Here is a 115343-nt window from a genome sequence, read left to right as displayed (position 1 = left end):
ATCCGTCATGCTAGGAGCATCGATAAACCAGTTGAGTTGCCACTGTGGCAGCTTGGCCAGCTCTGCCGCTTTCTTCACTGCGTCGTCAAAGTCGCCCAGTTGGTCGACCAGGCCATTTTTCTTGGCGTCGCTACCGATCCAGACATGACCCTGAGCAATTTGATCGACCTGCTCCGGCGTCATTTTCCGAGAGGTTGCCACCAAGTTGATGAAGTTCTTGTAACCGTTCTCGATGTTTAACTGCATCATCTGTGAGAACTCTGGTGGCAGGGCTTTGGTCACGGCCAGATCGGCCAGTGGCGACGTCGCGACGCCGTCAGTATGTACTCCAACGCTGTCCAGCGTGTTCTCATAGGTGTTGATCACGCCAAAGATACCAATGGAGCCGGTGAGGGTGCTCGGGCTGGCAATAATATAATCTGCCGGTGTCGACACCCAGTAACCGCCAGACGCGGCCATTCCGCCCATGGAAACCACCACCGGCTTACCTGCGGCGCGAACCGCGGCCAGCTCGGAGCGGATCACTTCTGAAGCGCTGACGCTACCGCCAGGGCTATTGACGCGCAGGATGACGGCTTTGATTTTTGGATCCAGACGTGCCTGACGCAGTTGTGAGGCCGTGGTATCGCCACCGACCGATCCTGGCGTCTGTGGGCCATCCATGATCGCGCCATTGATAAAGATAACGGCGATCTCACCGCCCTGATCCGGTGCCGGTTGCGGCTGGTAATCGTAGATGCTGACCGCATTGAAGTCATTGCTCTGCTTGTCCCAACCGAAGGTTTTCACCAACTGTGTTTCTATCGCAGTACGTGAGGCCAGCTCATCGACCAGTTTGCTGTTCAGCGCGAATTGCGCGGTGTCGCCACCCGCTGCCTTTAAGCCACTGAGAATATCTGCTGCGCCTGGGAACAACTGATCTGGCGTGAGTTGACGATTAGCCGCCACCGTATCCAAGTAGTTTTGCCACAGCCCGCCGACCCAGCGGCTATCGGCTTCCCGCGCTGCCGGTGACATATCGTTACGGATCAGCGGTTCTACGGCAGATTTATAGGTGCCCACGCGGAAAATATTGGTGGTGACCTTCAGCTTTTCCAACAGGGATTTGTAGTAAAGGTTGTTGGTGGCGAAACCATGCAGATCGACGGCACCCTGAGGTGACAGATAGATCTTGTTGGCATAGCTGGCCAGGTAGTATTGCGTCTGGTTATAGCTGTCGCCGATGGCATAGATCGGTTTACCGCTGTCGCGGAACTCGCGCAGTGCCTTACCGATGTATTGCAGGGACGGCTGATCTGCCCCGGCAAAATCATTCAGCTGCAACACCATGCCGGTGATGTTTTTATCATCTTTGGCTTTGCGAATGGTATCCACCAGGTCAAACAGTGAGTTTTCCTGCAGACGGTTGCTGGAGGCGCCCAACAGTTCGCGGCCCCACTGACGAACCCGGTTGTTCACCGAAGGTTGATCGACCACCACGCCGCTGAGATCGACCAGCAGTGCGCCATGCGGGGTTGCTACCGAAGAGTTGCCTTGGAGTGAGAGATAAATACCGACCCCGACCAGGATCAAGAAAATCAGGAACAAGTTCAGGATAAGTTCCCTGACAAAATTCAGCAGACGCCATGTCCATCTGAAAATACCTGCAATAATTCGCCCCAATGTGCGCATGTGCTCTCCAACAAGAGTCTAGAATGTTCCGCTATCCTAATGAGCGGCCGAAGAAATGTCAGCTTTAAATCACCTGCCATTTATCCCCATGCAGCTTGAATGGCAACGGGTATAGACAGTATTACAGAGGCTGTAACTCTATGTAGAGCTATGTTAACGTGATTTATACGAAAATTGTTATCAGGAGTTAATGATGGATGCACTGGATCTTTTACTCAATCGCCGTTCTGCGTCACGCCTGACCGCCCCGGCACCCACAGGTGAAGTGCGTCAGAATATCATCAACGCCGGGCTGCGCGCACCGGATCACGGGACGTTGCAACCGTGGCGTTTTATCCTGATCGAGGATCAGGGTCTGCAACGCTTCAGTGAATTACTGCAAGCGGCCGCCAGACACGATGAGCTGGATGAGAGTGCAGTAGAAAAGGCCAAACAGGCACCTTTTCGTGCGCCACTGATTATCACGGTGGTTGCTCATTGCAGTGAGCATCCTAAAGTGCCTCGCTGGGAGCAGATTGTCTCTGCCGGCTGCGCGGTGCAGGCGATGCAAATGGCCGCCTTGGCACAGGGCTTTAATGGCATCTGGCGCAGCGGTGCCTGGACAGAGCATCCGTTGGTGCGCGAAGCCTTCGCCTGCCGCGAGCAGGACGAGATCGTCGGTTTCCTCTATCTAGGCACGCCGCAGTTAAAAGGTTCCACTAAAGTGGTCGCTCCGGACAGTACGCCTTTCGTCCGCTACTTCTAATCCGCCATGCGGGAACTCGCTCGAGAATGCGCGATAACCCGCAGTTTTGTACTGTTTCTGAGCAGGTCGTACGCATAATGCCAACCTGCTCTTATCAATCCCCTCGGCAAGCGCTACCCTATATCCCATTGTGATATCCTTACGTTCGTTTGTTACCCAGAGGGAGTGGACTATGACATCGCCGGCCATTCGTTTGACCCAGTACAGCCACGGCGCTGGCTGCGGCTGTAAAATCTCACCCAAAGTGCTTGAAACGATACTGCATAGTGAGCAGGAAAAGTTTATCGATCCCCATCTGCTGGTGGGTAATGAAACGCGTGATGATGCTGCGGTGTATGACATCGGTAACGGCGTGGGCATTATCAGCACCACAGATTTCTTTATGCCGATCGTCGACGATCCCTTTGATTTTGGCCGTATTGCGGCAGCCAACGCCATCAGCGACGTGTATGCCATGGGCGGTAAACCGATCATGGCCATCGCTATTCTCGGCTGGCCGATTGCCAAGTTGCCCGCAGAGGTTGCCCAACAGGTGATCGACGGTGGCCGCTATGCTTGCCAGCAGGCGGGGATTGCATTGGCGGGTGGCCATTCGATCGATGCTCCTGAGCCGATTTTTGGCTTGGCCGTAACAGGTATCGTCAAAACCGAGCTGGTGAAGAAAAACAGTGCGGCGCAGGCCGGCACCAAGCTATTTCTGACCAAACCACTGGGCATTGGAGTACTGACCACCGCAGAGAAGAAAAGCAAACTGCTGGCCGAACACCAAGGCTTGGCTACTGAGGTCATGTGCCAGTTGAACAAGCCCGGGGCGGACTTTGCCGAAGTGGCAGGCGTCACGGCGATGACCGATGTTACCGGCTTTGGCCTGCTTGGCCACCTTAGCGAGATGTGCCAGGGTTCCGATCTGCAGGCAACCGTATGGTTCGAATGCGTGCCGAAACTGCCGGATGTGGAACGTTATATCAGCGAAGGCTGCGTGCCGGGAGGTACCGGGCGTAACTTTGAAAGCTATGGTCACCTGGTGGGGGCCATGAGCGATCTGCAACGTCAATTGCTGTGCGATCCACAAACCTCCGGCGGTTTGCTGCTGGCGGTATTGCCGGAAGCCGAAGCCGAAGTGCAGGCGATAGCGGCTCGCCATGGCATCACGCTGAACGCGATTGGTGAATTGCAGGCCGCACAGGCGGGCAAACCACTGATCGAGGTTGTCTAGTGTCAACGCTGCAGACTCGACAGGATACGCAAGACTACCAGCGCCTTTTTCTACAGGATGTGCCGCTGATTGACGTGCGCGCGCCGATAGAGTTTACGCAGGGAGCATTCCCCTGTTCAGTTAACCTGCCGCTGATGAGCGACAGTGAACGTCAGGCGGTAGGCACCTGCTACAAACAGCAGGGTCAACAAGCTGCAATCGCTCTTGGACACAGCCTGGTCAACGGTAAACTGCGTGAGCAGCGCACGCAGGCCTGGATCGAACAGTGTGCCCGGCAGCCGGAAGGTTATATCTACTGTTTCCGCGGTGGTCTACGTTCGCAATTGGTACAACAGTGGCTGCGAGAGGCCGGTGTTGACTACCCACGCGTGATTGGTGGCTACAAGGCGCTGCGCAATTTTTTGCTCGGTGCGCTTGAGGCTGCTGCTGCGTTGCCTATGCTGATCGTTGGCGGTAATACCGGCTGCGGCAAGACGCTGTTGATTAATGAATTGGCGGCCGGTATCGATCTGGAAGGGATCGCCCATCATCGCGGTTCCTCCTTTGGCCGTACGCTGGTGAAACAGTCCAGCCAAATTGATTTTGAGAATCAGCTGGCAACGTGCATGTTGAAGAAACAGCACGGCGGTTGCCGCCATTGGGTGTTGGAAGATGAAAGTCGGATCATCGGTTCGAATAATCTACCCTTAGGGCTGTTCAATGGTATGCAACAGGCAGCCCTGGTGGTGATTGACGATCCGTTCGACGTGCGCGTGGCACGGCTGCAAGATGAGTACATCGACCGGATGCGCATTGCCTTTGAGCAAGCCTATGGCGAGCAAGACGGCTGGCGGCAATATGATGAATATCTGCATCATGGCCTGTTTGCCATCCGCCGCCGCCTGGGGCTGGAACTGTTCCAGCAGTTGACGCTGCGTCTGGAATCGGCGCTGCAAGTGCAACGGCTCAGTGGTCAAAGCGAAGCGCACCAGCAATGGCTGGTGCCGCTGCTGCAACACTATTACGACCCGATGTATCGCTATCAATTAGAAAAGAAAACCCAACGTGTGATCTTTCGCGGTAATTACGCGCAAGTCAGAGAGTTCCTGATGACGTATAGCCAGAATAACGGTGAATAATGCGACTTTTTATAGCCGAAAAACCGAGTTTGGCCCGCGCCATTGCTGATGTATTACCCAAACCCCATCGCAGGGGGGACGGCTTTATTGCCTGTGGCAGCAACGATGTGGTGACCTGGTGCGTTGGGCACCTGTTAGAACAGGCCCAGCCGGATGCTTACGATAGCCGTTACGCGCGCTGGTCGTTGGCCGACTTACCGATAATCCCGCAGAAGTGGCTGTTGCAGCCGCGCCCTTCGGTCAGCAAGCAGCTGAACGCGATCAAAAAGCTGTTGGCAGAGGCCGACGAAGTGATCCACGCAGGTGACCCGGATCGGGAAGGGCAGTTGCTGGTGGATGAGGTGCTGGATTATCTGGCACTGACCCAGGAAAAGCGCCAGAACGTGCGGCGTTGTCTGATTAACGATCTCAACCCGCAGGCGGTGGAGCGTGCGGTACAGCGTCTGCGTGATAACCGTGACTTTATCCCGCTGTGCGTTTCCGCGTTAGCACGTGCGCGTGCCGACTGGCTTTACGGCATCAACATGACCCGGGCTTATACGCTGCTAGGGCGTAACGCGGGCTATGATGGTGTGTTGTCCGTGGGGCGGGTACAGACGCCGGTGTTGGGGCTGGTGGTGCGGCGGGATGAAGAGATCGAAAACTTCGTCCCGAAAGACTTCTTTGAGGTGAAAGCGCATATCGTCACGCCGAAGGAAGAGCGCTTTGTCGCCCTGTGGCAGCCGAGTGAATCCTGCGAACCATACCAGGATGAGGAGGGGCGTTTATTACACCGGCCATTGGCCGAACACGTGGTTAAACGCATCGAAGGCGCACCGGCGCTGGTCACCTCGTATAATGATAAACGGGAATCAGACACCGCTCCGTTGCCGTTTTCTCTTTCCACGCTGCAAATTGAAGCGTCAAAACGCTTTAACCTCAGCGCCCAGCAGGTGCTGGACGTTTGCCAACGGCTGTATGAAACCCACAAGCTGATCACTTACCCGCGTTCTGACTGCCGTTATCTGCCAGAGGAACATTTTGCCGGACGCCATGCGGTATTGAATGCCATCAGCGTACATCAGCCGGATCTTTATCCACAGCCGATTATCGATAGCGAGCGCCGTAACCGTTGTTGGGACGATAAAAAGGTCGATGCTCACCACGCGATTATTCCCACTGCACGTGCCAGCAAGGCCAGCCTGAGCCAGGACGAACTGAATGTTTATGGCTTGGTGGCCCGGCAGTATCTGATGCAGTTCTGCCCGGATGCAATGTTCCGCAAATGCGTCATCGAGCTGGATATCGCCGGCGGCAAGTTTATCGCCAAGGCGCGTTTCCTGGCTGAGGCGGGCTGGCGTACCCTGTTGGGTAGTAAAGAGCGTGATGAGGAAAACGAAGGTGCACCGCTGCCTGTTGTCGCCAAAGACGATGAGTTGCTGTGCGAGCGTGGTGAAGTGGTTGAACGCCAGACTCAACCGCCACGGCCCTTTACCGATGCCAGCCTATTGTCGGCCATGACCGGGATTGCGCGTTTTGTGCAGGATAAAGCGTTAAAGAAAATCCTGCGAGCGACCGATGGTTTAGGAACAGAGGCAACGCGCGCAGGTATTATCGAGCTGCTCTTCAAGCGGGCGTTTCTCTACAAGAAAGGGCGCTATATTCATTCCAGCGAAACCGGGCGGGCACTGATCCATTCATTGCCGGACCTGGCTGCACGCCCTGACATGACGGCGCAGTGGGAGTCTACGTTGACGCAAATCAGCGAAAAATCCTGCCGTTATCAGGACTTTATGCAACCGCTGGAGGGCACACTGCAACAGCTGATCTATCAGGCTAAGCAGAGCCGGGCTAGTATAGCGTTTCGTGGCTTGTCGCCTGCACCGTCAGCCGGGGCGAAAAAGCGTAAAAAAAGTGCCGGTAAGGCATGGGAGAAAAGTGAATGAGCCGCATACCCTTGTTGATTGGTTGTTTGGCATTGTTTTCCACCGGCGTATTGGCCAATCGCGGCAACGTCGATGTCGTCGTGCCGGTTTCCCCTGAAATATGGGGTACCGCACGTACTACGACAACGCCGCCGCCCTGCAACCGTTGCTGCATTTATCAGAATCAAAACTATTCTGAAGGTGCGCTGCTGAAAGTGGGCGACGAGATGATGCAGTGCGCGCGCGACCCTAACGTCACGGGCACCAATCCGTTAATCTGGATCCGCCTCAAGCGGTGATTTTAACTGCCTGATTTCTGTACTCACCTTAACCGTGCCGCCAATTGATTTCAATTCCTGACAACGGCGCTATTACAGCGCCTTACCACTGTGGGAGAGGGGTGGGGTGAAGCGGATATAGCTTTCCAACAGGGGAATATCGGCGGGGGCTAGCGGGTAATCTCTGGCTTGCTCGGGCGTAACCCAAGCAAATGCGCTATGGCAATGTAGCTGTAATTCCCCGCTGAAGGAGACAACCTGCCAAGCATGTAGCCGAATAATCCTCTCCTTTTGCGGCCACTGATTGCTGGCCACAAAACTCCCCACTTTGGCGATAATGCCCAACTCTTCCCTCAGTTCACGGGTGAGCGCCTGGGGCTGGCTCTCAGCCATTTCGACCTTACCGCCGGGAAACTCCCATAGGCCAGCCTGATCGCTGCTGTTGTCGCGCTGGGCGAGCAGGATCTTGCCATCTTGTTCGATAATGGCGGCAACGACATCAATGATTTTCATAGCTTGGATTCAATGTTGCCCCGACCTGCATCGGGGCTGGGAGATTACAGTGCGAACTCGGCCCAGACAGGAGCATGGTCTGAAGGTTTCTCCATGGCACGGATCTGATAATCAATGCCGGTGGCGGTACAACGCCCAGCCAATGAGGTACTAGCCAGCAACAGATCGATGCGCAGACCACGGTTTTCATCAAAACCGCGCGAACGATAGTCAAACCACGAGAACTCATCGTTACGCTCAGGGTTGGCATGACGGTAGGTATCTACCAGACCCCAGTCCAGCAGGCGGCCCATCCATTCACGCTCTTCAGGCAGGAAGGAGCATTTTCCGGTGCGCAACCAACGTTTGCGGCTCTCTTCACCAATACCGATGTCCAGATCGCTTGGGCTGATGTTCATATCGCCCATGATCAACACCTGCGACTCTGCCGGCAGTTGTTGCAGATAATTTTGCAGATCTTGATAAAAGCGGGTTTTGGCTGGGAATTTGATAGGGTGGTCGCGGCTTTCTCCTTGCGGGAAGTAACCATTAATCACCGTCAATGTGCCTTGTGGCGTTGCCAGGTCGGCCATGATGATACGACGCTGTGCATCTTCTTCATCAGTAGGAAAACCGCGGCGTACGGCAAGAGGTTCATCTTTAGTCAGCAACGCCACGCCGTAATGACCTTTCTGCCCATGATAGAACACGTGATAGCCGTGTTGGCTAACTTCTTCCAGCGGGAACATATCGTCGTGGACTTTGGTTTCCTGCAGGCCGATCACATCCGGCTGATGCTGCTCGATAATTGCTGCCAGTTGATGCGGACGTGCACGCAGTCCATTGATATTAAAAGAAACAAACTTCATGAGCGCTGCCGTTTTTATCCGAAAAATGTGTTCAGATAGTAGCAGAGTTTGGCTGAAAATGTAACGTGGACCAGCGGCGGTTTGCCGCTGGTAGGCAGGGATTATTTCGCCCAGCGGTCGTAATTCTGCGGCTGATAGTCATCAAACAGCTGGATTAAGGCTGCCGGAGAATCGCTGATATGCAAGGTCTTGAGATAATCATGCCGCATAAAGCCTTGATCGGCGACATGCTGTAAAAACTGGCTTAGCGGGTGGTAAAAACCGTTAACATCCAGCAGTCCGACCGGCTTGCTGTGGTAACCGATCTGCCCCCAGGTCCAGATTTCGAACAGCTCTTCCAGCGTACCGATGCCGCCAGGCAGGGCAATAAAGCCGTCGGCCAGTTCGGCCATCCGCGCCTTACGGGTGTGCATGTCGGGGACGATTTCCAACTCGGTCAGGCCACGGTGCGCCGTTTCGGCCTCGACCAGCCGTTGGGGAATGATGCCTATTGCTTCACCACCAGCCTCTAGTACCGCGTCTGCTACCACACCCATTAATCCTTTTTTACCACCGCCATACACGAGACGCCGCCCTTGGGTGGCAAGCAGGTGACCTAGTTGGCGGGCATGTTCGACATAGGCTGGATTATTGCCCTCGCTGGCACCACAAAAGATACAAATGTTGTTACGCATGACTTTCCCTTGCTGCTTTTAACGAAGCCAGTGGTATAGCGAATTGTGGGATTTAGTTCAAGGGGAATTGGTATTGCGATAGAGCTGGGAAGGATGACTTCTTACAGTCGAAACTCGTTGTCTGAGTAATGGTGCTTTATACCGCTACACCTGAGCTTGAGGCAGGTGGGAGTCATTGCAGGTTAGCCGTCCGTTGAGCGCATGGATGCACGATTGCGAGCCCCCAGGGACGGGTTTACGGCGTGTCGGTGTTCTGTATGACTTCCACCTGTAGCACAATAAGGAGCAGCTATTTGGTTCGGTGGTGCATGATGATACGACGAAAATATTAAGTCTGTGAGGGGGGATACAAGGATGGTGGTGGGGAGGATGACCGCGCAAGCGCGTTGTCCACTGTGTGGACTCGAACCTTGGTCGAAGTTTCTCATCCTTCCCAATTCGGTGGTACATGGGAGTGACGTGATGATTTCAAATGTGGGAGGTACGTAAAGAGATGGTGGTGGGGGAAGGATTCGAACCTTCGAAGTCTGTGACGGCAGATTTACAGTCTGCTCCCTTTGGCCGCTCGGGAACCCCACCATGGTATTCATGGTTGCTAATTTTGAACAGAAAGTTGGCAAAATCTTTCTGGTAGTGCTGACTAATCCATCTCTTTGGCCACAGTTACGGTGGTGAGAAGGATGACCGCGCAAGCGCGTTGTCCACTGTGTGGACTCGAACCTTGGTCGAAGCTTCTCATCCTTCCCTTCAGTGCTAAATGAAACTCTGAACAACATTTCATTTCAGTGCTCTAGGAGAAGATGGTGGTGGGGGAAGGATTCGAACCTTCGAAGTCTGTGACGGCAGATTTACAGTCTGCTCCCTTTGGCCGCTCGGGAACCCCACCATGATGCTCATGGTTCACTACTTGTTACTGGGAATCGGCTAGATCCCTCGGTACGACATAATTGCTTGCGAAACGTCTGTCTCGGTAAGCGGGGCGCATCATATCAAATGAAACGCTTGTGTAAAGCATTGAAATGCAGAAAATGAATTGTTTGTCGCTTTTTTATTCTCAGCGGTGCTTCCGTGAACGAAAGACACCGCTTTGTTAACCAATTACAGGATCACCGTGCGGTTACCGTAGACGAACACGCGTTGCGCCAGCACGCGATACAGTGCGCGGCTAAGTACGTTTTTCTCCACGTCACGCCCGGCACGCATCATATCTTCAGCCGAATAGGTGTGATCGACATGAATAACGTCCTGCATAATGATTGGGCCTTCATCCAGGCTGTCGTTCACGTAGTGCGCCGTTGCCCCGATGATCTTCACGCCACGCTCATAAGCCTGATGATAAGGGCGCGCACCGATAAAGGCTGGCAGGAACGAATGGTGAATATTGATCACCTGGTTCGGGTAATGCTGAACGAAAGCCGGGGTGAGCACGCGCATATATTTGGCCAATACCACGTAATCCGGTTGGTATTGGTCGATCTGTGCGATCATCTGTTGATCATGCTGTTCACGCGTCAGTCCTTCGTGGCTGACCAAATGGAACGGAATGTCAAAGCGTTCCACCAGCGTCTGCAACGTGGTGTGGTTGCCAATCACGGCGGCAATCTCAACGTCCAGGCCGCCATAGGCGCTTTTCATCAGCAGATCGCCCAGGCAGTGGGCTTCTTTGGTGACCAGCACCACGATACGGCGGCGGCCTGCACTGTGCAGTTCACGCTCTGAACCTTCTGGTAACGCGCCGTCCAGATCGGCCAACAGCGTCGTATCATTGAAGATCCCTTCCAGCTCGGTACGCATAAAGAAACGACCGGTGAGGTGATCGACAAACTCATTGTTCTGCACAATGTTCAATTCGTGCTTGTAACAAATGTTGGTGATCTTGGCGATCAGCCCTTTGGCATCGGGGCAGATGGTGCGTAAAATTTTTCTTTGTACGTTTTGCTGTGGCATGAGTGTGTCGATTCCGTCTGATTCTGAACCCGCAGGCTTATTGCCCGCAGCACTTTTTATATTTTTTGCCTGAACCGCAGGGGCAAATGGCATTTCTGCCCGGTTGAGGTTTGGTTCCGTCGATATAGTACCAGCGTTGTTCAAGGCGAAGGAAGCGGGAACGCTCGTGCATGGCACTCTCGCTGTCTCCATCGCGCGATCGGGCGATGAATTCCACGAACCCCTCATCGACGCTATTGCCGGCGGTTTCCGCTACCACCGTCAGCCCAAGCCATTCGGTATTGCCAAAGCTGCTGCTGATGGCGCTGCGCCACTCTTCGGGATTGCAGTCTGGGTGCCAGGTCGCAATAAGATAATCCACATCCCGTTTTACATAGGCGGAATATCTCGAACGCATTAATATGCCCGGCGACATAGCGTATTGAGTACCTGTTATATAGGGTGCACAGCAAGCGCTGTAGTCCTGCCCGCTGCCGCAGGGGCATAGCTCAGTCAAAATAACGCCTCTCAGTGGTTAGCTAGCGTGATGTAAAGCCGCAGCTAAAATGAATTTAAAGCATATGTTACCTAACATTATTCGTTGATGACAATGTACCCTGCGATTGGGCTGAGTGAATTCACTGTGCAAAGGATAGGCGAAGCATGCGGAAAGTTAAAATCGGGTTGGCATTAGGGGCCGGTGCCGCCAAGGGATGGGCGCATATCGGCGTGATTAACGCATTGCGAAAGCTGGGTATCGAAGCCGATATTGTTGCAGGATGTTCCGTGGGAGCACTGGTTGGGGCTGCGTTTGCCAGCCATCGGTTGCCAGCGATGGAGAAATGGGTACGATCATTCAGTTACTGGGACGTGATCAGGCTGATGGATCTCTCCTGGCAGCGCGGTGGATTATTACGCGGCGAACGCGTATTTAACGTCGTTGGCCAAATACTGAAAATTAACGACTTTACCGACTGCTCACTGAAATTCGGGGCGGTGACCACCAACCTCAGTACCGGCCGTGAGCTGTGGATGACCAAAGGGGATATCCACCAGGCTGTTCGTGCTTCCTGCAGCATGCCGGGCTTGTTGGCACCGGTCTGGTTTGACGGGTATTGGTTGGTGGATGGTGCCTTGGTCAACCCGGTTCCTATCTCATTGGCCAGGGCGATGGGGGCAGACATAGTGATTGCCGTGGATTTGCAGCATGATGCGCACCTGATGCAGCAGGATCTGTTTTCGATACGTAATGACGCTGGCGATCAGGGTGAAACAAGCATTGTCGATGCCAATAACTGGCGCGACCGCCTGCGGGAACGCATGAACAAAATGATGCTGAAGAAAACCACCTTCACCCCCACGGCGATGGAAATCATGAGCGCCTCGATTCAGATGCTGGAGAATCGGGTGAAGCGAAGCCGTATGGCCAGTGACCCGCCAGACGTGTTGATCCAGCCGTATTGCCCACAAATATCCACCCTGGATTTCCATCGCGCCAGCGAGGCAATAGAGGCAGGCCGCTTGGCGGTAGAAAAACAGATAGATGTTTTGGCACCATTGATAAAAAATAAATGATTACCATCTGTTAGGGTGGAATGATGCTATCGGGCGTGTTTTCGACAAGCACAAGTGCTCATTATGAGCCACTATTACAACATCAAAAGGGAAGAGGCTGGGTCGATGGCATTACCACTGATAAACAAGCGCATCTTAATCGTTGAGGACGAGCAGGTTTTCCGTTCTGTGCTTGTAGGTTATCTTGCTTCCTTGGGAGCGCAAACCAGCGAGGCGGCCAATGGCCTTGTGGCGTTGAGTGCGGTTGAGGAATTTTCTCCCGATCTGATCCTGTGCGATCTCGCCATGCCGGAAATGGACGGCATCGAGTTTGTTGAGCATCTGCGTTTGCAAGGGATAAAGATCCCGGTATTGGTGATCTCGGCGACCGATAAGATGGCGGATATCGCCAAGGTGTTGCGGCTCGGCGTACAGGATGTGTTGCTGAAGCCGTTGAGTGACCTCAATCGGCTGCGCGAAGCGGTGCTGGCTTGCCTCTACCCTAACATGTTCACTTCGCAGGCAATCGAAGAGGCCGACCTGTTCCAGGATTGGCAGGCATTAAGTCAAAATCCCTCCGAGGCCGTGAGATTACTCAAGCAGTTACAACCCCCCGTGCAGCAGTCTATTGCCGGTTGCCGTATTAATTATCGGCAATTAACCACCAGCGATAATCCGGGTTTGGTGCTGGATATCGCTGCATTGTCGGATAAAGATCTGGCGTTTTATTGCCTGGATGTCACCCGTGCAGGAGATAATGGCGTGATGGCTGCCTTGTTATTGCGTGCGTTATTCAACGGTTTATTACAAGATCATTTAGCCAATCAACAGCATCGCCTGCCGCAAATGTCTGCATTGTTAAAACAAGTTAACCAATTATTGCGCCAAGGCAAGTTGGAAGGCCAATTTCCGCTGTTGGTGGGCTACTATCATGCCGAATATAAGAATCTGGTGCTGGCCTCTGCCGGTTTGCATGCCAATGTAAATACAGGGGATAACCTGATTCAATTAAGTAATGGCGTACCCTTGGGAACGCTTGGCACCACTTACATGAATCAAATTAGCCAACGCTGTGATGCCTGGCAGTGCCAGGTGTGGGGCAGCGGCGGCCGGTTACGTCTGATGCTAAGTGCTGAATAAATCATCAATAGAACTTCCGCAATTGTCTCTGACTATTCCATCACCGTCGTTTCCATAGGAAGTTGTCTTAATTTATTGCTATTTGAACTTGGGGTAATACTCAGCCGATTTAAGCTGGTATACTTTGCAGGTTTTTCGTATGGCGGAGTAAGTGCGCAATTTGAGAGCGAAAATAGAGCTACTTGGATAGATCATCAGGACCTTTGTAGCCTTTGCGGTTGATAAGCCCGTTTGTGAGCTCTTTGACGCATCGCGTGTCGAGACGAAAAGACCACCCGACATGGGTAAAGAATTGTTGGTTTGGCTGCTGCCTAGGGTGGCAGACGAACAGGAGTAGCTTGATAACTTTTTGTTAAATTTGAAAATTAGGACTTCCCGATGAAAGTAACCGTTTTCGGTATTGGCTATGTTGGCCTGGTGCAGGCAGCCGTGTTGGCTGACGTGGGTCATGATGTCATGTGTATCGACATCGATGAACAGAAGGTCGAAAACCTCAAAAAAGGCAATATTCCGATCTTTGAACCGGGCTTGACTTCGTTGGTACAGCAAAACTATGAAGCTGGTCGCCTACATTTCACTACCGATGCGAAAGCCGGTGTTGATCATGGCACGATCCAGTTTATCGCTGTGGGAACGCCACCGGACGAAGATGGTTCTGCCGATCTTAAATATGTCACCGCCGTGGCACGCACCATCGCCGAACATATGACAGACCGTAAAGTGGTGATCGATAAGTCAACCGTACCGGTAGGTACCGCTGATAAAGTTCGTGAAGTGATGACCGAAACGTTGCGCAAGCGTGGCAGCGACTTGGCGTTTGATGTCGTCTCCAACCCGGAGTTCCTCAAGGAAGGTGCCGCTGTTGCCGATTGTATGCGCCCTGAGCGCATCGTGCTGGGCACCGACAACAAAGACGTCATCGAGCCGCTGCGTGAGTTGTATGAGCCGTTCAACCGCAATCACGACCGCATGATACTGATGGATATCCGCAGCGCAGAGCTGACCAAATATGCTGCCAACTGCATGCTGGCGACCAAAATCAGCTTTATGAACGAAATCTCCAATTTGGCAGAGATGCTGGGTGCGGACATTGAAAAAGTGCGTCAGGGGATCGGTTCGGATTCGCGTATTGGCTATCACTTCATTTATCCAGGCTGCGGCTACGGCGGCTCTTGTTTCCCGAAAGACGTTCAGGCGCTGATCCGTACCGCAGAGCATATCGGTTATCAGCCTAAGCTGTTGCAGGCGGTAGAGCAGGTGAACAACCAGCAGAAACATAAGCTGGCCCAGTTCATCAAGCATCATTTTGCTAATGATGTAAAAGGCAAAACCTTTGCGCTGTGGGGCTTGGCGTTTAAACCTAATACCGACGATATGCGTGAAGCGTCCAGCCGCGTACTGATGGAGACGCTGTGGGAGCTAGGTGCCAGTGTGCAGGCCTATGATCCGGAAGCCATGGCCGAAGCGCAGCGTATCTATGGGCAACGTGCCGATCTGAAACTGATGGGGACCAAAGAAGCGGCGTTACAGGGAGCCGATGCGTTGGTGATCTGTACCGAATGGCAGAATTTTCGTGCTCCGGATTTTGATGCGATTAAGGCAGCCTTGAAGCAGCCCGTCATTTTTGATGGCCGTAACCTGTATGATCCAGAACGTCTGCAAGCTCGTGGCTTTACGTATTATGGTATTGGTCGTGGCGCATCGATTAAGCCGGTCATCTAAGAGGTGAGCATGAAATTCCTGGTTACAGGCGCTGCAGGGTTTATTGGTTATCACGTAACGGAGCGTCTGCTAGCCATGGGGCATCAGGTTGTCGGTATCGACAACCTGAATGATTATTACGCTGTCAGCTTGAAACAGGCACGACTCGACATGCTGGCTAATCAGCCAGCATTTCAGTTTATCAAACTGGATTTGGCCGATCGCAATGGAATTGCCGAGCTGTTCGCGGAACATCAGTTTGAGCGGGTCATTCACCTCGGCGCCCAGGCCGGGGTGCGTTATTCGCTGGATCACCCCTTGGCTTATGCTGATTCCAACCTGATTGGCCATTTGAACATTCTTGAAGGGTGTCGGCATAATAAGGTTGGGCATCTGTTGTACGCGTCTTCCAGCTCGGTTTATGGCCTGAATCGCAAGCTGCCGTTTTCGACGGATGACTCGGTCGATCACCCAATATCCCTGTATGCGGCGACGAAAAAAGCCAATGAGCTTATGTCGCACAGCTATTCGCATTTATATGGTCTGCCAACCACCGGCCTGCGCTTTTTCACCGTATATGGCCCTTGGGGGCGTCCTGACATGGCGCTGTTTAAATTCACCAAGGCGATATTGGCCGGTGAGAGTATTGATGTATATAACCACGGTGAGATGCATCGTGACTTTACTTACATTGATGATATTACCGAGGCGGTAGTGCGCTTGCAGGCCATCGTTCCTCAGCCCAATGCCAATTGGACGGTGGAGCAAGGGTCTCCAGCCAGCAGTTCTGCGCCTTACCATGTCTATAATATCGGCAATAGTAGCCCTATTAAGTTAATGGAATATATTCATGCTCTGGAGGCAGCGCTAGGTATCACGGCGCACAAAAATATGCTGCCGATGCAGCCTGGTGACGTTTTGGATACTAGTGCGGATACCGATGAGCTTTACCAGACTATCGCGTTTAAACCGGAGACCAGCGTTGATGAAGGGGTTAAACGGTTCGTTGATTGGTATCGGGCGTTTTATAACGTTCAGTAACCGAACGATAGACGGGTAAAATAAAGGGGCTTCGGCCCCTTTTTCTTTTCCTGTAAATCAGAATTTTGCTAGTCACCCGCGTGAAGGTCAAGGTGATTGCCGTGGCTGCAAAGCAAAAAGGCTCCCATAGGGAGCCTTTTTAAGGTAACTAAAATGCTATTACAGCAGGAAATCGTCCAGGGACTTGCCTTGCTCTTCGATAGCTTTTTTAATCACGGCTGGAGTACGGCCCTGGCCAGTCCAGGTTTTCATTTCGCCGTTTTCGTCTTTGTAGTGGTATTTAGCTGGGCGTGCAGCACGCTTTGCTTTACCAGCGGCTTTGGTAGCAGCCATAGTTTGCAGCAGCTCGTTTGGATCAATACCGTCTGCAATCAGCATTTCGCGGTATTGTTGCAGTTTACGAGTGCGCTCTTCAATTTCTGCTTGAGCCTGGCTGTCTTCTTCGCGGCGTTCGTTAACAACAACTTCCAGCTTCTCCAGCATCTCTTCCAGTGTTTCCAGGCTGCATTCTCTTGCCTGTGCACGTAGAGTACGGATGTTGTTCAAAATCTTCAATGCTTCGCTCATTGTTCTAGTCTCAAATTATATTGGTGGGGGGGCGTGACGATAATAATAGAGTGCTCCTTTCTTTTCTGCAATAGCCAAATTGAAAGAGTGACTAAATTTATCTTTAAAAAACCGATATTGAGAACTGTCCGACTAATAACATAGGGGAAACAGGCTTTAATCCCCCCCCTGGGTTTTAAGCCAAATTGTCCAACCGCAAGGCATAATCGCCGAGCTTAAAGTCATTTTGGCCCACGTGGCATAATTATGCTCTATAACAGTATCGGGAAGGATTTGTGTCCATAATCACTTCCCCAAAAGGACTAGTACTGTAAAGAATGGGGGTATAACGGTAAACAGCCTGTCAGGAGTGAGTAAGTTGTTAAGCGTTCCAATTAACCGGGCAGTCATCGCTCAAAACACATTTAATTGCATTGCTGGCGGGAGGGGCAAGGCAGGCTGTTTGCTTGCTGACAGTACATATCCGCTTGAGCATTAATGAATTTAGTTAATCATTAACAATAATTAATTGTGCTTGATAAACCTCAGTAATCTGTAAATAGATGTAAAAGTGTCCGTTGCGCGTGTAAAATGTTTCACATGAAACTTGGTTGATGGCTATTTTCTTAGGCCAAGATAATGTCAGCCCGCTTGCTGAGTCTGGCCACGGTCTATGCTACACTGTCAACCTGCACCTTCCGACAGTATATACCCTCCGTCTCTCAGGCCGCAGCGTTGTTAACCGCAACAGACTCATTAACCGGGGCTGAATATATTCGCCCTGATTGGCAAGGGCGCAGTGTAGCGCGCCAGCAAGACCAGAGGATGAGTCAACGGAGGCTACGCTACAACCGGAAAGTCTTTGGGTATATATTTTAAACCATTGGAGTCGCGGCCACATGGCTCAGCTTTATTTTTATTATTCCGCTATGAATGCGGGGAAATCGACGGCGCTGTTACAATCTTCATATAATTATCAAGAACGTGGTATGCGTACGTTGGTGTTTACCGCGGAGATCGACCACCGCTTTGGCGTGGGCAAAGTGAGTTCGCGGATTGGGTTGTCGTCGCAAGCACAGCTTTACAATAACGCCACTCAACTGTACGCCATGATTAATCAGGAGCACCAGCAGCAGCCCGTGCATTGCGTGCTGGTGGATGAGAGCCAGTTTCTGACCAAGGAGCAGGTTGAAGAACTTTGCGAGGTGGTCGATCAGCTGGATATTCCGGTGCTGTGTTATGGCTTGCGCACGGATTTTCTTGGGGAACTGTTTGTTGGCAGCCATCATCTGCTGGCTTGGGCCGATAAACTGGTCGAATTGAAGACCATTTGTCATTGCGGGCGTAAAGCCAATATGGTGTTGCGCCTGGGGGATGATGGCAAGGCGATGCATATGGGGGAGCAGGTGGTGATCGGGGGTAACGAAAGCTATGTTTCGGTATGCCGCAAGCACTATAAGGAAGCGATCAAAGCTCCAGAGTGATATTGCGCCATAAGCGCCGCAGAAGGCCTATGCGGCGTTTTTTGATGCCACCCTGTAGGTCAGCTGGGATTGCTGTCCAAATAGCGTGGTGCTCATTGGGTGCAATTTATCTCATGCATAAAAAAACCCGCCTTTCGGCGGGTTTTGACCATTCAGAGAACGGTTATTTCTTGGACTTTTTTTCCGCTTTAGCTGCAACCGGTGCTGCAACTACCGCCTCTTCTTCAGTCGCTTCGCTGAATTCGCGACCGTAGAAGGTATCCATCAAGATTTGCTTGAGTTCGGCAATCAGCGGATAACGTGGGTTAGCACCGGTACATTGGTCATCAAACGCATCTTCAGACAGTTTGTCGACCTTGGCCAGGAAGTCGGCTTCCTGTACGCCAGCTTCGCGGATCGAGGTTGGAATACCCAGTTCTGCCTTGATTTCATCCAACCATTTCAGCAGTTTCTCGATCTTCTGTGCGGTACGGTCACCGGCAGCGCTCAGACCGAGGTGGTCTGCGATTTCCGCGTAGCGACGACGTGCCTGAGGGCGGTCATACTGGCTGAAGGCGGTCTGCTTGGTCGGGTTGTCGTTGGCGTTATAACGGATAACGTTAGAGATCAACATGGCGTTAGCCAGACCGTGCGGGATATGGAACTCAGAACCCAGTTTGTGGGCCATTGAGTGGCAAACACCCAGGAAGGCGTTGGCAAACGCGATACCGGCGATGGTAGCAGCGTTGTGTACACGCTCACGAGCAACCGGGTTTTTCGCCCCTTCGTGATAGCTGGCTGGCAGATATTCTTTCAGCAGTTTCAACGCTTGCAGCGCCTGGCCGTCTGAATATTCGTTGGCCAGTACGGAAACGTAGGCTTCCAGGGCGTGGGTGACCGCATCCAGGCCGCCGAAGGCGCACAGGGATTTAGGCATGTTCATCACCAGGTTGGCATCGACAATCGCCATGTCCGGGGTCAGAGCATAGTCAGCCAGTGGGTATTTCTGGCCAGTCGCGTCATCGGTCACAACCGCAAACGGTGTCACTTCTGAACCGGTACCTGAAGTGGTGGTGACGGCGATCATTTTCGCTTTCACGCCCATTTTCGGGAACTTGTAGATACGCTTACGGATGTCCATAAAGCGCAGTGCCAGATCTTCGAAGTGGGTTTCAGGATGTTCATACAGCACCCACATGATTTTTGCTGCGTCCATTGGTGAACCACCACCCAGCGCGATGATCACGTCTGGTTTGAAGGAGTTCATCTGCTCGGCACCTTTACGTACGATGCTCAGCGTTGGGTCAGCCTCAACCTCAAAGAATACTTCAGTTTCAATACCGTGTGATTTCAGAACTTTGGTGATCTGATCCGCATAGCCGTTATTGAACAGGTAGCGGTCGGTAACGATAAAGGCGCGTTTTGCCCCGTCGGTAGCCACTTCTTCCAGCGCGATTGGCAGTGAGCCACGGCGGAAGTAGATTGATTTAGGAAGTTTGTGCCACAACATGTTTTCTGCTCGCTTCGCTACAGTTTTCTTGTTGATCAAATGTTTTGGACCGACGTTTTCAGAGATGGAGTTACCACCCCAGGAACCGCAGCCCAACGTCAGTGACGGAGCGAGTTTAAAGTTGTACAGGTCACCGATACCCCCCTGAGAAGCCGGGGTGTTGATCAGAATACGTGCGGTTTTCATTTTGTCGCCAAAATACTCTACACGTGCAGTCTGGTTATCTTGATCGGTGTACAGGCAAGAGGTGTGACCGATACCGCCCATGGCGACCAATTTCTCTGCTTTGCTGACGGCGTCTTCAAAATCTTTGGCACGGTACATCGCCAGGGTAGGTGACAGTTTTTCGTGAGCAAATGGCTCAGATTCGTCAACCAGTTTCACTTCACCGATCAGGATTTTGGTGTTGGCAGGCACTTTGATACCGGCCATTTCAGCGATTTTTGGTGCAGACTGGCCAACGATAGCGGCGTTCAGGCCACCGTTTTTCAGGATGATGTCCTGAACGGCTTTCAGCTCTTTGCCCTGCAGCATGTAGCCGCCGTGGGAAGCGAAGCGCGCGCGCACTGCATCGTACACGGAGTCCACCACGATCACGGACTGTTCAGACGCACAGATCACACCGCTGTCGAAGGTTTTTGACATCAGGATGGAAGCAACAACGCGTTTGATGTCGGCAGTTTCATCGACTACAACTGGAGTGTTACCGGCACCAACGCCGATAGCCGGTTTACCAGAACTGTAAGCGGCTTTAACCATGCCTGGGCCACCGGTTGCCAGGATCAGGTTGATGTCTGGGTGATGCATCAGCTGGTTGGACAGGTCAACCGTTGGCTGGTCGATCCAGCCGATGATGTCTTTCGGTGCGCCAGCAGCAATGGCAGCCTGCAGTACGATATCTGCGGCTTTGTTGGTGGCGTTCTTGGCACGTGGGTGCGGGGAGAAAATGATGCCGTTACGGGTCTTCAGGCTGATCAGCGCTTTGAAGATTGCGGTAGAAGTTGGGTTGGTGGTTGGCACGATACCGCAAATCAGGCCAATTGGCTCTGCAATGGTGATGGTACCGAAAGTTTCATCTTCGGAGAGGATCCCGCAGGTCTTTTCGTCTTTATAGGCGTTATAGATGTATTCGGAAGCGAAGTGGTTTTTGATGACTTTGTCTTCAACGATACCCATGCCTGATTCTTCAACGGCCAGTTTAGCCAGAGGAATACGGGCATCTGCGGCGGCGAGGGCAGCGGCGCGGAAGATCTTATCAACTTGCTCTTGTGAGAAGTTGGCATACTCGCGCTGGGCTTTTTTGACACGTGCAACTAGCTCGTTCAATTCAGCGACATTCGTTACAGCCATGATGCTCTCCTGATAAATGTTAAACTCTTTCAGTAAATAAGCCGTTCGAGGAACTAGTATAGACATCTGTCAGGAAGGCGTCTGTTAAATAATGAGACTTTTCCCGCAGTTAGCGACCCATACTGCTGATTTACTTAAAGAGCTTTACCAAGTGCAAGTTGGTAGTAGGCAAGCGAGAGAGAAATCGGTATCCCTACCTCGTACTCCCTTTTGACTACGACTAAGAGCTTAACTATTCCTGAGTAGATATTTTGTGATTTACGTCATAAAAATCGCATGCTGACACCTTTCAGCTGGCGTTTATTGAGAGCGATTATCAACAATGTGTTTGATGGTGAATGAGATGATACCTGATGTCAGCAAACAACATACAAGGCATTAACAATAGCGAATTGTTTTGTAACATTCTGTTGGGGTAGGGAAAAATGCTGTCTGGGTGGATGGATTAGCTGACGTAATTCCATTACATTAGCGCGCATCGGCAGTGTCTCTTTTTACAGCTATTTATGCGGAGTTTTTCGTGGGCCAATCTCTGTTGGATTTTTCCGGCTACATCAAGTTCTTTGTCGGCCTGTTTGCGTTGGTCAACCCGGTAGGTATTCTGCCGGTATTTATCAGCATGACCAGCTATCAGGCCGAGGTCGGGCGTAACAAAACCAACCTGACGGCTAACCTGTCGGTGGCGATTATTTTGTGGACCTCGCTGTTCCTGGGCGAGGGCATATTGCGTATGTTTGGTATCTCTATCGATTCTTTCCGTATTGCAGGCGGCATTCTGGTGGTGACCATCGCCATGTCGATGATCAGCGGCAAGCTAGGTGAAGACAAACAGAACAAGCAGGAAAAATCAGAGAGCGCGATCCGTGAAAGCATCGGGGTCGTTCCCTTGGCGCTGCCGCTGATGGCCGGGCCGGGTGCCATCAGTTCCACCATCGTCTGGAGCTCTCGTTACCACAGTTGGCAGAACCTGTTAGGTTTTACCGTGGCGATCGCCTTGTTCGCTTTCTGTTGTTGGCTATTGTTCCGGGCAGCTCCGCTGCTGGTGCGTCTACTGGGGCAAACCGGCATCAACGTCATTACCCGTATCATGGGGCTGTTGTTGATGGCGCTGGGGATCGAATTTATTGTCACCGGGATTAAAGCCATTTTCCCAGGGCTGTTATAACCTTAATAAAGCCGCGGATAATCTTGTTTGCGGCTTAAGTTATTTTTAATTTTTCAAATTATCTCAGCCAATGCATTATTAAAGTGCACAACCTGCCTACTTTTCATTCTATTGCCCAATCCTGTGGCACAAATCTCACTTTATCGGTTGATAAAGCACCAAGATGTTATTTTCTCCACTTTTATAATCCCCGTGGCGGGGGTTTTTGTCTCCCTATGGGTAAAACTGTTGTTAATTTAATCACATCATTCTGTAGGGCTTGTCTCCGTTTCACACAGGTGTTATTAGTGATTAACCACGCATAGGCAGGTGTTTATTCTCTGAACGGCGATTTTGTTAACTGAATGTTTCTTTTGAGTGGTTTTTTTCATCTGAGAAGAAAAGGTTAAAAGTGAAGCTGTTATTTATCTAATAAAATCATGGCATTAATCTCTCTCTGGGCAAGTGGGAAGGCTAGGTGTCTGTAGGGCTATGGGATAATAAAAGAGAAATGCTTAACATTTCTGTAAAAATTATTGGCTATGAATTTTTGCTTCTGCTAATTTCCGAGCAACTTGTCAGACGGAAAAATCTTATCTTTGGCGTGCCAGATAGGAATGATTTTTGCTGGTATCTGTTTATTTAGCCTGCTTGATAACTATTTCACCATTATTGCTTAGCAGTGAAAAGGAGCCTGTACTATGCCGCAAACCACGAAGCATCAACCGTTGGCCGTTATCATCGCCGCCGTGTTGGGGATGATCGCCAGCCAAAACCTGCAGGCCGTTGAGGTTCCGGCCGGTGTGCAATTGGCACCACTGCAGCGCATGGTGATCAACAACGGTTCAGAAGTCGCTTCGTTGGATCCGCATAAGGTCGAAGGAACGCCTGAAAGCAATATTATCCTCAACCTGCTGGAAGGGTTGGTCAGCACCGATGCCAATGGCCATCTGGCCCCTGCGGTGGCGGAAAACTGGGAAAATACCGATTACCAGACGTGGACCTTCCACTTGCGTCCAGGGGCGGTATGGAGCGATGGTTCCCCAGTGACTGCGCAGGATTTCGTTTACAGCTGGCAGCGCTTGGCGGATCCCAAAACGGGCTCTCCTTATGCCAGCTACCTGCAATACGCACGAATTGAAAATATTGACGCTATTCTTGCCGGTAAGAAACCGCCTGAATCGCTTGGTGTCAGCGCCATTGATGAGAAAACGTTGAAGGTGACGCTCAGCGAGCCGGTGCCCTATTTTGTCAGTATGCTTTCCCATACCTCAATGAAGCCGGTCAAACAGTCGGTAGTCGAGAAATTTGGCGACAAGTGGACACTGCCACAGAACTACGTGGGCAACGGGGCATATCGCTTATCCGAGTGGGTCGTCAACGAACGTATCGTGCTCGTACGCAGTTCGAACTACTGGAATAACAGCAAGACGGTGATCGAGCAGGCCACGTTCCTGCCGTTGACCTCCGAGGTCAGCGACATTAACCGCTACCGCAGCGGTGAAATCGATATTACCAATAGCGCCATCCCGCCGAATCTGTATGCCAAAATGAAACGCGAGATCCCAGAACAGCTGCACGTTAACCCTTACCTGTGCACCTTCTATTATGAGATCAACAATCAGCGTGCGCCGTTTACCGACGAGCGCGTACGTGCGGCTGTCAAATTGACGCTGGATCGCGACATTATTGCCAACAAGATCATGGGCCAGGGCCAAATCCCCGCCTACAGCTTTACGCCAACCTTTACCGAGGGGGGCAACTTCAGCCAGCCGGAGTGGGCTGGGTGGACGCAGGAAAAACGCAACGAAGAAGCGAAGAAACTGCTTTCTCAAGCGGGATTCACCGCTGAGAAGCCGCTCAAATTTACCCTGTTGTACAACACCTCCGATCAAAATAAGCAGCAGGCCATTGCTGCCGCCTCAATGTGGAAGAAGAACCTCGGCGCACAGGTCACACTGCAAAATCAGGAGTGGAAAACCTCGCTACAGAGCCGTCATGAAGGGCAGTTTGATGTGGCCCGTGCCACCTGGTGCGGGGATTACAATGAACCGAGCGCGTTTCTGAATATGCTGCTTTCCAACAGCAGCAATAACACCTTCTTCTATAAAAGCCCGGCGTTCGATGCGCTGATGGCCAGCACCCTGCAAGCGCCGGACGCAGCTGCACGCAGTGCCATTTATCAACAAGCCGAGACCTTGCTGGACAAAGATTCTGCACTGGTCCCGGTTTATTATCGGGTCAGTGCGCGCCTGGTCAAACCTACGGTTGGTGGTTTCACCGGCAAAGATCCGCAAGACTATATCGATCTGAAAAACTTTTACATCATCAAGCAGTAATGAAGGGTGTTACCAGCGGTGATAGCGGCCGGTAATACACAGGAAAGGCAGCGCCGTTTCGTTCCACGGCGTCCAGCCATAGCAACCCCCGGTTAACGGGCAACGCAGCTCCCACGACGGAGTTGTGATAATAAAAACTGGAGTTTATACACATGACCAACATCACTAAGAAGTCCCTGCTGGCAGCAGGCATTATTGCGGCGCTAGGCTTTACGGCGGCAGGAACTGCTTTTGCGGCTGATGTGCCAGCAGGCGTACAGCTGGCAGACAAGCAGGAAATCGTTAAGAACAACGGTTCCGAAGTACAATCCCTAGACCCGCACAAGATCGAAGGCGTGCCTGAAAACAACGTGACGCGCGATCTGATGGAAGGGTTGGCAAATAACAGCCTGGATGGTTCAGTGGTGCCGGGGGCTGCAGAAAGCTGGGACAACAAAGATTTTAAAGTGTGGACCTTCCACCTGCGTAAAGACGCCAAATGGTCGAACGGTGAGCCGGTAACGGCACAAGATTTCGTGTATAGCTGGCAGCGTTTGGTTGATCCAAAAACCGCCTCTCCTTATGCCAGCTATCTGCAATATGCCCACGTAGAAAACGTGGATGACATCATCGCGGGTAAAAAAGACAAATCGACGCTGGGCGTGAAAGCCATCGACGATCATACCTTCCAGGTGACGCTGACCGAGCCGGTTCCGTATCTGGTAGAAATGACCCCACACTACGCCATGAAGCCGGTGAATAAAGAAGCGGTAGAGAAGTTTGGTGAAAAGTGGACCTTGCCACAGAACTACGTCAGCAACGGCGCATACAAGCTGAAAGACTGGGTGGTTAACGAACGTATCGTGCTGGAACGTAACCCGCAATACTGGGATAACGCCAAAACTATCATTAATAAAGTCACCTTCCTGCCGATCGCTTCAGAAGTCACTGACGTCAACCGCTACCGTACCGGCGAAATCGACATGACCTATAACAACATGCCGATCGAACTGTTCCAGAAGCTGAAAAAAGAGATCCCGAACGAAGTGCACGTTGATCCTTACCTGTGTACTTATTACTACGAAATCAACAACCAAAAAGCACCGTTCACCGATGCTCGCGTTCGTGAAGCGCTGAAGCTGGGGATGGATCGCGACATTATCGTCAACAAGGTGAAGAACCAGGGTGACCTGCCAGCTTACAGCTTTACTCCTCCTTACACCGACGGTGCCAAGTTGACCCCGCCAGAGTGGTTTGGCTGGACGCAGGAAAAGCGTAATGAAGAAGCCAAAAAACTGCTGGCCGAAGCCGGTTATGGCCCAGGCAAACCGCTGACCTTCTCATTGCTGTACAACACTTCCGATCTGCATAAGAAACTGGCCATTGCTGCCGCGTCTATCTGGAAGAAAAACCTGGGTGTGGACGTGAAGCTGGTGAACCAGGAGTGGAAAACCTTCCTGGATACACGTCATCAGGGCACCTATGACGTATCACGTGCTGGCTGGTGTGCCGACTACAACGAACCAAGCTCCTTCTTGAACATGATGTTGTCGGACAGTAGCAGTAACACTCCGCACTATAAGAGTGCAGAATTCGACAAGTTGATGGCTAACGTGTTGACGGCGAAAACCAAAGAAGAGCGTGCCGGCCTGTATCAGAAAGCCGAAGTTCAGCTGGATAAAGACTCTGCTATCGTTCCGCTTTATTACTATGTGAATGCTCGCCTGGTGAAACCTTACGTGGGGGGTTACTCCGGCAAAGACCCACTTGATAACGTTTACGATAAAAACCTGTACATCATCAAGCATTGATGCGGCCAGGGCTGGCGACACGGGTCGCCAGCCTATTTTAAGACTATAAGCCGTTATCAGGCTCAAACACAGGGTTAGGGCAATGCTTAAATTTATCTTTCGTCGCTTGTTAGAGGCGATCCCGACACTATTTATCCTCATCACCATCTCGTTCTTTATGATGCGTCTTGCACCCGGTAGCCCATTTACCGGTGAGCGCGCGCTGCCACCTGAAGTATTGGCTAACATTGAAGCCAAATATCACCTTAACGATCCGATCTGGAAACAGTACGGGCATTATTTGGTGCAACTGTCGAAAGGCGATTTCGGCCCTTCGTTCAAATACAAAGATTATTCGGTCAATGACCTGGTCAAGGCATCTTTCCCGGTCTCTGCCAAACTGGGCTTCGCCGCATTTGTACTGGCGGTGGTGCTGGGAGTGAGCGCTGGCGTCATTGCTGCGTTGAAGCAGAATACCAAGTGGGACTATACGGTGATGGGGTTCGCCATGACCGGTGTGGTGATCCCCAGCTTTGTTGTCGCCCCCTTACTGGTGTTGATATTCGCCATCACCTTGAAGTGGTTGCCCGGTGGGGGCTGGAATGGTGGGGCGCTGAAGTTCATGATCCTGCCTATGGTGGCACTGTCTTTGGCTTATATCGCCAGCATCGCCCGTATCACTCGTGGCTCGATGATTGAAGTGCTGCACTCCAACTTTATCCGTACCGCCCGTGCCAAAGGTTTGCCGATGCGCCGTATCATTCTGCGCCACGCATTAAAACCTGCGCTGCTGCCGGTGCTGTCGTATATGGGGCCCGCGTTTGTCGGGATTATCACCGGTTCGATGGTAATTGAAACCATCTACGGCCTGCCAGGAATTGGTCAGTTGTTCGTTAACGGTGCACTGAACCGTGACTATTCGCTGGTGTTGAGCCTGACCATTCTGGTCGGCGGCTTGACCATCCTGTTTAACGCGATCGTTGACGTGCTGTATGCCGTGATCGATCCGAAAATCCGTTACTAAGCTGGAGCACGCAAGATGTTGACGAAAAAGAACAGCGAAGCTCTGGAAAACTTCAGCGAACAGCTGGAAGTTGAAGGGCGCAGTCTGTGGCAGGATGCTCGTCGCCGCTTTATGCACAACCGTGCGGCGGTGACCAGCCTGTTTGTGTTAGCGCTGATCACCCTGTTTGTGATCTGTGCCCCCTGGCTGTCGCAGTTTGCTTATGATGACACCGATTGGGCAATGATGTCCGCCGCGCCTAACCTGGAGTCGGGGCACTATTTCGGTACTGACTCCTCAGGGCGTGACCTGCTGGTGCGCGTGGCCATTGGTGGACGCATCTCGCTGATGGTGGGCGTGGCTGCGGCGCTGGTGGCTGTGGTACTAGGCACCTTGTACGGTTCTCTGTCTGGCTATCTGGGCGGCAAGATCGACTCGGTGATGATGCGTTTGCTGGAGATCCTGAACTCCTTCCCGTTTATGTTCTTTGTGATCCTGCTGGTGACCTTCTTTGGGCAAAATATCCTGCTGATCTTTGTGGCGATCGGCATGGTGTCGTGGCTGGATATGGCACGTATCGTGCGCGGGCAGACGCTCAGCCTTAAACGTAAAGAGTTTATCGAAGCGGCGCTGGTGTGCGGCGTATCGACTCGCAATATCGTCCTGCGGCATATCGTGCCGAACGTACTGGGCGTGGTGGTGGTATACGCCTCGCTGCTGGTGCCGAGCATGATCCTGTTTGAGTCCTTCCTCAGCTTCCTGGGGCTAGGCACTCAGGAGCCGTTGAGCAGTTGGGGCGCATTGTTGAGCGATGGCGCCAACTCGATGGAAGTATCGCCGTGGTTGCTGCTGTTCCCAGCCTGTTTCCTGGTTATCACTCTGTTTTGTTTCAACTTTATCGGCGATGGCCTGCGTGATGCCCTCGACCCGAAAGATCGTTAAGGAGTGCAACCATGAGCATTAATTCTCAACCACAAAACGGACTGCTGCTGGACGTCAAAGATCTGCGTGTGACGTTCGGTACGCCAGACGGCGATGTCACCGCGGTGAACGATCTCAACTTCGATCTACGCGCGGGTGAAACCTTGGGTATCGTTGGGGAGTCGGGTTCCGGCAAGTCACAGACGGCATTTGCGTTGATGGGCCTGCTGGCCAGCAATGGCCGCATCGGTGGCTCGGCAAAATTCAACGGACGTGAAATTCTCAACCTGCCAGAAAGCCAGCTCAACAAGCTGCGGGCCGAAGAGATCTCGATGATCTTCCAAGACCCGATGACCTCATTGAACCCTTATATGCGGGTTGGCGAGCAGTTGATGGAAGTGCTGATGCTGCATAAGAAAATGAGCAAAAGCGAGGCGTTTGAAGAGTCGGTCCGCATGCTGGATGCGGTCAAAATGCCGGAAGCCCGTAAGCGTATGCGTATGTATCCGCATGAGTTTTCCGGCGGGATGCGCCAGCGCGTGATGATCGCCATGGCGTTGCTATGTCGGCCAAAACTGCTGATTGCCGATGAGCCAACCACGGCGCTAGACGTTACCGTGCAGGCACAGATCATGACGCTGCTAAACGAACTGAAGCGTGAATTCAATACGGCGATCATCATGATCACCCATGATTTGGGCGTTGTTGCCGGGATCTGCAACAAGGTCTTGGTGATGTACGCTGGCCGCACCATGGAATACGGTAGCGCTCGCGATGTGTTTTATCATCCGAGCCACCCGTATTCCATCGGCCTGCTCAATGCGGTGCCACGTCTGGATGCCGAAGGTGAAGCGTTGATGACCATCCCTGGTAATCCGCCGAACCTGCTGCGTTTGCCAAAAGGCTGTCCGTTCCAACCGCGTTGTCCGTATGCGATGGAGCAGTGCGCGAGTGCTCCGCCATTGGAGCAGTTTGGTGAGGGGCGCCTGCGCGCCTGTTTCAAGCCAGTGGAGGCGTTGGTATGACCGCAACCGATAAAAGAGTGCTGCTGGAAGTCGCAGACCTGAAAGTTCACTTTGATATTCATGATGACAAGCAGTGGTTCTGGCAGGCACCTAAAACGCTGAAGGCGGTGGACGGTGTCACTGTGCGCCTGTTCGAAGGCGAAACGCTAGGGGTGGTAGGGGAGTCAGGCTGCGGTAAATCCACCTTCGCACGGGCAATTATCGGCCTGGTGAAGGCGACCAGTGGCCGCGTTGCCTGGTTGGGCAAAGATCTGCTGGGCATGAACGATGCCGATTGGCGCAAGACGCGTAGCGATATTCAGATGATTTTCCAGGATCCGCTGGCCTCGCTGAACCCGCGTATGACTATCGGTGAGATCATTGCCGAACCGCTGCGTACCTATAATCCGAAAATGCCGCGTCAGGAAGTGAAGGATAAAGTTAAAGCGATGATGTTGAAGGTGGGCCTGTTGCCGAACCTGATCAACCGTTATCCGCATGAATTCTCCGGCGGCCAGTGCCAGCGTATTGGCATCGCCCGCGCCTTGATCCTGGAACCGAAACTGGTGATTTGTGATGAGCCGGTCTCCGCCTTGGACGTGTCTATTCAGGCGCAGGTGGTGAATCTGTTGCAGCAATTGCAGCGCGAGATGGGGTTATCGCTAATCTTTATCGCTCACGATCTGGCGGTGGTTAAACACATTTCCGATCGGGTGCTGGTGATGTATTTAGGCCATGCGGTGGAGCTGGGCACCTATGATGAAGTCTATCATAACCCGCAGCACCCCTATACCAAGGCGCTGATGTCGGCGGTTCCGGTGCCGGATCCTGACAAGGAGAAGGAAAAGCAGATCCAACTGCTGGAAGGGGAACTGCCATCGCCAATCAATCCACCTTCGGGCTGTGTATTCCGCACCCGTTGCCCGATTGCCGGACCGGAATGCGCTAAAACGCGTCCATTGCTGGAAGGCAGCTTCCGTCATGCGGTATCGTGCCTGAAAGTTGATCCGTTGTAATGGGTTGATTAATAATAAAAAACCTGCCATTTGGCAGGTTTTTTTATACCGTTAACCGGCTTATTCTTTCCACAAAATGTGGCACAGCTTGTTATCTTTCTCGCGGCAGATCAGCACGCGGGCAAAGACATCGTTGATAGGCTCGCCATCGCTGTCCGCCAGGCCGATAACGACCTCGGCAAAAAAGTCCGGATTCAGATCGTAATCCACGTGCTCCTGCCAGTCCTCTGCCGGATCGTACAGCTCGGCACCGCCGCGCTCTTCAAACTGTAAATTGAACAGCAGAATATCCGCGGGATCCAGATTGTCGCCGGCCAACTCCAGGAAGATGTCGTAGGCTTGTTCCAGCGTTTCATCTTCGGTAAGGCGATTATTCAAGTCCATATAAAAATCCTGATAACAAATGATTTGAGGTTATTAAACCATGCTCGTTGCCGCTTTTACAGCAACGGGCTGAAAAAGTAAAACAGGCGTTCGACCAGGCGGTGCCAGTAAGGGCGCTTCAACCATTGCTTGGCGTCCAACAGCTGCGAGCGGGCGATGTAATCATCTTGCACGCAGGCCAGATCGGCACCAAAACCGCTGTCGTCAATCACCAGGGTGATCTCAAAGTTCAGCCACAGGCTGCGCATATCCAGATTGACCGTGCCGACCAGGCTGAGCTGGCCATCGACCAACACGCTCTTGGTGTGCAACAACCCGCCTTCAAACTGATAAATCTTCACGCCCGCTTCCAGCAGTTCTGAGAAGAAGGCTCGGCTGGCCCAGCGCACCATCATTGAGTCGTTGTTGCGTGGGACGATAATGCTGACGTCAACGCCACGCAGCGCTGCCGTGCAGATGGCGTGCAGCAGATCGTCGCTTGGCACCAGGTAGGGAGTGGTCATGATCAACTGTTCACGCGCAGAATAGACCGCCGTCAACAGCGCCTGATGGATCATCTCTTCCGGGAAGCCCGGGCCGGAGGCAATAACCTGGATGGTGTGGCCGCTTTCCTGTTCAAACGGCATGATATTCACGTCTGGCGGCGGTGGTAGAATGCGCTTGCCGGTTTCGATCTCCCAGTCACAGGCGTAAACGATACCCATCGTGGTTGCCACCGGGCCTTCCATACGTGCCATCAGGTCGATCCATTGACCAACCCCGGCATCCTGCTTGAAGAAGCGTGGATCGACCATATTCATACTGCCGGTGTAGGCGATGTAATTGTCGATCAGCACCACTTTGCGATGTTGTCTCAGGTCCATACGCCGCAGGAATACGCGGAACAGGTTAACCTTGAGTGACTCAACCACTTCGATACCGGCGTTACGCATCATGCTGGGATAAGGGCTGCGGAAGAACTGTACGCTGCCAGCCGAGTCCAGCATCAAACGGCAATGTACGCCACGGCGTGCGGCGGCCATCAATGATTCGGCAACCTGATCGACCAGCCCACCGGGTTGCCAGATGTAAAACACCATCTCGATATTATGACGTGCCAGCTCGATATCCCGCACCAGGGCATTCATCGTTGAATCGGTGGTCGTCAGCAGCTGTAGCTGATTGCCTTTGACGCCATCAATACCTTGGCGGTGGTGGCAAAGCTGGAACAGCGGGCGGGCCACTTCACTATATTCGGTAGCAAAAATCCGGCTGCTTCCTTTAAGCTCATTCAACCAGCGAGCGGTTGAAGGCCACATGGCCTTGGCTCTCTCTGCGCGGCGCTTGCCCAAGTGCAGTTCGCCAAAGGATAAATAAGCAACGATACCGACCAATGGCAGAATATAGATCACCAGCAGCCAGGCCATGGCCGAAGGCACCGTGCGTCGTTTCATCAGAATACGCAATGTGACCCCGGCGATAAGCAGCCAGTAGCCAAACACCAAGAGCCAACTAATTACGGTATAAAAGGTTGTCATAAAGGCAAAAATTTCCGTTCGTAAGCCACCAATAATGAGTGTACGCACAGAACAACAAAGGTGAAACCTTTTCTCGGTAGTTAAGTTACATAAAAATGATTGACTAAAGGGACTTGCTGAAAATAAAAACCATACTTTTTGTCGTCTGTGGGAGGGTGACGGTGGTCAACGCTCGACTTGGATCGCGCGTTGAAAGGGCTATAATGCCGGCGGTTGGCATTGATGGGTAACGTAAAATGAGACGCAGTAGAAATGAAGTGGGCCGCTGGAGGATGTTACGGCAGAGCCAGCGGCGCAGGCACCGTTGGCTGGAGCGCCAGTCGTGCAGCAATCGGCATATCATTCGTGTTCGCCGTCGTTTAGACGATCAACATCGCAGAGCCTTATTGTTCGTTGTGGCTTATGAGTGGTAAAAAAAAGAACAGCCCGTAACGGGCTGTTCTGCTATTTGCTGGACCTGGATTATTTACCCAGATAGGCGTTCAACATCCACACCTGTTTTTCCTGCTCTTTGATGTAATCGCTCATCAGTGAAGAGGTACCTTCGTCACCGGCCTCTGCGGCCAGCGTCAGTAGTTCGCGCTGTTGTTGCAACAAAATGGCGTAACCTTCCAGCAAGCCGCGCAGGGTGCCTTTATCGTCGGTCACATTGGTGTCTTCCTTGATATCCGCCGTTTTCAGATAGTCACTGAAGGCGTGGCGAGGCTGTGAACCCAGAGTCAGAATACGCTCTGCCAGCTCATCCACCTTGGTCAGCAGGTCATTGTAGGTTTCTTCAAACTTGACGTGCAGTTCAAAGAAGTGCGGGCCGGAAATATTCCAATGGTAACCGCGCACGTTCATGTACAGCACCTGGTAGTTAGCCAGTAGGGCGTTCAGTGCTTCAGAGAGTTTTGCTGATTGTTTGGTGTCCAGGCCGATATGAGTCTTGGTCGCTTTCTTTGCCGTTGCCATAATAATCTTCTCCTGATTATTTGTTTCGATTATCTAGATTGATATCCATACAAAACAGGTTAACCGGATCTATCATAAGGTTAAAGTTGCTACTAAGCATCAATTCAATCGCTCAAACCAATTTACCCGTCGTCTTTCAAGCCGCAGCGTTGTTACTTGAGCAAGCCACAAAAGTATAAGAAGACAACCGATATTCCTCAACCGGCTTGAGTGGGCGCTGCATACAGCGCCCACTTAACGTTAGCGATTAAAATAATGCGGTGACTTTTTGCGCAAAGCAAACTTTAATACCCCGGCACTCAGGGTAGTCAGCAGCGCTGCCGCGATCAGTACGGCAATAAAGGCCTGATCAAAGGCACCTCTAGCCAGCTGGGTCAGCCTTTCTGCGCTATCCGCCCCCATGTTTCCGGCTAACCGTAATGCCTCATCAATGCTGTCATAAGCGAGATCGCCTACGGGCAGATTGGCAGGCAATACCAGGCTGTGGCTATAGACCGCCGTCATCAACCCGCCCAGTAGCGTGACGCCTAACACGCCACCCAACTCCCACGAGACATCTTCAATGGCGGCGACCATGCCCGCCTTGTCTTCGGGGGCATTGAGCATAATGGCCGTTGAGGCAGCGGTGATGGCACCGCCGAGGCCAAAGCCCACCACAAACAGGCAGACCAACTGCATAATGACGTTGCCTTGATACCACAGGGCGACACCCGCAATGCCTAAGGCGGTGAGAATAAAGCCGCCTACCAACATGGAGCGTTCGCCGTAACGCGGTAGCAAGGCCCCGGCCAACGGGCCAGCCAGAGCAGAGGCTACCGGAATGGGTAAAATAAACAACGCGGCCAGCAGCGGCGTCATGCCTAGCACCAACTGTAACCGTTGGCTTAACACCAGTTCGACCCCGATCAGCGCGATCATTGAAACGATCGCTACACCGACACCGCTGGCAAACAGGCGATTACGGAACAGTGAGAAATCGATCATGGGGTATTGCGTCCGTTGCTGACGGCGGACAAACAGGGTCAGGAACAGCGTACCGAGCGCCGCCGCAATGGCGAAGTCACTCAGGGAGAACGCGGGTTTGCTCAGCTCTTTCAGCGCATAGATCGACGCCACCAGGCCGAACATGATCTGTAGCGAGCTAATAAAGTCGCAGGGGCGTTGGCTGTCTCCACCGCAACGAGGGATCAGATAGACCGCCAGCGGCAGGACCAGCATCACCACCGGCACGTTGATCAGAAATACCGAGCCCCACCAGAAATAGGACAGCAGAACGCCGCCTACCACCGGGCCAAGCGCGGCGGCACCGGAGGCCACTGCGGCCCAGATGCCAATTGCCAGCGCACGCTCACGCTCATCGGTAAAGACGTGGCGCACGATGGATAGCGTGGCAGGCATCATCATCGCGGCCCCGATGGCCAGGAAAGCCCGTGACGCAATCAGCAGCTCGGCACTGGGGGAGAACGCGGCGCACAGTGAGGCCAAGGCAAAGACCGGCAAACCGGCGATAAACATTTTCTTGTGGCCAAGACGGTCGCTTAACATGCCAGCTCCGGGCAGCAGGCCAGCAACCACCAACGGGTAGGCGTTAACGATCCACAGTTTTTGCGAAGCTGTGGCATCCAATGCCTGGGTCAGGCGCGGCAACGCGGTGTAAAGCACCGTCATATCAGTAATGATTAAAAATAGCGCACTGGAGATCATTGCCAGGATCAGCCAGCGGTTTTGGGCGTGCATAAAGAGTATCCTAGTAACCGATGACGCGGCTGCGTCACCTTACGGTAACCACCCAGTAGCACCGGTGGTATACTGCTATAATATAAATCCATACGTACGTATTGAAAAGGGGCTTTCTCAATGGGGCGTCAACGGAGTATCGATCGTGACAAGGTGTTGGATACCGCAGAAGAGATTGTGGCGACCCAAGGTGCAGCAGGGTTAACCATCGATTCGGTGGCTAAAGCCATGGGGATCTCCAAGGGGGGAGTGCAATATTGCTTTGGTAGCAAAGATGCGCTTATCGATGCGATGTTTGACCGTTGGGGCAAGGTTTATGAGCAGGTTTTTGACGATATCGCGGGCAGCGATCCGGACCCGTTAACCATCGTCCAGGCGCATATGCAGGCTACCCGTAGTTCGGATCAGGCTTCCAGCGCCAAGGCAGCCGGGTTGATGGCGACGTTAATTCAGACGCCAGAACATCTGGACAGTACGCGAGAATGGTATCGCAGCCGCATAGCAGGTTTGGATCTGACCACCGAAGCGGGGAGAAAGGCGCGCCTGGCCTTCTTGGCTACCGAGGGAGCCTTCATGCTGCGCTTCTTCGGCTTCATGGATATTACTCAGCAGGAATGGGAGGCGATGTTTGCCGATCTACAAAAGTGGGTTCTTACCGATACGGCTCGCAATGGTTGACCTATCACACTGATAGATGGCGATCGCTCCGCTTGGCGAGTATGTTTAGCGAATAAAGATATTACCTCGAAGAACCCACTTTTAGCCAGCCACCTCCGTGCTGGCTTTTTTTTGCTTAAAATACCTGCTTGAACGGTTTCACCGTGACTTCGCCGTATACGCCAGCGTCTACGTACGGGTCTTGTGATGCCCAGGATTTTGCCGCCTCCAGCGAAGGGAACTCGGCGATCACGGTAGAACCGGTAAATCCAGCCTGGCCTGGATCGTTGCTATCGATAGCCGGGTTAGGGCCAGCGACCACCAACCGGCCTTCATCACGCAGCGCTTGCAGGCGAGCCAGATGGGTGGGGCGAACGGCCATGCGCTGTTCCAGCGTGCCAGGTACGTCTTGTGCGTAGATCAGATAAAGCATATTTCACCTTTAAAATCATTGCCATACAACGGTAATCACAAAGTAGCGCAAAACCTGTGACAAGGGAATGCCAATCCAGATAAAAATTCATTACCGTGCTGAGGATAACGGCGTGTGCTGCTAATGACGAGTGAGGGGACATAGTGGTTAACAATCCGTATGAAAAGCTCAATAAAAGGCTAATTAAACGTTAATATCCCTATGAGTTTGCTGGTTTTAGCGCCTAATGATGCCGATTAAAGCGATAGTTTGTCTTTCGTTATTGAATATGATTGCTATTTGCATTTAAACTTGGCGCACCAGAGGAAACAGAATCATTATGCCGCTAAACAAAATGTTCCTTATTCGCCGAATTTCCGTGCCAATTGTCCTCTCCGTTGGTTTGCACAGTGCCCTGGTGGCCGCCTTGCTCTACGCTTCCGTCAACGAAGTGTTGGAGCTGCCTAAGCAGGAAGATGCCCCTATCAGCGTCATGATGGTGAATATGACCGCGTTGGCAGAACCGCCACCGCCGGCTGCGGCGGAACCGGAGCCGCAGGTAGAACCTGAGCCAGAACCAGAACCGATCCCGGAGCCCGAGCCGCCACCGCCAGTACCGGTAGCCATTCCTAAACCGGAGCCGGAGAAACCCAAGCCGAAGCCAAAACCGAAGCCGAAGGTAGAGAAGCCGGTCAAGCGTGAAGTGAAGAAGACCGAACCGCGTGAACCTTCGCCGTTCGACAATCAATCCGAAGCCAAGCCGATCGATAAGGCACCGGTTAAACAAGCACCATCAGCACCCGCGCCGGGGACTTCCCGTGAGTTGGGGCCGAAAGCTCTGAGCATCGGCAAACCGATGTATCCACCGCGCGCCCAGGCGTTGCAGATTGAAGGCAAGGTCAAGGTTCAGTTCGATGTCGATAGTGACGGGCGTGTGACTAACGTGCGTATTCTGTCTGCGGAACCACGTAATATGTTCGAGCGTGAGGTGAAGCAGGCAATGCGTAAATGGCGCTATGAAGCCAAAACTGCGCAGAACCTGACGAAGACCATCGTCTTCAAAATGGAAGGTTCAACGGTCGAGTAAGCAATAAAAAAGGTCGCGTTTGCGACCTTTTTGCTATCTGGCGTAGGCTTACTCGCCAACGCGGAAGTTCATCTTGCCGTCTGGCAGGGCACGAGGGCTACCGCCGTCATCTACCGCTACATAGGTAAAGACCGCTTCCGTGGCACGGTAGCGCTGGCCGATTGGGGCAGAAGACACTTTCTTGACCCAAACTTCCACATTGATGGTAATCGAGCTGCGGCCACTGCGGATACAGTTGGCATAGCAGCACACCACGTCACCTACAGCGACCGGTTTGAGAAAGGTCATGCCGTCTACCCGCACGGTTACCACGCGCCCTTCGGCTATCTCTTTGGCCAGGATCGCGCCGCCGATGTCCATTTGCGACATCAGCCAGCCGCCAAAGATATCACCGTTGGCATTGGTATCTGCCGGCATGGCCAGCGTACGCAGCACCAGCTCACCGCTAGGCAAAGGTCGTTGTTCGGCCATTATTTCTTCTGCTCTTCAGGCATATGACGGTAAATATAGATCCCGCTCAACAGGGTGAAGACCAGCGTCAGCACGGTCAGGCCAAATACCTTGAAGTTAACCCAAACGTCCTGCGGCATCCAGAATGCCACATAGATATTGGCCAAGCCGCAGGCCAGGAAGAACAGGGCCCAGGCAATGTTAAGGTGGTTCCAGACGCTGTCCGGCAGGGTCAGCTCTTTACCGAGCATGCGTTGGATCAGCGGCTTTTTCAGTATCAGCTGGCTGATCAGCAGCGCCAGGGCAAACAGGGTGTAGATGACCGTGACCTTCCATTTGATAAACAGGTCGTTGTGAAACACCAGGGTCAAGGTGCCGAATACGGCGACCATGGCAAAGGTGATCAGCGTCATCTTCTCTACCTTGCGATATTTCAGCCAGGTAAAGACCAGTGCCAGGGCGGTGGCGACGATCAAGGCACCCGAGGCGACGTAGATATCGTAAAGCTTATAAAAGGCAAAAAAGACAATCAGGGGTAGAAAATCAAGAAACTGCTTCATAAATCAATCCATCAAAGGTTCATCGGGCGACTATACCGGAATTGGCCCGTTCTGTGTATCGCACTAAAGGGCAGATTATCGGTGTTCGTCCGCTAGATTGCTGCTGTAAACACCAGAATTTGCATAAACTTACGATTGTTACCGTCGGTTATTTGCAAGCGCAGGGTGTACGACGCATATTAAGCATAATAATAGCCGCATAATTTACCATGGAAAATAGCTATGCAGTGGAAGTCTCTGCGGGCGTGGACGCCCGGTTTGACGCATTTGTTAGGATATGAACGCAGTTGGTTGAAACCGGATATTCGTGCGGGGTTATCGGTCGCAGCGGTAGCTTTACCGGTAGCGATTGCCTATGCCGAATTGGCCGGTGTCAGCCCGGTGGTCGGGCTTTACTCCTGTATTTTACCGATGATCGCCTATGCCATTTTTGGCTCGTCGCGGCAGTTGATTGTCGGGCCGGATGCGGCAACCTGTGCGGTGATTGCTGCCGTGGTGACTCCGCTTGCCGCAGGAAGTATGGAGCTGCACTGGCAGCTCACCATCATGATGACCGCCATGACGGGGGGGTGGTGTTTGCTGGCCAGCCGCTTCCGGCTCGGGGCCTTGGCAGACCTGCTTTCGCGCCCGATCCTCAGCGGATTGCTGAACGGCGTGGCGGTCACCATCATCGTCGATCAGATCGGTAAAGTGCTGGGGTTCGGTACGCCACCGGCGCAGCTGATTGAGCGTATTTATGCCTTGCCCGGCAACATTCTGCACAGCGATTGGCCGACGATGGGCATTTCATTGCTTACGCTGACGATGCTGGTGGGGGTTAAAAAGTTGCGGCCTAACTGGCCTGCGCCGTTGTTTGCCATCGTGTTGGTCGCCTTTATCACCTGGGCGGGTAATTTGCAGCAGCACGGTATTATTACCGTAGGGGGCTTCAGCGGCATGCTGCCTATCGTCCAGTGGCCGGATTTTCAGCCGGGCTTACTGCGTGACATGGTGATACCGGCGCTCAACCTGGCGGTGGTCAGCTTTGTCAGCATGATGCTCACGGCGCGCAGCTTTGCGGCGAAAAATGGCTACGAGGTTAATGCTGATGCGGAGTTCCGTGCGCTGGGGCTGGTAAACATTGTTTCCGCGCTGTCGCAAGGGTTTGCCATCAGCGGGGCCGATTCGCGTACGGCGGTAAACGATGCCAATGGCGGCAAGAGCCAGCTGGTATCAATTATTGCCGCCATTGTCATTGGCATTGTGCTGCTGTTCCTGACTTCGCCGCTGCAATTTATTCCGGTGGCCGGATTAGGTGTGGTGCTGATGTACGCCGCCTGGTCGTTGATCGACATTCGCGGCATCTGGATCCTGCGCAAGCGCAATGCCCAGGCGTTCAGGCTGGCGGCTTTCACCTTCGTCAGCGTGCTGCTGGTGGGGGTGATCAGCGGCATTGGCTTGGCGGTATTGCTTGGCCTGATGCAGTTTCTCCGCACCGTGTTCCGCCCTACGGAGCAATTGCTGGGGGTCAATGAGGAAGGCATGATCCACTCAATGGGCAACAACAACGGGGTGAAGGCGGTGCAGGGCGTGATGATGTACCGCTTTAACTCCCCGCTGACCTATTTTAACGTGGCCTACTTCAAACGGCGCATCCTCAATCTGGTCGACAGTACGCCGTTCCAGCCGCGTTGGGTGGTGGTTGATGCGGTGGCCAGCTTTACCCATGCAGATATCAGCGTGCTGGCGGCCATCGATGAGCTAAAACGTGATTTGTTACAGCGTAACGTAAAGCTGGTGCTGGCCGGACGGCGCACCGAGTTAACACGCTGGTTCCGTATCAATCAGGTGGGGCGTGATAAGGATCTGATCCTGGTGCCCGACCTTTATCTGGCACTCAAGCTGATACAAAGTAAGGAACAGGCCGAACCGGGTACGGCACAGTAAATAAAAAGGGCACGCTAAAAGCGTGCCCTTAAACGTCAACTGACCCGGTTTATCTTTTATCCAAGGACACGCCAGAAGCAGGCGCAGTGTCCCGCAGTAGCATATACAGCCGGAACAGATAAATCAGCAGTAGGGCAGAAACCAGATTGCTTAAAGCCGTCAGCACTATGCTGGCAACGTGTGGCGTCAAGACAGACAAATGACTGACCATAAACAGCACCAGTAGCTTGGCCGCCAACCACAGCATCATCGCCGGTACGATCACCCGCGCGTTGGCAAAGGCCAGCTTGCAGCTCAGCTTCAGTGAGGCAAACATGCCTTTCCCATCGGCCACAGAAATCACCGGGGCCAACGAGAACGAGATCGCCATGATTACCCCGGGCACGACGAACAGCGTCAGGCCAAGCTGAGTCAGCAAGGTGCAGACAAACAACAGCAACAGTAGACGCGGCAATAGCGGGGCAGATATCCCGATAGCCCGCAGTGCACTGGTACGCTGGCCTTCGGAAACCAGGCGGATCAGCGTCAACATGCCCCCCACCAGCAGCACGTTACCCACTAAAGCGGAAATCGTGGCGGCGGCGGACACTTTCAACAGCACCATCTGCTGTTCAGGCGTCATTTGCTGAATAATTTCCTGGATCCCCATGCCGGCACCGGCGTTGGAGGCCAAATCACTTTCCGTCGCGGTCAGGATCTTCAACTGCTCGATATCGGGGCTAAACGCCTGATTAAGCAGCACAGAAATGAATGCGGTCAGCAGTGCCAACAGCACAATGCTGGCAACCTGATTACGGAAAAAGTTAAAACTGTCACGGTACAACGTGTTGGCCGTAATTGGCATGCTTGGCATGCAGACTCCTTGGCGTCGGGAACGTAGTTAAATCAGTGGGCGATTGTACCCTGTTCCGCGCCGCTGTGGCACCCCGCGAATGGCACTGTGCTGATTTCTTGGGCGATTATGGTCTCTGACAATGATAATGGCAGGGGAACCGGCAAGGGCGGCAGGCCGTAGCGCTCACGGGCCCGATCGCAGGCCTCATTGCGCAGGCCGTTTTCCCCGGATTGATCGAATTCGCGGCAGGGGCTAGGGCGATTGGGGTAGATCGAACAGGACACCGCCTGACCAATCTCACCCACCAGCGAGGTGCAGCGCGGGGACTTGCTGTTGGTCCCCTGCATGCAGCGCAGAAAGGGGCTCAAGGGTTCAGTTAAGGATATAGGTACCACGCCGCCGCCATCTTCCGCTTCGGCCCAATAAAATGATACTCGGAAATAACCGCAGCAGGCGCCGCAGCTGGTGCAGGGATTTTGAATTTCGCTCATCTTGATTGCCACCGACTCCTTACCGGCCCAACCAAAACCAACAGGAATGATGAAATTACGCAGAGGCATTTTTTTTAGCAACTTTTTTTGGTAACAGAAATGTAAACATGCATAAAATTTGCAACAAAAGGTGTTTATTGATTCAGATCAATTATCGATTTATTAACACCTTAGGTGGCTTTGTTTTTGGTGGGAATTTAAATTTTTACACTTAAGATGTGATCTCGATGGGATCATAAATACCTGTTAATAGGTATATTCATCGGGACTGTAAACCACACAAATGGAATGGATAATGAAAAAGACAACTCTGGTGGTGTTAGGGGCTCTGATGGCTCCTATGGTAGCAAGCGCGCATCAAGCGGGTGATTTCCTGTTCCGTGCAGGGACTGCAACTGTTCGTCCCAATGCAGGTTCGGACAACGTTTTAGGCCAAGGATCTTTCAACGCCAATAACAACACCCAGTTGGGTCTGACTTTTGGCTATATGGTGACGGACAATATCGGCGTCGAATTACTGGCTGCAACGCCGTTCCGCCATAAAGTTTCTCTGGGTGGCCCAGCGGTCAACGGGGATATTGCAACCGTTCGTCAACTGCCACCAACGCTGATGGCGCAGTACTACTTTGGCGAAAAGCAGGACAAGCTGCGTCCATACCTGGGTATTGGTGTGAACTACACCATGTTCTTCGACGAGAAATTCAACGACAACGGCAAGGATGCGGGTTTAAGCAATCTGGATCTGAAAAATTCCTGGGGTGTTGCCGGGCAGGCAGGTCTGGATTACAACCTGGATGAGCACTGGATGCTGAATATGTCGGTCTGGTGGATGAATATCGAGACCAAGGTGCGCTTTGATGCGGGTGATCAACATCAGAGCATTGATACGCGTCTGGATCCGTGGGTGTTTATGTTTGGTGCGGGTTACCGCTTCTAAGCCAGCAATAAAGGAGGCGCTGTTCGGCGCCTCCCTCTTCAGTTATTTAATGCGCATATCGTTTTCGACGGATTTAACTCCTGCCACGCCGCGTGTGACCTGAATGGCACGGTTAGCATCGGCACTGGAGCTGACAAAACCGCTCAACTGTACCCGGCCCTTAAAGGTTTCAACGCTAATCTCGGTGGATTTGATGGTTTTATCCGCCAGCAGTGCTGACTTCACTTTGGTAGTGACGACCGTATCGTCAATATAGCCGCCAGTCCCTTCTGATTTTGCCGTTGGAGCACAGGCAGAAACTGCCATAGCCAAAATAGCCGCCATGCACAGCGCCGAAAGGGTTTTAAATAGCTTCATAAATGACTCTCCTTGCATATGTTATTGTTGAAATTAAAGGCTGATTTCAATCAGCTAACGAAATCGTATGCACTGAACCACTGAATATTTAGCGGCAAATATGATTGTGGGGCAGGTTGCTGGTTTGTTCAAATTGTTTGCGAAAATATCTTTGGCAAGATTGAGGGTAAACAAAGTGTTATCACCGGATACTTTCGTAGTATCCGGTGGTTGAGGGCGGGGAGATTAAACGCGGGTAGCGGCTTTCATTTCACGTACAAACTTGCCAAGTTTGGCCAGCATTTCTGCCGGTTGTGCCTGATTCTGTTCGATGATTTTAACAATTGCCGAGCCAGAAATTGCCCCGGCTGCTCCGGCTTGCAACGCATCCTTGACCTGTGAAGGTTCAGAGATACCAAAGCCTTGCAGCGGCGGTGCCGCATGATATTCGCGCAGCTTATTGACCAGATGGTGCAGCGGTAACTGCGCCCGGCTTTCCGTTCCGGTTACTCCGGCGCGTGACAGCAGGTAAGTGTAACCCCTGCCGTGGGACGAGATTTCACGCAGTAAATCTTCATCCGCATTTGGCGGGCAAATATAGATTGGCGCAATACCGTGGCGAGTTGCCGCCGCGCGGAAAGGCGCGGACTCTTCGAAAGGTACGTCCGCGATCAACACCGAATCTACACCGGCTTGCGCGCAGCGCTGATAAAATGCGTCAATGCCGCCGTGGAACACCAGGTTGGCGTACATCAGCAGGCCAATCGGAATATCAGGGTGTTTCTGACGGATCGCCGCCAGCATTTCAAAACAGTGCGTTGGCGTAACGCCGGAAGCGAAAGCACGCAGCGCTGCACTTTGAATGGTTGGGCCATCGGCCAACGGATCCGAGAAGGGGATCCCCAACTCCAAGGCATCTGCACCGTTCTCCACCAGCGTATCGATAATCTGTAACGATAGCGTCGGGTTTGGGTCGCCGAGGGTGACAAACGGCACGAAAGCGCCTTCTTTATTATTTTCCAACCGCTTGAACAGTTGCTGATAACGTTCCATCAGATTTCTCCCCGTGCTTTCAGAATGTCGTGAACGGTAAATATGTCTTTGTCGCCGCGGCCGGACAGGTTAACCACCAGGATCTGTTCTTTCTGCGGCTCTTCACGGATCATTTTCAGCGCGTGTGCGAGGGCATGGGAAGACTCTAACGCCGGGATAATCCCTTCGTGGCGGGAAAGCTCCTTGAAAGCCTCCAGTGCTTCATCATCGGTGATCGACACGTATTCTGCGCGGCCGATGCTGTTGAGATAGGCGTGCTGTGGGCCAACGGAAGGGAAGTCCAAACCGGCGGAAATCGAGTAAGACTCCTCGATCTGGCCTTCAGAGGTTTGCATCATCGGTGATTTCATACCGAAGTAGATCCCCACTTTGCCGTGTTTCAGCGGTGCACCATGCTGGCCGGTTTCGATCCCCAGGCCGGCGGGTTCAACGCCGATCAGACCAACGCTGACATCATCGATAAAGTCGGCAAACATGCCGATGGCGTTGGAACCACCGCCAACGCAGGCCAATACGGCATCCGGCAGACGGCCTTCACGCTCCAGCACCTGAGCTTTGGTTTCTTCGCCGATCATGCGTTGGAATTCACGCACGATGGTCGGGAACGGGTGTGGGCCTGCGGCAGTGCCTAGCATGTAGTGGGCCTTCTCGTAAGAGCCAGACCAGTCGCGCAGGGCTTCGTTACAGGCATCTTTCAGCGTGGAAGAGCCGCTGTGCACCGGGATCACTTCTGCGCCCATCAGACGCATACGGAATACGTTCGGTGACTGGCGTTCGATGTCCTTGGCGCCCATGTAGATACGGCACTTCAGACCGAGCAGGGCGCAGGCCAGCGCAGAGGCCACACCGTGTTGGCCAGCGCCGGTTTCCGCGATGATCTCGGTCTTGCCCATGCGTTTGGCAAGCAGTGCCTGGCCCAATACCTGGTTGGTCTTATGGGCACCGCCGTGCAGCAGATCTTCACGCTTCAGGTAGAGTTTGGTTTTACTACCGGCAGTCAGGTTTTTGCACAGCGTCAGTGCCGTTGGGCGGCCCGCGTAGTTTTTCAGCAGATCGATAAACTCTGCCTGGAACTCAGGGTCACGCTGGGCGCTGACGAAGGCCTCTTCCAGTTGTTTCAGGGCTGGCATCAAAATTTGCGGCACGTACTGACCGCCAAATTCGCCGAAGTAAGGGTTAAGCAGCGTCATTATTTTTCCCGTTATTATCCGTTAAATGAGGTTCGCAATCAGTAGGCGCGCAGGGTTTGGAACACCGCCGCCAGACGCTCGGCATCTTTGATGCCGGGTTGGCTCTCTACGCCAGAGTTGAAATCGAGGCCCGCGCAGCCCAGTTGGGCCGCATCTACGCAGTTGTCCGCACTCAGGCCTCCTGCCAGCATCACGTTGTCCAGCGTTTGCCCCTGCAACACCGACCAGTCAAAGCGAACTCCGGTACCGCCAGCACCATTATCCAGCAGGTAACGATCGACCTGTTGCAGATCGCGAGCGGGCAGGTTGTCCTTCACGCTCAAGGCTTTCCAGATCTGACAGGTGGCTGGCAGCTCGGCACGCAGGGCGTTGATATAAGCCTGGTCTTCCGCGCCGTGCAGTTGCACCGCATGCAGACAAAGGCGCTCGGCAGTTTGCGCGACCGTAGCGATCGGCGCATCACAGAAAACGCCCACGTATTTCAACGGTGCTCCGGCGATCACTTCCCTGGCGCGGGCAATGTCCACGTTACGCGGGGAACGGCCAACGAAGATCAGACCGCCGTAGTTGGCACCTGCCTGATAAGCGGCTGCGGCATCTTGCGGCCGGGTTAGGCCGCAGACTTTGTTGTCGCCCAGGATCACGCGGCGTACCGCGCTGCGCAGGTTGGTTTCCGACATCAACGCGCTGCCGATCAGAAAACCGTTGGCATAGCGGCTGAGTTCGCGGATCTGGCGATAGTTGTTGATGCCGGACTCGCTGATCACCGTCACGCCATGTGGCACTTTAGGAGCCAGAGTGCGGGTGCGATCCAGATCGATAGACAGATCGCGCAGATCGCGGTTGTTAATGCCGATCACTTTGGCTTCGAGCTGTACCGCGCGCTGTAATTCCTCTTCGCTAATCACCTCGGTCAGCACGCCCATATTCAGGCTGTGTGCCACCGCGGCAAGTTGGCGGTACTGTTCGTCATCGAGCACCGACAGCATCAACAGAATGGCGTCGGCCTGGTAGTGACGTGCCAGATAGATCTGGTAAGGGTCGATCATAAAGTCCTTACACAGCACCGGCTGGGACACGGTTTTACTCACCAGCGGCAGAAAATCGAAGCTGCCCTGGAAGTATTGCTCATCGGTCAGTACCGAGATCGCCGAGGCGAAGTCCTTATACACCGAGGCGATTTCTACCGGGTCAAAATTCTCGCGGATCAGCCCCTTGGAAGGAGAGGCTTTCTTGCATTCGAGAATAAATGCCGTTCTGGTGCCTTGTAGCGCATGATAAAAGCTACGCTCGCTTGGCACGATTTCGTTTTGAAAGCTGGCTAATGGCTGTTGTTGCTTACGTGCCGCGACCCACTGCGCCTTGTCACGAACAATCTTGTTGAGCACGGTTTCCTGCATCATTTATCCTCTTGCTGCCAAAGCAGTGACACGCTGGTAAGCCTGCCCACTGTGGATCATTTCCAATGCCTGCTGCGCGTTCTGGCGCAGGTCTTCCTGTCCGAATAGTTTCAGCAACAGTGCGACGTTGGCGGCGACCGCCGCGGCGTGCGCTGGTTCGCCTTTACCTTGTAACAACCTTGCCAGAATGTCACGATTTTCTTCCGGCGATCCGCCCAGCAGGGAGCCCAACGGGTGGCTTTCCAACCCAAAGGATTTAGGTGTCAGTTGATAACTTTCAATTTCGCCGTTATTCAATTCGGCTACGTGAGTGGTGGTGTGGATCGCCACTTCATCCATACCGCCACCGTGTACGACGGCAGCGCGTTGATAACCCAATACGCGCAGGGTTTGGGCGATTGGCAGCACCAGCTCCGGGCTGTAGACCCCAATCAACGCCAACGGTGGGCGAGCCGGGTTAATCAACGGCCCGAGGACGTTGAACACCGTGCGGGTCTTCAGCTGTTGGCGTACCGGCATCGCATGGCGAAAACCGGTGTGATATTGCGGCGCAAACAGGAAACACACACCCAGTTCGTCTAATGCCTTGCGGGATTCTTCCGCAGGCAGATCCAGGCGGATCCCGAAAGCGGCCAACAGATCGGATGAACCGGAACGGCTGGAGACGCTGCGGTTGCCGTGCTTGGCCACCTTGACCCCACAGGCTGCAGCGACAAAGGCGCTGGCCGTGGAGATATTGATGCTGTTGGTGCCGTCGCCGCCGGTGCCGACGATATCCGCAAAGGCATAGTCCGGGCGTGGGAACGGTAAAGCATCGGCCAAGAGCGCCTTGGCTGCTCCGGCGATTTCTTCTGGGTGCTCACCGCGGATCTTCATGCTGATCAATGCCGCCGCCAGTTGGCTAGGTTCCAGCTCACCGCGCACGATAGCGCTGAATAACTGCTGGCTTTCTTCCTGGCTCATCGACTCCGAGCGATACAGTTTTTCAAGAATAGGTTGCATAGTCGGTTCCCCTTGATTATTTCGCCAGCGCCCAGGCCAACGTCTGCTCAAGCAAACGCGCGCCCTGGGTGGTCAGAATGGATTCTGGATGGAATTGGAAACCACATACGCGGTGTTCATCGTGACGCACAGCCATCACCATGTCGCCGAAGCGAGCATTGACGGTCAGCCCTTCAGGGATATTGCTGCCGACCAGTGAATGATAGCGGGCGACCGGCAGCGGGTTGGCCATACCGGCAAACATCCCCTGGTTATCGTGAGTAATGGAAGAAGCCTTGCCGTGCAAGATCTCACCGGCTTGGCCAACGTGGCCGCCATAAGCTTCCACAATCGCCTGATGGCCGAGACAGATACCGATGATTGGCATCTGGCCGCGCAGGCGTTGTAACAGTTCGGGCATACAGCCCGCGTCGGCTGGAGTACCTGGGCCAGGGGACAGCATCAAAATGGGCTGCTTCATCTGTTGCAGGCGCGCGATGATGACCTCGGCGGCAATCTGGTTACGGTAAATCACGACCTGATGGCCGCTGGCACGCAGCTGATCGACCAGGTTGTAAGTAAAGGAGTCGACGTTGTCGAGCAGTAAGATATCGGCCATTAGAAAATCTCCTTGGCCTGGTGCGCGCTGGCGATGGCACGCAGCACGGCACGTGCTTTGTTACGGGTTTCATCGGCTTCCGCCTGCGGAACGGAGTCCAGCACCACACCGGCACCGGCCTGCACGGTGGCAACGCCGTCCTCAACATACGCGGAACGAATGACAATACAGGTATCGAGATCGCCATGAGCGGTAAAGTAGCCCACCGCGCCGCCGTAGCTGCCACGACGGGTGCCTTCAGAGGCGGCAATCAGTTGCATGGCGCGCACTTTCGGTGCACCGCTCAGCGTGCCCATATTCATACAGGCCTGATAGGCATGCAGCACGTCGAGATCGCTACGCAGCTTGCCGACCACGCGGGAAACCAGGTGCATCACGAATGAGTAACGGTCTACCTTGGTCAGGTCGGCCACGTAGCGGCTACCCGCTTCACAGATGCGGGCCAGATCGTTGCGGGCCAGGTCGACCAGCATCAGGTGTTCCGCCAGCTCTTTATGGTCGGTACGCATTTCCAGTTCGATGCGGCTGTCGAGATCCAGATCCAGTGAACCATCAGCGCGGCGTCCGCGTGGACGAGTACCGGCAATTGGGTAAATCTCAATCTGGCGGCTGGTGGCTTCATATTTCAGCGCGCTTTCTGGCGAGGCACCGAACAGCGTGAACTCGTTGTCCTGCATAAAGAACATGTAAGGGCTTGGATTGTTTTCCTTCAGCGTCTGGTAAGCCGCCAGCGGGTTAGGACAAGGCAGAGAGAAGCGACGAGAAGGCACCACCTGGAAAATCTCACCGTGGCGGATGGCCTGCTGCAACTGGCTGACTACTGCGCCGTACTCTTCATCGCTCTGATTGCAGCTTAACTGCATGTCTTCCAGTTTCTGATGAGGAATGGCGATCGGAGTCTGTTGCAATTGCACCTGAAGCTGTTCGAGACGCTGCTGCAAACGCAGTGTTTCAGCGTTGTCACCTGTGAATGCGCTGGCTTGTAAACGAGCTACGCCGCGTTGGTGATCCAGCACCAGCAGTGTTTCTGCCAGATAAAAACAGAAGTCCGGGCAACGTTGGTCTTGGCGTAGCTCTGGTAGGTCTTCAAAGCCAGCAACCAGATCATAGGCAAACAGGCCGCCGAGCAGCATGGCTTCACGCTCATCGGCTGGCGCATCGACCAAAGTCAGCATCGTGCGCAACGCATCAAACACCGACAAGGAACGCAGGCGGGCATCTTCGTCTTGTACCGTATCAATTGCCGGGAAGGTCAACTCACGGCCATTAGGGCGAACCTGGATTTGTACGTCGGCAGGCAAGGCCTCATCCAACAGTGGCAGCAGGGCTGCGCCGTTAGCGGTTAGCGCCTGAAGGCTGACCTTACGGCCCAAGGCGGTAATGCGCAGGGCACTGTCGACAATCAGCAGGCTTTTCAGGTTTTGCTTGCTGTTGATTTCCGCCGAGTCCAGCAACAGGGTGGCAGGGCGGGCGCCGCACAACTGATGAAAAATCGCCGTCGGGTCGCTACGGTAACCGGCCTGTGCCGTGAGTAGTTTGAGCTGTGGTTTGATGTTCATCTTCGGTAGTTCCAGTCAAATCTTGTCCATAAAAAAGCCCGCTGTAATGAGCGGGCCTAGGGAATCTGCAGTGTCAGATGACAGGTATGCGTGATTACTCGACCCTTGATTGGGAAGTACGCCACCAGCGAAGAAGAGAAGTGTGCTTAGTCATCATGTTGCTCTCTGTATTTTCATCCAACACGGCTATTGCCGTGAACTTGTGTACTAGTTAACTGGAACGACGAGGCAATGTCAACTCTCTTTTTGCACAATATGTTAGCGGCTAGCGTGAAATCGTTAATCTGGCGGGAACGCCATCGGCAGAATAGATTTCCGTCCGGCCATCCATAACGGTTATGATAGAAAGCCAAGCCATCGCAGGATATCCCTTTTGACAGACAGCAGCCCACAATCCTCCGCTTTTACCCTGTACGATCTCCACAGCCACACCACCGCTTCGGACGGTTACTTAACGCCGACTCAACTGGTGCAGCGAGCCGTTGAGATGCGCGTTGGCGTGCTGGCTATTACCGATCACGACACCACCAACGGATTGGCAGAGGCTGCGGCCGCGATAGCCGATCTTGCCTTGCCTTTGCAGCTGGTTAACGGCGTCGAGATTTCTACCCTGTGGGAAAACCATGAGATCCACATTGTCGGGCTGGGGCTCGATATCGCCCATCCGGCACTGTTACAGCTGCTGATCGAACAGACCGAGCGCCGTAATCTGCGGGCGCAAGAAATCGGTGTTCGGTTAGCGAAAGCGCGTATTCCCGATGCCTATGCCGGAGCACAACAACTGGCAGGGGACGGAGCGGTCACCAGAGGGCATTTTGCCCGTTTTCTGGTGCAGCAGGGCATGGCCGCCAACATGGCGCAGGTGTTCAAGAAGTATCTCGCCAAAGGGAAAATCGGCTATGTTCCGCCACAGTGGTGTACAATAGAACAAGCCATTGATGTCATTCATCAATCCGGTGGTCAAGCGGTGATGGCGCATCCGGGCCGTTACGATCTGACGGCCAAATGGCTGAAGCGTCTGCTGGCCTATTTTGCCGAACATGGCGGCGATGCGATGGAGGTGGCGCAGTGTCAGCAAGCCCCCCATGAGCGTACGGTGTTGGCTAAATATGCGCAGGACTATCAATTATTGGCGTCTCAGGGTTCGGATTTTCATCAGCCCTGTTCGTGGATTGAGTTGGGTCGCAAACTGTGGTTACCCGGCGGTGTTGAACCGGTGTGGCGCGATTGGCCACTGCCCCAACAGAACCTAGTAGATTGATTTAACGCGGGCGTTGTTTTGCGCGTGCATCATTTTCAGGAGTTAGAGATGAGCCAGCTATTTTATATTCACCCGGACAACCCGCAGCCGCGCCTGATCAATCAGGCCGTAGAGGTGCTGCGCAAGGGCGGTGTGATCGTCTATCCAACAGACTCTGGCTACGCGCTGGGCTGCAAACTTGAAGAGAAGGCGGCTTTGGAGCGTATTTGCCGTATTCGCCAGTTGGACGGCAACCACAACTTTACGCTGATGTGCCGCGATCTGTCCGAGCTGTCGACCTATGCCTATGTGGACAATTCGTCGTTTCGCCTGATCAAGAACAATACGCCGGGCAATTACACCTTCATCTTGAAAGCGACCAAAGAAGTGCCTCGTCGCCTGATGAATGACAAGCGTAAAACCATCGGCCTGCGTGTGCCATCTAACCCGATCGCTCTGGCATTGCTGGAAGTGCTCAATGAGCCAATGATGTCGACTACGCTGATGTTGCCTGGCAATGATTTTGCCGAATCCGATCCGGAAGAGATCAGCGAACACCTTGGCAAGCAGGTGGATCTGGTGATCCACGGCGGTTTCCTGGGCCAGCAGCCGACCACGGTTATCGATCTGACTGAATCCTCTCCGGAAGTGATCCGTGAAGGGGCTGGCGATCCAGCGCCTTTCCGCTAAACAGCCGGACGAAGTCAGTGCCAAGGAGGGATAAAGCCTGTATAATAAGCGGTTGGTTTTGACCAAGTGCTAATCTTTGCGGCCGCCTCTCCTTGCTGAGAGTGGCGGCAAAGTCCCCCCGACGCCTGTGAAGGCGACATTAGAGGTTGCTCAATGAGCGAAAAGTTACAGAAAGTATTAGCGAATGCTGGCCATGGCTCGCGTCGTGAAATAGAAACCATGATTGAGGCGGGTCGCATCAGCGTCGACGGCAAGATCGCCAAACTGGGCGACCGAGTTGAAGTGGTCGCCGGGATGAAAATTCGTCTGGACGGTCATGTTGTCTCGATCAAAGAATCCGAAGAAGCGGTTTGCCGCGTGCTGGCGTATTACAAGCCGGAAGGCGAACTCTGTACCCGTAGCGATCCGGAAGGTCGCCCAACGGTCTTCGATCGCCTGCCAAAACTGCGAGGCTCTCGCTGGGTAGCGGTAGGGCGTTTGGACGTGAATACCTCAGGCTTGCTGCTGTTTACCACAGACGGTGAACTAGCTAACCGCCTGATGCACCCAAGCCGCGAAGTTGAACGCGAATACGCCGTGCGCGTATTCGGCCAGATCGACGACGAAAAGCTCAAACAACTGAGCAAAGGTGTCCAACTGGAAGATGGCCCGGCGGCATTCCGTACCATCACCTTCCAGGGTGGTGAAGGCATCAACCAGTGGTACAACGTCACGCTGACCGAAGGCCGTAACCGTGAAGTACGTCGCCTGTGGGAAGCCGTTGGTGTGCAGGTAAGCCGTTTGATCCGCGTGCGTTACGGCGATATCGATTTGCCAAAAGGCCTGCCTCGTGGCGGCTATACCGAGCTGGATCTCAAGGCGATCAACTATCTGCGTGAGCTGGTGGAGCTGCAACCGGAAACCGTCAGCAAACTGCCGGTGGAACGCGATCGTCGCCGTGTGAAGGCTAACCAGATCCGCCGTGCGGTAAAACGTCACAGCCAGGTTGCTCCCGGTAGCCGTCGTGGCGCACCAGGCAGCAGCAAACCGGGTAAACCGGCCAAGTCTTCCAAGCGTAGCTAAATTTATCACCGTGGCCTTGCCTTCTGGCTTGGCCACGGATTATTCAGTTACCAGTCAATGCCCTGCTGAGCCTTGATCCCCGCTTCAAACGCGTGCTTCACTGGCCGCATCTCCGTCACGGTATCCGCCAGCTCCAGCAAATCGCGATGACAGCCACGACCGGTGATAATCACCGTCTGGTGCGCAGGACGCTGCTCAAGCGCCTCCAGCAGCTCAGCCAGCTCTAAATAGCCGTAACTCACCATATAGGTCAACTCGTCCATCAGCACCATATCCAGGCTGCTGTCGGCCAACATCCGCTTACCATGTTGCCAGACGGCCTGACAGGCGGCGGTATCGCTTTCCCGATCCTGAGTTTCCCAGGTAAAGCCGGTTGCCATCACCTGAAATTCCACGCCGTGCTGTTGCAGCAGGTTTTTCTCGCCGTTGGGCCACTGGCCTTTGATGAACTGGATCACTCCAGCTTTCATACCGTGACCGACGGCGCGGGTGACGGTGCCAAATGCAGCGGTGGTCTTGCCTTTGCCATTGCCGGTAAAGACCAGCAATAGACCACGCGTTTCCTGCGCGGCGGCAATGCGTGCATCCACCTGTTCTTTGAGCCGTTGCTGGCGTTGCTGGTGACGATCTTCAGCCATGTTAAAAGCTTCCTTATTCGGCGGCGCCGGGTTTACGGTTGGGCTGAGCATCGAAGCTCATGCCGGTTTTACGGCGGCTGTCATCGCCCATCAGATACAGATAGAGTGGCATGATATCGGCCGGTGTTTTCAGCTTGTTTTTATCTTCCTGTGGGAAAGCAGATGCACGCATTTTGGTGCGAGTTCCGCCAGGATTGATGCAATTTACCCGCAAGTTACGGTTTTTATACTCATCGGCCAATACCTGCATCATCCCCTCGGTGGCAAACTTGGAAACGGCATAGGCCCCCCAGCCAGCACGGCCGGTTCGGCCAACGCTGGAGCTGGTGAATACCAACGAACCCGCATTTGATTTTAGCAGCAACGGCAACAGCGCCTGGGTAAGCATGAAGGTGGCATTTACGTTGACCTGCATCACTTCGTTCCACATGGTCATCGAAAGCTCGGCCATTGGGGCGATATCGCCCAACAGACCGGCGTTTTGCAATACGCCGTCCAAGCGTGGCACCTTGGTGGCCAAGTCCTCCGCCAGGGTTTGGCACTGCTCTGGCGTGGTGTGTAACAAATCCAGCGTAACGATATGCGTCGGGGCGCTGGAGATGGCGGCAATTTCAGCCTGAACGGCCTGCAGTTTGCTTTCCGTGCGGCCAAGCAGCACCAACTGTGCGCCGTAACGAGCGTAAGTCAGCGCCGCTTCACGGCCAATGCCGTCGCCCGCCCCGGTCACCAGAATAATTCGTTGTTCGAGAAGATCCTGCTTAGGTTGGTAATGCACAATAGTTCCTCGCGCCTGGTTGGCGGCTCCCGCGCTATGGCTGGGAGCTTGGGTGGATTGCGGATCGCGGGCAGGAGCAGAGTTGCTCAACCACAATGGCGATCCGCTGCGAATTTTTGTCAGTAATTTGATGAATAATGTCTGTTATATGCCTGAAATGGATCGCATTTTCAATGAGTAACCTACAGAAACGGCATTCTTTTGTAACAAAAACGGTACAATAGCGGCTTGGTTACCGCTACGGGCAACCCCATAGCACGGAGGTGCACCGCATGCTCATCAATCTGAATTTTCATTTAGGCGCGACAGCCGTGGTGCCATTTGCTAAAAAGTAGGTAGGGGCGCTGCATGCTGCTCCCGCTCAACTAACAAACTGTAAATAAAGGCGGTATCTGTGGAGTTTATATCTGTTTATGGCCTTTTCCTGGCCAAAGTTGCCACGGTGGTGATTGCTATTGCCGCGCTGGCGTTGCTGGCGGTGAGCCTCGGGCAGCGCAAGAGCCAGCAGAAAGGGGAACTACAGCTTACCGACCTGGGTGAGCAATATCGTGAAATGCAACGGGAAATGCGCCTTGCCCGCATGGGGGCGGCAGAGCAGAAGACCTGGAGCAAGCAATTCAAAAAGCAGAACAAGGCCGACGACAAGCTGAAAAAACAGCGTGCCAAGGCCGGTGCGGTAGAGGCAGTCAAACCTTGCCTGTATGTGCTGGACTTCAAGGGAAGCATGGATGCCCATGAGGTCAGCTCACTGCGTGAAGAGATCTCTGCCGTATTGGCGGTAGCTACGGCCAAGGACGAAGTGCTGCTACGTTTGGAGAGCCCTGGTGGGGTGGTGCACGGCTATGGCCTGGCAGCGTCGCAGCTGGAGCGCCTGCGCAAGGGCGGTATCCGCCTGACGGTGGCGGTGGATAAGGTCGCGGCTAGCGGCGGTTACATGATGGCCTGTGTGGCCGACCGCATTGTGGCAGCCCCGTTTGCCATCATTGGGTCGATCGGCGTGGTTGCCCAGATCCCCAACTTCCATCGCTTGCTGCAAAAGAGCAACATCGATGTGGAATTGCACACCGCTGGCCAGTTCAAACGCACCTTGACCCTGTTTGGTGAGAATACCGAACAAGGGCGGGAAAAATTCCGTGAAGATCTGAACGAAACTCACGAGTTGTTCAAACAGTTTGTTCATCAGCAACGCCCTTCATTGGCTATCGAAGAAGTCGCGACCGGTGAGCATTGGTATGGCACTCAGGCGAAAGATAAAGGGCTGGTTGACGCGGTCGGCACCAGTGACGATCTGTTGATAGCCGAGATGGAAAACCATGAGGTGGTGGGGGTGCGTTATGCTCGCCGTAAACGCTTCATCGATCGCTTTACCAGCAGTGCGGCAGAGAGCGCCGATCGTTTGCTGTTGCGCTGGTGGCAACGCGGCGAAAAACCGCTGTTGTAAGCCAGCAAGGCTATGTTTACACGGGGCCAGATGGCCCCGTTTTTAATGGTTAATCCACCAGATGATATTTCTCGGAAAGCACATGGGCCAGGTGCTTAAACATATTAAATACGGCGGTGGTTTTTGCGGTTGGCAGACCCTCGGGATCTAAAAAAAACTCGCCGCGGAAAACCAACACGCTGCCTTTCTGCTCAACGTCGGTGGCCACCATGCCGTGCATATAATCTTCGTGTTGGCGGATGATGTTATTTGCTTCAGTAAGCAGATCTGCTCGTTCGATGGGTTGAGTATTGTTACGCATTTATTTCTCCTGCAAGCGAAAATTCTGAACGTATTCTAGCGCGGGTTCGCGTTTGTCCGCAAACCAGCTAAGGTTTAATTGCCGTCTGGACGGCCAGTGATTTGGCCCGCCATGGCGAAATGAGATTTTCCGCGCTAATTAAGTTGCGTCGCGTTTGTTATCAGGTAGAGTGTGGGATTTTGCGGCTTCCGGTGGAAGGATTTGTTTACGCTCAACGCAGGTCATAGCTGGCCTGGCCTCTGGGGTTCGGCGTGAACAGGTTAGGCTGGCTAAATGCGTTCAGGTTGACCAGTTAGGCAACCATTAGAAAAAAACAGGTTGATCTCTTGCCAGAGTACCGCAATATAAATAAGAGATACGAATTGCCGCGGTACGGCGAGACAAATGGCTTCTTTTTAGAAGTATTAAATTCAGGTAAAGGTAATTATGGGCAAAGCTCTCGTAATAGTTGAGTCCCCGGCAAAAGCCAAAACTATTAATAAATATTTAGGTAATGACTACGTGGTGAAGTCCAGCGTCGGTCATATCCGTGATTTGCCGACCAGTGGCTCAGCTAGCAAAAAGAGCGCTGAGTCAACCGAAGACAAAACCAAAGACAAAGCCAAAAAGAAAGTCAAGAAAGATGAAAAGACCGCGCTGGTCAATCGCATGGGCGTCGATCCTTACCACGGGTGGGAAGCGCAATATGAGATTTTGCCCGGTAAGGAAAAAGTGGTCGCCGAGTTAAAGTCGTTAGCCGAAAATGCTGACCACATTTACCTCGCAACCGACCTTGACCGCGAAGGGGAAGCCATCGCCTGGCACCTGCGGGAAGTGATCGGTGGAGACGACAAGCGCTTTAGCCGCGTGGTGTTTAACGAAATCACCAAAAACGCGATCCAGCAGGCGTTCCAAGCGCCAGGCGAGCTGAATATCGATCGTGTCAATGCACAGCAGGCGCGTCGCTTTATGGACCGCGTGGTGGGCTATATGGTGTCGCCACTGCTGTGGAAAAAAATTGCCCGTGGCCTGTCCGCTGGCCGGGTGCAGTCCGTTGCGGTACGGCTGGTGGTGGAGCGTGAGCGCGACATCAAGGCATTCGTACCCGAAGAATACTGGGAACTGCATGCCGATCTGCTGGCGAAAGGCGAAATTGCGCTGCAGATGGAAGTCACCCACGCCCACGATAAGCCGTTCAAACCGGTTAACCGTGAGCAGACTCATGCCGCGCTTAACCTGCTGGAAAAAGCCCGTTATACGGTGCTGGACCGCGAAGACAAGCCAACCAGCAGCAAACCGGGTGCACCGTTCATCACCTCCACGCTGCAACAGGCTGCCAGTACCCGCCTGAGCTTCGGCGTGAAGAAAACCATGATGATGGCGCAGCGTCTGTATGAAGCCGGTCATATCACCTACATGCGTACCGACTCCACCAACCTGAGCCAGGACGCGGTCAACATGGTGCGTGGTTATATCGGTGACAACTTCGGTGACAAGTACCTGCCGAAGGCGCCTAACCAATACAGCAGCAAAGAAAACTCCCAGGAAGCGCACGAAGCGATCCGTCCTTCCGATGTCAGCGTATTGGCTGAACAGCTGAAAGATATGGAAGCGGATGCGCAGAAACTGTATCAGCTGATCTGGCGTCAGTTCGTCGCCTGTCAGATGACACCGGCGCAATACGACTCCACCACGCTGACGGTGAAAGCCGACGATTTCCTGCTGCGTGCCAAAGGCCGTACGCTGCGTTTCGATGGCTGGACTAAAGTGATGCCTGCGCTGCGTAAGGGTGATGAAGATCGCACCTTGCCGTTTGTCGAAGTGGGCAGCGAGCTGGATCTGCAAAAGCTGATCCCGAGCCAGCACTTTACCAAGCCACCGGCACGTTACAGTGAAGCTTCGCTGGTTAAAGAGTTGGAAAAACGCGGAATCGGCCGTCCATCTACCTATGCCTCGATCATCTCGACCATTCAGGATCGTGGTTATGTGCGGGTAGAGAGTCGCAGGTTCTACGCAGAAAAAATGGGTGAGATCGTCACCGATCGCCTGGAAGAAAACTTCCGTGAGCTGATGAATTACGACTTCACTGCACGCATGGAAAATGGCCTGGATCAGGTCGCCAACAACCAGGCGGAATGGAAAGCGGTGTTGGACGAATTCTTTGCCGAATTCAGCGAGCAGTTGGAAACCGCCGAGAAGGATCCTGAAGAGGGCGGCATGCGCCCAAATCAGATGGTGATGACCAGCATTGACTGCCCGACCTGTGGCCGCAAAATGGGTATCCGCACTGCCAGTACCGGCGTGTTCCTTGGTTGTTCCGGTTATGCGTTGACGCCGAAAGAGCGCTGTAAAACCACCATCAACCTGGTGCCGGAAGCGGAAGTGCTGAACATCCTCGAAGGGGATGATGCAGAAACCAACGCCCTGCGTGCCCGTAAGCGCTGCCAGAAGTGCGGCACCGCGATGGACAGCTACCTGATCGACAACCAGCGCAAGCTGCACGTGTGCGGTAACAACCCGGCCTGTGACGGCTACGAAATCGAGCAGGGCGAATTCCGCCTGAAAGGTTACGACGGCCCGATTGTTGAGTGTGAGAAGTGTGGTTCCGAAATGCACCTGAAAATGGGGCGCTTTGGAAAGTACATGGGCTGTACCAACGAAAACTGCAAGAACACCCGTAAGATCCTGCGCAGCGGTGAAGTTGCTCCACCGAAAGAGGATCCGGTCCCGCTGCCAGAGTTGCCGTGCGAGAAATCGGACGCCTACTTTGTGTTGCGTGATGGGGCAGCAGGCGTGTTCCTGGCAGCCAACACCTTCCCTAAATCGCGTGAAACCCGTGCGCCGTTAGTGGAAGAGTTGCTGCGCTTCAAAGATCGCTTGCCGGAGAAGTTGCGCTATCTGGCCGATGCGCCGGTGGCCGATCCGGAAGGCAACAAGACGATGGTGCGCTTCAGCCGTAAAACCAAGCAGCAGTATGTCTCATCAGAGAAAGACGGCAAGGCCACCGGTTGGTCTGCATTCTTCGTTGATGGCAAATGGGTTGAAGGCAAGAAGTAACCCAGGCGCAAGGCAACAGCAAAAAACCAGCTCAATGAGCTGGTTTTTTATTGGCGAAAATCGGCTGGCGGATCTATTCTTCTCTGCTTTTTCTTATTTTTATCGGCAGGGTGCGGCGTTGATAATCATGCGAAAAGATCGTTATCATCTTGTGAAGCGGCTCTATACTTGGTGGCGCGACATGATATAATGGTTATATAAAAACGTTTTTTATGATTAAAGCTTATTAGCAACGGCGTTTTCATCAGCATCTGGGCGAAATCACTGTGTTTAAGGCTTGTGAGAATTAAGCATACCGGGACAACACCGAGATACCTGGCTGCGGCAGGCCGCAGTGTTTTAACCTAGGATGGTATTCAAATATGAAATTGCAGCAGCTTCGTTACATCGTAGAAGTGGTGAATCATAACCTCAACGTCTCTTCCACGGCTGAAGGTCTCTATACCTCGCAACCGGGTATCAGCAAGCAGGTGAGGATGCTGGAGGATGAGCTAGGTATCCAGATTTTCGCCCGTAGCGGTAAGCATCTTACCCAGGTGACGCCTGCTGGCCAGGAAATTATCCGCATTGCTCGCGAAGTGCTGTCCAAAGTGGAGGCCATTAAGGCCGTTGCGGGGGAACATACTTACCCGGATAAAGGTTCGCTGTATGTGGCAACCACCCATACCCAGGCACGCTATGCCTTGCCCAATGTGATTAAAGGCTTTATCGAGCGTTACCCGCGCGTGTCGCTGCATATGCATCAGGGCTCGCCAACGCAGATTGCCGAAGCGGTTTCCAAAGGCTCGGCAGACTTTGCCATCGCTACCGAAGCGCTGCACCTGTATGACGACTTAATCATGCTGCCGTGCTACCACTGGAACCGGGCGGTAGTAGTGAAGCCCGATCATCCTTTGGCGGGCAAGAGCCATATTACCATTGAAGAGCTGGCCGAGTATCCTATCGTCACCTATACCTTTGGCTTTACCGGGCGCTCAGAGCTGGATACCGCGTTTAACCGGGCGGGGTTGACGCCACGTATCGTGTTTACCGCTACCGATGCTGACGTCATCAAGACTTATGTACGCCTGGGGCTGGGTGTTGGCGTGATCGCCAGCATGGCGGTCGATCCGGTGCAGGATCCGGATTTGGTGATGGTGGATGCCCGCGATATCTTCACCTATAGCACCACCAAAATCGGTTTCCGCCGCAGCACCTTCCTGCGCAGCTATATGTACGACTTTATCCAGCGTTTCGCACCGCATCTGACGCGCGACGTGGTCGATACCGCCGTGGCTTTACGTACCAATGACGAGATTGAAGCGATGTTCAAGGACATCAAACTGCCGACCAAATAGGCCGTTAACTTGAACCTCATTACACCATTTAAACCGCCGACGGGCGGTTTTTTATTGTCTGATACCTGCTAACTCATTGACCTACCAGTAGCTTCCTGCCTTTGATTACTCCTGCCTATCGTTATGATCAATACGTGTTGTTATCAAAACGTTACATGGCGTTTGTGTTATCTTTAAATAACACCTCAGAAATCACCCTGGTTTGACATAATAAAAAATGGAGGAGCTATGTCGTCCGATCTTCGCAAAACGAGTATGGATAAGCTGGTAGCACTGGGTAGTGAGTATCACTATTACAGTTTGCCACTGGCGGCCAGACAGTTAGGGGATATTGACCGGCTGCCGAAATCGATGAAAGTGTTACTGGAAAACCTGTTGCGCCATGTGGATGGTGATACGGTACAGGTTGACGATCTGAAGGCGATCGTAGGCTGGTTGCAAACCGGTCATGCCGATCGTGAAATTGCTTATCGCCCGGCGCGGGTGCTGATGCAGGACTTCACCGGCGTACCTGCCGTGGTGGATTTGGCGGCAATGCGAGAGGCCGTTCTGCGCCTGGGCGGGAAAGTCGATCAGGTGAATCCGCTGTCACCGGTCGATCTGGTCATTGACCACTCGGTTACCGTCGATGAGTTTGGTGACGATGACGCCTTTGGCGAAAACGTGCGCATCGAAATGGAGCGCAACCACGAGCGCTACACCTTCCTGCGCTGGGGGCAAAAGGCCTTCAACCGCTTCCGCGTGGTGCCACCCGGCACCGGCATCTGCCATCAGGTGAACCTGGAGTATCTGGGGCAAACCGTTTGGCATACCGAAGAGAACGGCCAACGCATCGCTTACCCCGATACCCTGGTGGGGACCGACTCCCACACCACCATGATTAACGGCCTTGGTATTCTGGGCTGGGGCGTTGGCGGTATTGAGGCCGAAGCAGCCATGTTGGGCCAGCCGGTCTCCATGCTGATCCCGGATGTGGTGGGCTTTAAACTCAGTGGTAAGTTATCCGAGGGTATTACAGCCACCGACTTGGTGCTCACCGTTACCCAAATGCTGCGTAAGCACGGCGTCGTCGGGAAGTTTGTTGAATTTTATGGTGATGGGCTGGCTGATTTGCCGTTGGCAGACCGGGCAACCATTGCCAACATGTCGCCAGAGTTCGGGGCAACCTGTGGCTTCTTCCCGGTGGATGACGTGACGCTGGGCTACCTGCAGTTAAGTGGTCGTAGCGCTGAGCAGATCGCATTGGTGGAAGCCTATGCCAAGGCTCAGGGGATGTGGCGTAATCCAGGCGATGAACCGGTGTTTACCAGCACGCTGTCGCTGGATATGTCAACGGTTGAGGCCAGCCTGGCAGGGCCGAAACGTCCGCAGGACCGCGTCGCGTTGCCGCAGGTGCCTACAGCATTCACCGCCGCGACCGAGTTGGAAATTGGCGGTCAGAAAGATAAGCAGGAAGTGAAAAGCTTCACGCTGGGTGGCAAAAGCTTGGAGCTAAATACTGGCGCGGTGGTGATCGCAGCCATTACCTCCTGTACCAATACCTCCAACCCGAGCGTGATGATGGCCGCTGGCCTGTTGGCCAAAAAGGCCGTTGAAAAGGGCTTGAAGACTAAACCTTGGGTAAAAACCTCACTGGCACCGGGTTCCAAAGTGGTGACCGAATACTTCGATCGCGCCAAACTGACGCCATACCTGGAGCAATTGGGCTTTAACCTGGTTGGCTACGGTTGTACGACCTGTATTGGTAACTCTGGCCCGTTGCCTGAACCGATTGAGCAGGCGATCAAGGAAGGGGATCTCACCGTAGGGGCCGTGCTGTCCGGTAACCGTAACTTTGAAGGGCGCATCCATCCGCTGGTAAAAACCAACTGGCTTGCTTCGCCGCCACTGGTGGTTGCCTATGCGCTGGCAGGTAACATGAAGGTTGATCTGACCAAAGATGCGTTGGGCGAAGGCCACGACGGCAAACCGGTCTATCTGAAGGATATCTGGCCTACCAGCCAGGAGATTGCCCAAGCCGTAGCAGAAGTCAGCACCGAAATGTTCCATAAGGAATATGGTGCAGTGTTTGATGGCGATGCCAGTTGGCAAGCGATCCAGGTGACCGGTTCCGCGACCTACGAATGGCAAGCCGATTCTACCTATATTCGCCATCCACCATTCTTCAGTACCATGAAAGCGCAACCGGATCCGGTGCAGGATATTCACGGCGCACGTATTCTGGCAATCCTGGCAGACTCGGTGACCACTGACCATATCTCGCCTGCGGGTAACATCAAGCGCGACAGCCCGGCGGGGCGTTATCTGAGCGAGCGTGGTGTCGAGGTGAAGGAGTTCAACTCTTACGGTTCGCGCCGCGGTAACCACGAAGTGATGATGCGGGGCACCTTCGCCAACATCCGTATCCGTAACGAAATGGTTCCGGGCGTGGAGGGGGGGTATACTCGCCATCTGCCTTCGCAGAATCAGATGGCGATCTATGATGCCGCCATGCAGTATCAGCAGGAGCAGGTGCCACTGGCGGTGATCGCCGGTAAAGAGTATGGCTCCGGCTCCAGCCGCGACTGGGCAGCCAAAGGCCCTCGTTTATTGGGGGTACGCGTGGTGATCGCAGAATCCTTTGAGCGTATCCACCGTTCAAACCTGATCGGTATGGGCATCTTGCCTCTGGAATTCCCGCAGGGAATAACGCGCAAAACGCTGGCTTTGACGGGGGAAGAACTGATCGACGTGAGTGGTTTACAGGCGTTGCAACCTGGCCAGACGGTGCCGGTTAATATCACCTATGCCGATGGTCGGCAGGTGGTGGTGAATACCCGTTGCCGCATTGATACCGGCAATGAGCTGACTTATTACCAGAATGACGGCATCCTGCACTACGTTATCCGTAAAATGCTGTAGAGAGAACAAGGGCGCCAAAGGCGCCCTTGTTGTTAGTTTTTGTCCAGCAAATGGCCCATTTTAGCGGCCTTGGTGGCCAGATAACGCTCGTTCTTCGGGTTACGGCCAACGATCAACGGTACGCGCTCAGAAATATTGATGCCCGCTTCGCTCAGGATCTCGACCTTCTTCGGGTTATTGGTCAGCAGGCGCACCGCATCCACCCCCAGCAGTTTGAACATATCGGAGCACAGAGTGAAGTCTCGCTCATCGGCGGCAAAGCCTAGCTGATGGTTGGCTTCCACCGTGTCCGCACCTTTATCCTGCAAGGCATAGGCACGTATCTTGTTCAACAGACCGATATTGCGGCCTTCCTGGCGGTGATACAGCAGAATGCCACGGCCTTCCTCGGCGATCTGTTCCAACGCGGCTTCCAGTTGAAAACCGCAGTCACAGCGCAGGCTGAACAGCGCATCACCGGTCAGACATTCGGAATGAACCCGTGAGAGGACCGGTGTTTCGCCGGTAATATCGCCGAAAACCAGTGCCAGATGATCGTGCCCGGTGGCCAGTTCTTCGAACCCCACCATCAGAAAATCACCCCATGGTGTTGGCAGTTTGGCTTCCGCCACACGTTTAAGCTGCATGTCACTCTCCAAAAACACTACCTGTCAAATCGCTGCGTGCATCCTACGACTGGAACAGGGGACTGACCAGCATTAAAACAGACGGCGACGATCGCTATTTCATACATTAGTGGCTATTTTGCCATAACTTCTGGCCGAGTGGTGCTCAGCAAAGCAGCATCCGGCGTTTTACCGCCCCTATTGCTACAATAGGTGAGTTATCTGCCTAATTTCTCTTGTTTTGCTGAGTTAGCAAGATTGTTACACTGCGGGTTAACCACAGCGGAAGGATAATGGGATGTTAAAGATAGCAAAACGCACGGCGGGCGGAGCGATTGTGCTGATGTTGTTGCCCCTCGCGGTCTGGCTTTTTGGCTGGCACTGGCAACCCGGCGGTAATGACGGCCTGTTAAAAGCGCTGTTCTGGGTGACGGAAACCGTCACTGCGCCCTGGGGGATCCTTACCAGCCTGATGCTGTCGGCCTGGTTTCTGTGGTGTTTACGCTTTCGGCTGAAAGCGGCGGTGGGGTTGTTCATCCTGCTGTCTGCGGCAGTCGGAATTGGTCAGGCGGTCAAATCCGCCATCAAAGAGCAGGTGCAGGCACCTCGGCCGTTTGTCATATGGCTGGAGTCGACCCATCAGATTGATGAAAAATACTTCTACTCGTTGGACAGAAAGCAGCGTAGCGCCTTGGTCAAAGAGCAGTTGCAGGGCCAGGCGCTGGTGCCTGAATGGCTGAGCAAACACTGGCAGTTTGAGACCGGCTTTTCGTTCCCTTCAGGCCATACGATGTTTGCCGCTACGTGGGCATTGCTGGGGGTCGGGTTACTGTGGCCACGGAGGCACTTTAAAACCGTAGCGGTACTGATGGTTTGGGCATTTGGCGTGATGGGAAGCCGCCTGATGCTCGGCATGCATTGGCCGCGGGATCTGGCGATGGCGATTGTCATTAGCTGGCTGCTGGTTACCCTGGCAAGTTGGCTGACTCAGCGTTGGTTTGGGCCACTCACCATTCCCCCGCAGGAGCAGCAGGAAATCGGCGAGCGGGAACGCGATAAGTGATTTAGCACGGAAGGTGATGAAAATTTATCGTGACGTTGTCACCAATCGCGGCTCCAACTCGGGGCCGCATCAACGCTGGTTTTTACCCTGCATTGCAATCTGTTCTTTCGCCCCCATATCTTATCAAACCCGTGTTTTTGAGAAGCTTTCTCATTAATTTGCTCAGGCGCTGAATTTCTTGCTGAATATCCCAGCAGATCTACGGTTTTATCGTCTGCCAGGGTTTCCCTGCTACGACGGGAAATGCTAACTTAAGTCATAGGGACGCCACTTAGCGGCAATTACCCGTGGGCTGCAAACCCTGTATTGGGTTCCGGTTTGTGGCCTTGAGGGTAGAGTTCATCCGATTCACTCGGCATTGCGGGAAAGAATGTGAAATATTTACTGATTTTTTTATTGGTTCTGGTGATATTCGTGGCTTCAGTCACGCTGGGCGCGCATAACGACCAGGTGGTGACGTTTAACTATTTGGTTGCTCAGGGCGAATATCCGGTATCAACCCTGTTGGCCACCCTGTTTGGTGCTGGCTTTGTGCTGGGTTGGATTATTTGTGGGTTATTTTATCTGCGCACACGTATCGCTCTTGGGCGTGCAGAGCGGAAAATCAAAAGGCTGGAACTGCAACTCGAAGCACCTGTCGAGCCGGCACCGTTGCCCGCAGTCAGCAAGGAATAACCTGTTATGTTAGAGCTGCTGTTTCTGTTGCTGCCTGTAGCTGCCGCGTACGGTTGGTACATGGGGCGCAGAAGTGCTCAGCAGGATAAACAACAGGAAGCCAACCGCCTGTCGCGTGAATACGTGGCTGGGGTTAACTTCCTGCTTTCCAACCAGCAGGACAAAGCGGTCGATCTGTTTCTCGACATGTTGAAAGAGGACAGCAATACCGTTGAAGCCCATCTGACATTGGGCAATCTGTTCCGTTCTCGTGGTGAGGTCGATCGCGCCATCCGCATCCATCAGGCCTTGATGGAAAGCGCTTCTCTAACCTTCGAACAGCGTCTGCTGGCGATACAGCAACTGGGGCGTGACTATATGGCCGCCGGGTTGTATGACCGCGCCGAAGACATGTTCAGCCAGTTAATCAATGAAGAAGACTTCCGTGTTTCCGCGCTGCAGCAATTACTGGTGATCCACCAGGCCACCAGCGACTGGCAGAAAGCCATCGAAGTTGCAGAAAAACTGGTCAAGCTGGGTAAGGAAAAGCAGCGCGTTGAGATCGCACATTTTTATTGTGAGCTGGCCCTGCAGGCGATGGGCAGCGACGATCTGGATAAGGCGATGAGCCTGCTCAAGCGCGCGGCCTCGGCGGATAAACAGTGCGCTCGCGTGTCGATCATGGTTGGGCGTATCTTCATGGCGCAAGAGGAGTATGCCAAGGCGGTAGAAACGCTGACGCGCGTATTGGATCAAGACAAGGAGTTGGTCAGCGAAGCGTTGCCGATGCTGCAGGAATGCTACCAGCACTTGCCTCAACAAGAGCAAGACTGGGCAGACTTCCTCAAACGTTGTGTGGCGGAGAATACCGGTGCCACGGCGGAATTGATGCTGGCGGAAGTGATCGAGCAGAAGGAAGGGAGCGATGTGGTGCAGGTGTACATCAATCGCCAGTTGCAGCGCCATCCGACCATGCGCGTGTTTTATCGCCTGATGGATTATCATCTGGCTGATGCAGAAGACGGGCGCGCCAAAGAAAGCCTGCTGTTGCTGCGGGATATGGTGGGCGAGCAGATCCGCACCAAACCACGCTACCGCTGCCACAAATGCGGCTTTACCGCCCATTCACTTTACTGGCATTGCCCTTCGTGCCGGGCCTGGTCTTCGGTTAAACCTATACGCGGGCTAGATGGGCAATAATTGCGCCTCATCCCAACTCGGTCGGTTCCCTCTCCCTGTGGGAGAGGGGTAGCACGGAGTTAATGCTCATCGCCTACAAATTCATTTAGCCTTATTTTTTCTTGCTGCCTTTCGCGCCGCCTTTCAGCAGTTGGCGCAGCTTCTTCAGCTCTTTCTGGCTAAGAGGTTGTTCAACTTCCTCTTCGGTACCTTGATTATCAATATCGTCATGATGCAATGGAGCCACTTTCTTGTTGGCTTTGGCCGGGACTTCGAAGCTATGTTCCAGCCGTTGGCAAACCTCCGCACTCAATGAAAGCTGGTTTTCCAAGGCAATCGCCTTGATTTGCTCTTTCAGTGCCAGAGGGATCTTGATGGTAAGTGTCGATATCTCGCTCATTTTGCTGCCTTTTACGCGGGAGGTTACCATCAAGCTAAGTCAGCCGTGCAGATCTGTCTAGTGTGTAATAAAAATTTAATAAATTTGTAACAAAAGTGAGCTATACAAACGCGCCACGCTTTCCTCATTTTTCTGGTCGAGATACTATGAGCCATGACTGAACCCGATCTCAATTTACTCATCGCCCTTGATGCGTTGCTTGCTGAAGTCAGCGTGGCTGGTGCTGCGCGTCGTCTTGGTTTAAGCGCTTCGGCCATGAGCCGCACGCTCACCCGGCTACGCACCGTTACCGAAGATCCCTTGTTGGTGCGCGCCGGGCGGCACATGGTGTTGACGCCATATGCCGAGGAGCTTCGTGAACGTACGCAAAATGCCGTATTTGCGGCGCGTTCGGTGCTGCGTCCTTCAGCCACAGAATTGAACCTCGCCACGCTGGAGCGAACTTTTATCATTCGTGCCAATGAGGGGTTTGTGGAGGCATTTGGAGCTTCACTGATTGCGGCCGCGGCGAAGGCAGCGCCTTTAGTGCGCCTGCGTTTTTCGCCCAAGCCAGAGAAAACCTCAAAGCATCTGCGTGAAGGTCTGGTCGATCTTGAGATTGGTGTTTTGGGAACCATGGGGCCGGAAATACGCCTGCAGGCGCTGTTCAGGGATCGCTTCGTTGGCGTGGTAAGAGCGGGGCATCCGCTGACGCGGGAATTCGAGGTGACGGCCAGCCAGTATGCCGCTTTGGGCCATGTTGTCGCTTCCCGACGGGAGCACACCTATGGGCCGGTAGACGAAGCATTGGCTGAACTAGGTTTGCGGCGCAACATTGCCGCCGTGGTGCCGAGTTTTCCAGCTGCCTTGGCCGTAGCTCAGGAATCCGATCTGGTGGCGTTGGTGCCTGCCTCATTCCTGATCAATCAACCGGTGACCAATATTGATGGGGGTGTAGCGACACTCTGGGCTTTTGAACTGCCGGTAACCACCAGCCCGATTGCGATATCGCAGCTGTGGCACCCACGTGCCGAGGCGGATCCGGCTCATCGTTGGCTGCGGCAATTGGTACTGAATGTCTGCCGCAAGTTGGTACCAGAATAAAAACAGGTGAGGTGTGGTGTCGTAGAGGATGGGCGCCGAATGCAGCGCCCGTTCAGATAATCTAGAGGGTGGCTCGAACTTATTTATAGATAACCGCGTTGCCATGCAGCATGTTGTTACCACCGGCGGCGACAATGCGGTAGCTGCTAGCGCCTTGGGCTTCGGCTTTGGCCGCCAGTTTAGCTTCCAGGCTGCTCAATGTGGTGGCTCCACCAGCAGAAACTACGCCAACTTCTGTCAGTTTCTGTGCCTGTTGCTGACTGACCGGCTCAGCGGCAACGCTGGCAAATGAGGTTAGGGCCAGAACGGTAGCTGCTGCAAAATATTTGATGCCTTTCATGAGTATCTCCAATTTAGTTTTGAGGGTGAAAGTGTTTCCGCTTTCGATGTATTGAATAATAGAGCATTTATAAACGGATGAAATCGGATAGGCTTGAGCATGTTAATCAAATTATTTGATTAACAATTTACGCTTCTTTACCGCGTTTTACTCACCCTGAGTTAAGGGCGCAGGGGGTTATTGACAGTCGATGACCAACGCTGCGTTAACATTACGTAACGGCAACAGACTGCGTGACTGGGATTTCCGCTGTCTGGCATGTAGAATGCGGCGGTCAGTTTTGCTGGCGGCTTACTCATCATGTCCATTTCACACAAGGTAGAAGCTATGAAGTCTGAAAATAATTCAAATAACAATGACTTAAAATCATCGCCCATCATCGTGGCATTGGATTACGCTGACCGTTCCGCCGCATTGGCCTTTGCCGACCGCATCGATCCGCAAGATTGTCGGCTAAAAGTGGGTAAAGAGATGTTCACCCTGTTCGGGCCTGAGATCGTGCGCGATCTGCATCAGCGCGGATTTGAGGTTTTCCTCGATTTGAAATTCCACGATATTCCTAACACCACGGCACATGCCGTAGCCGCTGCAGCGGAGTTGGGCGTATGGATGGTGAACGTACATGCCAGCGGTGGTGCTCGCATGATGAACGCGGCCAAAGAGGCGCTGCTGCCTTATGGCGCGGATGCACCGCTATTGATTGCCGTAACCGTTCTCACCAGTATGGAGGCGGAAGATCTGCGCGCTATTGGTATCGAACTCAGCCCAGCAGAGCAGGCGGAAAGATTGGCTCGCCTGACGCGAGATTGTGGCCTGGACGGCGTGGTCTGTTCTGCACAGGAAGCTTCACGCCTGAAAGCTGCCTGTGGCAATCAGTTCCAACTGGTTACTCCAGGTATTCGCCCTGAAGGCAGTGCCGCTGGCGATCAGCGCCGCGTAATGACGCCTGTGCAGGCTCTGGCCGCTGGAGTTGATTATATGGTGATTGGCCGTCCGATTACGCAATCCGCCGATCCAGCGGCAGCGCTCAGCGCTATTCGAGCCTCATTGGCGTAAGGAACCCAGCATGAATGATGATAATAGCCGCCTGGTGTACTCCACCGACAGCGGGCGTATCAAGCAGGAAGAAGCCAAGCCAGAGCGCGCCAAAGGCGATGGCATCGTGCGTATTCAACGCCAGACCAGCGGCAGAAAAGGCAAGGGGGTTTGCCTGATCACCGGTGTCGATCTGGATGATGCGGCACTGGATAAACTGGCTGCTGAACTGAAAAAGAAATGCGGTTGTGGCGGCTCGGTGAAGGATGGCGTGATCGAGATCCAGGGCGACAAACGCGACCTGCTTAAGCAACTGCTGGAAGCCAAGGGGATGAAGGTAAAACTGGCTGGTGGTTAATCATACGGATAAACGCTGCCGTAGTGAGGTTACTGCGGCAGCGCTCGTAAAAACAACGTGTGAATAGACCTGAAAGTATTTTCGATTAGACGTCAAAGCGTAAAGCTTTTGCTAGCCTATTGGCAGAGGTATCGGCAAGCCGTGGCTTATTTGCTCACCTGGTGACCGATGATACCACCAACAGCGGCACCGCCGACGGTCCCCAACGCGCTGCCGTTAGTCAGCACTGCACCACCTACCGCACCTGCACCGGCACCAATCGCCGTGTTGCGGTCACGTTTAGACATATTCGAACAGGCACTCAGCGACAGGGCCAGGGTAATCACCACGGCGGCGTTGGCAAAACGTTGATTAATGATCATAATGAGTTCTCCTTAGCATCGGCTATATGGAACTACTTTGCTGGCATAGTACAGCTTTAGTATAGGCAGTAATCAGCAAACTGGCCTGGCGCTGCCTTCCAGACAACCTTGAAATAAAAAATGGCATTTATTGCACAAAATAGGGCAATTAAAAAATCAGGGCGGTTTTTTCGCCTTGTTTCAGTATAAATCTCTGACGGGGGATAAATAGGGAAATAGTCTTAATTTAGCCCGGGTCGGCAGGCGATTATTCCGAATCAGCCACCACACATCTTTGTGTATCCAGCAGAACTCTACGTGGTCTTTAGCGATCTATCCCATACCGCCTTGTGGCATGCCTGCTGACAATGGTCGCAGACCAAGCCACAAGGATATGATCATGCTAAACGAACTCAAACAACAGGTGCTGGAAGCCAATCTTCAGTTGCCGCGCCATCATCTGGTGACCTTTACCTGGGGCAATGTCAGCGCCGTAGACCGCCAGCAGGGGCTGATGGTGATCAAACCTTCTGGCGTTGAGTACGATGCCATGACCCGTGACGATATGGTGGTGGTGGAACTGGAGAGCGGCAAGGTGGTGGAGGGGAGTAAAAAGCCTTCTTCCGATACGGATACCCACCGGGTGCTGTACCTGAACTTTGCTGCCGCGGGTGGGATTGTTCACACCCACTCGCGCCACGCCACCATTTGGGCACAGGCCGGATTAGCCATCCCCGCCTGGGGAACGACACATGCAGACTACTTCTATGGTGATATTCCCTGTACCAGGCTAATGCGGGACGAAGAGATCAACGGCCGTTATGAATGGGAAACCGGGCAGGTGATCGTCGAAACCTTCAAAGAGCGCGGGTTGGATGCTGCCCAGATACCAGCGGTGCTGGTGCATTCCCACGGTCCATTTGCCTGGGGAAAAGATGCTGACAGCGCGGTGCATAACGCCGTCGTATTGGAAGAGTTGGCCTATATGGGGATCTTTTCGCGCCAGTTAGCGCCTGGGTTGGGCAATATGCAGCAGACCCTGCTGGACAAGCACTATCTGCGCAAGCACGGTGCGCATGCCTACTACGGGCAGTAACCTTACCACGGGGCCGAAGGGCCCCGTAGCCGTTATTCGTTAACCAGATCCAACTTGATACCTTGCCGTTTGAGCAATTGCTGGTAGTCGTTGGCGATACGTGAATCGGTGATCACCCGCCCAATCTGGCTCATTGGTTCCAATGGATTAGGTTGGATCTGGCCAAATTTTGACGAGTCGGTCAGCACAATGTTCTCTACGCCTTTGGCTAATACCGCATTGACCACGTCGGCACGCATCATATCCCGGCCGGTGAAGCCGGTTTCCGCGTGATAGCCATCCACCCCGATAAACGCCTTGCTGAAGTGCACCTGCTGGATACACAGGCGGGTTAACGGGCCAACCACGGTTTCACTCTTTTTCTGATACATGCCGCCGAGTACGATCACATCGCAGTCGGTCTCTTTAAGCAGATGGGCGATGTAATGGCTGACGGTGATCAGCGTGACGCGCTTGCGCTCGGCCAGATAGCGGGCCAGCAGGGCGTTGGCACTGCCGCTCTCGATAAAGATGGTTTCGCCATCGTTGACCAGCGATGCAGCATATTGTGCCAGCTTCTGCTTAAGCGTGAAGTTGGACATCATGCGGGCATCAACGTCGTCGCTTTCCAGCGCAACGGCAGAACCGTGAACGCGTTTCAGATAGCTGCGTTTTTCTAACAGATTGAGATCCTGGCGGATCGTCACCTCAGAAACGCCAGAGGCGCGCGCCAGCTCGCCAACGCTGATGCGTCTGCAGTCATTCACCAACTGCAAAATGGTTTGTTGTCTTGAATTCATAGCGGCCTGATAGGCGGCCACCAAAGGGTGACCGCAACGATTCACTGATTAAAGAGTATGTTCGGTACGCGCGATAATGTCATCCTGCGCATCTGGGGATAATGCGGTAAAGAAGGCAGAATATCCAGCTACGCGTACCACTAAATCGCGATATTGGTCAGGATGTTGCTTGGCGGCCAACAGCGTTTCCCGCGACACGATATTATACTGCACGTGCCAGCCATGGTAAGCCTCGAAGAAAGTGCGCAGCATCAGCATCAGTTTTTCGCGGTCACGCGGGTTCTCGAGCGTTGACGGGTTCAGCTTCTGGTTCAGCAACACGCCACCCAGAATCGATTCGGTGGGCAGTTTGCTCAACGAGTTGAACACCGCCGTTGGGCCAAGATGGTCGGTACCGGAGGCCGGGCTAGCCCCTTCTGCCAATGGCGTATGCGCTTTACGGCCGTCTGGAGTAGCCATGGTGGCAGCACCAAACGGGACGTTGGCCGAAATGGAGGAGGTGCCCGCATAGTAGGTACCACCGATCGGGCCACGGCCAAAGCGGGTGTTGTGATACTGCTTCAGTTCGTCGATATAGGTCTGATAGGCCCGTACCAGCAGCTGATCAACATCATCCACATCGTTGCCGTATTTTGGCGCCGCGTTGATCAAGCGTTGGCGCAGTTGTTCGCCGTCCAGGCCAGCAAAATCGTTAGCAAGAGCCTGAGCCAGCTGTTGCTGACCAATAATTCCCTGATCGAACACCAGCTTGCGTACCGCTTCCAGGCTGTTACCCAGGTTGGCGATCCCAACCTGCAGGCCGGACACCCAGTCATATTTCGCACCGCCTTGTTTGACGCTCTTGCCGCGCTCGATGCAATCATCCACCAAGGCCGAGCACACGATGTCGTGGGCATTTTCTTCCAGTACGGTATCGACTACGCACTCAATCTCAATCGATTTGCGGGTGTAATAGCGGATCTGCGTATCCCAGGCCTCCAGCACCTGGTCAAACTGGCTAAAGTTGCCCTGAGACAGTCCCAGCTCCTGCGGTAGGAAAATCTTGCCGGAGGTGGCGTCGCGCCCTTGCTCCAGTGCTGCCAACATCACGCGGGCAAAGTTGATAAAGCTCATCCCGGTACAGCGATAGCCCCACTTGCCGCCAACGGCGGTTTCGATACAACCGATAGCGGCGTAATCGTAGGCATCCTGTGGTTCGACGCCCAGCTTGATAAACTCGGGGATCACGATCTCATCGTTGTTAAACGCCGGCATGCCGAAGCCGCAGCGGATCACCTGCACGCAGGCGTCGAGGAAATCATTACTGATCCCGGCGTGATAGCGCACGCTGAGGTTAGGCTGCGTTGACCGCAGACGGCCACAGGATTCCAGAATGGTGTAAGAGAGTGGGTTGACCGCGTCACAAGGCTGGCCATTGACCAACTTCTGGCCACCGATGGTGACGTTCTGGTACAGCGGGCTACCGGCGGAGGCTTTGGAGTGCGAGCCGGAGCGGATCTTGTTCACTTCCAGCAGTTTCAGCCAGCAGCTGTGCAGCATCTCGATGGCTTTTTCGCGCGGCAGGCTTTGCTCCAACTCCACGTCACGGCGATACCAAGGATACAGATATTGGTCGAGGCGGCCAAAGGATACGGAGTGACCGTTGGATTCGATCTGCAGGAACAGCTGAATGAAGTAACACAGTTGCAGCGCCTGCCAGAAGGTCTGTGGCGGTTGATGGGCGACCAGTTCGCAGTTGGCCGCCATGGTTAACAGTTCTTCACGCCGCCAGATGCGTTGCTCTTCCTGGGCCATTTCACGGGCCAACTGGGCAAAGCGCAGGATATGCTCGCTGAGGGCGTCTAGCGAGATGTCGATGGCCTTGAGGAACTGTTCCTTATGCAGGTCGTCCCAGTCCGTCAGGTGCAGGCGCTCACGGCGCTCAGATACTTTCTCACGCAGGCCATCCAGACCTTTTTCCAGCAACAGCGGGAAGTTGACCGCCAGGTGCGCATCGCCAGACGTCATGTTACCTTCGGCCTTGATGATCCCAGTAGCCAACAGGGCTTTCTGCTCATCGGTGAACATACCATAGCAGCGATCCTGCACGGTCTGACCACGCCACCATGGACACAGGGTGTGCAATATCTTTTTATCCTGTTCGCTGACGGAGAAACCAGCGCCGGGGCGATCGGCCAACTCGTCAATTTCGCTTTCGATCCAACTGACGGTGTATTCCGGGAAGATCGGCGCGGCGCGAAGCTGGCTAGCCTGGTTACCGATAATCAGCTCATCATTCTTGATCCAGATGCTCCGTTTGGCCAAGTGGTTAGCCAACGCCATGGCACGCCTTACCGGCAGCGGCTTATCCTGATGCTGCTGGTATGTTTCGGTGTAGTGCTGGGCGCGTTCGGTGCAGACCGGTGGCTTGACGATATGGATCAGCGCGTTTTTATGCGCTAGCGTGCGTTCGGTCAGGGTAGTCAGATCCAGCGTTGTCATGGTGTTATCCTCGCAAAATGGCGGTCAGACCTTTGGCGCTGGCGTAATCTTCGGCATAGGCCAGCAGTTCGGGGTCGTCTAGTGGGGTACGGGAAGCGTAGTAAGGCGCGCCGAGCAGATGGTATTTATTCATCCCCAGCGTGTGGTACGGTAAAAAATGGATCTCTTTGACACCGATTTCATCGGCGGCAAAGTCGGTAATGGCGCGGATCGAGTCGCGATCGGCGTTGAATTCGGGGATTAACGGCACCCGCACGGTGATCTGAATGCCAGCGGCGGCCAAGCGGCGGAAGTTATCCATCACCCGTTTGGCGGAGCCTTCGGTCCATTGCTTGAAGCGAACCTGGTCGACGTGCTTCAGATCTGCCAGCATCAGGTCTAGCCAGGGCAGAGATGGCTCGATATAGGACCAAGGCGTATGCAGGCAAGATTCTACAGCGGTATGGATACCGGCCTCTCGCCCGCGTTTGAGCAGTTCAGCCGCAACCTCTGGCTGCATAAACGGCTCACCGCCGGACAGCGTCAGGCCACCGCCGGTGCGCAGATAGTAAGGCTTATCGCGCATTACTTCGGCCATTACCGCATCAAGGTCGAGCGCCGTACCGCAGACGCTCAGCGCCCCGGTTGGGCAACAGCCGTTTAATGCGTCATAATCGGCGGCAGTGAGTAATGAACGTTGCAGGCTCAGAGTCTTGTCGTCGACGCGGGTGATCGCGTGCGGGCAACTCTCACTGCACAGGGTACAGGCCGCCAGACACAGGCGCTCATCAAACAGCAGCTCCTGCTGGCGCGAACGGCTTTCCGGGTTCTGGCACCAGCGGCAGCCAAGTGAGCAGCCCTTAAGGAATACCACGCTGCGGATGCCTGGGCCGTCATGTGTTGAGTAGCGCTGTAGATTGAAAAGCATTCGTCACCTGTGAAGTTTGAAATCTTCTTACGTAAATTAAATAGGTTTCGAATGAAAGTTGATTTGATTTTAATCAAATGATGAGGGCTTTTTTCGCTTATTATGTTCAGAGTTTGAATCTGCCCACAAAAGAATCAGGAGAAGGTTATGGAACTGTATCTCGATACTGCCGACGTCAGCGCAGTGAAACGTTTGGCGCGCGTCTTGCCGCTGCACGGTGTGACCACCAACCCAAGCATTGTTGCCAAAGAAGGCAAGCCGATCTGGGAGGTTCTCCCGGCCTTGCGTGATGCGTTAGGCGGTACCGGCAAGCTGTTTGCCCAGGTGATGGCCAACGACGCGGAACGTATGGTTGCCGAAGCCGTCCTGCTGAGTCAACGTGTGCCGGGCTTGGTAGTGAAGATCCCCACCACCGCAGAGGGGCTGGCGGCAATCAAGAAGCTGAAATCCATGTCGATCCCAACCTTGGGTACCGCCGTTTACGGGGCTGGTCAAGGGTTGCTGGCGGCGTTGGCCGGGGCAGAGTATGTGGCACCTTACGTTAACCGTCTGGACGCGCAGGGCGGCGACGGCGTTGAAATGGTGCACGAGTTGCAACAGCTGTTATCGCTGCATGCTCCTCATGCCAAGGTGCTGGCGGCCAGCTTCAAAACGCCACGTCAGGCGTTGGAGTGTCTGTTGGCTGGCTGTCAGTCGATCACTTTACCGGTGGATGTGGCAGAACAGTTTATTTCCACCCCGGCGGTTCAGGCGGCGGTAGAGAAGTTTGAACAGGATTGGCAGGGGGCTTTCGGCACGACGCTGATAAGCTAAAATGCATTGAAAAGGGCGGCACTTGGCCGCCCTTGTAGATATTCGATGAGCCAGTTTCAACCGGCTCATCCTGGAGGACACCCGCTCAGTTAGATACGCCCGGTTTCCTCACGCAACACGATCGTGCTTTCACGTACCGTAGGCGTTTTGGAACTCAACGCGCGGCGCACCACGAAGAAGGCCGAAACCAGCATCGTCACCGCAACCAGCATAAAGAAGGCGCACAACGCGGCGTTAATCTGATTGGCAAACACGATGGTCTGCATATCCGCAATGGATTTGGCCGGGGCGATAACCGTGTTCGATTCAATCCCGGCAGAGAATTTCTTCGCCTGCGCCAGGAAGCCGATGCTGGGTTTCTCATGGAAAATCTTCTGCCAGCCCGCCGTCATTGAGGTGATAAACAGCCAGATGGTCGGCAAAATGGTCACCCAGGCGTAACGCTGTTTCTTCATTTTGAACAGCACCACGGTGCCCAGGATCAGCGCCATTGAAGCCAGCATCTGGTTACCAATGCCGAACAGCGGCCACAGCGTATTGATTCCACCTAACGGGTCAACGACGCCCTGATAAACGAAGAAGCCCCAACCGGCGACGGCCACGGTGGTGCCGGCCAGGTTGCCGAACCAGGAACGGTTGTTCGCCAAGCGCGGAATGGCGACGCCAACCAGATCCTGCACCATAAAGCGACAGGCACGGGTGCCCGCATCCACCGCAGTGAGGATAAACAGAGCTTCAAACAGGATGGCAAAGTGATACCAGAAGGCCATCATCGCCCGGCTGTTAAACACCTCGCTGATGATGTGGGCCATGCCGACGGCAAAGGTTGGTGCGCCACCCGCCCTGGACAGCACCGACTTCTCGCCCACATCATGGGCAATCTGCGTCAGCGTTTCCGGAGTGACCATAAAGCCCCAACTGTTGATCATCTGCGATGCGCTCTCCACCGTGGTGCCGATCAGCGCCGCCGGTGAGTTCATGGCAAAGTAGACGCCTGGGTCGATCACTGAAGCGCAAATCAGCGCCATGATGGCCACGAAGGACTCCATCAGCATGCCGCCGTAGCCAATAAAGCGGATATGGCTCTCACGCTCAACCAGCTTCGGTGTGGTGCCACTGGAGACCAGGGCGTGGAACCCGGAAATCGCGCCACAGGCAATGGTGATAAACAGGAACGGGAACAGTGAACCGGCAAACACCGGGCCGCTGCCATCGATAAAGCGTGACACCGCCGGCATTCTCATTTCCGGCATCGCGAACACGATGCCTACCGCCAGCCCCACGATCACACCGATTTTCAGGAAGGTAGAAAGATAGTCACGCGGAGCCAGCAGCAACCACACCGGCAGCACCGAGGCGACAAAACCATAAATCACCAGCACCCAGGTCAGGGTGGTGCCGTGCAGGGTAAAGAACGGCCCCCAGTATGGGTGCATGGCGATATTACCCCCGTAGATGATCGCCATCATCATCAGCACAAAGCCGATCAGCGAAACCTCGGCAATCTTGCCTGGGCGGATAAAGCGCATGTAAACGCCCATAAACAGCGCAATCGGGATGGTGGCAGCAATGGTGAAGAGACCCCAAGGGCTGTCTGCCAGCGCTTTAACGACCACCAACGCCAGCGCCGAGAGGATGATGATCATCACCCCAAGTGCGCCCAGCATGGTTACCACACCGGCAAAAGCGCCTAACTCCTGCTTGGCCATTTCCCCCAGCGAGCGCCCGTCGCGGCGGGTGGAAATAAAGAGGATCAGGAAATCTTGCACCGCACCAGCCAGCATCACCCCAACCAATATCCAGATGGTGCCAGGCAGGAAGCCCATCTGCGCTGCCAGGATAGGCCCTACCAGCGGGCCAGCACCGGCAATGGCGGCAAAGTGGTGACCAAACAGCACCCATTTGTTGGTGGGGACATAGTCCAGGCCATCGTTATGGCGCTCCGCTGGCGTTAACCGACGGTCATCGAGTTCAAAGACGTTCTTGGCAATAAACCGGCTATAGAAGCGGTAGGCAATGCTGTAGCAGGCGACGGAGGCTACCACCAGCCAGACAGCGTTGACGTGCTCCCCGCGGCTCAAAGCCAGCATGCCAAAAGCGAAGGCACCGACCAGCGCCACCGCGAGCCAGATGATGGCCGACTTGACGTTTTTCATGTTCCGCAACTCCTTGTTGTGCAGAGGTAGAAAGGTGATTTTTTTAGTTTGTGAGTACGTCAAAAAGTTAACGACTCATTAAACGTAGGAGGTTTAAACGCGGGCGGTGGCTGGTCGGATCAGAAATGTGAACTCAGTTGGAGTTTGCTGAAAGAAGCGTGCCATACGGGGGCAGAATAGGTTATTGCAGGCATAAAAAAGGCGATACCGAAGTATCGCCTTGATCGAACAAGGATAACGTTAGGCCACCGGTCTGGCGATTACGCTACGGGTTTCCATACGCACTTCGGCAATGTTCACTTGCAAACTATCGCTTTGGCGATAGATGACTTCGCCCTTCACCTGCACGGTGCCGGTCTCTTGGCTACACACCATCTCGTCGCGAACCGCGTGGATGAACGGGGCAGGGATAAAGGCCATCGCGCCGTTGTCCAGCAGGCGTACGCGCAGGCCACCGCGGGTTACGTCGATGATCTCGGCGTTGAAGCGCTCATCGGTTCCAGCCTTATCCTTGAGGAAACGGGCATACAACCAGTCACCAACGTCTCGCTCTGCCATGCGGTTCAAACGGCGGCGCTCGGTCAGTTGCACGGTGACATCGTCCTGCGGTTTTTCCGCCGCCTGCTCGCTGATAATGGCTTTCAGCAGACGATGGTTGACCATATCGCCATACTTACGGATCGGAGAGGTCCAGGTGGCGTACGCCTCCAGCCCCAGACCGAAGTGCGGGCCAGGCGTGGTGCTGATCTCGGCAAAGGTCTGGAAGCGGCGGATGCGGCTGTCCAGGAACTGGGTTGGCTGCGAGTCGAGGTGACGGCGCAGTTCACAGAATCCTTCCAGGGTCAGCAGCTTCTCGGCATCGGCTTCAACGCCGTTGGCCTGCAACACGGTGACCGCCTGCTCAACCAGGGCGGGATCAAAGCCGTTATGCACGTTATAGATGCCAAAGCCCAGACGATCGCGCAGCACCAGCGCGGCACAGACGTTGGCGGCGATCATGCACTCTTCAACGATACGGTTGGCGGTACGACGCTGTTCGGTAACAATGTCCAGCACTTCGCCTTTCTCGCCGAGGACAAAGCGGTAGTCAGGGCGATCCTTGAACACCAGCGCATGCTGATGGCGCCAGGCGCTGCGTGCATCGCAAACCTGTTTAAGCAAAGTGATCTGCTGTGCGATGCTCTCGCTCGGTGGCTGCCAGCCAGCGACGCCGTCCAGCCAGTCAGAAACCTCGTCATAAACCAGTTTGGCTTTGGACTCGATTTCGGCGGCGAAGAAATGGATATCGTTGCCCAGTGCACCGTCTGCGGCGATAGTCACGCGGCAAGCCAGCACCGAGCGGCGCTCATTTGGACGCAGCGAGCACAGGTTGTCGGATAGATCGCGTGGCAACATCGGAATATTGAAGCCCGGCAGGTAGTTGGTGAACGCGCGCTTGCGGGCGATATCATCCAGTTTGCTGCCTTGCTCGACATAGGCGGTAGGATCGGCAATGGCGATGGTCAACAGCAGCGAGCCGTCACCGTTGTCTTGCACGTACAGCGCATCGTCCATATCTTCGGTGCTGGCGCTATCAATGGTGACGAAGTCCAGCGCGGTCAGGTCCTCACGGACCAGCGAGGTCTCTTGTTCGGAGATCGCGACCATGTCTGGTGCTTCTTTTTCAAGATTATGACGAGCCAGCGTGACCCACCACGGCGCGAAGTGATCTTCACCGTCGGTGATGAACTGAGTCAGATCGGCATTGAAAGTGCGGTCGCCTTTCAGCGGATGACGGCGCATTTCTGCGACGGCCCAGTCACCGGCCTGGAAGTTATGAGTCACATCACGCGCCGGACGGCATGGGATCGCGTCTTTCAGCAACGGATGATCGGGGATAATCGACAGGCGATCGTCTTTTTTCTGCACCCGGCCAACAAAACGCGACAGGAAAGGCTCAACCAGGTTTTCCGGTTCAGCGATTTCGCGCTCTTTTTCGGTATGCAGGGTGGCGACGATACGATCCCCATGCATGACTTTTTTCATGTACGGCGGCGGAATAAAGTAACTTTTCTGCCCGTCGACTTCTAAAAAGCCAAAACCTTTCTCAGTCCCTTTTACTACGCCTTCAACACGCGGGGTTTGAGAGTGAAGTTGCTGTTTAAGCTGCGCCAGCAGCGGGTTATCTTGAAACATATCGTCCAGTGAATGGGTTGTGAGTGGCAAGATTTGCGGCTGACAGTTTTACGCGAATCACTCCTTGCGGGCAAGCCAAACGTCACGCTTTTCCGACGATGGCTCGCGATAATTATGCAGTCCGCAAGAAAAAGCCGTAGTGCAAAGGCCGTGGGTGTTACCTTCATCAGACTATTAAGGGTAAGGAGGGAGCATGAGAGTACAAGAATCAATCCAATCAGGGTTCGGTAAGTTAACTACCGCTGTTGATGTTCTTTCCGGTCTTAATCTCAAGGGTAAGACGGCGCTAATTACAGGCGGGCACTCAGGCTTGGGTTTGGAAGCGACAAAAGCGCTTTCTTCCGCAGGTGTGCACGTTTTTGTGGCTGCTCGCAACGTCGATAACGCAGCAAAAGCGCTCAATGAGCTTGCCAATATTACACTATTGCCACTCGAGCTTTCAGACCTTTTATCGGTTAGAAATCTGGCCTCTATCATTGCTGCTAACGGCTATGCCTTTGACTATGTCATTTGCAATGCAGGTATTATGGCCTGTCCAGAACGTCGAGTCGGCCCGGGGTGGGAATGCCAGTTTGCAACCAACCACGTTGGACACTATGTTCTGGTAAATCTCATTTGGAATAACATACGTCCCGGCGGCAGGGTGGTTTGCGTTTCATCCGCTGGCCATCATAATTCACCCATCCGATGGGACGATATTCAGTTTACTAAAGGTTACGACAAATGGCTCGCATATGGTCAGTCAAAAACGGCCAATATTCTATTTGCGCTTCAACTGGATAATTATGGTAAAAGTCGGGATATTCATGCTTTCTCACTGCACCCAGGTAAAATATTCACACCACTGCAGCGTCACCTGACAAATGAGGAAATGATCGGAGAAGGTTGGCTGGATTTGGAGGGTAACCCCATCGATCCCAGTTTTAAGTCCCCAGCACAAGGGGCTGCCACTGAGGTATGGGCTGCTACAAGTCCTTTGCTGGACGGTCTTGGAGGACTTTACTGTGAGGATTGTGATGTGGCCGGTCTGGCATCTGATTATGATGAGCCATTTGTGGGCGTTTGCGAATATGCGATTGATCCTGCAGAGGCATTAAAATTATGGTCCTTCACGGCCAAGCTTACCGGCGTGAATGCATTCCCTGAGCGTTAGCTGTTGTGTCATTTAAAAGTGAACATTTTCAGTCTCAACCATCTGATGAAGTAGGGTTGAGACTGAGTATCTAGAGCTTTTCTTAATAGACTAAACAATACGCAATGTAGGTGTCTGAGCGCAGCGGCGGATGGCGACGGGAACCGATTTGGAGGTCGGCGTGCCGGTGCCATCACCAAAACTGGCCAGCGGCACCAGCGGGTTGGTTTCAGGATAGTAGGCTGCCAGATTACCGCGTGGGATATCGTAGCTGACCAGCTTGAAGCCGCTGACCTTTCTGGTTACGCCATCGTTCCATAAGGTTTCGATTTCCACCAACTCCCCATCTTGCAGGCCAAGATCGGCCAAATCTTCAGGGTGAATAAACAGCACCTCGCGCTGGCCGTAAACGCCGCGATAGCGATCGTCCAGTCCATAGATGGTGGTGTTGTACTGATCGTGTGAACGCAGGGTTTGCAGCACGAACGGCGCTTTTTCCGCCCCGATTTGCGGGAACAATGTATCGGGTAGCGGAGCGGCACTGAACTCGGCTTTGCCGCTTTGAGTTGCAAAGCGCAATTCGGCAGCGGCGTTGCCCAGATAGAACCCTCCTGGTTGCTCACAGCGCTGGTTAAAATCATCAAAGCCGGGAATGGTGGCCTGGATATGCTGGCGGATCAGTGAATAATCGTCGGCCAGCTCCAGCCAGTCCAACTTTTGGTTGCCCAGCACCGCGTCGGCAATGCCGCAGACAATCGCGGTTTCAGAACGCTGGGTGTCTGCCAGCGGTTTGCCGATGCCTTCGGAGGCGTGCACCATGCTGAAGGAATCTTCCACCGTGATGTATTGCGGGCCGCTGGCCTGCATATCCAACTCGGTACGCCCCAGCGTCGGCAAGATCAAAGCATCTTTACCGGTGATCAGGTGGCTGCGGTTCAGCTTGGTGCTGATATGCACCGTCAAATCACAACGGCGCAAGGCTTGAGCGGTACGCTCGGTATCCGGTGCCGCTGCTGCAAGGTTGCCTCCAAGCGCAATCAGCACCTTGACCTCACCCCGCAGCATCGCTTCAATGGCTTCGACCGTATTGTGGCCCATCTCGCGGCGGGGGCTAAAGCCAAAATGCTGCTCCAAACTATCCAGCAGCGCCTTGGGCGCTTTCTCATCGATGCCCATGGTGCGGTTGCCTTGCACGTTGCTGTGGCCGCGTACCGGGCACAGGCCCGCGCCTGGCTTGCCCAACTGGCCGAACAACAACTGCAGGTTGGTGATCTCGCGCACCGTTGGTACAGAGTGCTTATGCTGCGTGACGCCCATCGCCCAGGTGCAGATAACACGCTTTGCGCCTTGGTAAATCGCAGCCGCATGGCGCAGTTGGGTTTCACTCAACCCGGATTGCGTGGTGATTTGTTGCCATGAGGTGACATCCACCTGAGCCAGATACTCTTCGATGCCCAAACAATGCCGATCGATAAACGGCTGGTCGAACAGACCTGGCTCATTGGCGGCTATCCGCTGGCGGTGGGTTTCCAGTAGCGCCTTCACCATGCCGCGCACCGCCGCCATATCGCCCCCCAGGTTGGGCTGGAAGTAGGCCGAACTGATGGGCGAGGACTTGGGCGTCAGCATCTGGATCGGGTTTTGCGGGTCGGCAAACCTTTCCAACCCGCGTTCGCGTAGGGTATTGAAACTGACGATACGCGCGCCGCGGCTGGCCGCGTGTTTTAAGCTGTGCAGCATGCGTGGATGGTTGGTACCGGGGTTCTGGCCAAACACAAAAATCGCGTCGGCCTGTTCAAAATCATCCATACGGATGGTGCCTTTGCCGACGCCGATGCTCTGCTTGAGGCCAACGCCACTGGCTTCGTGGCACATATTGGAACAGTCTGGGAAGTTGCTGGTGCCCAGCATCCGGCCAAACAGCTGATAAAGGTAGGAGGCTTCATTGCTGGCGCGGCCTGAGGTGTACAGCTCAATCTGGTTAGGGTTATCCATTGCCTGGATATGGCTGGCGATAAGTTTTAAGGCATCCGGCCAGGTGATGGGCTGATAGCGATCGGTTTTGGCGTCGTAGCGCATCGGGTGTGTCAACCGGCCTTGATACTCCAGAAAGTAGTCGCTTTGCTCACGCAGGGTACTGACGCTGTGGGCCGCAAAGAAGGCCGGTTCAACCGCATTGCGAGTGGCTTCCCAACTGACGGCTTTGGCTCCGTTCTCGCAGAAGCTGAAAGTGCTGTGGTTGTCATCACCCCAGGCACAGCCGGGGCAGTCGAAACCACGCGCCTTGTTAACGCGCATCAGGTTGCGCAGATTTTTCAGCGCCTGTTTGCTGTCGAACACATAGCGGGTGGTGGCTTCTAATGAGCCCCAGCCGCCCGCCGCGCCGCGATAAGGCTTGATTGACGGTTTAAATTTCATGATTTTCTTCGCAGGTGATTAATGTAGCTAAAAGGTAAATGCCTTTTTAAGCATTTTGAGTATTTATGTGGCAAGTCTAGGGGGGGAAAGGCCTGGCGTCTAATCGAATAGAGCAATGATGGGATAGACGACACTTATCGCCGCTGCCAGCAAGGCTGTAGCAAATGATATACTTCACGCAGAAACCATTTTCCGGGCCAATGCATGGATATTAAGCAACTGATCTACCTGTGTAATCTTGAGCGGGAACGCCACTTTGGCCGCGCCGCAGAGGCCAGCTTTGTCAGCCAGCCGACCTTATCCATGCGGCTGAAAAACCTGGAAAAAGAACTGGGTGTCTCGCTGATCAACCGTGGCAACAATTTTGAGGGCTTCACCGCCGAAGGTGAGCGGGTCTTGGCCTGGGCACGGGAAATTGTTTCCGTTTATCAGGGGCTGAAGCTGGAAGTGGAGTCGCTGAAACACGGATTGAACGGGACGTTGCGTATCGGCACCGTGCCGCAGTGCAGTATTTCGTTAGCACAGATGTTGAAGGCGGTCAGTGAGCGTTACCCGCAGTTGGACTATCGCGTAGCGGTATTGAGCGCCGATCAACTGCTGGAAGCGTTGACAGCGCACACGGTGGATATCGGCATCGGTTTCTTTGAGCTACCAACGCTCAAGGAGTTGCATTTCCAGTCGCAGTCTTTGGCCGACAGCGGCATCGACCTGGTGTTTCATCCGCAGCATTTCCCTGAGCTGGTGGGGGAAAGTCCACTCACGCTGTCAGCCGTGGCAGATCTACCATTATGTCTGGCTGAGCCGACGCGTTACTTCCGTCGTTACCTGGATCAGCAGTTTCGTGAGGCGGGCTTGACGTTACATACCCGAATGGAAACCACCTCAATCTTTCAACTGCTACAGGGGATTTTTGTCGGCTTGGGATGCGGGTTATTCCCCGGCGGTAACTTGCAGATGGAAATGATGCCGCAGCTGCAACGGCGCAGCGTTGCCATTGCGCCGATGTCTCGTCATGCCGCCTTGGTGATCGCCGAGCCAGCAAGGGCCACGCCGCTGGCGCAACACTTTTTTGATGCGGCTCAGGCTTGGTTACTGAACTAGATCGGCTGCCACCGTATCGCCAAGACTGTAACGCAGCCGGTTTTCCCAAGCGTACAGCGCGCTGGTTAAAATCACGTCCAATGCCTGCGACCGATCCAGCCCGCTGTTGAGCAGCGGCTGCACGCTTTGTGCCGTGAATTTCTCAGGCGTTCGCGTCAGCTCGGTCGTCACGCCTATTACGGCTGCGGTCACCGGATCGTCGGCCACCTCAAGCGCGTTATCAATCCCAGCCACTAATGCCAGTGCCAACTCCCGATCGGCAATGTTATTGGCTAGCGTGGCGGCACAATAATGGCTGCCATTAATACGTGATGTCACCAGAGCAACCAAAGCCTTCAGGCGTGGGGATAGCCCGTCAGCGTGGTGGGTAATGCTGTTAAATACCGCATTGCGCTCATGCAGGGCAGGCGCGTCGTGGGCTAACAGCAAGTAATAAGACTCGCTGCGGGCGTCCGGGTGGCTTTGGTCCAGAATGTCGAGCTGCCGAGCCTGAGCCTGCTCGACAACGATCTCCGGCAGGCGAGTTTGCCATAAGCGTGCCGCACAGGAAAATCCTGCCGCGTTGGCATCTTCGATTTGAGGGAAACCTGGTAACACCACGGCGGGTCTGCCTGCCAGCGCTGCAATACCGGCGACCACCCGTGCCTGATAGCTAACGAAACCGATGATTTGCGAAAAGGTCACAATATCTTGCGTGCTCAGGCCAACTTCGCCGAGCTGTTGTAAAGCCTTGCGGCAAATTAGGGTCGGTTGGCTGGCGAGTTGGCGGGCGTATTGGGTGATTTGTGCCAGGCGGACATTGCTTTCCCGCGTAGCATCCGGGCTGTCCAGAGGGGCGAGACGAGCAGCGTAATGGCTACAAAGCGATTGCACGCCGGTGACCTGCGCCACCGTCAAGGCCGTCGACAGACGATCGTAAGGTGACAACGTCACTTCTCGCGAAACGCTGACCCGATCGGGGAACAGTACCGGATAGCAGGCCGAAGACGCGGTAAAAACGTCAATACGATCGCTGAGGGCGGCATTCAATCCCTCGTCGGTAAATGAGCCCAGGCCTAACAAAAAACGCTCCCGCAAGCTTGCTGCGGCAGGCTCAAGTGGCGAACTGTCGCCTGAGCTTCGCTGGGTTTCGTGGTACCACTGGAAAGGGGTTAGGCGATGTTCCATCGGATTAAATCCTTCATCAATACAACAAGCCACCGTTACAATCGGCAACGGTGGCAGGGTAAAAAAACCGCGAAGCAGGCATCAGTCATGGCTGCATAGACCATGGACATAAATAGCGAAGCCAGCGGCAAGGATAAGCATCAGTTGCGAGAAGCGTTGGTGGCGGGTGTGGTTCATCAGCGCGATATCCTGTTGTTTGTAAGGCTCAACGTAGGGGATATCTTCACCGATTCGATTGGCGAGATAAAATAATGTTAAGTGCTAATTAATAGCGTAAAGGAATAAAATATATTGCGGTAGGGTAGATGGGTGCCAAAATGCCATACCGCTTCAACTGTTGCAGCCCACAACATGGCTGGAAATTAAGCGTTTACTGAGATTGTATGACCTTGACGAAACACTGCATAACGGCACGGCATAACTACGCCGTGCCATGGTAGTGATGACGCTAACTTAGTGCCAGTTACGGGCTATTATCATGGATTCTGGCAAGTAATAGCGATACGAGTAAGATCTCTAGTGTTACCGTTCTTGTCTTTACAAGTCTTTTCGCGATAACAAATTTTTGATGTATAGGCGACATCACGGGTTACGCAAATATAATTGGCACCACCAATAATCTTTGACGCTTTTGAGGTGTTGAGTTTTTTCACAACATATCCTTAATGGCAGTTGATGATAACTAATCAAATATTTAAAAGTAAATTATTATAATAACAGGAGGATAGCGATTACACGAGATCCGTGCCCAGCAGTAACAATTATTGCAGGTTATCGCAACTGACACGGCTATGAGCGATATCCTCACCATAACCGAACTTGTCTTTACAATGCTCTACGCGGAAGCAGTTCCCAGGGCCCCGTTGTTCATAGTGAGTAGTGCAAATGTATCGATGGCCACCAATAATCTTTGAGGCTTCCGAGGTATTGAGCTTTTTCACAGCATTTCCTTATGGCAATTAATGAGAGTAAATCCGTACTTACTGATATTTAATCAATCTATTGAACGGTGCCATTATAATAACAGACTGGATTTATAATCAATTGGATGATTCTCGGTATAAAATAAGGATAGGCCGACAATATGTTTTGGGTCCTGATTAATCTTCACTTAAAATGAATGAAATAATTTTTTATTTTAGCTGCTTGATGAGTGATTGGTTTTTCTGCCTGAGCGTTACTTATTATTCGTTAAGCAGGTCTAGATTAACGCCAACAACCGATGCTAATGCGCAGGTAGGTGGGGAAACGGGCGCAGTAGTGCGCCCGGAGGAAGTCAACGAAATTAAAATCTGCCGCCGTCACGTCGCCAGGCATCGGCAGTGAGCGCTTCGCCAAAGTGGCTGGCAATCAGCCGCTTGGTGAGATCGTGTAGCGGTGCGGCCAGCACTTCGGCGGTGCTGCCACGTTCCACAATTTCCCCTTCATGCATCACCATCACCTGGTCGCTGATATGCTTCATCATGCCCAGATGCTGCGTCACATAAATATAGGCAATCCCGTGTTTTTCCTGGAGCTCCAGCATCAGGTTGATGATCTGCGAACGCATCGACATATCCAGCGAAGCCAGCGCTTCATCGGCAACAATCACCTTTGGCTGCAGGATCAACGCCCGTGCCAATGCCACGCGCTGTTTCTGCCCGGAGGCCAGCATGTGCGGATAATAATAAGCGTGGTCTGGCAGCATCCCCACCTGGCGCAGGGTCTGGTTGATGCGTACCTCGCGCTCTGCGGCTTCCAACTCGGTATTCAAACGTAGCGGTGCATCAAGCAACTGACCGATGCGCTGACGTGGGTTGAGCGAGGTGCTCGGATCCTGGAAAATCATGCGGATACGCTGGCTACGGTAGCGATAATCGCCATAGGCCAACGCATGGTCGTCGATCAGCACTTCACCCGAAGAGGGTTCCACCATGCCGGAAAGCATCTTCGCCAGAGTTGACTTACCCGAGCCGTTTTCACCGATGATCGCCAGCGTCTGGCCCTCACGCAGGGTAAAGCTGACAGACTTGACCGCCTCCACATGCTGGCGGCGGAACAGCCCGGTGCGATAGCGGTAGGTTTTGGTCAGGTTGCGCACTTCCAATAGCGTTTCCATGTTATTGCTCCTCCATGTTCAGCGGGAAGTGGCAGGCGAACAGGTGATTCTTCACCGGGCGCAGGCGCGGGGTTTCAATGCATTGCTTTTGCGCATACGGGCAGCGTGGCCCCAGGCGGCAGCCGATCGGCAGATGTTCCAGTGAGGGGATCGCTCCCGGCAGCGTATTCAGGCGGCTCTTATGTGGCAGTGAGCGGCCAAAGTCCGGCATGGCGCGGATCAGCGCCTGGGTATAAGGATGATGAGGGGCGGCAAGCAGATCTTCACATTGCGCACTTTCCACCGTCTGGCCGCAGTACAGCACGTTAACCCTGTCAGCCCATTTGCTCATCATCTGCAAATCATGGCTGATCAGTAGGATGGTCGTGTTGTTGTTTTGGTTCAGGCGCGCCAGCAGGCGGAAGATCTGTGCCTGCGTGGTGGGTTCCATGGCGTTGGTTGGCTCATCGGCAATCAGCAATCTTGGCTGATTGGCCAACGCTATGGCGATCATCACTTTCTGGCATTCCCCTTCGGTGAGCTCGTAAGGGAAGCTGCCCATGATATCGAGGTGATCCTTGATACCGACGCGGTGCAACAGCTCAATCGCCCGCCGTTTGCGCCAGTTAAAGCGCTGCCACCAACGGCCCTTGTAAGTCCAGCCGGGAATGGCCTGTGCCAACTGGCGGCCAATGCTTTCGGAAGGATCAAGACAGGATTGAGGCTCCTGGAAGATCATCGAAACGTTGTGGCCCACCAGTTTGCGTCGTTCACGCGGGCTGAGCTGCAACAGATCGATATCGTTAAAGCGGAAGCGGTCGGCGGTGACGCGCCAGTTATCTTTGGTCACGCCGCATATGGCTTTGGCGATCAGGCTTTTTCCTGAGCCGGATTCGCCTACCAGGCCGCGCACTTCACCTTCGGTCAGCGTCATGCTGACGCGATCGACGGCCTTCACCGGCCCTTCGGCGGTCATAAATTCAATCGTCAGATTGCGGATATCGAGTAACGGCATTATTCCACTCCCGCATTGATCGCGCGGCGTATTCCGTCGCCCAACAGGTTAACCAGCAACACGCTGATCAGAATAGCGGCACCGGGCAGCATAACGGTCCAAGGTGCGACATACACCAACTCCAACGAATCGCCTAACATGGCTCCCCATTCCGGGGAAGGCAACTGCGCCCCCAGATCGAGGAAGCCCAACGCCGCGATGTCGAGAATGGCCATCGACAACGCGCGGGTGAATTCGGTGATCAGTACGGCGGCAATGTTCGGCACCACGGCGTACCACAGGATCTGCATTGTCGAAGCGCCATCCAGACGGGCTGCGACTACGTACTCTTTTTCCAGCTCATCGTGCACTGCGCTGTAGATGGTACGCACCATCCGTGGCAACAGCGCCAGCCAAACGGCCAGCATGGCGTGTTCCAGCTTCGGCCCGAGGAATGCCACCACGATAATCGCCAGCAGCAGTGAAGGGATAGAGAGCAGGGTATCGAGAATATGGTTGAGCATTGCAGACAGCAGACCATGGGTGACCCCGGCAAACACGCCCAGGATCACGCCACAAAGGGCGGCGGCGATGGTCACAATCAGTGCCGAACCATAGGTGGCGGCGGTGCCGGTCAGCAAGCGGCTGAGGATATCGCGGCCCAGATCGTCGGTGCCCAGGAAGAACGACACGTTGCCGTAGCGTGACCAGGAGGGCGGTAGCAACTGATATCCCAAGAATTGCTGATCGAGGGCGTAAGGTGCCAGCAGGCTGCCGAACAGGGAAAGCAGCAGCAGGCCGATCACCCCATAAAAACCAATCATCGCCAAAGTGTCGCCGTAGAAAATCCGCCAGGTATAGAGCAGCGGGCTAGGCATTTTCTTTTCGCGGTATACGTTATCGAAGGGCATACCATTCCTTATGTTTCAGCGGGTTGGTCGCCGCGCCCAGAATGTCGGCCAGCACGTTAATGGTGATCACCAGCGTGCCGATCACCATCACGCCTGCGGAGATGGCCGCATAGTCCTGTTGGCGGATGGCATTGATCAGCCAGCGCCCCAGCCCTGGCCAACTGAACACCACCTCGGTGATCATAGCCAGCGTGAGCATGGTAGAAAATTGTAGACCGAGCTTCGGGATGATCGGCGGTAACGCGTTGTGCAGCACGTGACGGCGGATAATGGTAAAGCGCGACAGGCCACGGGTTGCTGCAGCCTTGATGTAGTTCTGGCTGAGAACATCGTCGGTGCTGATGCGCATCAAGCGGATCACCTCGGTGATTGGAGCCACTGCCAGAGCGGCAATCGGCAGCACCATATGGCGCAGCGCACTGGCAATCATCTCGTTGCGATAAGGCGAGTCAGACAGCCAGGCGTCAACCAGCGCCAGACCGGTGACCTGCTTGACCTGATACAGTAGATCGAAACGGCCAGACACCGGTAGCCAGCCAAGATGCAGTGAAAAATAGAGCATCAACAGCAGCGCCAGCCAGAACACCGGGATGGAAAAGCCCAGCAGGGCGAAGGTACTGATGGCGGTATCCTGCCACTTGCCGCGCATCACACCGGCAATAATACCCAGCGGAATACCGATAAACAGGGCCAGCGTGAAGGCTAAAATGCACAGTTCCATGGTGGCCGGGAACACTTCGCGCAGCTGTTCGCTGATCGCCTGGCCATTGATGCTGGAGACACCAAAGTCCCAGTGCAGCAGGCTGACGAAATAGAACTGGTAGGCGTCCAACAAGGCGGCACCGTTTAGCGGCGCGCGCGGGGTGAAGTAGCTCAGGCTGAAGCTGACCAGCGTCAGGAAAAACAGCGTGATCAGCAGCAACAGGATGCGGCGTAAGGTAAAGATAATCACTTTTTCGCGGCCTCCGCCGGTTCACGGTACACCCCGGCAAATGATGAGTTGCCGAACGGGCTCAACACCAGCCCTTTAATATCATAACGGTAGGCCTGCAAACGCAAAGAGGAGGCCAGCGGCAATACCGGCAACTGCTGTTCGAGGATTTTCTGCGCCTGCTGATAATGCTCGATACGCTGTGATAACTGCTGTGACAACAAGGCGTCCTGCAACTGTTCATCAAAAGCGGGATCACACCAGTGAGCATAGTTGGTTTGCGAACGGATTGCCGCACAGCTCAGCAGCGGGCGGAAGAAGCTGTCCGGATCGTTACTGTCGGTTGACCAACCGGTGAGCGTCAGATCGTGGTTCATCTCCATCAGCCGGGCTTCCTGGAAGCGGCCTTCTACCGGAACAATGGTGAGATTAATGCCGACCTGAGCCAAATCCGCCTGTAGCAACTCCGCCGTTTTCAACGGGCTGGGGTTATAGGATTGCGATGCGGTAGGCACCCACAGCTTCAGGTCCAGCGGCCCCACGCCAGCTTCGCGCAGCATTTCTCTCGCCTTGGCCGGATCGTATTCAGTAACGTGAGCATCATTATCATAGGCCCAGGAGGCGCGCGGCAGGATCGACGCGGCGGTCTCTGCCGTGCCGTAATAGATCGATTGCATCAGGCGCTGGTTGTTAATGGCTAACGCAATAGCCTGGCGCACTTTTAGGTTATCCAGCGGCGGCTTGCGGGTGTTGAAGGCCAGATAGGCGATATTCATCCCTGGGCGCAGCGTCAGGCGTAAACGCGGATCGTCGCGCAGGATCGAAAGCTGGCTGGCGGCGGGGTAGGCCAGCACATCGCACTCGCCGGTAAGCAATTTGGACAGGCGGCCCGTGCCCCCGGCCCCCATGTCGATCACCACCTGCGGCATGCGCGGTTTCCCTTTCCAGTAAACGTCATTGCGTGCCAGACGGATATATTGCCCGGAACGGTATTCGTTCAACAAGAATGGGCCGGTGCCGACCGGTTCACGATCGATCATTTCCTGGGTGCCATCCAGCGTCAGGTTGCCGGCATATTCTGCCGATAGCACCGGCGCATAATGGGTCGCCAGATGCCACAAAAAGGACGCATCCGGCGCCTGCAAGCGGAACTCGACGGTGTATTGGTCCAGTTTTTTTACGCTTTGCACGGAGTCGGCAAACTGCAAACTGTCGAAGTACGGGTATTCACCGCCGTTGACATTGTGGAACGGATGCTTCTGGTCAAACACCCGCTGGAAGCTGAACACCACATCGTCGGCGTTCATTTTGCGGGTGGGTTGGAACCAGGCAGTGGTCTGGAAAGGCACGTCCCGGCGCAGGTGGAAGCGGTAGGTAGCACCGTTGTCCAGCACTTCCCAACTTTCCGCCAGTTCTGGGATCAGGCGGTAAGTGTAGGGGTCGACATCCAGCAGCCGATCGTAAAGCTGGGCGGCCAGGGTATCGACCGTCAGGCCGCTACTGGCCATCTGCGGATTGAAGGTGTTCAGAATGCCGCTCACGCAATAGACAAAGCCGCTCTGGCGGATGTCTGCTGGCGGTGGTGCTGCGCTGGGCACAGCCGGTGTCGCGGCCAGGGCAGACGTTGCCAGGCAGCCGAGCGACATTATCCAAAGAGGTAAACCACGCATAGACGCTTCATGGGTTATTAAGCAATAACGATAGTGTATCGCACTCTGACCAACAGCCCAATTCCTTGAGCAAAATGGCTGAAATTTCGGCGGTTTGGTTAAGCTTGCTGCTTTTTTCTGGCGGGCCGGCCTAACCCTGCAATCAGTGCTGGTGGATAATTACCCAAGCTTAGTGTGGTAATGAGAAAAATTCTCAACAAATTGCTTTACAGATGATACTGAGAACTATTATCATCACTTGGCAGTTCACGGAAGGCCACGCCTTGTGGCCCTTTGTGGAAGGCACGACATTGCTCACATTGCTTCCAGTGTTTACTTAGCCAGCTCGGGTGCTGGCTTTTTTTTTGCCTCTATTTCAGGTGAACCGCAAAGCCGGAGCGGCCTGGGGCAATGTCTTCTCGCAGCGTTAACTGTGGAATAGCATAATCGCCAAAATTTTGCTTACGGAATGGCAAAGGCTCGGTACTGGCCAGCGCGTCCAGCCGTTTCCCCAGCGCCGAACATAGGTTGGGGAATTTTGCCTCGTCGAAGCGATCGGTGCGGTACGCCACAAACGGTGGTAGCACATCAAAACCGGGGTAATACAGAATGCCATGGTGAATAGGGAACAGAATATCCTCTATCGGGCCGTTGATACCGCGCGGGCTGTAATGAGACTCCCAACCGCCAGCGGTAACCAGTAACATAGCCCGTTTCCCTGCCAGCGTACCTTCGCCATAACGATCTCCCCAATGTGTATCGGAATGCTCGCCAACCCCGTACGCAAAGCCATAGGCATACACGCGTTCTACCCAACCTTTGAGGATGGCTGGCATGGAGAACCACCACAGCGGAAACTGTAGGATCACGGTATCCGCCCAGAATAACTTCTCTTGTTCCAGCGCAATATCTTCACTTTGCGTTCCTCGTTCCAGAGCGATCCGGGAATCCATCGCCGGATTAAACCGGGCAGTGCTATCCCGATCCGTTCGGTCTTCGCCATCCAAAGAGGCTTTCCATTTCATGGCGTACAGATCGGAAACCTGTACCTGATGCCCAGCGTCCTGCAGATGTTTGACCGCAAAGTTTTTTAGTGAGCCATTAAGCGATTGGGCTTCTGGGTGAGCGTAGACTAGCAGAATATTCATCATTGAGTTCCATTGCTGAAAAGAGATCAACAGAGTAGGTTAGCGCCAGGAATAGTTAAAATTGATTTAGATGATTACAGGTATTTGCATGAGTAATTTCGGCAGGCTGGATCTCAATCTCCTGGTGACGTTGGATGTGTTACTGATGGAATTGAACGTTACGCGCGCGGCGGAGCGGTTATCGCTGTCGCAACCTTCGGTAAGCGCCCATCTGGCCAAGCTGAGAGCGTTTTTCGACGATCCTCTGCTGCTACCGGGCCCAAGAGGAATGCGGCCAACGGCCAGGGCCGAGGCTTTACGTGAACCTTTGCGGCAGGCGTTGGAAGTGCTGGAACACACCGTTTCACCTGTCAGCCCTTTTGAGGCGGCTAGCGCGAATATCACCTGGCGTGTTGCCGCATCCGATTATGGCGAATCCACGGTGCTGTTGCCCGCATTGGCACGGCTTCGTCAGGCCGCCCCCAACAGCCGGTTGGCGGTGTTGGAACTGACACCGACCAAGATTGCCCGACAGGCGGAGAGGGGGGAGATCGATCTGGCCTTTCACACTCAGGACTGCGCACCACCGGGGATGCGTCAACGCGTGTTATTCAAGGAAAAGTATGTGTTGGTGGGCCGCTTCGGTCATCCTGCGTTGACGGCTCGCCCGACGCTGGCGCAATTTAGCCAACTGGAGCACGTGGTGGTTTCGCCAAACGGCGGGGGATTTAGTGGCATCACCGATCACACGCTGGAGCAGGTTGGGCTTTCGCGGCGGGTGGTACTTTCCGTCCCGCATTTTCTGTTTGTGAAATCGGTGATCGGCAAGACGGATCTGGTTGCTATGCTGCCTGAACGCCTGGTACGTGACAGCCCTGAAGTACAGATTGCCGAGCCGCCAGTGGAGATCCCTGGCTATGAGCTGGCAATGCTGTGGGATGAGCGTTCGCATCGCGATCCCGCCCATCAATGGTTACGCGAATTGATCGCCCAGTCGGTTTAACTTCCCTCTGGTTCGCTACCTTGCAGCAGCGCATGCTTTTTCAACATGCCGCGTAGCTGATGATAGGTCAACCCCAGCAAATCGGCAGCTTTGCGCTGATTGAAACGACCTTGTTTCAAGGCCATTTCCAACAGGGTTTTCTCCTGCTGGTGCTGCCAGCTTTTAAAATCCAGCGGCAATGCTGGTAAATCACCGGTCGGCGCGATGACCTCATCATCAAGCGGCTCCGAACGCTTGGCAAAGGGGTTAATGATGATCTCATCAAGTTCATCCTGGTCTGAACCATGGCGGTAAACGGAACGCTCCACCACGTTTTTCAGCTCACGTACGTTACCCGGCCAGGAGTAGTCAAGCAACGTCGAACGCGCATGTTCACTGAAGCCGGGGAACAACGGCAGTGACAGCTCGCGGCACATCTGAATGGCGAAATGCTCGGCCAACAGCATGATGTCTTGCTGGCGTTGGCGCAGCGGCGGCAGTTGCACCACGTCGAACGCCAGGCGGTCCAGCAGATCGGCACGGAATTTACCGGCGGCGGCCAGCGCGGGCAGATCGTCATTGGTGGCACACACCAGCCGGACATCCACCCGCAGCGGTTGGCTGCCCCCTACGCGCTCCAGATGGCCGTATTCAATCACCCGCAGCAGCTTTTCTTGCACCAGCATTGGCGCGGTTGCCAATTCATCCAGAAACAGGGTGCCGCCATCGGCACGTTCAAAACGGCCAAGGTGGCGTTTTTGTGCGCCGGTAAACGCGCCAGCCTCATGGCCAAACAGCTCCGAGTCCAGCAGGTTTTCATTCAGCGCCGCACAGTTGAGGGAGATAAACGGCCCTTGCCAACGATTGGAAAGGTAGTGCAAACGGTGAGCGATCAGCTCCTTACCCGTGCCGCGCTCACCGATCACCAGCACCGGTTTGTTGAGCTTGGCCAACTGTGAAACTTGCTCCAGCACTTCCACAAAGGCGTTGGCCTCGCCCAACAGGTTCTCTAACGGTTCGCTCATGATGAAATTCGCCAATGTTTGGTGAAAACACTCACTCTACAGCAAGCGTCGCGAGAGTCAAAAATAAATAACCTTTGTATTTCAATTAAATAAAAGTTGGCACGCTTCTTGATTAACTCTTTGGGCAAGTTGTATAACTTAACTCGGCGCTTCAGACGCCTTCAGAACCAAGAGGAAGTAAATTATGGGTATCTTTTCTCGTTTTGCCGACATCGTGAACGCCAACATCAATACTCTGCTCGATAAAGCAGAAGACCCGCAAAAGCTGGTGCGTTTGATGATCCAGGAAATGGAAGACACGCTGGTTGAAGTACGCTCCACTTCAGCGCGTGCCCTGGCAGAGAAAAAGCAGCTGCTGCGCCGCATTGAACAGGGTGAAAACCAGATCAATGACTGGCAGGACAAAGCCGAACTGGCGCTGCGTAAAGATAAAGAAGATCTGGCCCGTGCGGCGTTGATCGAAAAACAGAAAGTGGCCGATCTGCTTGCTACGCTGAGCCAGGAAGTGGCTACCGTAGAAGAGACGCTGGCCCGCATGAAGAGTGAAATTGGCGAGCTGGAAAACAAGCTGACCGAAACCCGGGCACGCCAGCAGGCATTAACGCTGCGCCATCAGGCGGCTTCTTCTTCACGGGATGTGCGTCGCCAGCTGGACAGCGGTAAACTGGATGAGGCAATGGCGCGTTTTGAACAGTTTGAGCGCCGTATCGACCATATGGAAGCCGAAGCGGAAAGCGTCAGCATTGGCAAAAAGAAAAGCCTGCATCAGGAGTTTGCCGAACTGCAGGCAGACGATGCCATCAGTGAGCAACTGGCGGCAATGAAAGCCAAGATGAACCGCCCGGAATAATGCTTAAGCGGCCACCCAGCGTGGCCGCCACACTACGGCCAATAAGAAGGAATTGAGATGAGTGCTCTATTACTTGCCATCCCGTTGACAATCTTTGTGTTGTTTGTCGCACCGATTTGGCTTTGGTTGCATTACAGCAACCGGCAACAGAGCGGCGTTCAACTGAGTCATCAGGAGATGCAACGTCTGACGCAACTGGGGGAGCAGGCCTCACGCATGCGCGATCGTATTCAGGCGTTGGAAGACATTCTTGATGCGGAACACCCGAATTGGAGGCAGTCGTAATGCGTAGAGACCAGGACAGAGGAAAGTATGGCGATCGTCGCGATCGTTCTTACTACAACGACGACAGCGTTTCATACAAGGGCAACACCTTAGGCAGTAAAAAACTGTACCGTGTGCCTGAAGAAGGCATGCTGAAGGGCGTTTGCGCTGGTCTTGCCCACTATTTTGACGTGCCCGTGCGTTTGATCCGAGTGATTGCCGTGCTGTCGCTGTTCTTCGGGCTGTTTTTCATTACGGTGGTCGCCTATATCGCCTTGGTCTTCGTGCTTGAGGAGGCTCCAGCCAGCCGTTATCAGGATGAACATCAGGCCACACCGCGCCAGTTGCTTGATAAGCTGGAATATGAATTGAGCAGTGGAGAGGAGCAGTTGCGCAAGGTCGAACGTTACGTCACGTCTGACACCTTTGGTGTGCAGAGCCGCTTTCGCCACCTGTAATCTCTTTTAACGATGCACGGGCCTGCGTACGCCGCAGGTCAGGCATTGCACCTACATTTTCCCCAATATTTGCCGGAGGGCAGAAACCATGAGCAAAACCTATGCGATTAATGCCCCAAAAACCGCTTCACCAAAATGGGGAGTAAGTGCATTGTTGAAGACCTTGTCTAAAGTCATCATCATAGCGCTAATGAGTTATGGCCCGGCGGGGGCAACCGCGTGGTTGCTGAAAACCGTCAGCCGCAAACCGCTGCGTTACGTGTTGGCCCTGTTGCTGGAACCGTTGTTTCGCAAAGGGCTGAACAAGGCGTTCGGGCGCTATGCCAAGGAGAACAATGAAACGACTGCAAAATGAGTTAACTTCGCTGGTCAATCGCGGAATGGATCGCCATCTGCGTCTGGCAGTAACCGGCTTGAGCCGCAGCGGTAAGACGGCGTTTATCACCGGATTGGTCAATCAATTACTCCATGTTCACAGCGGCGCGCGTATGCCGCTGTTTTCCCCTGTGCGGGAAGAAAGGTTGTTGGGTGTAAAACGCATTCCTCAACGCGACCTCGGTATCCAACGTTTCACCTACGACGAAGGCCTGGCGCAGCTGTATGGCAATCCGCCAAGTTGGCCAACACCAACCCGTGGCGTCAGCGAAATCCGTCTGGCGCTGCGCTACCGTTCTAATGATTCACTGCTGCGCCATTTTAAAGAAACCTCCACGCTGTATCTGGAAATCGTCGACTATCCTGGCGAATGGCTGCTGGATTTGCCGATGCTGGAACAGGACTACCTGGCCTGGTCACGTCAGATGGCTGGGTTGTTGCAGGGCGACCGCGCGCGCTGGGCTGAGCCTTGGCTGGCATTGTGCAAAGATCTCGATCCGTTGGCCCCGGCGGATGAAAACAAGCTGGCGGCGATCGCTCAGGCTTATACCGACTACCTGCTGCGCTGTAAGGCCGAAGGGTTGCACTTTATTCAGCCTGGGCGCTTTGTGCTGCCTGGCGATATGGCTGGCGCGCCCGCGTTGCAGTTCTTCCCGTGGCCAAACGTCGATGCGGCAGGGGAATCTCGCCTGGCGCAGGCGGACAAACATACCAATGCGGGCATGCTGCGCGCCCGTTTTAACTATTACTGCCAGTCGATCGTCAAGGCATTTTATAAAGAGCACTTTGTGCGTTTCGATCGCCAGATCGTGCTGGTGGACTGCCTGCAACCGCTCAACAGCGGGCCGCAGGCGTTTAATGATATGCGTCTGGCGCTGACCCAGTTGATGCAAAGTTTCCACTACGGTAAGCGTACGCTGTTTCGCCGCCTGTTTTCGCCGACCATCGACAAACTGATGTTCGCGGCAACCAAGGCGGACCATATCACCGCCGATCAGCACGCCAATCTGGTTTCGCTGTTACAGCAACTGGTGCAGGAGGCCTGGCAGAATGCCGCATTTGAAGGCATCAGCATGGACTGTGTCGGCCTGGCTTCGGTACAGGCGACCGAAAGCGGCATTGTCGATCATCATGGGCAGCCGATCCCAGCATTGAAAGGTCACCGTCTGGACGATGGCGCGCCGCTGACGGTCTTCCCTGGCGAAGTGCCTGCGCGCCTGCCTGGTCCAGCATTCTGGCAGCAGCAAGGTTTCCATTTTGACCAGTTCCGCCCACGTATGATGAGCGTTGATAGTCCGTTACCGCATATCCGTCTGGACGCGGTGATGGAGTTTTTATTGGGAGATAAATTGCGATGAGCGAGCCGTTAAAACCGCGTATCGATTTTGCCGAGCCGTTGCAGCCACCACAGGAACCGGTGTTGCGCGCAGGCTTGGAGTTTGACGAACAGCAGGCCGAGAAATTCTATCCGGCAGCGCCAGAGATGGAGCAGGAAGAAGAGGAAGGGCGCGCTGAAGGCATTGTTAACGCCGCGTTGAAACCCAAGCGCAGCCTGTGGCGCAAAATGGTTAACGCCGGATTGATGCTGTTTGGCGTCAGCGTGGTGGCTCAAGGTGTCCAGTGGGTGCATACCTCCTGGGTGCAGCAGGATTGGATCGCGCTGGGTGGTGGGATCGCTGGTGGGCTGATCGTCTTCGCTGGTATCGGTTCGGTGGTGGGGGAATGGCGCAGGCTATACCGCCTACGCCAACGTGCTGAAGAGCGTGACGAAGCTCGGGAACTGCTGCACAGCCACGGCCTGGGGAGAGGGCGCGAGTTTTGTGAAAAGCTGGCGCGTCAGGCCGGGTTGGATCAAGGGCACCCTGCATTGCAACGCTGGCAAGCTTCATTACATGAAACCCAGAACGACCGCGAAGTGGTTGCGCTGTATGCCAAGCTGGTGCAGCCGGTGCTGGATAATCAGGCGCGGCGCGAAATCAGCCGCTCGGCGGCAGAGTCGACGCTGATGATTGCCGTCAGCCCGCTGGCCTTGGTGGACATGGCCTTTATCGCCTGGCGCAATATCCGCCTGATTAACCGCATCGCGGCGCTGTATGGCATCGAACTGGGCTATTTCAGCCGCATCCGTCTGTTCCGCCTGGTGTTGCTGAATATCGCCTTTGCTGGTGCATCTGAACTGGTGCGGGAAGTGGGCATGGACTGGATGTCGCAGGATATTGCGGCGCGCTTGTCTGCGCGCGCCGCGCAGGGGATAGGGGCCGGTTTGTTGACGGCGCGGTTGGGCATCAAGGCCATGGAACTGTGCCGCCCGTTACCCTGGTTAGAAGGCGATAAGCCAAAACTGGGTGATTTCCGTGGTCAATTGATAAACCAGCTGAAAGACACGATGAAAAAAGGTCAAAGCAAAGTCTGACTCCGCCAGGCTGCGTCAATCAGACGCAGCCTTATGGCCGCCCCGCCAAAAACGCCTTCCTTTCGAACGTCTCTGCAATACCCATTAATTGTTAATGATAAGTTAATCAAGTGTTTGTTTTGCGGTCTTGGTCACGAAAAATCCCACGGACAGCGGCAAAGAAGACGGTATATTTGATCAACAATTAATCTGAATGTCTGACTGCGCCAGCGGAGAATCGTGCAGTATTCACTCGCCGCTTCGGCACCAAGACATCAATCCCAAGGACAGGAGGTAATGAACATGCCGCACCGTGAGCCGAACTTAGAGGCCTTCCAACCCTATGCCGATGAAAGTCAAACCCTCCGTCGACATATTCATCAGTACCCTGAACTGGGATTCGAAGAACGACAAACCGCCGATCTGGTAGCGAGAAAGCTTGAGGAGTGGGGGTATCAGGTGACACGTGGGCTCGGTATCACCGGCCTGGTTGGGACGTTGAAAAGAGGCAACAGCCCCCGCACGTTAGGTATTCGGGCAGATATGGATGCTTTGCCGATCCTGGAAAATACGCAACTCCCTTACAGCAGCCAGCACGAAGGTATCATGCATGCCTGTGGGCATGACGGCCACACCGCGATGCTGCTTGGCGCGGCACATTATCTGGCCGATCACGCCTGTTTCGATGGCACCTTGCACCTCATTTTTCAACCCGCAGAAGAGGGGTTGGCCGGTGCCCAGAAGATGATCGACGACGGCCTGTTTAAACGCTTCCCTTGTGACGCCGTTTTTGCCATGCACAACATGCCAGGCTTCCCGCAGGGGCAATTTGTCTTTGGTGAGGGGGCGTTTATGGCTTCCAGTGATACGGTCACCCTCACCATCCACGGCAAGGGAGGACATGGCGCGATGCCGAAGGGCACCGTTGATGCCGTGGTCGTCGGAGCCAGTATTGTGATGGCATTGCAGACGATAGTCGCGCGTAATCTGGGGGCACAAGAGCCGGGTGTTATCACCGTGGGCTCGTTCCAGTCAGGCATGGCCAGTAATGTCATCGCCGACTCAGCGGTATTAAAGTTAAGCGTGCGTGCGTTGGATCCGCAAGTCAGGGAATGGTTGGAAGAGCGTATCAAGACGTTAGTGGCGGCCCAGGCGGCGTCATATGGTGCCAGGATCGATATTGACTATGATCACACCTATCCCGTATTGGTCAACCAACCGGAGATGACCCGCTTTGCCAAACAGGTGGCGCAAAATTTAATGGGTGAGGGCCATCCGCAGCAGGTGATTGATATCCCGGAACCGTTAATGGGCAGCGAAGATTTTGCCTTTATGCTGAACCAGTGCCCGGGCAGTTATTTATTATTAGGTAACGGCCAGGGAGAAAATAGCTGCATGGTACACAACCCCGGCTATGATTTTAATGATGCAATTATACTCAGAGGGATCGCATATTGGTCTGCATTAACGCAGGAATTCCTGAAGGAATAAACCTCGGTCTTTAATAAGTTGGTGATGCTCCTGAATTTGTTGGGGTCGAAAATGTTCGATCCCTGCATAACATCGATTATCTGGACGGGTGCAGCATGCGGCGCCCCGACAAATTAAATTAAGGACCGGCCATGGATAGCGTCAAGGAAAGAAAATCCCCGGCAAGGGCCATTGTGGCTACCACGTTAGGCAATGGCTTAGAGTTTTTTGATCTGGTGCTTTACGCATTTTTTGCGACCTATATAGCAAAAGCTTATTTCCCCGCGACAGACCCTTTGGTGAGCATGACGATGACCTTCCTGATCTTTGGGATGGGTTATCTTGCCAGGCCGCTGGGGGCGCTGGTCATCGGCCATTATGCCGATAAAAAAGGGCGCAAGCCTGCCATGACGTTGACGTTCCTGCTGATGGGGCTCAGTACCCTGACGATTGGTATCACCCCGTCATATGAAAGCATTGGGACTGCGGCCCCGATCATTATTACCCTGGCCAGGCTGATGCAAGGCTTCTCCGCAGGCGGTGAGTTAGGCGCATCCACTACACTGCTGGTGGAGTATGCCAAACCCCATAATCGCGGGTTTTACGGGGGATGGCAGGTAGCGAGCCAAGGTGCGGGCAACGTATTTGCCGCCATGACGTTGGTGATCCTGGTTAATTGTATGCCAGAGGCGAGTGTGGAAGCCTGGGGCTGGCGCATCCCGTTCCTGTTTGGCATCGTGATTGTTCCGGTGGGGCTGTATATTCGCTTTAAGCTGGAAGAAACCGCCACTCACACCTTACCAACGGCTACCGAAAGCGTCAGCAAAATACCCCTGCTGGAAGTGATAACTACCTACTATAAAGAAACCTTGGCGGGAATTTTGCTGACGATGGGGGGAACCATTCCACATATGATCATCATGTTTTATATTCCCAACTATGCCATCAGCATATTAAAACTGGATACCAGCTATAGCATGTTAATCGGTGCCATCGCCGGTTTGATTACGTTGATTGGCGGGCCGCTGGCGGGGATGTGGTCAGATAACGTTGGCAGGGTCCGGTTGATTGCCTGGGCGAGAATAGCGATTGTTGTGCTGATTTATCCGGCGTTTTATTTACTCAGCACCTACCCCAGTGTTGAAATGCTGTTTGCGGTGATGATTGTACTGAGCATTATCAATATTATCGGTGCTTCGCCTTCCATCACCATTTTGCCAGAAATATTCCCAAGGCGGGTAAGAACTACCGGGTTGTCGCTGGTTTATAGCGTTGCCGTGGGGATTTTTGGCGGCTTCTCATTATCGGTGGCTTCCTATCTGATCAAGTTAACCGGTAATACCACGGCTCCGGCGTTTTACGTGATTGCCGGCTGTGTTTTATCGCTGTTCGCCTTCCTGTATATCAAGGAAACCAGCCAGGCTCCGCTCAATTAATGACCTTCCTGTGCACCCCTCTCATTTAGTGAGAGGGGCTGCTCTTTTGGGTAATCCAGGTCACTTCATCACCCACGATCTTGCGGCTGAACACGTCTTCTATCAGAGACGGTTAAAGCGCCATTACCACTTATAGCCCATGTTCACGCTGTAGTCAGGATCCTGATTGGTGGAGTAGGGATCGGATTGGCGAAGGCGATCGGTTTTTTTCACTGGGCGATTTAGCGTCGAATACGATTTGTCGCGCGGGCGGCTGCAGCTGGGATGATCGCATTCTAGATTGGCACTGAAGCCGGTTTTATCTTCTGATTCTGACCAGACCACTGGCGCCTTGGCGGTTTTTTCCGCGGGCCCAGGCGCGGCTTTGGGGGCGGGGGCGGCTTTGATGCTGGGTTCCGGCGCCTTGTAGGATAGGTCCAGCGCCAGGGTTGGGGCGCTCAACAACAGCGTGGCGCAGCAGAATGCCGCCAGTGTATGCTTTCTAGGCATGGTCAATCTCTCTTTAATAGTTACGCCACGCAACTATAAAATAGTCAGACGAGAATTACTATCATTTGTAACCGGTAAGGGCCATTTTCTCAGTTTGTAACCGCAGATTGACGAAAGAACATCCCCCTGTGAGCGCATGATAATCCGCTGCCAAAATAATGCTGAATGTGATAACTCTCTAGAAATAAGCTAAAATTACGCCGATGGTGTTATTGGGTGGCGTTTAAAACCGCTAATAGCAGTGATAAACTGGAGCTCTGTCAACTTTTGCTGACAGATCGCTTCTACCTTCCGGGGGGAGAGGTTATCATCATCACCAGACATCCCCGCACCTGCAGAGATAAGGCCAATACTGATGCGTTTGGAAGTATTTTGCGAAGACCGTCTCGGTCTCACTCGAGAATTACTCGATCTTTTGGTATCGCGCGGTATCGACCTGCGCGGCATCGAAATTGATCCTATCGGCCGTATTTACCTCAATTTTTCCCAGCTGGATTTTGATACCTTCCGCGCGCTGATGGCGGAGATCCGGCGCATCAGCGGTGTGACCGATGTGCGCACCGTTAACTTTATGCCTTCCGAACGTGAACACCGTGCGTTACGCGCGCTGCTGGAGTCGATGCCGGAACCGGTATTTTCCATCGATATGAAAGGCAAGGTGGAACTGACAAACCCGGCGGCTCAGACGCTGTTCAACTTCAGCGAAGACAAGATCCGCAATCAAACGGCGAGCCAGCTGATTGGTGGCTATAACTTTGGCCGCTGGCTGGAGAGTGAAGACACTAAGCCGCATTCCGAACGGGTGGTGATCCGCAGCCAGGATTTCCTGATGGATATCACCCCGATCTATCTGGAAGATGAGCAACAGCAGAATGCTCCTGTGGGCGCCGTGGTCATGCTCAAATCCACCGCCCGCATGGGCCGCCAGCTGCAGAACCTGTCGGTGAATGATGATACCGAGTTTGACCATATTGTCGCCGTCAGCCCGAAAATGCGCCACGTGCTGGAGCAGGCGCGCAAGTTGGCCATGCTGGATGCCCCATTGCTGATTGTGGGCGATACCGGCACGGGGAAAGATATTTTAGCGCGGGCCTGCCATCTGCGCAGTCCACGTGGCAAACAGCCGTTCCTGGCGCTGAACTGTGCCGCCTTGCCGGACGATGTGGTGGAGAGCGAACTGTTTGGCCATGCGCCGGGTGCTTATCCGAATGCGTTGGAAGGTAAGAAGGGCTTCTTTGAGCAGGCCAACGGTGGCTCGGTGTTGCTGGATGAGATTGGCGAGATGTCGCCGCGCATGCAAACCAAACTGCTGCGTTTCCTTAACGACGGTACGTTCCGCCGGGTAGGGGAAGAGCATGAGGTGCATGTGGACGTCCGGGTGATCTGCGCCACGCAGAAAAACCTGACCGAACTGGTGCAGCGCGGTGAATTCCGTGAAGATCTCTATTACCGTTTGAACGTGCTGACCATCACCATCCCGCCGCTGCGCGAACGCCCGCAGGATATCATGCCGCTCACCGAGCTGTTTGTGGCGCGCTTTGCCGATGAACAAGGGGTCGCCAGGCCGAAACTGGCCAACGATCTCAGTAGCTTCCTCTGCAAGTACGGTTGGCCGGGCAACGTGCGCCAACTGAAGAACGCCATCTATCGTGCACTGACCCAAACGGACGGCTACGAGTTGCGCCCGCAAGATATCATTCTGCCGGATTTTGAGGTGGAGATAGCGCTAGGGGATGAAGTGATGGAAGGCTCGCTGGATGATATCAGCAAGCGTTTTGAACGCTCGGTGCTGACTCGTCTGTATCGCACTTATCCCAGCACCCGCAAACTGGCCAAGCGCTTGGGCGTCTCGCATACGGCAATTGCCAATAAGCTACGGGAATACGGGCTGAGCAATCGTAAGCTTACCGACGACAGCGAAGAATAGCGCTACTTTATTTCAGGCATAAAAAAGCCCGGCTTAAAAAACCGGGCTTTTTGGTCTCTACAGGCTTATTTCAGCGCGGCAAGCGCGGCATCGTAATCTGGCTCGGTGGTAATTTCATTTACCAGCTCGCTATACAGCACGTTGTCTTGGCCATCCAGCACCACCACGGCGCGCGCCGTCAGACCGGCCAATGGGCCTTCGGCAATCTCTACACCATACGCCTGCTTGAAATCACCGCCGCGCAGGGTAGACAGGGTAACCACGTTGTTCAGGCCTTCTGCACCGCAGAAGCGTGACTGGGCGAACGGCAGGTCGGAAGAGATACACAGGACCATAGTGTTATCCAGGCCACTTGCCAACTGGTTGAATTTACGCACCGATGCGGCACAGACGCCGGTATCAATGCTTGGGAAGATGTTCAGGACTTTGCGTTTACCCACGAAGCTGCTCAGGGCAACGTCTGACAGGTCTTTGGCAACCAGGGTAAAGCTTTTTGCCTGCTCGCCCTGCTGTGGCAGTTTGCCTGCTACAGTGACAGGGTTGCCTTGAAAATGTACGGTCTGAGTCATTGCTCGGTTCCTTTCAACGATGTTTATACAAAGATGTGAAGCCGATTAACACCGGGTTCACAATCTCGAAGCAGTTTAAGGCAACAATCGCACCTTGGATAGATAAAGTTTATAAACTGCAGGTATAGTGGACTGACTTTATGCGCTTTTTTCGCTCGGGAGCCGTTATGAGAAGCATGCGTTTTTACTCTGAAGCCTGGCCATTGCATACCGCCTTTGTGATCGCACGCGGTAGCCGGACCGAAGCCAAAGTGGTGGTGGTAGAGATTGAACAGCAGGGTATGCGCGGTGTCGGTGAGTGCACCCCTTATCCGCGCTATGGCGAGAGCGAAACCTCAGTGATGGAGCAGTTGGCCGACGTGTCTGCGGCCATCACACAAGGGGTGACCCGGCAGGAGTTGCAACGCCTGATGCCCGCAGGGGCGGCTCGTAACGCGGTCGATTCGGCATTGTGGGATTTGGAATGCCGCCTGGCTGGCAAAGATCTGTGGCAATTGAGCGGCATTACCGCACCGGAACGCATAGTGATGGCGCAAACGCTCAGCATCGGCTCGCCGGAAGCGATGGCGTTTGCCGCTAAAGAGCTGGAACAACAGGGCGCGACGTTGCTGAAAATCAAGCTAGACGATCACCTGATCAGCGAAAGGCTGGTGGCGATCCGCACGGCGGTGCCGCAGATGACGTTGATCGTTGATGCCAATGAGTCCTGGCAAGCGGAAGGCTTGGCATCGCGTTGCCAACTGCTGGCGGATTTAGGCGTGGCGATGCTGGAGCAACCCTTACCGGCCGGCGACGACAGCGCCCTGGAAAACTTCATCCATCCATTACCGATTTGCGCCGATGAGAGTTGCCATACCAGCGGCGATTTGCCTCGTTTGGCGGGGCGCTATCAGATGGTCAATATCAAGCTGGATAAAACCGGTGGGCTGACCGAAGGGTTACAGCTTGCCGCACAGGCGCGGGCGCAGGGCTTCGAGATCATGCTCGGCTGTATGCTCTGTACCTCAAGAGCCATTACTTCGGCGCTGCCGTTGGTGCCCGGCGCCCGTTTTGTGGATCTCGATGGCCCAACCTGGCTGGCAAAAGACGTCGTGCCAGGTTTGGCCTTTGAGTGCGGCGCTATTGAGCTTTCACGCTAGTCAGCGTAGGTCAGCAACTCGACCATGGCGGCCAGATAGTTTTCACTGGCGGCGTCGGCTGAGATCGGCGGGAACTCGGCGGTGATGCAGGGTAAGGACAAGTCGGCACACCAACTGCCGAAGGACCCTGGCGTTTCATAGCCGACGCTGGTCACCAGCGGCAGGGCAAACTTATGTGCCAGCCAAACGCCCAAAGCGGAGCTTTCCGGATCTTCTATACAGGCCAATGGCTCATGGAAGGACACCACCCAGCGTGGCTTCAGGCGATGGATCAAATGGCACAATCCCTGAGTTTCCGGTTCTGAGCCGGGCCTGCCGCCGGTGGAGAGCCGCACGTCACGAGCCTCTGCGGCACTGTTCCAACGGTAGACCGTATCGCCAGAGCGCCAGTTGGCCGCCGGGAAATTGCGGTTCAGATCGACGCCGTTGGCATTGGAGCGTAACCCAAGCTGGCAACCATCTGGATTGACCGCCAGGATCACATGATGGCGCAGTTGGGCGGGGGCGATACTGCGTAATGCGCAGGATAACGTCACTACCGCGGCAGTTTCATCCCCATGGGTGCCTGCAATCACCAACCCGGTATCCGGGCCGCTTTTGGCCGCTGGGAAATACAGCAGCGGGGCGCCTAACATCGATTTACCGTAAGTTTCACCTGCAACTGCCAGCTGGCCACGCTCACTGCGCGGTCTGTGTTGGGTCATGGGGTTTCCCTTTAAGCCAAAGTCAGAAATAATTGTGATGTTATTGAGTGTATTACGCTTTCGCTCATCTTTCCCAGTCTGTTAAGCGAATAAAGTGATGTCTATTGTTATACTATCGGCAGAGTGCTAACGACAAAGAGGATTTATCATGCCAGTTGCCAGAATAGTCGCGTGTTACAGCGAAAACGAAAAAGACACCATCACCCTACTGTGCGGCGTGGATGCAGAAAACCAGATCCGTCAGGGTGAGTGGTTTGGCGTAGTGAAAAATGACGATGGGCGTGGGGACGAATCCAACTATCCGTTCACCTTGCACGTGGATCATCAGAAAGGGGAGTTCTTCCTCGACTATGGTTTTGACGACGCCGAATCACGCCAGTTGCAAAAGACTGACATCCAGCTCAACCCGCTGGTAGAGAAAGGCTATTTCACCATCTTCGATGAAGAAGAAGGGGAAGAGTTCAGCTATAAGATCGCCAGTATTCATCTTTACGACTGATCCTGCCTAAGCAAACAGCCCGCAGTGCCGATAATGGCTGCGGGCTTTTTTTTGGATCAAACATCCACTTTTTACATTCTTGTTACGCCAGGCTATAGGTGGCGGGCATCTTTGTGCTATATGATAAAAAATTCATGGGGTTAACTGGGGCATATCTAACATGACGAGAAGAAAAATTCTGGCGAGTTTTCGTTTAACGCTTTGCGCGGTCACCATCAGCGCGGGTATTAGTGGTGCTATGGCAGCTCAGGTTCCCCCAGGTACCGCTCTGGCGGAGAAACAGGAGATCGTCCGGCACATCAAAGATGAGCCGGCGTCACTCGATCCGATTAAAGCCGTGGGCCTGCCAGAAGCGCAGGTGGCACGCGATCTGTTTGAAGGGCTGGTGAATCAGGACGCACATGGTAAAGTGATCCCCGGTGTCGCTACGCGCTGGCAGACCGCGGATAACCAGACCTATATCTTCACGCTGCGCAAAGATGCCCGCTGGTCCAACGGTGACCCTGTCACGGCGAAAGACTTCGTTTATAGCTGGCAACGGCTGGTCGATCCGAAAAGCCTGTCGCCGTTTGCCTGGTTTGCTCAGCTAGCCGGGATCCAGAATGCCGAAGAGGTTATCGCCGGTAAGCTGCCCATCGATAAGCTTGGCGTGGTGGCAGTGGATGACCATACGCTAAAAGTGCAGCTGAACAAGCCTGTGCCCTATTTTGTCAGCCTGACGGCCAATTTCAGCCTGTTCCCGGTACCAAAAGCCGTGGTTGAGCAATACGGCAACGATTGGACCAAAGTGGGCAATCTGGTAGGTAATGGCGCATTCAAACTGCAAGAGCGAGTGGTTAACGAAAAGCTGGTATTGGTGCCGAACGACCATTATTGGGACCATAAACACACCGTGTTGACCAAGGTGACCTTTGTACCCATTAACCAGGAATCCAACGCCACCAAGCGTTATCAGGCTGGTGACATCGATATTACCGAATCCTTCCCGAAAAACATGTACCAAAAGCTGTTGAAGGATATCCCAGACCAGGTTTACACGCCTGATCAACTTGGCACCTATTACTACGCGTTCAATACCCAACGTGCGCCAACCAATGACGTAAGAGTGCGCAAAGCCTTGTCTTACGCTATCGATCGCAAGATCATTGCCGAGAAAGTGCTGGGTACCGGCGAGAAGCCGGCCTACCATTTCACGCCGGATGTCACTGCGGGCTTTAAGCCGGAAACCAGCCTGCTGCAGCAACAGTCCCAGGAAGAGTTGAACGAGCAAGCCAAGGCGCTGATGCAGGCGGCGGGTTATGGTCCGAACCATCCTCTGAAATTGACCCTGCTGTATAACACCTCAGAGAGTCACCAAAAGATTGCCATTGCGGTGGCGTCAATGTGGAAGCAAACCTTGGGCGTTGACGTTAAACTGCAAAATCAGGAGTGGAAAACCTATATCGACAGCCGTAACACCGGCAATTTCGACGTGGTTCGTGCCTCCTGGGTGGGGGATTACAACGAGGCCTCGACCTTCCTGTCGCTGCTGACCTCTTCACACACCGGGAATATCGCCAAATTTAACAGCCCGCAATACGACCGTCTGTTGGCCGACGCCAGTCGCGAGACTAATCCAACGGCGTTAACCGCCGATTATAACAAGGCCGAGCAGATGATTGCGGCCGAGGCTCCGATCGCCCCGATCTATCAATATACCAACGGGCGACTGATCAAGCCTTGGGTGAAGGGTTACCCAATCACTAACCCTGAAGATGTCGCCTACAGCCAGGAAATGTACATTCTGAAACATTGATGTTCAGAGTCCTGACGCCTGCCCAAGCCCTCGCCAACGCGGGGGCTTTTTACTTTAAAATCCCGTTATGGCGGTGCCACTTTTATCCCTAAGGCAATAACGCTAGACTCTGTATCAACGGCAAAATAATGAGGGTTTTTAATGGATGTCATTGAGGGGCGCGAACTGCAGGTGCCCGACGCGGTCTATGCCTATCAACTCGACGGCAAGGGTGGCACCACGCCAATTGAGGATGACGATAAGATCACCAGCGAGGAACCATGCTGGCTGCATCTGGACTATGCCCATCCGGCCAGCGCCGAGTGGCTGGCAAATACACCGTTGCTGCCCGATCTGGTCAGAGAAGCGCTGGCGGGGGAAAGCACGCGGCCACGCGTCACCCGATTGGGCGACGGGACGCTGATCACGCTGCGCGGCATCAATTTCAACACGGACTCACGGCCAGACCAACTGGTGACGTTCCGCGTGTACATCACCGATAAGATGATTATATCCACCCGCCATCGCAAGGTTTACTCGATCGATGAGGTGGTCAATGAATTGCGCAATGGCCAGGGGCCGATTAATAGCGGTAACTGGCTGGTAGAAATCGCTGATGCGCTCACCGACCACACCAGTGAATTCATCGAAGATCTACACGACAAGATCATCGATCTGGAAGATGCGCTGTTAGAGCAGCAAATCCCTGAACGTGGGCAATTGGCGCTGATCCGCAAACAGTTGATTGTGCTACGCCGTTACATGGCACCACAGCGCGATGTTTTCTCACGTTTAGCGAGTGACCGCCTGCCGTGGATGAATGATGACGAACGTCGCCGCATGCAGGACATTGCCGATCGCCTGGGGCGCGGATTAGATGATCTTGATGGCAGCATTGCCCGTACGGCGATCCTGTCCGATGAGATCACTACCGTGATGGCCGACGCCATGAACCGCCGTACTTACACTATGTCGCTGATGGCGATGGTCTTCCTGCCTACCACTTTCCTGACCGGGCTGTTCGGGGTCAACCTTGGAGGGATCCCTGGCAGCGGTAGCCCACTGGCATTTGCCTCTTTCTGCTTCATGCTGTTGGCTTTGGTTGGGGGCGTTGCCTGGTGGTTGAGGCGGAGCCGCTGGCTATAACGACAAATAGTGGCGAAAACGCGAGTAAAGTTGAGCAGTATCAACATTTGCTCGCGCGAACTACGGCATTCTTGCTCTTGCAGGTGAATGCAACGTCAAGCGATGGGCGTTGCGCTCCATAATTGTTTTATTTACTTATTTTTAGAATTATTGCATAGCACATTTAATTCAATACGATGCCGGTTTAACCACCGGCATTTTTTTATGCTTTTTCCCTTCGGCTAATCCTTCCTGCATTCAAACGCTTGAGTGAAGATTTCCACTATTGCTATTCACGTTCGGACTAAGTCGCTTCACCGGATAGTGCTTACAGGCGGGGATCGTGCAGAACGCCGACACGCCGTGAATCCGTCCTTGGGGGCTCGTATCGCGTGTCCATGCGCTCAACGGCCGGCTAACCTGCAAGATCCCCACCTGCCTCCGGCTTCTGTGAGGCGGCGTTAAGCCGCGCTTTCGTCCCAGAAGCTGGCTTCTATCTTGTGGCCATCCAGATCCCGGACGAAACAGCCGTAATAGGCGGCACCGTAATGTGGCCGTGAGCCCGGAGCACCGTCTTCTTGTGCCCCAGCGGCTACCGCCTGCTGATAAAACGCATCAACCTGCTGCTTGCTGGTGGCGAAGAAGCCGATATGCACGCCGTTCGCGGTGCCTGCGGGTTTACCGTCTATCGGCAGTTGCAACCAAAATTCAGGATAGTCTCGACCATAGCCGATAGCGCCAGGGTGTTCCAGCACGCGACGGCAGCCTAGCGCACCGAGAACCCGGTCATAAAACTGTGCGGCGGCATCGAAATTGTTGGTTCCCAGCGAGACGTGGGAAAGGCAGGGGGTGATATTCATCGTTGGTCTCCTTTGACTGTATAAATAAACAGTATAAGGTAAAAACCGCACTGTCAGGCACTTTATGCGTGAATTGTGAACAGGATCTAACATTAAGCGGGGGAAAAACCTCCGCCTGCGGGCACAGGCGGAGAGAAGGACTATTTGATTTCCAGTACGTTCAGGCGTTCAAACGCGGGCGAGCCGTTGTCATCTGCGTCTTCCGGCTGCCAACCCACCGGTTGCAGTGGAATATCTTCACGGTCAAATGCCAAATCACCGCCATCAACCACTTCGCTGCCGTGGTGAATACCTTTGAAGTCAAACAGTTCGGTATCGCACAGATGCGAGGGCACCACGTTCTGCATGGCGCTGAACATGGTTTCGATACGGCCTGGGTAGCGTTTGTCCCAGTCGCGCAGCATATCGCCAATCACCTGGCGTTGCAGGTTTGGCTGTGAGCCACACAGGTTGCACGGGATTATCGGGAATTCTTTCGCTACCGAGAAACGCTCGATGTCTTTCTCACGGCAATAGGCCAGCGGGCGGATCACCACGTGTTTACCATCGTCGCTCATCAACTTGGGTGGCATACCTTTCAGCTTGCCGCCGTAGAACATGTTGAGGAACAGCGTTTGCAGGATATCGTCACGGTGGTGGCCAAGGGCAATTTTGGTGGCACCCAGCTCGGTGGCAGTACGGTAAAGGATGCCGCGGCGCAGACGTGAACACAGGGAGCAGGTGGTTTTGCCTTCCGGGATCTTATCCTTCACGATGCTGTAGGTGTTTTCTTCAACGATCTTATATTCCACACCCAGGCTTTCCAGATAGGCTGGCAGGATGTGCTCGGGGAAGCCGGGCTGTTTCTGATCCAGATTCACCGCGACCAGTGAGAAGTTCACCGGAGCGCTTTTTTGCAGATTGCGCAGGATCTCCAGCATGGTGTAGCTGTCTTTCCCGCCGGACAGGCAAACCATGATGCGATCGCCTTCCTCAATCATGTTGTAGGCGGCGATAGCTTCACCCACGTTGCGGCGCAGGCGTTTTTGCAGTTTGTTCAGGTTGTACTGCTCTTTAGGGTTAATTGATTGATTTTCTTGCATTATATTTTCCGTGAAACATCAAAAGGGGCAAAATTGAGGCAAAATATTCTAGATAGCCAGCCTGTCATTTAGCATGTTCACCTGCTCCCCGTTCATCTCTCCGATCCACTTTCCGTATATCTCGTAGACCATTTGTGCATTATCGTGTCCCATCTGATCCGCGATGAAGGACGGGTTGGCACCGGCCGATAACAGCCAGCACGCGAAAGTATGTCGCGTATGGTACGGATTACGACGCCGAATACCAGCGCGTTTTACAGCGGCGTTCCAGCGCGCACCGATAGACGACAGCTAATAGTCTGTTTTTTGCTGTTCTTTGGCCGGGCGTGGCCTAAAAACGAAATGTAGCCGCTGCCTTTCAGTTTTTCCATATTCACGGTGGTGAAAGGTAACCTCCATTTTGGGATGCAACAGCACTGGCCATAAGGTTGAGGTTCCGCTCGGGACTGTAACTGAAGTATTACGGAGGCAGCTACACTGGCGCAGTCCTGGGCATAGATGAGCCGATGGACACTATTACGCAAGTCGATCATCACGCGATTTTCATGTCGTACTTGGTACAGTTATACGGCAGTTACAAGCACGTCAGGAAAACCACGGAACCAGCTCCAATGGTTACGTCTGGAAGTCAGCACACAGGCGATGTTCAAGCTTTCCTGCAGAAGTATTTCGGCAATGAAAAAGATGGAATTGATGTAGCGGCACCGATGCACACCATCCAAACAAGTGATCGATTTGGGCTAGCTGAGGCTCACTGCGATGTTAAGCCGCTAACAGACGAGCAGTGCTATAACGCTTGGTGTATTGCGCGGCTGCTGGATGAGGAATTTTTTGGGGCGCGTAGGGCAAATACCCAGGTGAATCTTCCTCATGATTTAGCTGTCTATTTCTTATCTATTTTCCCATAGTCGGTACCTAAGTGTAGGGGGCTATTGGGGATGAAAATGTTAAGTGCATACTGACGAACGAGACTCGTGTTCTTACTGATATTTTGGCTCTTGGCATAAAAGGAGGCGAAAACGCCGGATTTCGAATTGACCAGGCATTACCAGGGAACTATGCCATAAAGCCGAATAACTCCATTTATCAAAGGCTTCAGCCTGTTCCGTGGAGTTCTGATATTTCACTTACGGCTATACGTAACCACATACCGGATTACATCGATCTGCGTGCTGGCACGCCTGCGGTAGAAGATCCAGTACCTAAATTGGAACCGGCGCACAGCGGGTGATATGGAACAGGACGAAGGATCCAAGGAATAATCCTCAAGGCTGGCAGAGATCCCGTCCATACTTTCTTTCCTTATCATTCACGAAAGAAATCTATCTTTTGTGCCCCTAATCATTAACAACATAAAGTAGTATTGTCATTATGATAATACGGTTGGTAGATAATACATTGATTTTGAATGATAAAATAAAATTTCACATCTATAAAAGTTAATGCTAACTCAATAAGTATTAAATTTTATAATCAAAGTTATTGAAAAGTACTTACATGTAGGTTACTAATTAATCGCTTTACGCAATTTTACATAGGGCAGTATCATCATTAAATCAAAAGGAGTTGTTTATGAAAATTATTGATCCATCATTATTAGGTACTATCTCTGGTGGCCGGGGGAATAATGGCGGCGATCGTGTTGATAACGGTGGTAGGACCAATGGCAATAGTAACAAAGGGAACGGGAATAGCTCTGGTGGGTTTTATGATAAATATGCTGATCCAGGCTGTTTCACTGGTGTAGTTGGTGGTGCAATAACAGGTGCCATCGGTGGCCCCGGCATTGCACTAGCGAATGCGCTCAATGGCGGAATTAACTCTGGGTGTCTCGATACCCCAAATAGAGGCAACGGTAACGGAGCTGTCTCTTATACACATCTGACGCTGCCGACGATGCCAACTGGGTGTAGATCTCGGGGGTGGCGGTATCAGTAGAAGGGGGGGGGGGGGGGGGGGGGGGGGGGGGGGGGGGGGGGGGGGGGGGGGGGGGGGGGGGGGGGGGGGGGGGGGGGGGGGGGGGGGGGGGGGGGGGGGGGGGGGGGGGGGGG

The 115343-nt window shown here is 53.9% G+C and carries 107 protein-coding genes, 2 tRNA genes, 1 pseudogene and 1 other annotated feature (1 of these 111 running past the window's edge); of the genes and pseudogenes, 56 read left to right on the top strand and 54 right to left on the bottom strand.

The window, feature by feature from the left end:
* On the bottom strand, nt 1-1671 hold the 5' portion of the coding sequence (gene sppA / locus JHD74_RS04180) for a signal peptide peptidase SppA (RefSeq protein ID WP_024528778.1). The gene continues 183 nt to the left of window position 1, outside the view; only the first 1671 of its 1854 coding nucleotides appear in the window; its start codon is at nt 1669-1671; the stop codon falls past the left edge of the window.
* A gap of 193 nt (nt 1672-1864) precedes the next feature.
* On the opposite strand from sppA, the gene JHD74_RS04175 reads away from it, so the two are divergent.
* From JHD74_RS04175 to JHD74_RS04155, 5 genes are all read left to right on the top strand, one after another.
* Nucleotides 1865-2416, top strand: coding sequence for an NAD(P)H nitroreductase (locus tag JHD74_RS04175; protein WP_024528779.1), 552 nt, complete (start codon nt 1865-1867; stop codon nt 2414-2416).
* 172 nt (nt 2417-2588) lie between these two features.
* Nucleotides 2589-3632 (top strand): selenide, water dikinase SelD, encoded by a 1044-nt coding sequence (selD, locus tag JHD74_RS04170; RefSeq protein ID WP_021806611.1) that lies wholly within the window; start codon nt 2589-2591, stop codon nt 3630-3632.
* Nucleotides 3632-4750, top strand: a complete 1119-nt coding sequence (gene mnmH / locus JHD74_RS04165; protein WP_074029239.1) for a tRNA 2-selenouridine(34) synthase MnmH — start codon at nt 3632-3634, stop codon at nt 4748-4750. The genes selD and mnmH overlap by 1 nt, the downstream gene beginning before the upstream one ends.
* Nucleotides 4750-6675 carry a DNA topoisomerase III gene (locus JHD74_RS04160; protein ID WP_199061771.1) on the top strand — a complete coding sequence of 642 codons (1926 nt, stop codon included), beginning with the start codon at nt 4750-4752 and terminating at the stop codon, nt 6673-6675. The genes mnmH and JHD74_RS04160 overlap by 1 nt, the downstream gene beginning before the upstream one ends.
* Nucleotides 6672-6953, top strand: coding sequence for a DUF1496 domain-containing protein (locus JHD74_RS04155; protein WP_024528782.1), 282 nt, complete (start codon nt 6672-6674; stop codon nt 6951-6953). Before JHD74_RS04160 ends, JHD74_RS04155 begins: the two co-directional genes overlap by 4 nt.
* A 72-nt stretch (nt 6954-7025) precedes the next feature.
* Here the strand turns inward: JHD74_RS04155 and JHD74_RS04150 are convergent, their stop codons facing one another.
* The 7 genes from JHD74_RS04150 to JHD74_RS04120 form a co-directional block, all read right to left on the bottom strand.
* Nucleotides 7026-7445, bottom strand: a complete 420-nt coding sequence (locus JHD74_RS04150; protein WP_074029235.1) for a pyrimidine (deoxy)nucleoside triphosphate diphosphatase — start codon at nt 7443-7445, stop codon at nt 7026-7028.
* Between the two features lie 44 nt (nt 7446-7489).
* Nucleotides 7490-8293 carry an exodeoxyribonuclease III gene (gene xthA, locus JHD74_RS04145; protein WP_199061769.1) on the bottom strand — a complete coding sequence of 268 codons (804 nt, stop codon included), beginning with the start codon at nt 8291-8293 and terminating at the stop codon, nt 7490-7492.
* A gap of 101 nt (nt 8294-8394) precedes the next feature.
* On the bottom strand, nt 8395-8967 hold the full coding sequence (locus JHD74_RS04140) for a TIGR00730 family Rossman fold protein (protein ID WP_024486669.1): 573 nt from the start codon (nt 8965-8967) through the stop codon (nt 8395-8397).
* A gap of 494 nt (nt 8968-9461) precedes the next feature.
* Nucleotides 9462-9546 (bottom strand) — tRNA-Tyr (locus JHD74_RS04135).
* Between the two features lie 222 nt (nt 9547-9768).
* Nucleotides 9769-9853 (bottom strand) — tRNA-Tyr (locus tag JHD74_RS04130).
* Between the two features lie 212 nt (nt 9854-10065).
* A complete protein-coding gene (purU, locus tag JHD74_RS04125; protein WP_021181219.1) occupies nt 10066-10914 on the bottom strand; it encodes a formyltetrahydrofolate deformylase in 849 nt (282 codons plus the stop codon).
* A 37-nt stretch (nt 10915-10951) separates the two neighbouring features.
* Nucleotides 10952-11410, bottom strand: coding sequence for a YchJ family protein (locus JHD74_RS04120; RefSeq protein ID WP_199061767.1), 459 nt, complete (start codon nt 11408-11410; stop codon nt 10952-10954).
* A gap of 146 nt (nt 11411-11556) precedes the next feature.
* Here JHD74_RS04120 and rssA point away from each other — a divergent pair, with 146 nt between their 5' ends.
* The 4 genes from rssA (at nt 11557) to JHD74_RS04100 (ending at nt 16329) form a co-directional block, all read left to right on the top strand.
* Nucleotides 11557-12468 carry a patatin-like phospholipase RssA gene (gene rssA / locus JHD74_RS04115; RefSeq protein WP_024528787.1) on the top strand — a complete coding sequence of 304 codons (912 nt, stop codon included), beginning with the start codon at nt 11557-11559 and terminating at the stop codon, nt 12466-12468.
* A 105-nt stretch (nt 12469-12573) separates the two neighbouring features.
* Nucleotides 12574-13587, top strand: coding sequence for a two-component system response regulator RssB (gene rssB / locus JHD74_RS04110; RefSeq protein ID WP_024528788.1), 1014 nt, complete (start codon nt 12574-12576; stop codon nt 13585-13587).
* A gap of 378 nt (nt 13588-13965) precedes the next feature.
* Nucleotides 13966-15309 (top strand): UDP-glucose/GDP-mannose dehydrogenase family protein, encoded by a 1344-nt coding sequence (locus JHD74_RS04105; RefSeq protein WP_074029229.1) that lies wholly within the window; start codon nt 13966-13968, stop codon nt 15307-15309.
* A gap of 9 nt (nt 15310-15318) precedes the next feature.
* Nucleotides 15319-16329, top strand: coding sequence for an NAD-dependent epimerase (locus JHD74_RS04100; RefSeq protein WP_024528790.1), 1011 nt, complete (start codon nt 15319-15321; stop codon nt 16327-16329).
* Between the two features lie 159 nt (nt 16330-16488).
* Here JHD74_RS04100 and hns read toward each other — a convergent pair whose 3' ends face one another.
* Entirely contained in the window at nt 16489-16896 is a 408-nt protein-coding gene (hns, locus tag JHD74_RS04095; protein ID WP_024486694.1) for a histone-like nucleoid-structuring protein H-NS, read from the bottom strand.
* A gap of 878 nt (nt 16897-17774) precedes the next feature.
* Here hns and JHD74_RS04090 point away from each other — a divergent pair.
* Nucleotides 17775-18359 (top strand): thymidine kinase, encoded by a 585-nt coding sequence (locus tag JHD74_RS04090; protein ID WP_024528791.1) that lies wholly within the window; start codon nt 17775-17777, stop codon nt 18357-18359.
* Between the two features lie 163 nt (nt 18360-18522).
* On the opposite strand, the gene adhE is transcribed toward JHD74_RS04090, so the two are convergent.
* Nucleotides 18523-21198 (bottom strand): bifunctional acetaldehyde-CoA/alcohol dehydrogenase, encoded by a 2676-nt coding sequence (gene adhE / locus JHD74_RS04085; protein WP_074029227.1) that lies wholly within the window; start codon nt 21196-21198, stop codon nt 18523-18525.
* Between the two features lie 520 nt (nt 21199-21718).
* Here adhE and JHD74_RS04080 point away from each other — a divergent pair.
* The 7 genes from JHD74_RS04080 to oppF all read left to right on the top strand — a co-directional run bounded on the left by JHD74_RS04080 (nt 21719) and on the right by oppF (nt 30394).
* Nucleotides 21719-22363, top strand: coding sequence for a YchE family NAAT transporter (locus JHD74_RS04080; protein WP_021181228.1), 645 nt, complete (start codon nt 21719-21721; stop codon nt 22361-22363).
* A 680-nt stretch (nt 22364-23043) separates the two neighbouring features.
* Nucleotides 23044-24681: an ABC transporter substrate-binding protein gene (locus JHD74_RS04075; protein ID WP_199061765.1), complete on the top strand. Its 1638-nt coding sequence runs from the start codon at nt 23044-23046 to the stop codon at nt 24679-24681.
* A gap of 152 nt (nt 24682-24833) precedes the next feature.
* Nucleotides 24834-26471 (top strand): oligopeptide ABC transporter substrate-binding protein OppA, encoded by a 1638-nt coding sequence (gene oppA / locus JHD74_RS04070; RefSeq protein ID WP_074029223.1) that lies wholly within the window; start codon nt 24834-24836, stop codon nt 26469-26471.
* An 82-nt stretch (nt 26472-26553) separates the two neighbouring features.
* A complete protein-coding gene (gene oppB, locus JHD74_RS04065; protein ID WP_024528794.1) occupies nt 26554-27474 on the top strand; it encodes an oligopeptide ABC transporter permease OppB in 921 nt (306 codons plus the stop codon).
* Nucleotides 27475-27489: 15 nt separating this feature from the next.
* Nucleotides 27490-28395 carry an oligopeptide ABC transporter permease OppC gene (gene oppC / locus JHD74_RS04060; RefSeq protein WP_024528795.1) on the top strand — a complete coding sequence of 302 codons (906 nt, stop codon included), beginning with the start codon at nt 27490-27492 and terminating at the stop codon, nt 28393-28395.
* Nucleotides 28396-28406: 11 nt separating this feature from the next.
* A complete protein-coding gene (locus JHD74_RS04055; protein WP_065685690.1) occupies nt 28407-29399 on the top strand; it encodes an ABC transporter ATP-binding protein in 993 nt (330 codons plus the stop codon).
* Nucleotides 29396-30394, top strand: coding sequence for a murein tripeptide/oligopeptide ABC transporter ATP binding protein OppF (gene oppF, locus JHD74_RS04050; RefSeq protein WP_046808294.1), 999 nt, complete (start codon nt 29396-29398; stop codon nt 30392-30394). The genes JHD74_RS04055 and oppF overlap by 4 nt, the downstream gene beginning before the upstream one ends.
* Before the next feature lie 60 nt (nt 30395-30454).
* Here the strand turns inward: oppF and JHD74_RS04045 are convergent, their stop codons facing one another.
* Together JHD74_RS04045 and cls are read right to left on the bottom strand one after the other, a co-directional pair.
* Nucleotides 30455-30778, bottom strand: coding sequence for an HI1450 family dsDNA-mimic protein (locus JHD74_RS04045; protein WP_021181235.1), 324 nt, complete (start codon nt 30776-30778; stop codon nt 30455-30457).
* A gap of 56 nt (nt 30779-30834) precedes the next feature.
* Entirely contained in the window at nt 30835-32295 is a 1461-nt protein-coding gene (gene cls / locus JHD74_RS04040; protein ID WP_024529241.1) for a cardiolipin synthase, read from the bottom strand.
* 236 nt (nt 32296-32531) lie between these two features.
* Between cls and JHD74_RS04035 the strand changes: the two genes are divergently transcribed.
* Nucleotides 32532-32708, top strand: coding sequence for a YciY family protein (locus JHD74_RS04035; RefSeq protein ID WP_004945296.1), 177 nt, complete (start codon nt 32532-32534; stop codon nt 32706-32708).
* Nucleotides 32709-32757: 49 nt separating this feature from the next.
* Here the strand turns inward: JHD74_RS04035 and JHD74_RS04030 are convergent, their stop codons facing one another.
* Nucleotides 32758-33249 carry a Dps family protein gene (locus tag JHD74_RS04030; RefSeq protein WP_021181236.1) on the bottom strand — a complete coding sequence of 164 codons (492 nt, stop codon included), beginning with the start codon at nt 33247-33249 and terminating at the stop codon, nt 32758-32760.
* Nucleotides 33250-33489: 240 nt separating this feature from the next.
* Entirely contained in the window at nt 33490-34986 is a 1497-nt protein-coding gene (locus JHD74_RS04025) for an MFS transporter (protein WP_199061763.1), read from the bottom strand.
* 120 nt (nt 34987-35106) lie between these two features.
* Here JHD74_RS04025 and JHD74_RS04020 point away from each other — a divergent pair, with 120 nt between their 5' ends.
* Nucleotides 35107-35664 carry a TetR/AcrR family transcriptional regulator gene (locus tag JHD74_RS04020; RefSeq protein ID WP_065685693.1) on the top strand — a complete coding sequence of 186 codons (558 nt, stop codon included), beginning with the start codon at nt 35107-35109 and terminating at the stop codon, nt 35662-35664.
* Nucleotides 35665-35779: 115 nt separating this feature from the next.
* Here JHD74_RS04020 and JHD74_RS04015 read toward each other — a convergent pair whose 3' ends face one another.
* Nucleotides 35780-36076 (bottom strand): YciI family protein, encoded by a 297-nt coding sequence (locus JHD74_RS04015; RefSeq protein ID WP_074029221.1) that lies wholly within the window; start codon nt 36074-36076, stop codon nt 35780-35782.
* 319 nt (nt 36077-36395) lie between these two features.
* Between JHD74_RS04015 and tonB the strand changes: the two genes are divergently transcribed.
* The gene (tonB, locus tag JHD74_RS04010) at nt 36396-37142 is read left to right on the top strand and encodes a TonB system transport protein TonB (protein ID WP_024529245.1); all 747 of its coding nucleotides are present in this window, start codon (nt 36396-36398) and stop codon (nt 37140-37142) included.
* A 48-nt stretch (nt 37143-37190) separates the two neighbouring features.
* Here tonB and yciA read toward each other — a convergent pair whose 3' ends face one another.
* Nucleotides 37191-37613, bottom strand: a complete 423-nt coding sequence (gene yciA / locus JHD74_RS04005; protein WP_024529246.1) for an acyl-CoA thioester hydrolase YciA — start codon at nt 37611-37613, stop codon at nt 37191-37193.
* Nucleotides 37613-38152 (bottom strand): septation protein A, encoded by a 540-nt coding sequence (locus JHD74_RS04000; RefSeq protein ID WP_021181242.1) that lies wholly within the window; start codon nt 38150-38152, stop codon nt 37613-37615. Before JHD74_RS04000 ends, yciA begins: the two co-directional genes overlap by 1 nt.
* 222 nt (nt 38153-38374) lie before the next feature.
* On the opposite strand from JHD74_RS04000, the gene JHD74_RS03995 reads away from it, so the two are divergent.
* Entirely contained in the window at nt 38375-40078 is a 1704-nt protein-coding gene (locus JHD74_RS03995; RefSeq protein ID WP_024529247.1) for a SulP family inorganic anion transporter, read from the top strand.
* Nucleotides 40079-40127: 49 nt separating this feature from the next.
* Here JHD74_RS03995 and JHD74_RS03990 read toward each other — a convergent pair whose 3' ends face one another.
* The gene (locus JHD74_RS03990; protein WP_024529248.1) at nt 40128-40922 is read right to left on the bottom strand and encodes a YciC family protein; all 795 of its coding nucleotides are present in this window, start codon (nt 40920-40922) and stop codon (nt 40128-40130) included.
* Between the two features lie 41 nt (nt 40923-40963).
* Nucleotides 40964-41404 (bottom strand): YkgJ family cysteine cluster protein, encoded by a 441-nt coding sequence (locus JHD74_RS03985; RefSeq protein ID WP_024529249.1) that lies wholly within the window; start codon nt 41402-41404, stop codon nt 40964-40966.
* Between the two features lie 295 nt (nt 41405-41699).
* Here JHD74_RS03985 and ompW point away from each other — a divergent pair, with 295 nt between their 5' ends.
* The gene (gene ompW / locus JHD74_RS03980) at nt 41700-42341 is read left to right on the top strand and encodes an outer membrane protein OmpW (RefSeq protein ID WP_024529250.1); all 642 of its coding nucleotides are present in this window, start codon (nt 41700-41702) and stop codon (nt 42339-42341) included.
* A 42-nt stretch (nt 42342-42383) separates the two neighbouring features.
* Here ompW and JHD74_RS03975 read toward each other — a convergent pair whose 3' ends face one another.
* From JHD74_RS03975 to JHD74_RS03945, 7 genes are all read right to left on the bottom strand, one after another.
* Nucleotides 42384-42698 (bottom strand): BON domain-containing protein, encoded by a 315-nt coding sequence (locus tag JHD74_RS03975; RefSeq protein WP_024529251.1) that lies wholly within the window; start codon nt 42696-42698, stop codon nt 42384-42386.
* A 225-nt stretch (nt 42699-42923) separates the two neighbouring features.
* On the bottom strand, nt 42924-43730 hold the full coding sequence (gene trpA / locus JHD74_RS03970; protein WP_024529252.1) for a tryptophan synthase subunit alpha: 807 nt from the start codon (nt 43728-43730) through the stop codon (nt 42924-42926).
* Nucleotides 43730-44920 (bottom strand): tryptophan synthase subunit beta, encoded by a 1191-nt coding sequence (trpB, locus tag JHD74_RS03965; protein ID WP_199061761.1) that lies wholly within the window; start codon nt 44918-44920, stop codon nt 43730-43732. Before trpB ends, trpA begins: the two co-directional genes overlap by 1 nt.
* Nucleotides 44921-44958: 38 nt before the next feature.
* The gene (gene trpCF / locus JHD74_RS03960; RefSeq protein ID WP_178380897.1) at nt 44959-46320 is read right to left on the bottom strand and encodes a bifunctional indole-3-glycerol-phosphate synthase TrpC/phosphoribosylanthranilate isomerase TrpF; all 1362 of its coding nucleotides are present in this window, start codon (nt 46318-46320) and stop codon (nt 44959-44961) included.
* A gap of 3 nt (nt 46321-46323) precedes the next feature.
* On the bottom strand, nt 46324-47322 hold the full coding sequence (gene trpD / locus JHD74_RS03955) for an anthranilate phosphoribosyltransferase (protein WP_024529255.1): 999 nt from the start codon (nt 47320-47322) through the stop codon (nt 46324-46326).
* Between the two features lie 16 nt (nt 47323-47338).
* A complete protein-coding gene (locus tag JHD74_RS03950; RefSeq protein ID WP_024529256.1) occupies nt 47339-47920 on the bottom strand; it encodes a gamma-glutamyl-gamma-aminobutyrate hydrolase family protein in 582 nt (193 codons plus the stop codon).
* The gene (locus JHD74_RS03945; RefSeq protein WP_074029217.1) at nt 47920-49479 is read right to left on the bottom strand and encodes an anthranilate synthase component 1; all 1560 of its coding nucleotides are present in this window, start codon (nt 49477-49479) and stop codon (nt 47920-47922) included. Before JHD74_RS03945 ends, JHD74_RS03950 begins: the two co-directional genes overlap by 1 nt.
* Nucleotides 49480-49507: 28 nt before the next feature.
* Nucleotides 49508-49612, bottom strand: a sequence feature (Trp leader region).
* A gap of 240 nt (nt 49613-49852) precedes the next feature.
* On the opposite strand from JHD74_RS03945, the gene JHD74_RS03940 reads away from it, so the two are divergent.
* The 3 genes from JHD74_RS03940 to rluB all read left to right on the top strand — a co-directional run bounded on the left by JHD74_RS03940 (nt 49853) and on the right by rluB (nt 52471).
* Entirely contained in the window at nt 49853-50740 is an 888-nt protein-coding gene (locus JHD74_RS03940; protein WP_024529258.1) for a PHP domain-containing protein, read from the top strand.
* Nucleotides 50741-50788: 48 nt separating this feature from the next.
* Nucleotides 50789-51409: an L-threonylcarbamoyladenylate synthase gene (locus tag JHD74_RS03935; RefSeq protein ID WP_024529259.1), complete on the top strand. Its 621-nt coding sequence runs from the start codon at nt 50789-50791 to the stop codon at nt 51407-51409.
* A gap of 153 nt (nt 51410-51562) precedes the next feature.
* Nucleotides 51563-52471 carry a 23S rRNA pseudouridine(2605) synthase RluB gene (rluB, locus tag JHD74_RS03930; RefSeq protein ID WP_024486388.1) on the top strand — a complete coding sequence of 303 codons (909 nt, stop codon included), beginning with the start codon at nt 51563-51565 and terminating at the stop codon, nt 52469-52471.
* Between the two features lie 47 nt (nt 52472-52518).
* On the opposite strand, the gene cobO is transcribed toward rluB, so the two are convergent.
* Together cobO and JHD74_RS03920 are read right to left on the bottom strand one after the other, a co-directional pair.
* Nucleotides 52519-53109 (bottom strand): cob(I)yrinic acid a,c-diamide adenosyltransferase, encoded by a 591-nt coding sequence (gene cobO, locus JHD74_RS03925; protein ID WP_024486387.1) that lies wholly within the window; start codon nt 53107-53109, stop codon nt 52519-52521.
* 13 nt (nt 53110-53122) lie between these two features.
* The gene (locus JHD74_RS03920) at nt 53123-53884 is read right to left on the bottom strand and encodes a YciK family oxidoreductase (RefSeq protein ID WP_059200952.1); all 762 of its coding nucleotides are present in this window, start codon (nt 53882-53884) and stop codon (nt 53123-53125) included.
* Between the two features lie 394 nt (nt 53885-54278).
* Between JHD74_RS03920 and sohB the strand changes: the two genes are divergently transcribed.
* The gene (gene sohB, locus JHD74_RS03915; RefSeq protein ID WP_199061759.1) at nt 54279-55325 is read left to right on the top strand and encodes a protease SohB; all 1047 of its coding nucleotides are present in this window, start codon (nt 54279-54281) and stop codon (nt 55323-55325) included.
* Between the two features lie 49 nt (nt 55326-55374).
* On the opposite strand, the gene JHD74_RS03910 is transcribed toward sohB, so the two are convergent.
* Nucleotides 55375-55626 carry a YciN family protein gene (locus JHD74_RS03910; protein WP_021181261.1) on the bottom strand — a complete coding sequence of 84 codons (252 nt, stop codon included), beginning with the start codon at nt 55624-55626 and terminating at the stop codon, nt 55375-55377.
* A gap of 426 nt (nt 55627-56052) precedes the next feature.
* Here JHD74_RS03910 and topA point away from each other — a divergent pair, with 426 nt between their 5' ends.
* From topA to acnA, 3 genes are all read left to right on the top strand, one after another.
* Nucleotides 56053-58662: a type I DNA topoisomerase gene (topA, locus tag JHD74_RS03905; RefSeq protein WP_021181262.1), complete on the top strand. Its 2610-nt coding sequence runs from the start codon at nt 56053-56055 to the stop codon at nt 58660-58662.
* A gap of 362 nt (nt 58663-59024) precedes the next feature.
* Complete coding sequence (cysB, locus tag JHD74_RS03900) at nt 59025-59999, top strand: HTH-type transcriptional regulator CysB (protein ID WP_021181263.1); 975 nt, start codon at nt 59025-59027, stop codon at nt 59997-59999.
* Nucleotides 60000-60227: 228 nt separating this feature from the next.
* Nucleotides 60228-62900 carry an aconitate hydratase AcnA gene (gene acnA, locus JHD74_RS03895; protein WP_199061757.1) on the top strand — a complete coding sequence of 891 codons (2673 nt, stop codon included), beginning with the start codon at nt 60228-60230 and terminating at the stop codon, nt 62898-62900.
* A 32-nt stretch (nt 62901-62932) separates the two neighbouring features.
* Here the strand turns inward: acnA and ribA are convergent, their stop codons facing one another.
* Complete coding sequence (gene ribA / locus JHD74_RS03890) at nt 62933-63526, bottom strand: GTP cyclohydrolase II (RefSeq protein WP_024529263.1); 594 nt, start codon at nt 63524-63526, stop codon at nt 62933-62935.
* Nucleotides 63527-63803: 277 nt separating this feature from the next.
* On the opposite strand from ribA, the gene pgpB reads away from it, so the two are divergent.
* The 3 genes from pgpB (at nt 63804) to lapB (ending at nt 66422) form a co-directional block, all read left to right on the top strand.
* The gene (gene pgpB / locus JHD74_RS03885; protein WP_199061755.1) at nt 63804-64568 is read left to right on the top strand and encodes a phosphatidylglycerophosphatase B; all 765 of its coding nucleotides are present in this window, start codon (nt 63804-63806) and stop codon (nt 64566-64568) included.
* A 372-nt stretch (nt 64569-64940) separates the two neighbouring features.
* Complete coding sequence (locus JHD74_RS03880) at nt 64941-65243, top strand: LapA family protein (RefSeq protein ID WP_024486501.1); 303 nt, start codon at nt 64941-64943, stop codon at nt 65241-65243.
* A gap of 6 nt (nt 65244-65249) precedes the next feature.
* Nucleotides 65250-66422, top strand: coding sequence for a lipopolysaccharide assembly protein LapB (gene lapB / locus JHD74_RS03875; protein ID WP_024529275.1), 1173 nt, complete (start codon nt 65250-65252; stop codon nt 66420-66422).
* A gap of 91 nt (nt 66423-66513) precedes the next feature.
* On the opposite strand, the gene JHD74_RS03870 is transcribed toward lapB, so the two are convergent.
* Entirely contained in the window at nt 66514-66801 is a 288-nt protein-coding gene (locus tag JHD74_RS03870) for an Arc family DNA-binding protein (RefSeq protein ID WP_074029387.1), read from the bottom strand.
* 153 nt (nt 66802-66954) lie between these two features.
* Between JHD74_RS03870 and JHD74_RS03865 the strand changes: the two genes are divergently transcribed.
* Nucleotides 66955-67884: a LysR family transcriptional regulator gene (locus tag JHD74_RS03865; protein WP_199061753.1), complete on the top strand. Its 930-nt coding sequence runs from the start codon at nt 66955-66957 to the stop codon at nt 67882-67884.
* Nucleotides 67885-67963: 79 nt separating this feature from the next.
* On the opposite strand, the gene JHD74_RS03860 is transcribed toward JHD74_RS03865, so the two are convergent.
* Nucleotides 67964-68224, bottom strand: coding sequence for a YdgH/BhsA/McbA-like domain containing protein (locus tag JHD74_RS03860; protein ID WP_024529278.1), 261 nt, complete (start codon nt 68222-68224; stop codon nt 67964-67966).
* Nucleotides 68225-68551: 327 nt separating this feature from the next.
* On the opposite strand from JHD74_RS03860, the gene pyrF reads away from it, so the two are divergent.
* Both pyrF and yciH read left to right on the top strand, forming a co-directional pair.
* The gene (gene pyrF, locus JHD74_RS03855; protein ID WP_024487003.1) at nt 68552-69280 is read left to right on the top strand and encodes an orotidine-5'-phosphate decarboxylase; all 729 of its coding nucleotides are present in this window, start codon (nt 68552-68554) and stop codon (nt 69278-69280) included.
* 10 nt (nt 69281-69290) lie between these two features.
* Nucleotides 69291-69617 carry a stress response translation initiation inhibitor YciH gene (yciH, locus tag JHD74_RS03850; protein WP_024529279.1) on the top strand — a complete coding sequence of 109 codons (327 nt, stop codon included), beginning with the start codon at nt 69291-69293 and terminating at the stop codon, nt 69615-69617.
* A gap of 146 nt (nt 69618-69763) precedes the next feature.
* Here the strand turns inward: yciH and osmB are convergent, their stop codons facing one another.
* Complete coding sequence (osmB, locus tag JHD74_RS03845; protein ID WP_199061792.1) at nt 69764-69982, bottom strand: osmotically-inducible lipoprotein OsmB; 219 nt, start codon at nt 69980-69982, stop codon at nt 69764-69766.
* 376 nt (nt 69983-70358) lie between these two features.
* Between osmB and araD the strand changes: the two genes are divergently transcribed.
* Complete coding sequence (gene araD / locus JHD74_RS03840) at nt 70359-71054, top strand: L-ribulose-5-phosphate 4-epimerase (protein WP_199061751.1); 696 nt, start codon at nt 70359-70361, stop codon at nt 71052-71054.
* A gap of 32 nt (nt 71055-71086) precedes the next feature.
* Here the strand turns inward: araD and JHD74_RS03835 are convergent, their stop codons facing one another.
* Genes JHD74_RS03835 through JHD74_RS03825 form a run of 3 tightly spaced genes read right to left on the bottom strand, consistent with a single transcriptional unit; the run spans nt 71087 to nt 75221 of the window.
* Nucleotides 71087-71833 carry a DNA-binding transcriptional regulator YciT gene (locus tag JHD74_RS03835; protein WP_199061749.1) on the bottom strand — a complete coding sequence of 249 codons (747 nt, stop codon included), beginning with the start codon at nt 71831-71833 and terminating at the stop codon, nt 71087-71089.
* 48 nt (nt 71834-71881) lie between these two features.
* Complete coding sequence (locus JHD74_RS03830; protein WP_199061747.1) at nt 71882-74314, bottom strand: formate C-acetyltransferase/glycerol dehydratase family glycyl radical enzyme; 2433 nt, start codon at nt 74312-74314, stop codon at nt 71882-71884.
* Between the two features lie 4 nt (nt 74315-74318).
* Nucleotides 74319-75221, bottom strand: coding sequence for a glycyl-radical enzyme activating protein (locus JHD74_RS03825; RefSeq protein ID WP_199061745.1), 903 nt, complete (start codon nt 75219-75221; stop codon nt 74319-74321).
* 147 nt (nt 75222-75368) lie between these two features.
* Between JHD74_RS03825 and fsa the strand changes: the two genes are divergently transcribed.
* Entirely contained in the window at nt 75369-76034 is a 666-nt protein-coding gene (gene fsa, locus JHD74_RS03820) for a fructose-6-phosphate aldolase (protein ID WP_021806558.1), read from the top strand.
* Nucleotides 76035-76123: 89 nt separating this feature from the next.
* On the opposite strand, the gene JHD74_RS03815 is transcribed toward fsa, so the two are convergent.
* Nucleotides 76124-78190, bottom strand: coding sequence for a carbon starvation CstA family protein (locus JHD74_RS03815; RefSeq protein ID WP_024529286.1), 2067 nt, complete (start codon nt 78188-78190; stop codon nt 76124-76126).
* Nucleotides 78191-78430: 240 nt separating this feature from the next.
* The gene (locus JHD74_RS03810; RefSeq protein ID WP_199061736.1) at nt 78431-80365 is read right to left on the bottom strand and encodes an exoribonuclease II; all 1935 of its coding nucleotides are present in this window, start codon (nt 80363-80365) and stop codon (nt 78431-78433) included.
* A 193-nt stretch (nt 80366-80558) separates the two neighbouring features.
* Between JHD74_RS03810 and JHD74_RS03805 the strand changes: the two genes are divergently transcribed.
* A complete protein-coding gene (locus JHD74_RS03805) occupies nt 80559-81518 on the top strand; it encodes an oxidoreductase (protein WP_024529288.1) in 960 nt (319 codons plus the stop codon).
* Nucleotides 81519-81608: 90 nt separating this feature from the next.
* Here the strand turns inward: JHD74_RS03805 and JHD74_RS03800 are convergent, their stop codons facing one another.
* Nucleotides 81609-83915 (bottom strand): FdhF/YdeP family oxidoreductase, encoded by a 2307-nt coding sequence (locus JHD74_RS03800; protein ID WP_199061734.1) that lies wholly within the window; start codon nt 83913-83915, stop codon nt 81609-81611.
* A 204-nt stretch (nt 83916-84119) separates the two neighbouring features.
* Between JHD74_RS03800 and JHD74_RS03795 the strand changes: the two genes are divergently transcribed.
* Nucleotides 84120-85016, top strand: a complete 897-nt coding sequence (locus JHD74_RS03795; RefSeq protein ID WP_199061732.1) for a LysR family transcriptional regulator — start codon at nt 84120-84122, stop codon at nt 85014-85016.
* Here JHD74_RS03795 and JHD74_RS03790 read toward each other — a convergent pair.
* Nucleotides 85005-86183, bottom strand: coding sequence for a peroxidase-related enzyme (locus tag JHD74_RS03790; RefSeq protein ID WP_199061730.1), 1179 nt, complete (start codon nt 86181-86183; stop codon nt 85005-85007). The genes JHD74_RS03795 and JHD74_RS03790 overlap by 12 nt on opposite strands.
* A gap of 102 nt (nt 86184-86285) precedes the next feature.
* Between JHD74_RS03790 and JHD74_RS03785 the strand changes: the two genes are divergently transcribed.
* On the top strand, nt 86286-86435 hold the full coding sequence (locus tag JHD74_RS03785) for a hypothetical protein (RefSeq protein WP_199061727.1): 150 nt from the start codon (nt 86286-86288) through the stop codon (nt 86433-86435).
* A 224-nt stretch (nt 86436-86659) separates the two neighbouring features.
* Here JHD74_RS03785 and JHD74_RS03780 read toward each other — a convergent pair whose 3' ends face one another.
* The 7 genes from JHD74_RS03780 to JHD74_RS03745 form a co-directional block, all read right to left on the bottom strand.
* Nucleotides 86660-86836, bottom strand: coding sequence for a hypothetical protein (locus JHD74_RS03780; RefSeq protein ID WP_178380893.1), 177 nt, complete (start codon nt 86834-86836; stop codon nt 86660-86662).
* Nucleotides 86837-87468: 632 nt separating this feature from the next.
* A complete protein-coding gene (sapF, locus tag JHD74_RS03770; protein ID WP_024529292.1) occupies nt 87469-88281 on the bottom strand; it encodes a putrescine export ABC transporter ATP-binding protein SapF in 813 nt (270 codons plus the stop codon).
* 1 nt (nt 88282) lies between these two features.
* Entirely contained in the window at nt 88283-89275 is a 993-nt protein-coding gene (gene sapD, locus JHD74_RS03765; protein WP_024529293.1) for a putrescine export ABC transporter ATP-binding protein SapD, read from the bottom strand.
* Nucleotides 89275-90165 carry a putrescine export ABC transporter permease SapC gene (gene sapC / locus JHD74_RS03760; protein WP_024486758.1) on the bottom strand — a complete coding sequence of 297 codons (891 nt, stop codon included), beginning with the start codon at nt 90163-90165 and terminating at the stop codon, nt 89275-89277. Before sapC ends, sapD begins: the two co-directional genes overlap by 1 nt.
* Nucleotides 90152-91117 carry a putrescine export ABC transporter permease SapB gene (gene sapB / locus JHD74_RS03755; RefSeq protein ID WP_021806550.1) on the bottom strand — a complete coding sequence of 322 codons (966 nt, stop codon included), beginning with the start codon at nt 91115-91117 and terminating at the stop codon, nt 90152-90154. The genes sapC and sapB overlap by 14 nt, the downstream gene beginning before the upstream one ends.
* Nucleotides 91114-92766 (bottom strand): ABC transporter substrate-binding protein SapA, encoded by a 1653-nt coding sequence (gene sapA, locus JHD74_RS03750; RefSeq protein WP_024529294.1) that lies wholly within the window; start codon nt 92764-92766, stop codon nt 91114-91116. Before sapA ends, sapB begins: the two co-directional genes overlap by 4 nt.
* A gap of 350 nt (nt 92767-93116) precedes the next feature.
* Nucleotides 93117-93893 carry an NAD(P)H-dependent oxidoreductase gene (locus tag JHD74_RS03745; RefSeq protein ID WP_199061790.1) on the bottom strand — a complete coding sequence of 259 codons (777 nt, stop codon included), beginning with the start codon at nt 93891-93893 and terminating at the stop codon, nt 93117-93119.
* An 88-nt stretch (nt 93894-93981) separates the two neighbouring features.
* Between JHD74_RS03745 and JHD74_RS03740 the strand changes: the two genes are divergently transcribed.
* The gene (locus tag JHD74_RS03740; protein ID WP_199061726.1) at nt 93982-94875 is read left to right on the top strand and encodes a LysR family transcriptional regulator; all 894 of its coding nucleotides are present in this window, start codon (nt 93982-93984) and stop codon (nt 94873-94875) included.
* On the opposite strand, the gene pspF is transcribed toward JHD74_RS03740, so the two are convergent.
* Complete coding sequence (pspF, locus tag JHD74_RS03735) at nt 94872-95879, bottom strand: phage shock protein operon transcriptional activator (protein ID WP_024529297.1); 1008 nt, start codon at nt 95877-95879, stop codon at nt 94872-94874. The two genes, JHD74_RS03740 and pspF, sit on opposite strands and share 4 nt — an antisense overlap.
* Nucleotides 95880-96063: 184 nt before the next feature.
* Here pspF and pspA point away from each other — a divergent pair, with 184 nt between their 5' ends.
* The 8 genes from pspA (at nt 96064) to JHD74_RS03695 (ending at nt 103124) form a co-directional block, all read left to right on the top strand.
* Nucleotides 96064-96729, top strand: coding sequence for a phage shock protein PspA (gene pspA / locus JHD74_RS03730; RefSeq protein ID WP_021182065.1), 666 nt, complete (start codon nt 96064-96066; stop codon nt 96727-96729).
* A gap of 57 nt (nt 96730-96786) precedes the next feature.
* Nucleotides 96787-97014 carry an envelope stress response membrane protein PspB gene (pspB, locus tag JHD74_RS03725; protein WP_024529298.1) on the top strand — a complete coding sequence of 76 codons (228 nt, stop codon included), beginning with the start codon at nt 96787-96789 and terminating at the stop codon, nt 97012-97014.
* Nucleotides 97014-97451 (top strand): envelope stress response membrane protein PspC, encoded by a 438-nt coding sequence (gene pspC, locus JHD74_RS03720; RefSeq protein WP_199061723.1) that lies wholly within the window; start codon nt 97014-97016, stop codon nt 97449-97451. Before pspB ends, pspC begins: the two co-directional genes overlap by 1 nt.
* An 88-nt stretch (nt 97452-97539) precedes the next feature.
* Nucleotides 97540-97806, top strand: a complete 267-nt coding sequence (pspD, locus tag JHD74_RS03715) for a phage shock protein PspD (RefSeq protein WP_024529300.1) — start codon at nt 97540-97542, stop codon at nt 97804-97806.
* Entirely contained in the window at nt 97787-99184 is a 1398-nt protein-coding gene (locus tag JHD74_RS03710; RefSeq protein WP_021806545.1) for a YcjX family protein, read from the top strand. Before pspD ends, JHD74_RS03710 begins: the two co-directional genes overlap by 20 nt.
* Nucleotides 99181-100239 (top strand): YcjF family protein, encoded by a 1059-nt coding sequence (locus tag JHD74_RS03705; RefSeq protein WP_024529301.1) that lies wholly within the window; start codon nt 99181-99183, stop codon nt 100237-100239. The genes JHD74_RS03710 and JHD74_RS03705 overlap by 4 nt, the downstream gene beginning before the upstream one ends.
* Before the next feature lie 276 nt (nt 100240-100515).
* On the top strand, nt 100516-101709 hold the full coding sequence (locus JHD74_RS03700; RefSeq protein WP_370592611.1) for a M20 aminoacylase family protein: 1194 nt from the start codon (nt 100516-100518) through the stop codon (nt 101707-101709).
* A 131-nt stretch (nt 101710-101840) separates the two neighbouring features.
* Complete coding sequence (locus JHD74_RS03695; protein WP_065685731.1) at nt 101841-103124, top strand: MFS transporter; 1284 nt, start codon at nt 101841-101843, stop codon at nt 103122-103124.
* Between the two features lie 123 nt (nt 103125-103247).
* On the opposite strand, the gene JHD74_RS03690 is transcribed toward JHD74_RS03695, so the two are convergent.
* Nucleotides 103248-103613 carry a hypothetical protein gene (locus tag JHD74_RS03690; protein WP_065685732.1) on the bottom strand — a complete coding sequence of 122 codons (366 nt, stop codon included), beginning with the start codon at nt 103611-103613 and terminating at the stop codon, nt 103248-103250.
* Nucleotides 103614-103968: 355 nt separating this feature from the next.
* Here JHD74_RS03690 and tyrR point away from each other — a divergent pair, with 355 nt between their 5' ends.
* A complete protein-coding gene (gene tyrR / locus JHD74_RS03685) occupies nt 103969-105540 on the top strand; it encodes a transcriptional regulator TyrR (RefSeq protein ID WP_024531188.1) in 1572 nt (523 codons plus the stop codon).
* Between the two features lie 65 nt (nt 105541-105605).
* On the opposite strand, the gene tpx is transcribed toward tyrR, so the two are convergent.
* Nucleotides 105606-106109 (bottom strand): thiol peroxidase, encoded by a 504-nt coding sequence (gene tpx, locus JHD74_RS03680; RefSeq protein WP_021806539.1) that lies wholly within the window; start codon nt 106107-106109, stop codon nt 105606-105608.
* Nucleotides 106110-106276: 167 nt separating this feature from the next.
* Between tpx and ycjG the strand changes: the two genes are divergently transcribed.
* A complete protein-coding gene (ycjG, locus tag JHD74_RS03675) occupies nt 106277-107248 on the top strand; it encodes an L-Ala-D/L-Glu epimerase (protein ID WP_199061721.1) in 972 nt (323 codons plus the stop codon).
* On the opposite strand, the gene mpaA is transcribed toward ycjG, so the two are convergent.
* Nucleotides 107245-107952 (bottom strand): murein tripeptide amidase MpaA, encoded by a 708-nt coding sequence (gene mpaA / locus JHD74_RS03670; RefSeq protein WP_024531190.1) that lies wholly within the window; start codon nt 107950-107952, stop codon nt 107245-107247. The two genes, ycjG and mpaA, sit on opposite strands and share 4 nt — an antisense overlap.
* A 148-nt stretch (nt 107953-108100) precedes the next feature.
* Between mpaA and JHD74_RS03665 the strand changes: the two genes are divergently transcribed.
* The 3 genes from JHD74_RS03665 (at nt 108101) to zntB (ending at nt 111371) form a co-directional block, all read left to right on the top strand.
* Entirely contained in the window at nt 108101-108451 is a 351-nt protein-coding gene (locus JHD74_RS03665; protein ID WP_024531191.1) for a hypothetical protein, read from the top strand.
* Between the two features lie 160 nt (nt 108452-108611).
* Nucleotides 108612-110246, top strand: a complete 1635-nt coding sequence (locus tag JHD74_RS03660; RefSeq protein WP_199061719.1) for an ABC transporter substrate-binding protein — start codon at nt 108612-108614, stop codon at nt 110244-110246.
* Nucleotides 110247-110387: 141 nt separating this feature from the next.
* Nucleotides 110388-111371 (top strand): zinc transporter ZntB, encoded by a 984-nt coding sequence (zntB, locus tag JHD74_RS03655; RefSeq protein ID WP_024531193.1) that lies wholly within the window; start codon nt 110388-110390, stop codon nt 111369-111371.
* 440 nt (nt 111372-111811) lie between these two features.
* Here zntB and JHD74_RS03650 read toward each other — a convergent pair whose 3' ends face one another.
* The 3 genes and pseudogenes from JHD74_RS03650 to JHD74_RS03640 all read right to left on the bottom strand — a co-directional run.
* Nucleotides 111812-112210: a VOC family protein gene (locus JHD74_RS03650; RefSeq protein ID WP_024531194.1), complete on the bottom strand. Its 399-nt coding sequence runs from the start codon at nt 112208-112210 to the stop codon at nt 111812-111814.
* A 140-nt stretch (nt 112211-112350) separates the two neighbouring features.
* Nucleotides 112351-113292 carry a tRNA 2-thiocytidine(32) synthetase TtcA gene (gene ttcA, locus JHD74_RS03645; RefSeq protein WP_074029181.1) on the bottom strand — a complete coding sequence of 314 codons (942 nt, stop codon included), beginning with the start codon at nt 113290-113292 and terminating at the stop codon, nt 112351-112353.
* Between the two features lie 48 nt (nt 113293-113340).
* A pseudogene (locus JHD74_RS03640) lies at nt 113341-113700 on the bottom strand (tyrosine-type recombinase/integrase); the annotation flags it as partial.
* A 98-nt stretch (nt 113701-113798) separates the two neighbouring features.
* On the opposite strand from JHD74_RS03640, the gene JHD74_RS03635 reads away from it, so the two are divergent.
* Nucleotides 113799-114200, top strand: a complete 402-nt coding sequence (locus JHD74_RS03635; RefSeq protein ID WP_074029179.1) for a hypothetical protein — start codon at nt 113799-113801, stop codon at nt 114198-114200.
* A 664-nt stretch (nt 114201-114864) separates the two neighbouring features.
* Nucleotides 114865-115230 (top strand): hypothetical protein, encoded by a 366-nt coding sequence (locus tag JHD74_RS03630; protein WP_199061717.1) that lies wholly within the window; start codon nt 114865-114867, stop codon nt 115228-115230.
* The last annotated feature ends 113 nt before the right edge of the window (nt 115231-115343 follow it).

Origin of the sequence: Serratia sp. ASV30, from assembly GCF_016428815.1 — a bacterium.
In the GTDB taxonomy this organism is placed as follows: domain Bacteria; phylum Pseudomonadota; class Gammaproteobacteria; order Enterobacterales; family Enterobacteriaceae; genus Chania; species Chania fonticola_C.
The sequence above is the reverse complement of the archived record's forward strand: the minus strand, read 5'-3'. Positions and strand labels throughout refer to the sequence as shown.

Excerpts from the sequence above, each read along its gene's own strand:
- pgpB (WP_199061755.1), top strand. The coding sequence starts at position 63,804 with ATGTTAAAGATAGCAAAACGCACGGCGGGCGGAGCGATTGTGCTGATG.
- trpD (WP_024529255.1), bottom strand. The coding sequence starts at position 47,322 with ATGCAACCTATTCTTGAAAAACTGTATCGCTCGGAGTCGATGAGCCAG.
- JHD74_RS03950 (WP_024529256.1), bottom strand. The coding sequence starts at position 47,920 with ATGGCCGATATCTTACTGCTCGACAACGTCGACTCCTTTACTTACAAC.
- JHD74_RS03740 (WP_199061726.1), top strand. The coding sequence starts at position 93,982 with ATGAGTAATTTCGGCAGGCTGGATCTCAATCTCCTGGTGACGTTGGAT.
- trpA (WP_024529252.1), bottom strand. The coding sequence starts at position 43,730 with ATGGAACGTTATCAGCAACTGTTCAAGCGGTTGGAAAATAATAAAGAA.
- JHD74_RS04015 (WP_074029221.1), bottom strand. The coding sequence starts at position 36,076 with ATGCTTTATCTGATCTACGCACAAGACGTACCTGGCACGCTGGAACAG.
- acnA (WP_199061757.1), top strand. The coding sequence starts at position 60,228 with ATGTCGTCCGATCTTCGCAAAACGAGTATGGATAAGCTGGTAGCACTG.
- sapF (WP_024529292.1), bottom strand. The coding sequence starts at position 88,281 with ATGGAAACGCTATTGGAAGTGCGCAACCTGACCAAAACCTACCGCTAT.
- JHD74_RS04045 (WP_021181235.1), bottom strand. The coding sequence starts at position 30,778 with ATGGACTTGAATAATCGCCTTACCGAAGATGAAACGCTGGAACAAGCC.
- JHD74_RS03910 (WP_021181261.1), bottom strand. The coding sequence starts at position 55,626 with ATGCGTAACAATACTCAACCCATCGAACGAGCAGATCTGCTTACTGAA.
- JHD74_RS04055 (WP_065685690.1), top strand. The coding sequence starts at position 28,407 with ATGAGCATTAATTCTCAACCACAAAACGGACTGCTGCTGGACGTCAAA.
- JHD74_RS04090 (WP_024528791.1), top strand. The coding sequence starts at position 17,775 with ATGGCTCAGCTTTATTTTTATTATTCCGCTATGAATGCGGGGAAATCG.
- pyrF (WP_024487003.1), top strand. The coding sequence starts at position 68,552 with ATGAAGTCTGAAAATAATTCAAATAACAATGACTTAAAATCATCGCCC.
- oppA (WP_074029223.1), top strand. The coding sequence starts at position 24,834 with ATGACCAACATCACTAAGAAGTCCCTGCTGGCAGCAGGCATTATTGCG.
- rssA (WP_024528787.1), top strand. The coding sequence starts at position 11,557 with ATGCGGAAAGTTAAAATCGGGTTGGCATTAGGGGCCGGTGCCGCCAAG.
- JHD74_RS04175 (WP_024528779.1), top strand. The coding sequence starts at position 1,865 with ATGGATGCACTGGATCTTTTACTCAATCGCCGTTCTGCGTCACGCCTG.
- JHD74_RS03660 (WP_199061719.1), top strand. The coding sequence starts at position 108,612 with ATGACGAGAAGAAAAATTCTGGCGAGTTTTCGTTTAACGCTTTGCGCG.
- JHD74_RS03835 (WP_199061749.1), bottom strand. The coding sequence starts at position 71,833 with ATGAATTCAAGACAACAAACCATTTTGCAGTTGGTGAATGACTGCAGA.
- JHD74_RS03695 (WP_065685731.1), top strand. The coding sequence starts at position 101,841 with ATGGATAGCGTCAAGGAAAGAAAATCCCCGGCAAGGGCCATTGTGGCT.
- JHD74_RS03665 (WP_024531191.1), top strand. The coding sequence starts at position 108,101 with ATGCCAGTTGCCAGAATAGTCGCGTGTTACAGCGAAAACGAAAAAGAC.
- purU (WP_021181219.1), bottom strand. The coding sequence starts at position 10,914 with ATGCCACAGCAAAACGTACAAAGAAAAATTTTACGCACCATCTGCCCC.
- JHD74_RS04105 (WP_074029229.1), top strand. The coding sequence starts at position 13,966 with ATGAAAGTAACCGTTTTCGGTATTGGCTATGTTGGCCTGGTGCAGGCA.
- yciA (WP_024529246.1), bottom strand. The coding sequence starts at position 37,613 with ATGGCCGAACAACGACCTTTGCCTAGCGGTGAGCTGGTGCTGCGTACG.
- JHD74_RS03785 (WP_199061727.1), top strand. The coding sequence starts at position 86,286 with ATGGACATAAATAGCGAAGCCAGCGGCAAGGATAAGCATCAGTTGCGA.
- JHD74_RS04030 (WP_021181236.1), bottom strand. The coding sequence starts at position 33,249 with ATGGCAACGGCAAAGAAAGCGACCAAGACTCATATCGGCCTGGACACC.
- cobO (WP_024486387.1), bottom strand. The coding sequence starts at position 53,109 with ATGGCTGAAGATCGTCACCAGCAACGCCAGCAACGGCTCAAAGAACAG.
- ribA (WP_024529263.1), bottom strand. The coding sequence starts at position 63,526 with ATGCAGCTTAAACGTGTGGCGGAAGCCAAACTGCCAACACCATGGGGT.
- JHD74_RS03690 (WP_065685732.1), bottom strand. The coding sequence starts at position 103,613 with ATGCCTAGAAAGCATACACTGGCGGCATTCTGCTGCGCCACGCTGTTG.
- JHD74_RS03810 (WP_199061736.1), bottom strand. The coding sequence starts at position 80,365 with ATGTTTCAAGATAACCCGCTGCTGGCGCAGCTTAAACAGCAACTTCAC.
- JHD74_RS03825 (WP_199061745.1), bottom strand. The coding sequence starts at position 75,221 with ATGCTTTTCAATCTACAGCGCTACTCAACACATGACGGCCCAGGCATC.
- pspA (WP_021182065.1), top strand. The coding sequence starts at position 96,064 with ATGGGTATCTTTTCTCGTTTTGCCGACATCGTGAACGCCAACATCAAT.
- JHD74_RS03700 (WP_370592611.1), top strand. The coding sequence starts at position 100,516 with ATGAACATGCCGCACCGTGAGCCGAACTTAGAGGCCTTCCAACCCTAT.
- JHD74_RS03945 (WP_074029217.1), bottom strand. The coding sequence starts at position 49,479 with ATGAACATCAAACCACAGCTCAAACTACTCACGGCACAGGCCGGTTAC.
- JHD74_RS03830 (WP_199061747.1), bottom strand. The coding sequence starts at position 74,314 with ATGACAACGCTGGATCTGACTACCCTGACCGAACGCACGCTAGCGCAT.
- JHD74_RS04140 (WP_024486669.1), bottom strand. The coding sequence starts at position 8,967 with ATGCGTAACAACATTTGTATCTTTTGTGGTGCCAGCGAGGGCAATAAT.
- JHD74_RS04160 (WP_199061771.1), top strand. The coding sequence starts at position 4,750 with ATGCGACTTTTTATAGCCGAAAAACCGAGTTTGGCCCGCGCCATTGCT.
- JHD74_RS04075 (WP_199061765.1), top strand. The coding sequence starts at position 23,044 with ATGCCGCAAACCACGAAGCATCAACCGTTGGCCGTTATCATCGCCGCC.
- JHD74_RS03650 (WP_024531194.1), bottom strand. The coding sequence starts at position 112,210 with ATGAATATCACCCCCTGCCTTTCCCACGTCTCGCTGGGAACCAACAAT.
- JHD74_RS03805 (WP_024529288.1), top strand. The coding sequence starts at position 80,559 with ATGAGAGTACAAGAATCAATCCAATCAGGGTTCGGTAAGTTAACTACC.
- JHD74_RS04035 (WP_004945296.1), top strand. The coding sequence starts at position 32,532 with ATGAGACGCAGTAGAAATGAAGTGGGCCGCTGGAGGATGTTACGGCAG.
- JHD74_RS04000 (WP_021181242.1), bottom strand. The coding sequence starts at position 38,152 with ATGAAGCAGTTTCTTGATTTTCTACCCCTGATTGTCTTTTTTGCCTTT.
- xthA (WP_199061769.1), bottom strand. The coding sequence starts at position 8,293 with ATGAAGTTTGTTTCTTTTAATATCAATGGACTGCGTGCACGTCCGCAT.
- oppF (WP_046808294.1), top strand. The coding sequence starts at position 29,396 with ATGACCGCAACCGATAAAAGAGTGCTGCTGGAAGTCGCAGACCTGAAA.
- ttcA (WP_074029181.1), bottom strand. The coding sequence starts at position 113,292 with ATGCAAGAAAATCAATCAATTAACCCTAAAGAGCAGTACAACCTGAAC.
- cls (WP_024529241.1), bottom strand. The coding sequence starts at position 32,295 with ATGACAACCTTTTATACCGTAATTAGTTGGCTCTTGGTGTTTGGCTAC.
- araD (WP_199061751.1), top strand. The coding sequence starts at position 70,359 with ATGCTAAACGAACTCAAACAACAGGTGCTGGAAGCCAATCTTCAGTTG.
- JHD74_RS04155 (WP_024528782.1), top strand. The coding sequence starts at position 6,672 with ATGAGCCGCATACCCTTGTTGATTGGTTGTTTGGCATTGTTTTCCACC.
- lapB (WP_024529275.1), top strand. The coding sequence starts at position 65,250 with ATGTTAGAGCTGCTGTTTCTGTTGCTGCCTGTAGCTGCCGCGTACGGT.
- JHD74_RS03995 (WP_024529247.1), top strand. The coding sequence starts at position 38,375 with ATGCAGTGGAAGTCTCTGCGGGCGTGGACGCCCGGTTTGACGCATTTG.
- sapD (WP_024529293.1), bottom strand. The coding sequence starts at position 89,275 with ATGCCGTTACTCGATATCCGCAATCTGACGATTGAATTTATGACCGCC.
- rssB (WP_024528788.1), top strand. The coding sequence starts at position 12,574 with ATGGCATTACCACTGATAAACAAGCGCATCTTAATCGTTGAGGACGAG.
- mpaA (WP_024531190.1), bottom strand. The coding sequence starts at position 107,952 with ATGACCCAACACAGACCGCGCAGTGAGCGTGGCCAGCTGGCAGTTGCA.
- yciH (WP_024529279.1), top strand. The coding sequence starts at position 69,291 with ATGAATGATGATAATAGCCGCCTGGTGTACTCCACCGACAGCGGGCGT.
- oppC (WP_024528795.1), top strand. The coding sequence starts at position 27,490 with ATGTTGACGAAAAAGAACAGCGAAGCTCTGGAAAACTTCAGCGAACAG.
- cysB (WP_021181263.1), top strand. The coding sequence starts at position 59,025 with ATGAAATTGCAGCAGCTTCGTTACATCGTAGAAGTGGTGAATCATAAC.
- hns (WP_024486694.1), bottom strand. The coding sequence starts at position 16,896 with ATGAGCGAAGCATTGAAGATTTTGAACAACATCCGTACTCTACGTGCA.
- JHD74_RS03795 (WP_199061732.1), top strand. The coding sequence starts at position 84,120 with ATGGATATTAAGCAACTGATCTACCTGTGTAATCTTGAGCGGGAACGC.
- JHD74_RS03815 (WP_024529286.1), bottom strand. The coding sequence starts at position 78,190 with ATGAAAAACGTCAAGTCGGCCATCATCTGGCTCGCGGTGGCGCTGGTC.
- sapC (WP_024486758.1), bottom strand. The coding sequence starts at position 90,165 with ATGCCCTTCGATAACGTATACCGCGAAAAGAAAATGCCTAGCCCGCTG.
- selD (WP_021806611.1), top strand. The coding sequence starts at position 2,589 with ATGACATCGCCGGCCATTCGTTTGACCCAGTACAGCCACGGCGCTGGC.
- tonB (WP_024529245.1), top strand. The coding sequence starts at position 36,396 with ATGCCGCTAAACAAAATGTTCCTTATTCGCCGAATTTCCGTGCCAATT.
- JHD74_RS03710 (WP_021806545.1), top strand. The coding sequence starts at position 97,787 with ATGAAACGACTGCAAAATGAGTTAACTTCGCTGGTCAATCGCGGAATG.
- JHD74_RS04020 (WP_065685693.1), top strand. The coding sequence starts at position 35,107 with ATGGGGCGTCAACGGAGTATCGATCGTGACAAGGTGTTGGATACCGCA.
- JHD74_RS03865 (WP_199061753.1), top strand. The coding sequence starts at position 66,955 with ATGACTGAACCCGATCTCAATTTACTCATCGCCCTTGATGCGTTGCTT.
- JHD74_RS03705 (WP_024529301.1), top strand. The coding sequence starts at position 99,181 with ATGAGCGAGCCGTTAAAACCGCGTATCGATTTTGCCGAGCCGTTGCAG.
- JHD74_RS03745 (WP_199061790.1), bottom strand. The coding sequence starts at position 93,893 with ATGAATATTCTGCTAGTCTACGCTCACCCAGAAGCCCAATCGCTTAAT.
- JHD74_RS03800 (WP_199061734.1), bottom strand. The coding sequence starts at position 83,915 with ATGAAATTTAAACCGTCAATCAAGCCTTATCGCGGCGCGGCGGGCGGC.
- JHD74_RS03870 (WP_074029387.1), bottom strand. The coding sequence starts at position 66,801 with ATGAGCGAGATATCGACACTTACCATCAAGATCCCTCTGGCACTGAAA.
- JHD74_RS03975 (WP_024529251.1), bottom strand. The coding sequence starts at position 42,698 with ATGAAGCTATTTAAAACCCTTTCGGCGCTGTGCATGGCGGCTATTTTG.
- pspF (WP_024529297.1), bottom strand. The coding sequence starts at position 95,879 with ATGAGCGAACCGTTAGAGAACCTGTTGGGCGAGGCCAACGCCTTTGTG.
- JHD74_RS03985 (WP_024529249.1), bottom strand. The coding sequence starts at position 41,404 with ATGAGCGAAATTCAAAATCCCTGCACCAGCTGCGGCGCCTGCTGCGGT.
- tpx (WP_021806539.1), bottom strand. The coding sequence starts at position 106,109 with ATGACTCAGACCGTACATTTTCAAGGCAACCCTGTCACTGTAGCAGGC.
- rluB (WP_024486388.1), top strand. The coding sequence starts at position 51,563 with ATGAGCGAAAAGTTACAGAAAGTATTAGCGAATGCTGGCCATGGCTCG.
- trpCF (WP_178380897.1), bottom strand. The coding sequence starts at position 46,320 with ATGCAGGAAACCGTGCTCAACAAGATTGTTCGTGACAAGGCGCAGTGG.
- oppB (WP_024528794.1), top strand. The coding sequence starts at position 26,554 with ATGCTTAAATTTATCTTTCGTCGCTTGTTAGAGGCGATCCCGACACTA.
- JHD74_RS04025 (WP_199061763.1), bottom strand. The coding sequence starts at position 34,986 with ATGCACGCCCAAAACCGCTGGCTGATCCTGGCAATGATCTCCAGTGCG.
- JHD74_RS03860 (WP_024529278.1), bottom strand. The coding sequence starts at position 68,224 with ATGAAAGGCATCAAATATTTTGCAGCAGCTACCGTTCTGGCCCTAACC.
- fsa (WP_021806558.1), top strand. The coding sequence starts at position 75,369 with ATGGAACTGTATCTCGATACTGCCGACGTCAGCGCAGTGAAACGTTTG.
- tyrR (WP_024531188.1), top strand. The coding sequence starts at position 103,969 with ATGCGTTTGGAAGTATTTTGCGAAGACCGTCTCGGTCTCACTCGAGAA.
- JHD74_RS04150 (WP_074029235.1), bottom strand. The coding sequence starts at position 7,445 with ATGAAAATCATTGATGTCGTTGCCGCCATTATCGAACAAGATGGCAAG.
- topA (WP_021181262.1), top strand. The coding sequence starts at position 56,053 with ATGGGCAAAGCTCTCGTAATAGTTGAGTCCCCGGCAAAAGCCAAAACT.
- pspD (WP_024529300.1), top strand. The coding sequence starts at position 97,540 with ATGAGCAAAACCTATGCGATTAATGCCCCAAAAACCGCTTCACCAAAA.
- ompW (WP_024529250.1), top strand. The coding sequence starts at position 41,700 with ATGAAAAAGACAACTCTGGTGGTGTTAGGGGCTCTGATGGCTCCTATG.
- JHD74_RS03630 (WP_199061717.1), top strand. The coding sequence starts at position 114,865 with ATGAAAATTATTGATCCATCATTATTAGGTACTATCTCTGGTGGCCGG.
- zntB (WP_024531193.1), top strand. The coding sequence starts at position 110,388 with ATGGATGTCATTGAGGGGCGCGAACTGCAGGTGCCCGACGCGGTCTAT.
- JHD74_RS03990 (WP_024529248.1), bottom strand. The coding sequence starts at position 40,922 with ATGCCAATTACGGCCAACACGTTGTACCGTGACAGTTTTAACTTTTTC.
- pspC (WP_199061723.1), top strand. The coding sequence starts at position 97,014 with ATGCGTAGAGACCAGGACAGAGGAAAGTATGGCGATCGTCGCGATCGT.
- sapA (WP_024529294.1), bottom strand. The coding sequence starts at position 92,766 with ATGCGTGGTTTACCTCTTTGGATAATGTCGCTCGGCTGCCTGGCAACG.
- JHD74_RS03635 (WP_074029179.1), top strand. The coding sequence starts at position 113,799 with ATGGACACTATTACGCAAGTCGATCATCACGCGATTTTCATGTCGTAC.
- JHD74_RS04100 (WP_024528790.1), top strand. The coding sequence starts at position 15,319 with ATGAAATTCCTGGTTACAGGCGCTGCAGGGTTTATTGGTTATCACGTA.
- JHD74_RS03790 (WP_199061730.1), bottom strand. The coding sequence starts at position 86,183 with ATGGAACATCGCCTAACCCCTTTCCAGTGGTACCACGAAACCCAGCGA.
- ycjG (WP_199061721.1), top strand. The coding sequence starts at position 106,277 with ATGAGAAGCATGCGTTTTTACTCTGAAGCCTGGCCATTGCATACCGCC.
- trpB (WP_199061761.1), bottom strand. The coding sequence starts at position 44,920 with ATGACGCTGCTTAACCCTTACTTCGGCGAATTTGGCGGTCAGTACGTG.
- pspB (WP_024529298.1), top strand. The coding sequence starts at position 96,787 with ATGAGTGCTCTATTACTTGCCATCCCGTTGACAATCTTTGTGTTGTTT.
- JHD74_RS03935 (WP_024529259.1), top strand. The coding sequence starts at position 50,789 with ATGAGCCAGCTATTTTATATTCACCCGGACAACCCGCAGCCGCGCCTG.
- adhE (WP_074029227.1), bottom strand. The coding sequence starts at position 21,198 with ATGGCTGTAACGAATGTCGCTGAATTGAACGAGCTAGTTGCACGTGTC.